This window comes from Leptospira noumeaensis, from assembly GCF_004770765.1.
Taxonomy (GTDB): Bacteria; Spirochaetota; Leptospiria; order Leptospirales; family Leptospiraceae; genus Leptospira_A; species Leptospira_A noumeaensis.
The window spans coordinates 1-115,343 of record NZ_RQFK01000026.1 but is presented as its reverse complement, the minus strand read 5'-3'; the positions used below and the strand labels follow the sequence as shown (position 1 = coordinate 115,343).

Genomic DNA, 115,343 nt, shown 5'->3' with positions numbered 1-115,343 from the left:
TCGGAACAAGTGGGACTGATAAAAATGGATATTTTAGGTTTAAAAAACTTAACTACCATCCATCATGCAACCAAACTCATTGAAAAACGACATGGGATTTTACTCGATTTAGATAAAATTCCATTAGATGATCCTGCCACATTTAGTTTGTTACGAAAGGCAAATGTTCTCGGGATATTCCAGTTAGATTCGTCTTCAGGAATTCGTGATCTTTTTGCCAAAGCACAAGTGCAAAAATTTGAAGAAATTGCCGCCTTGCTTGCGTTATACCGTCCGGGTCCAATGGGATCAGGGATGTTGGATGATTATTTGGATCGTAAAAATGGCAAAAAGAAAGTAGTTTTCCCGCACGAAAGTTTGGCAGAAGTATTAGGCGAAACTTATGGTGTCGTTGTTTACCAAGAACAGGTGATGGGTATTTCACGGATTATGGGTGGATACTCGGTTGGAGATTCGGATGTTCTTCGTAAGGCGATGGCTAAAAAGGATAAATCAAAACTTCCTGCATTAAAAGAGAAGTTTGTTAAAGGTGCCATCGAAAAAAAGATCAATGAAAAACTTGCTATCGAACTTTTTGAACAATTGGAAAAATTTGGTGAGTATGGTTTTAATAAATCGCACTCAGTGGCTTATGCATTTGTCACTTACCAAACTGCATTTTTAAAAGCCAATTATTCCATTGAATACTTAACCGCTCTATTATCGGGAGACCATTCAAAAATTACTGATGTTGTGAAATACATTAACAATGCAAAAGAAATGGGAATTCGAATTTTAGGACCCGATGTTAAAGAATCAGGAATATCATTTGAAATCATTGATGATAAAACAGTAAGGTTCGGTCTTTCTTCTATTAAGGGAGTGGGGGAACTGGCTGCTGAAAATATAATTTCTAATCGTAATTCTATTGGTGGTTATCATCAACTTGGTGACTTCACAAAGAAGTTGGACACAAGACTTGCAAACAAAAAGGTACTCGAGTCTCTGGCACAAGGAGGAGCCTTTGATTCTTTTGGTTATACAAGAAAAACAATTTCCGAATCCACAGATATTATTTTAAACTATGCCAACAAAAAACAAGCAGAAGAAAAAGAGGGTCAGTTTTCATTGTTTGGCGGTGCTAACGGCGGAGGGGAAGAAGATCTTAACCTTCCGAAAGATGGGATTGAATGGAATGGTGACGAACTACTTAGAAAAGAAAAAGAAACTACGGGGTTGTATCTTTCTGGCCATCCGCTCGATAAATTTACTGAACAATTAAAAACATTAAAACCGACTACCATAGAAAACTTAGAAGAAGTTCGACCCAAATCCAAAGTTGAAATCGCTGGAGTTCTTTCCAAAAAAGTAGTCAAACTCACCAAGAAAAAAGAAGAGTTTGTGAACTTTATGTTGGAAGACCAAACCGGCGAAATTGAGTGTGTTGCCTTTCCAAAGACATATGCGGAGTTCAAACACCTATTCACAGAAGATAATACCGTTTTTATACGCGGAATTTTAGAACGTTTAGATGCCGACGAATCAGAGTTAAAAGGTCAGATCATTGTCAATAAACTCGAAGAATTAAATTCGGTTACCATCGAAAAGAAAATGGAAAAAACACTCCATTTAACAATCAACATGATGGATGAAAAAAATAGAGATGTGATTTTGAAGTTACAAGATGTTCTTTCTGTACATAGAGGAGCATCTTCTGTATTTTTTCATTTAGTGGGAAATGGTAATGAGAAAAAAGTAATTCGTGCTCATGACCATTTTTCCATCGAGATTACTCCTGATCTGATGAAGATGTTAACCGACATACTTGGAAAAGGAACAGTTCGTTATACCGTTGGTGAAGAAGTAAGAGTTTACGGATAAAAATTGTGGAGGGTGACTCTGTATCCTTAAACTTACTACTCGAGTTTCTTTGGATGGGATCTGGCTCTGTATTCTGTTTGATCTGGTCACTTTCTAATTTAATTCAAAATCGAAAGGTGTCTGGATTTGTCTGGTCTTTTATTTTGTTTTCCACTGGGCTTTGGTTACTCACCGGCGCATTTATGTTCACCGGGTTTTATAAGTACTTTCCATCCATTGCACTTGCTCATATTCCCTTTGTATTTCTATCTTCTACATTACTCTATTTGTATTTAGAATATTTGTTTTTGGAAAAACCAATCCAAATCAAAATTTACCATTTTTTTCCAGCAATCATCGCGATTTTCTTTTTGATTCCATTTTATTCGGAATCGGATTCGAAACGATTGGAGTTTTTAGAGCAATTGACCCAAACGGAATATGGCTCTGTGATCGTTGGTTTGAATTTTGGAATTAAACTTTCAATCTTGTTTTCCGTAGGATTGTTTTTACTGAAAGAATGGATTCCGAATGTTAGGTTGTCTGTTTTCTTTTCTAAAAAAGCAATTTATTCTCTAATATTCGTTCTTCTCATTTGGATTGATCTTTTATTAGGAAGTATTGGATTTACTTTCCAAATCCCTTTTTTTCGTAAACTCAGCGCTTATCTGCTTCCGGTTTTAATGTATTTCTATTACTTTACCCGGGAACTTTGGACACCGTTTGTGTCGGATGTTCGTGATAGCATCCAAAGAAATAAATATGAAAAATCTAAATTGGTATCGGTCCAACTTGAGACCATTGACCAAAGATTGTATCAACTGATGGGTGAAAAAGTGTATTGTGATGAAGACCTTAGTCTTTCTAAATTAGCAGAGATGGCAGAAGTCAAACCTGGTCAACTTTCGGAATACTTTCACAAAAGATATGGGTTTGGGTTTTATCAATACATCAATCAATATAGGATTGATGAGGCAAAACGTTTGTTATTGGAATCGGAAGAGAGGTCGATTCTCTCCATTGCCGATTCGGTTGGTTTTAATTCTAAGTCAACTTTCAATCGAGTTTTTTTGGAATCGGTTGGATCCACTCCTAGCGAATTTCGTAAACAATCAAAATTGATCTAAATCTAACAAAATTCTAAGTCTCAAAGAATTCCCCAAGACGACGGGGTCAAAATTTTCAAATAGAATGACCTTCATAACGAGGAAATTCCATGCGAACCATGATTGATTTTTATTTAGACCTTCCGGCAAAATTCGGAAACAAAAATGCTTTTGCAACACGAGCCGGTGCCGGTGTTTACCAGTTCAAAACTTATAACAATTTACTTTCCGATGCCAAGGATTTGGCTTTTGGGCTTCGTGGAAGTATTTCGGAAAGAGAAAAAGTAGCAATATTCGCTGACAATGCTTATGAATGGATACAAACTAGTATTGCTGTCACCTTACTTGGTGCAGTTGATGTTCCTCGGGCCTCCGATGTCACAGACCACGATATATTGTATATTTTGAATCATTCTGAATCAAAAGTTCTATTTGTAGAAAACGAAGCCGTTTTTATAAAAGTAATTCGTTTGGAATCAGAACTGGAATTTCTAAAAGAAATTGTAATCATTTATCCTCCAAAAGATGGAAACAAAGAAATGAGTTCCAGAAAAATTAGAATATCCACCTTATTGGAGTTAACTTCAAAAGGAAAAGAACTTAGGAAGGCAGATCCATCGGATCAAATTTTTTTAAACCACACAATCAAAGAATCAGATTTATTTACCATGATCTACACTTCCGGAACTACTGGTACTCCGAAAGGTGTGATGTTGACACAAGGAAACATACTTTTCCAATTAAAAAATCTTCCTCTGAATTTACAAAAAGGGGATCGAATTTTATCGATACTACCGGTTTGGCATATATTTGAAAGGATATTTGAAATCTTTAGTTTGTATTACGGCGCTTGTACTTACTATAGTAGTGTTCGCACCTTAAAAGAAGATTTAAAGTTTGTGAAACCAAATTTTATGGCTTCTGCACCGCGGCTTTGGGAAAGTATTTATTCAGGTATTCTCGGAACACTTGCAAAATCTTCTCCCGTAAAACAAAAGATGTTTCAAATCGCAATTTTCTTTGCCAAAAGATTTTTTGTTTCGAGACAAATCATTACAGGAAATGTTTTGGACATCCATCCGGTTGTATTTTGGAAACAAACCATTCGTTTTGTTTACCATCTGTATCGATTTTTTTTAGTAAGTGTTCCTCATTTAGTTTTTGGTTTTTTAGTTTTATCTAAAATCAGAAAGGCTACGGGTGGGGAACTACGCGGGTCTTGTTCTGGTGGAGGTGCATTGCCATACCATGTGGATGAATTTTTTAATACCATTGGAATTCCTGTTTTAGAAGGTTATGGAATGACAGAAACGGCACCTGTGCTTGCTATGCGGACATTTGAGGAAATCATTCCTGGTTCTGTCGGAAAAATATTTCCTAAAACAAATTTAAGGTTAGTCGATTTACATACGGGAGAAGTTTTTTTAGATACTGAGGTGGGTAAATTTGTATATGGAAGAAAAGGAGAGATCCATGTAAAAGGAAAACAAATTATGGCAGGTTATTACAAAAATCCAGATGCCACAAACAAGGTTTTGGTAGATGGATGGTTAAACACCGGTGACTTAGGAATTTTTACTGCAAACCATAACCTTAAAATTGTAGGACGTTCCAAAGAAACGATTGTTTTGTTAGGTGGTGAGAATGTTGAGCCAGTACCCATTGAGTCAAAAATTTTGGAATCAGAGTGGGTTGACCAATGTATGGTGGTAGGCCAAGACCAAAAGTATTTGAGTGTTCTCGTATATCCCAATAGTTCCCGATTTGAAAATCCACTGGAAGGAGAATTTTGGAATCAAAAAGAAGTGATTCAAAAAATTGAAAACGAAATCAAAACAAAAGTAAATTTGCAAACTGGATTCAAATCTTTTGAAAGGGTAGTGGGACTTGTGATTTTACCAAAACCATTTGAAGTGGGTGATGAACTGACTGCAAAACTTTCTTTAAAAAGACATGTGATTACAGAGAAATACAAAGAAGAGATATCTAAATTGTATTCCAATACCTAGGTGATAACTGAAAATATATTATTGATTAGAATTAAATTGATTAGCGGAGGGATTAATTTCCTCCACTAATCCTTGTAATGTTGATACTAAAACTTCTTTCTGATTCTTTTCCGCTAAAATCTTTTGTTTGGACTTTGATGGTATTTTCTCCGGCTTTTAAATTGAGAATGCCCACCAAGTAACGATCTTTAAAAAACAAATCATCAAAACTATGTCCCTCTTTGGTTTTCCATTTGCCTTCTTCAAACTGTAACGAGGAAAAGTTGGCCTGTTTGTAAGCCTCTCCATTGAAGAAAAATTTTACGTCTTTTACACCGCGACGTTGGCTATTTTTAACACCACCATCAATGATACTGACCGTAAGTGGAAAAGCTTTGGAAACGTTGATATTGTCCCCATCATTTAAATTTGTAAAGTTTTCCCCTACATGAATGAAGAGATTGGCAATTTGTGGAGGCATTGTGTCTTCAACAACTGGAAGATAGGCCAAAGGATCAAGAAGGGTTTTTCCATAATCCTTTCCTAAAACGAAGTGTAGGTGACCACCAGTAGAATGGCCAGTGTTTCCTGAGATTCCAATGGTATCTCCAGCAGATATTTTTTTGCCGGTTCTTACTGTCTCATTTCGTGTCCCGCCAAGGTGGTAATAACCACTCACATAACCGCTTTTATGTGCCACCCAGACAATATTTCCGGAACCTCGCTCTTCTTCAAAGGGATCATCTTCCGCATAACGGGAGTATAAGATGAAACCTTCGCTCATACTTTTGACAGGTTGTAAAACCGAGGAAATATCCAGGCCATTGTGAAAATGATCCTTTCTAGACTCCCCAAAAGTGCTAGTGATGAGAGCTGGTAATTCCAAACCCTGGATCGGCCAAACAAACTCAGGTTTTGTTTCGGATACAGGTTCATCTGCTAAAATAAAACTTGCCAAGAGACCGAAGACTACAACAATACTTCTCATGTTTAGAGAAGTCTCGCAGCAGGTTCATTTTTAGGAAAGTAGATAATGAAACTCACTTCTCATACAAACGAAGAAATTTTAGAGATTGTTAAAGCCTGCGGGGCTGGGGATCCAAAGTCCCTACAAACGTTTTTTGACATCTATTCACAAGATATTTATAATTTCCCCATCCGTGTTTTCCACTTAAGTGAGGACGATGCTTCCGATTACTATATTTATGCATTCGAACGTTTAAAAACCGGAAAACGTTTTAAGAGTTTTGTCGGGAAATCTAGCTTCAAAACCTGGTTTTTCTCTGTCCTTAGAAATTTACTCATTGATTGGCAGCGCACAAAACGAGAAGTCAAAACCCAAACTGTATCCAAAGTCAATAAAGACGGGAAAGAATACAGTACCATCGAAGACGAGCCGGATAAAAGGTCAGAAGCTCTGGCTCTGGCCGTGGACGTTTCCGACCAATTCAATTCGGTTTTGGCCACAATCAAAATAGAGAACCGTGTGGTGTTCAAACTGTCCTTTGTTTATTACCTGCATTTGGATCCAGAAGAAATCAAATACGTTGCGGAGAAAACAAATCGTTCGGATGAAGAAATTCGGACCGAGGTTCTCAGGCTCCGAGAGGAACTTTCCAGCCGCGAAGAAGAAAATTTAAAGATGGAAGATAAAATTACTTCTTTGTATTTGAATATTCTGGATTTGAAGGAACAGAAAAAAAACAAGGCTCAGGGCGATTCCGTAGAAGCACTATATTATAAAGAACGATTGGATCACGCTCTTGCCAAAAAGTATGAACAAAGAAAGAAACTTATCGAGAAAAAACAAAAAGGGCACTTCCTCGTACGCACTCCTTACCGGGAAATTGCTCGAATCTTAGGGATTTCCGAAGGTGGGGTCAGCGTGACCTTGCTCCGAGTTCTTGAAAAAATGCAAAAAAAAATGCATTCGATGGCTGGAGAGGCGTAATTTCCTTCGTCTTAATTTACAGGGTGGAATTTGACATGGAAAATCAGGGATTTAACGCAAACGTTCTGGAACTAGCTAGAGGGATTTTTGCCCGTGGTGAATTTCCGAGTGAGGATGAGTTGCAAAGTCATCCAGATTTACAAGAGGCATTTTTATTTTGCGAAGAGGCATTCTTTGCAAGCCTTCGAGGGGAAACGGTCTCCCTCCACGCTTTTGCTGAGACTTGGGACTTGGCCAAGGCAGAACTAACCTTAAAACAATCTCCCATTGCCTTACCGGAATTTTTAAAAGAATACACCCGTAAGAACCTAACTCTTCCTGAAAAAAAAGACAGCCTCATCGTTCGTCTCACCCAGTCAGGAATTCGAGTGATCGATAGTTTGGTCGAATCTTTACAGATCAAAGAAAGTTTTGAGTTTGCTCCTTCGATGCGATCTGCCTCAGCAGAGGTGCGTTCTGGGGATGCAAATTCTGTTATCTTTGAGGAAACAACCAGTGAAGACCAAAAGTTTTACTACCAAATCGTCAAAGAAAACCAAGAAGAAGTTTATCTTTCTGTCAAAGCAGAGGGGACACCTACTTTCCAACAAGTCAACTTACGTCGAGAAGGAAGGTTCATTTTGTCCAGCAAAATCAATTTAGAAGGCAGTGCTAGCTTTTCGGGTTTAGTCCCAGGTAGTTACACCATCGAGTTTGTTGGGCCTGGCCAATCAAAATCGTTTGACTTGTCTATCCTCGTTGGATAGGTTCGTGGGAGCATGCTCTCCCTTATCATCGATAGAGTTGGTAACGTAAATATCTTCAATGTTTTGGAAGACAATCTTCCTGTAGAAGAATCTCACATCCAATCCACGTTAGATGACGATCTCATTTTTGAATACTTAGGAGAAGTAGAACGGTTAGTTCATGTTTCGCAGTCGGTTCTCTCCAACCCGAACCAAATTTTAAATGCTGATATCCTCCAAGATTTAAAAGTGTTAGGGGAAACTTTTTACCAACAGTTTTTCCCTCTTTCGATTATTGAAAAATTAAAAAACACATCCAAACATAGCATTCATTTTAATATTGATCCGGCACTCGCATTAGTTCCTTGGGAACTTTTACACGATGGTGCCAGTTTTCTTTCCGATAAATTTCGCATTGGAAAAACCATTCGCGGTGGTTTACACCGTCCCACTCGGCATGAAAACAGAAAAATTAAGATGCTCATCATTGCTGACCCTACAGAAGACCTTCCTCACGCACAAAAAGAAGGGGAAGTTTTATTTTCTGTACTCAGCCAAAAGGTTCCAACTCATCTTTTGGAATTAGAGTTTATCGGTGGAAAACAAGTCACCAAACTAAAGTTACTTTCTCTTATTAAAGATAAACATATCATTCATTATTCAGGCCATCTTCATTTTTCAGATGATTCCTTGGAAAATGGTTGGTTGTTGTCGGATGGAAAAGTTTTAAAAGCAAGAGAAATCAAATCAACAGGAATTGATACCGATTTAGTATTTTCCAATTCATGTATGTCTGCAAAATATGCAGGTAAAAAACTAAATACAAATATTATGAACCAATACGCCGGTGCATTTTTAACTGCAGGTATCAAAACCTTTGTCGGAACCAATTGGGAAATTTTAGACAACGAAAGGACAATTGATTTTACAGTTCGATTTTATACTTATTTGTTTTCGGATAAAACGGTTGGTGAGTCTTTGTTTTTGTCCAAAGAATTTGCAAGACGTAACTACCACGCCAATGATTTAACTTGGGCAAACTATGCACTCTATGGAAATCCTGATTTTTCAATGTTTGTCAAAGAAAGAAGAAGCCTAAATTCTGGAAAAATTTTAAACCCAACAGCAGTTTTAGAGTTTTATCCCACACCAATTGCAGTCGCATATTCAAAGTTAGTAAAGTCTGATAAATCAAAATCATCAGGCAAAAACACAATCCAAAGTTTGGTCAAATTGTTTGAGGCAATTAGCCAAGTAGTGGGAATGATGGTTTTTAGTGACCATGCAGCTCATGCCATGAACAAATCAATTCCAAATAACCCCGATGATGCGGTTTCCATTCGTAAATGGTGGGAACTTGTATACGGTTGTGTTTGGGATTTTCAAAAATTAAAAATTTCAAGTATTTTGGAAGACGCATTACCTGTTTTACATGAACAAAAGGAAACCATTTTCAAAATTGTGGGATGGATGGAATCTTGGGAAAAAGATGAAATCAAAGACGAAGAAATAGAGTCTTACCAAATCATTTTGCAGTTTTTTTTAGAAAATATGTTACTTGAATTTGCGGAACTGGAACGAGTCAGTATCCTTTTGGTTTCAGAAAATCAAAATCCGCATTTTTATTTTAAAGGTACCAAACCTGCTTATTTGTATCCATCCTCTCCTGGTTCCAAAGACAAATTTCAGGAACAACTTTCAAAACATAAAGGAAATCTTATTTTGGTTCATGAAGGCCGAAAAATTTTGATTCCTTTCCATACTTATGTTAAGGAAAAAAAAGAAACTGGTGATTTGGAACTTGTGTTTAATGGACTTACTCCCTTTGTTTTAGGAGCCCCGAAGAATTGAGTTTATGCCATCCCGGTGTTGGTAACGTTTCTTGTGGTGCTTGTTGTGGTTTGTTCAATTTAAGACTACAACCTAAAGAATTTAAAAATCTATTATTAGAACGTACCGAAGAATTTAAAAACACCGTCAACTTTGAAGTTCGACATAGTTTTCCTATTTATCGAAAGAACAGAGAAACCAAAGAAACTCATCTATTAAAGAAAGATGATATGACTTATAATTGTCCATTTTTAGGATATGTGGATCCAAACATGGGACGAATTGGTTGTATGATCCATCCTATATTTACGGGAGATCCTAAAAGCCAAAACTTTTCCTTTTATGGAGCTTCCATTTGCCAAGCCTATGATTGTAGAAATAAAGAAAGTGTTTTGGCTGATCATTGGGAATCACTTTTTGTTGAAATGGCAAAAGACTCTGTAGAGTATTCGTATCTGGCAGCTGATCATATTTTTGTTTCTGCCTTGGAAAAGTTTTTCCAACTAGAACAAACAAATATGGAATTTATATTTCAGAACTTACGACTTGAGTTAATGGATTTATTTCGAACAAGACTGATCACATCAAAAGAAAAAAACTTCACTTCGTTTGAAATCAATTATGAAAGTTTTACAGACAGTAAAGCTGTGGACTTTTATTTTTTAAATGAGATTGGTGAATTTTGGAAAGAGTGGAAGGCCAAGTTTCAGAAAAAAAATCCCGGATAAAGTTACCTATCCGGGTTTTTATTAAAATTGAAATTGATTAAGCTTTAGATGTAACAGTTGCTACTTTTGCTTTTGCATCAGCTACAACAGTGTTTGCTTTTCCAATGATAGTTTCTACTTGAGAAATTCCTTCTTGAAGGTACTTTCTAAGATTTACAGAAACTTCGCTTTGGTCTTGAGCACCTTTAGCAGCTAGGTTTTGGAAACCAGAGTTGATATCAGAAAAAGCTTTTTCAGCTTCGATTTTTGCTGTGTTTACTGCGCCTAGGATGAAGTTTAATCCGTCTTTTACTTGTTGTTCCATTTTCATTTCCCCTTTTTCGGTTCTTGTTTTGTGCGATGCACTATCCCTTTTTGTGCGGTGCACAGGAATCTGTCAACCTGTTTTTGTATTTTTTTCCTGCAACGCACCAAAAAAATGGATAGATGCCTCACCCGGAATTTTTGCCCATCCAGTGGAAATCCACACATTTAGAACTTCTCGACCAACGAATTCTCCCAGGGAAAAAGGAATTTTTAAAATTAACCACAGCGGAAGAAACAATTTCCGCAATCCGAGAAATGGCTGTTAGGGGAGCACCTGCCATTGCCATCACCGGAGTTTTTGGACTAACTCTCGGTGCCAAATCAAGAATGGGTGTTGCCCATCCAAAAGACATAGAATTTTTACTTTCTTCCATTTTAGAATCTCGCCCAACGGCCGTTAATTTAAGTTTTGCCATTCGGGAAGCAAAAAAATTAATACACGGTGTTACAAATTGGAATGAGGTAACAAAAATTTGGGAAAATTACGGCCTAAAAATGATGGAAGAAGATTTGGCTGCCAATAAAACTCTTGGTGCTAACGGAGCCTCACTTTTTCCGAAAGACCAATCCGAATTTCATATCATCACTCATTGTAATACCGGAGCACTGGCAACAGCCGGGCATGGAACGGCGCTCGGTGTCATCCGGAGTTTACGTGATGCGGGGAAGAAGGTGGTTGTTTATGCAGATGAAACAAGACCATTTTTACAAGGTTCAAGACTTACCGCTTTTGAGATGATGGAAGAAGGAATCGAATGTTATATCATTACCGATGGAATGAGTGGGTGGCTGATGAACCACAGAAAAATTGATGCCGTCCTTGTTGGTTGCGACCGCGTTGCTGCCAATGGAGATACTGCGAATAAAATTGGAACTTATAATTTGGGGATTGTTGCCAAAGAACATGGTGTGCCATTTTATGTTTGCGCCACAAAAGATAGTTTTGACCTCAATTTAAAAACGGGTGTAGAAATTCCCATCGAAATGCGTAAAGAATCAGAAGTCACTCAGTTTGATTTTTTGAAATCCGAAAACGGAAAGTATTTATTTCCCGAAGGGAAAACTTCCCCCGTGGGAGCAAGGGCATTGAATCCTTCTTTTGATGTAACAAAAGCTCATTTAATCAAAAACTTTATTACTGAATTCGGATGTTTTGAACCAGAAGAGATTTCTCTTCGTCTAAAGTCTGTATGACGGAAAAAATAATTTTAGGTGGTGGATGTTTTTGGTGTACGGAAGCAGTTTATCTTAGAATTCCTGGGATTGTTTCTGTAAAATCGGGATATGCTGGTGGACAAACCAAAAATCCAACATACAAAGAAATCTGCACAGGGACTACGGGTCATGCCGAGGTCATCGAGATTGAGTTTGATCCAGAGATCATTACTTATTCCAAGATTTTAGAAATCTTTTGGGCCTCTCATGATCCCACAACTCTTAACAGACAAGGAAATGATGTAGGGACACAATACCGTTCTGTGATATTCTATTTGAATGAAAAACAAAAAGAATTAGCAGTGGAGTCCAAACGAAAACATGCGTTTATGTTTCCAGATCCGATTGTGACAGAAATTTCACCGGCACCGGAGTTTTATCCAGCGGAAGATTACCACCAAAACTATTTCAGTTTGAATCCGCAAAATCCCTACTGTCATTATGTGATTTTTCCCAAATTAAAAAAACTTGGGTTAAAACTATAATCGTTGTAAGGTTATTTGCCTTTAAAAGCCGTTAACATTGCTTTTTCCTGGTTGGGGAAAAAATTCATTACAAAAGAGGTTTGGGCTTTGGTGATTTTTTCCACTTGTCTCCTGTACTTGATGACAGCACCAGGATGAGCCGTGTTACGAACCACAACCTTTACATTGTCCTGGTTATAACGAGCCCCTTTCAGTTCTTCAATTTTTGATTTTAATAGTTCTACGGTTTTACTTTTTTTCTGATACGCATCAAAGATTTCTTTGAACTTTTCTTTTCTGGCATCATCAATTTTTCCACGAGACCTTTGTACCACTTCTTTGATCTTTTGGATTTCAGGAACAAGGGCTTCTAATTCTCTTTCAAACTCCGCAAGTTTTGAGCTACCTTCTGTAAACAAACGGTCATTTCTATAATGAAATCCAACTTCGACAACGGTGTCCATTTGTGCTGTGGATCCAAGAGAAGATACTGTGATTCCTTCGTAGGAAACTAAGTCTGATCCAATGATGGAAGAGGATTCACCTGTTAGAATGATATTTCCCAAACAAAGGATTTTACTTCCTAAAATAAAATTCTCTACAATACAATCTCCATCGATTTCAAGGTTTCCGTTTTCAATGAATTTGGTACGAAGATCACCCTTGATACGGATGACACCTTTTCCTTTGGATTTAACTCCACCTTTGACTTCTAAATCTTCACCTACGATGACATCAGAAGATTCTACGTTCCCATCCAAATAAAGAGATCCTTGGCATTTGACAACAGCACCTTCTTCGATGGTTCCTTTGACACGGATGGTTCCTTCAAAATTGATGTTTCCCGTTCCAAGTCCAATGTTACTTTCAATATTTAACTCTGGGGATACGGTAAGAGAGTTGTCCGTTGAAAATACAACTCCACTTAAGGATGCAAAATATTCTTTTAGTTGTCTTCCTGGTTTTTCTGGATCGTCGATGGTTTTTGGAAGGACGTTTTTTCCTAAGGTGAGCCTAGGTCTGTCAATAGGATTAGGGTAAATTGGATTCCCTAATACATCTATTCCTTGTTCTCCGGCAACTCCTTCAAACAAAGTGGCTAGTCTTTCACCTTCTTTGACGTGGACGTATTTATTAATGTTTCTATAATCTGCGGATCCGTCGTCTTTTAACACAACACGTTGTGCCCTGGGGAAATAAAATTTGATCCAACCACTTTCGCCTTGTTTGGCGGGATTTCCTTGTGCGACTACAAAATTAAAATCTTCTTTTACCTTAGTGGGATCTTTTAAAATTTTATCAATTTCGATGGCGGCTTTATCAACCTCTTTCATCAAAATCCGATCCCTATGAATGGACGCATTGTCTAGTGCTTCATAAATCAATATGTTGCTCATCGAACCACCTAACAACCAAATTGGTTTAGCCACCAAAGTTGCTGTCAGTCGATCCTCGGAGATTTGGATTTTCAGTCCCCGTTCCGGATTGAAGTCCGGTGCATTTTTTACGTCCATTCTGTAATGATTATCGGCAGGTTTCTTAGGAGAAACGACAAATTCTATCGGCCGAGCCAATATAGAAAACTTCCAAAGGTCTGGAGGAGGGCCGGAACCCCAAAAATTTGAGAGTGCAGGGGAAGGCTATCCCCATGGGTGAGGGCAGTAGAGCTGCGGTAGACATAAGGAATCTGCTTTTTTTGGAAGAGTCGGGTGAGTTTTTCCGATTCCTCTGGGGAAATGACCGGGTCTGTTTTTCCGTGAAGGAGGGAAACGGGACCGCCTAAGGTTTCCAATTGGTAAAACGGGGAAAGATGTTCCGGTAGGTTTTTCGGAACAGTGTCCAGAACTCGGTTTGCTAGTTCTTTCCTGAAATTTCCATCGGCCCCCACCTCAGAAAAAAAATCTTTAGCACGAGTGGAGGTGCGACTGAGAAGAGTTTCCGCCAGTGCCTCGTTTCCTTTTCGCTTCAGTCCATTGTCAAGTGCCGCTTCGTAATACACTGGTTGTAATTCTTCGGCAAGTGTTGGTTCAAAACGATGGATAAAATTGTAAAGGATCACGTACACTGCGTACGGATCGATTTCATAATTTGAAAAAACGAAAGGGACTGTATCTAAAAAATCGCAATAAGCACCGATGGCCATGGAAGTTTTGATTTTGTTTCTTGTATTGGATTTGGATGCGGCAATGAGACCCATTCCTCCAGAAAAACTGGCTGAGAGATATCCTAAGTTATTTCCATCAAATAGTTGTTTGGTGGAATGGATTTCCATCATTAAATCTTGGATATGGGTTATGGAGTTTTTTTCGATGCGAAGCCCTTTTACTTCCGGAAGTTCGGGTAAAATGACACTAAAATTGGAATTGGCTATGTTTTCTGCAAGTTCTACAATCCTTGGATCGTCAATGCCCATGGCGCTCATTCCATGTTGGATGTAAACACCAGGTAACGTTTCTGGATTTTTGTCTGTCGGGTAAAAATGGAACACTCTTCGGCCAGTGCCTGGCAATTGTAGTTCTTTACGTTCGAGAGATTTTTTTTGTTTAAGCCCTGCGTAACTCAAAACGAGTGGGATTCCCAAAACATAAGGATTCATTTCGGTTTTAGTTTTTGGGAGTGGGAAATTTTTCCAACAATAAAATCAAATACAACCTACCCATATACTCTTCACCTCTTCTATCTTTGAGATTGAAGATAAGAATGTACTGTCGAAAGTGTTCTAAGGAAATCGGAACTAGTTTATGATTTAAATTTTCTGGAGGTAAAATATCAATTTCGTAACGACCAAGCCGCATCTCCGTAATTAATTTCCCAGCGATCTGGTTTGCAAATTCCATCATGATAGATGCTGAGTGGGAACGAGAAGTGGGATCAATTTGGAAGGCTTTGGCAATTTTAGGAAGGAGTTTTAGTTTTGTATATCCATCCAAGGCAAGATATACTTTCCCATTGATATCACCTACAAATTCAACCAGAGTACAATTTTCAAAACATAACCCTTCATTTTTAGAAGGGCCATAGGCTTCTCGTTCCGCAAAAACTAATAGAGTTTTTTGAAAATGTTCCGGTAATACTTGCGAAACAGTTAGGATAAACTTTTCATCAATGAGTGGATCCATTTATGCGGCGTGGTAAAGGATACTCTCTTCCAAGGATTTGTACGCTGTTTTGATCCAAACATCAAATTTGATACCTGGAATGGACTTGTTTGAATATCCAATGGCGACTTCGGAAGGATATCCTAAACTATCGAGTTCTTCGATGAATTGTTTGAAAAATTCGGTAAAATCATCAAGTCTATCATTGGAAATCATACTCGCGTAAACATTGTCTTCCAGTTGGTACAAACCTAAACCAAGAACTGCATTTTGTTTCCCGAGTAAGTTCAAACCAATGGCAATCTCTGATTGGAAGTTGGTATCAATGAATTTGAATAAAATGAGCGTAACTTTACCTTGGGATTCAAATTCTGATTTTGCCATCCCATAAAAATGAGATATATTAAAAAGTTTGGAAACAGGATGTTTCGTCACTTTGAAGTATTCTTTTTTGGCCATAATTTTTTCTGAGATGGTGGTTGATTTCTCCCAGAAGGATTGGATGTCCGATTCGTTCCAAGATTCTTTTGTAGAAAAACATAAAAACCCAAATAAATGTGCATTCATTGTGAGTGGAATGTATAACTTCCGTTTGTCGAATGAAATTGCAGGTAGGAGTTCTCTAATTTTTCCTTCTTCATATTCTTCCCATTCTACAGGATTGTCATCGGTTTCCACCATCATCCCTACTTTTTGCCAATAACATTCCTTAAACTCTTTTCCATCATAGTAAAAGTATTGGATGGAAGTGACTTTGTCTGTTAAAAAGGGAAATGGGAATTCTTTTACTGTTTCAGAAAACAAAGACCTTTCTTCTAAATGAACTGATTCCCGAGCAAGTAAGATGGGATCTTTTTTCCAAAGGATTTCTTTTGGTTTTGTTTCAGGTTCCGCGTTGGAAGATTCTGTTGGAAGTGATGTATTTGTATCAAATACTACATCGGATTGTGGAGAAAGATCGGAACCTAAATTTGTGCCGGGTCCTAGGTTTTGTTTCTCAATGGATTCCTGTTTTTGAAAATCCAAACTATATAAAAATAAAGCAAGTAACAAACAAGAAACGGTGAGTAAGGTAAAACTCACCCAGGAAAAATAAATTGTATATTGGAGGATGGCTCCAACGACAAAAAAAATTGTGGGAATTGTATATCGTTTCATGATGACTTAGCCGTTACTTAATATAACGGGTAAAATGGGGATTCGCTGAACTGATTTTCCCTTTCCGCTAGGGGCAAATGAAACTCTATTCCGAATTGGCCGAATACTATTTTACCATCGAAGAAGCAAGCCGCAAGTTTTCGGAAGAGATCCTTTTCCTTCGGGATACATTTAAGCGACATAAAATACATACAGTTTTAGACATTGGTTGTGGGACTGGGGAACATATCAAAGAACTCCAGGGAATGGGTTTTAAACCACTCGGTGTAGATGGTTCGCCTCGGATGCTTGAAATTGCTAAAGTTAGATTTCCTCATTGCCAATTCGAACTGGGGAAAATGGAAGCATACGTCGCCAAACAACCGGTAGACTCAGTCATTTGTTTGTATGGAACTTTTAATTATCTCATCAATGATGATTTGGTTCAAAATTTTTTGCGGAATTGTCACAAAAACTTAAAACAAGCTGGCCTTTTGATTTTGGAAATATGGAATGCGGATCCCATTCACCGTATCAAACGTAAACCAATCACTACTGTGAGTAATGTGCGCCAAGGGGCAACATCCATTCGTCGGAACCGAGGTTTTCGTTTAACAAGAGCAGACGATATTGCGATTGTGGAAGTGAATTATGTATATAATCTAAATCAAAAGGATTTAAAAGACAAACATACCATGCGAGTCTTTCATTTCCCACAAGTTCGAAATTTCTTAGACGATAATAAGTTTGATGTTCTCCATGTTTATAGCAACTACGACGGTGAAAAATATATAAAAACCGGCGCAAGGATGCTCATCGTAGCCAAAAAGAGGTCTTGACTTTCTTTTTTTTGTACGGTATCCCAATCTATCGGGAGAACCTATGTCTAGTCCAAACCATTTCCAAGTCATCGTCATTGGAGGAGGGCCCGGCGGTTATGTCGCTGCCATCCGAGCTGCACAATTAGGATTACAAACTTGTATTGTGGAACGTGAAAAACTCGGCGGAGTGTGTTTGAACTGGGGTTGTATTCCCACCAAAGCCCTGTTAGAAAGTGCTCATGTTTTGGAACATTTAAAACATGCGGCTAGATTCGGACTTTCTTGCGATAATATCAAAGCTGACTTCGATGCTGTGATCAAACGTTCTCGGTCTGTGGCAGACCAAATGGCCAAAGGTGTTGAGTTTCTGATGAAGAAAAACAAAATCACCGTGGTGAATGGAGATGCTAGTTTTCTTAATTCCAAAACCATCCAAGTGAAGCCAAGTTCCGGAGAGGTTTCCACCTATACTGCCGATTTTTATATTTTAGCTGTGGGAGCCAAAAACAAAGCCCTCCCTTTTTTACCATTTGACGGCAAACGTGTGTTATCTGCTAGAGATGCCATGATCGAACCAAAAGTCATTCCTAACCTTGCCATCATTGGGGCGGGTGCGATTGGAGTGGAGTTTGCTGACTTTTATGCAAGTATGGGTTCCAAGGTTTCCATCATTGAATTCCAAGACCATCTCCTTCCCAATGAAGATTTAGAAATTTCTGGAATCTTGGAACGAAGTTTTAAAAAACGAGGGATTGAACAGTATTTGAGTTTTGGGGTGGAAACAGCTTCCGTTACAGATGCGGGAGTGGAACTTACTTTACAAGATCGTAAATCCGCAAAAAAAGAAAAGTTAAACTTTGATAAGGTGATTGTTGGAGTGGGAATAACACCTAACACTGGAAATATTGGTTTAGATGAAATTGGAATCAAACTAAAAAATGGATTTGTGGATTTTGTAGGGAACTACCGTTCTACTGTGGATCATATTTATGCCATTGGGGATTGTATTCCCACACCTTCTCTTGCTCATGTGGCCAGTGCCGAAGGGATTCGTGCGGCAGAAGATATTTCTGTGCGACTTGGAAACCCTCACCACTTACAAATTGCAAAACTCAACTATTCTTATATTCCGGGATGTACGTACTGCCATCCAGAAGTGGCAAGTGTTGGCCTTACAGAAGAAAAAGCAAAAGCAATGGGATATGAAATCACAGTTGGTAAATTTCCTTTCACGGCAAGCGGTCGTGCCCAGGCCCAAGGGGACACAACCGGAATGGTGAAAATTGTTTCAGATAAAAAACATGGGGAAATTTTAGGAGCCCATATCATTGGGAGTGGTGCCACTGAGATGATCGCAGAACTAACACTAGGTGCCAATATGGAAATTACGGTAAGGGAACTTGCCAATACCATTCATGCCCATCCAACACTATCGGAAGGAATTATGGAAAGTGCTGCGGCGGTGTTAGGTGAGGCGATTAATATTTAGGGGGAGGGGGGATATGACATCGTAAGTCAGAAGGTTATGGGTGTCAAGTTTGCAAACGTCCTAATTGTTAGTATAAAGTCCGAAGGACATTGTTGACATCAGATCGCCAGCTCTCTGCAGAAACCTCTTTGAATGAATCTGCACCTATGGAAGCGCTTGAGATGATAACCGCAGATCCAATATCTCGCAAAAGTTCAAGGCTGTTTTTGAGATCTGATGTTGAACCTCTTGCATATTGAGATTCCCAAATGCCATTATTCATATAGATTGTGTCACCTGTGAAGAGGTATCTTTTTCCAAAAGCAGAATTTACAAGGAAACACATACTTCCATCAGTGTGGCCGGGCGTTGGTATGACTTCGATGCTGCCAAATAAGATTTCTCTTTTTTCGAATAAGTAGTCTACTGATGCTTCTTTTTCGACAGCTTGTTCTTCCAGTCGGTGGCAACAAAGTTTTGAGCCAAATACTTCTTTGATCTCAGATAATGCTGGGCTTACTTCATCTCTATGACTTAGATATTGGAATGCAATTCCACCTAAATCTTTAATTCGAGTATACTCTTCGCGTAAACTAGCGTTGTAAAAAAGGATGTTGCCTGTGCTTTGAATCAAAAGGTAGGCATGGGAACTAACGCCTACAAACGGATGTTCTACGCTGGTCTGCCATAAATCAGGATAAATCTGTTTCATTATTGTTTATCTTTACCAAGGCTTTCCAATTAGACTTCTTTTGGTTCCTATTCGTTTTAATCATTAGTATTTTTTGTTTATAGATATTTCACTCAGAACGCTTTAGATTGAATTTCTCTGGAAAATAATAATTAAACTTTGTCATTGTAACAGCAAAATCATATTGAAACCATATATAATTTAATATTAGAACTAGGTTTAATGGAATCAAAGTAACATTCTGGAGAAAAAGTATTTTGCTGGATTGGTCGAAAGGAAAAAAATGAAACACCGCAAGGATGTTTATAGTCAGAGAATATATATCGATTAATAAGATACTTACCAAAAATAATTGCAACAGCCAGTTGGGCCTTAGTTTTATATCGATAGTTAAAGAGTTTTGATTGTTTATATGAACAATTCCTTTGATTTCTGAATTTGTTTTGTTTGAAAATATTGACATTCTTCTTAGCGTAAAAGAATCACCAAAGGAATAACCTTCAAACGGATGATGAGATAAAGAGAAAATCCTAAAGTTTGACCAAGTTTCCGTATGATCTAATAAGTATTTACTAAAATTGTAGAACGATGTTTCACAAATAAAACTGAATTTCCTGTAGAATAGAAAATGCTCTAAGATATTACTTATTGTCATTGTATTCTCCTATCGTTTACAAGAAGAGGTAAGTCTCATAATCAAGTAATTATTCCCTACCCGCGCCAGCGATTGCAGCGGAAATCCTTTCCGTAGGAAAGATTGGAGCGGAAAGCGCGGTCGTTTCAGTTTAGGATTTTAATCCACCTAACCAATTCGAGGCGCCCCATTCTCCTATCTTATCAAAGCCTATCTCAATCTTCTTTTATCTCCAAACATTGCCGCATCCAGTCCCAAGTTTCCTTTGGTCTTTCGAAGGGAAAAAAATGTGTGAAGCCGGGGAAGATGGTGACATCGGACTTAGGATGTTTTTTTGCGAGGAGGTGGGCATACTTCGGGCTACAGACTTCGAATTTTTCTGGAATGGCGATATGGTTTTCGGTTTTGATACCATAAAAGTTTTTAAAGACATGGAAGTGGGCATGTCCAAAGATCCTTGCTTCCACTTTTGGATCACAACAAAGTTTGACTTCTGTGTCGTGGCCAGTGCTGACGAAACAAGAGTTTAGATAATCTTCGAAGATGGAAGGTTCGAAGTTGGCAAAGGCGGGAAATTTTCGGAACGACCGCCTAACAAGCTCAATCGATTTGAAATGAGTCCTTCTTTTTTTGGCACCTTTTGCCAAAGGGTTTTCTAAAAATTTAGAAAGGAGGATGAGTTTCCAACCTAAGATGACGGGATCCATGGCTAAAACTTTTTCAAAACGGGAAGGTTCTTTGGCAGCGGCTAAAAGTGATGAGGCACCACCTAGTGAATGACCGATGATATTTGTTTTGGTGATGGATTCATGATCGAGAAGTGCGAGGATTTGGTCTCGGAACACATTCCAGTTATTAAATTTTAAACTAAACTCAGAACGTCCATGTCCCAAAAAATCGGGAGCGATGACTCGGTAGTGTTTGGATAATAATTGAAAGTAATAATTGTAACAGCCAGCACTATAGCCGTTAGCATGACAGAAAACGAGAATGGGACCCGGAGTTTCCGAATCTAAATAAGCACATTCCCAGTTTCTGAATCGAAAGGATTTTTGTTTCATTTTTCTATTTGACCCTTCCCGATTTAGATCGGATTTTGTCTCTATCCCATGCAATTCCAGGTCATCCTCTTCTTCTGTATAGCCGTATTCTTCAATGCCTTAGCTAATATTTTAATCAAATCTTCTTCTATGCAAGATCATACAAAATCATTGTCAGGTGGACTTTGGGATACAATCTTTACGGTGTTTAACCCATACTTCATCGGTGGGCTTGCAAGTTTTGGTTTGGCCTTACTGGGTTATCGCTATGTTTTGGGGAAAGGTTTGAAACTTTCACTTGCGTATCCTGTGTTTACTTCTAGTGGATTTATCATTGTTCTCATTGCCTCTTCGCTTTTTTTTAAGGAAAGGTTGAATTTAACACAGTGGTTGGGGATTGCATTTATATTGATTGGTGTTTGGCTTACCGCCTTGCAAATGTTTGACGTTAAGTCGTAAATCTTGAAACTAGAATCTGTTTCCATAAAACTAAAAACTTTATTTTTTCTATTCTGTTTTCTTTCTTTTTCCCTTTGTAAAAAAACAGGTTCAGATGCTGGGCCTGAATCTGTTCTCCCCGACAGAACAAAACGTCCCAATGTTCTTTGGATTGTCATTGATTCGCTTCGCGGTGATATCATCGGTCGATATGGAGTGACACCTAACTTAGATTTGTTTGCGGGAAATGCCGTTACTTTTAAGTATCATTTGGTGAATGCCGCTTGGACTAGGCCGTCCACACTTGTATTTTTTACAGGTAAATATGCTTCTGCCAATCCGGTTAATTTTTGGGATTACCCTACAACAAAATCTGAGGTAGAAGCCTTCTATCGGACGGAAAAACATCCCTTACCGAAACTACTCAAAGAAAATGTTTTTGGCACTTATATGGTGGGGAACAATCCATTTTTAACAGATAAATTTGGTCTTGGAGTGGATGTCGGCTTTGATCAGTTATACGACTTTTCTAATTATAGCGAAGACACAAAAAAAATTACTAAAAAAACATTCGAAGTGTTGGAAGAAATTTCGAAAGATAAAAAACCATTTTTTCTATTTTTGAATTATAACGACCCACACAAACCATACACTCCACCACCTGGATTTACAAATCGGATCCATACAGATGAAGTATTGGATGAAAAGAAAAGAGATTATCTTGGGGAAGTTGCCTTTGTCGATGAGGAACTTGGAAAAGTGTTTCTGGAACTAAAAAACAAAAATCTTTGGGAGAATACACTTGTCCTCATCACAGCTGACCATGGTGAGGTGATGAATGCCGCTCACGCTATTTCTCCTTTTACGGGAACCAATACCTATTATGGACATGGACAAGATCTGTTTTTGGAAAACATCCATGTGCCACTCCTCCTCAAACTTCCTGGTGAGAGGAAGGGACAAACAATTTCTGCAATGACAAGGTCGATTGATTTATATCCAACGATTTTGGATTATGCCGGGTTAACCGTTCCAAAATTTGTTCAAGGTAAATCACTTCGGTCTTTGATCGAAAATAGGGAGTCCACCAAACGAACGTATTATGGTGAGACAAGGTTCACACAAGGGTATGGGGAAGGACATGAGTTCCTTTTACAAAGGTCTTACCGGTTTCATGAACTGGGAAAGTTTTGGCAAGGTTCTGTAGGAAGTGAGTTTTATTTGTACTCGGATGCTACAAAAGATCCGAACCAAGAAAGTCCATTAAGAATTTCGAATATTGCTGCCATAAGGGATATGAAACTAAAACCTGATTTGGAAAAGAAAATCCTTCGGTTTTGGAAACAAATTCGTTCTATGGAACCCAAACTGCCGTTATATCATCTTTCCATCCAACCAGAATCTAAGGATACAGAAGTTCAAATTAGGGTACCAAATGGAACCATTCGAATGGCCTCTTACCCAGAGGATGTTTTTTTGAAAGAATCAGGCAAACTTGTGCAAATCCAAACCAAACGAACAGAACCCTTTGAAATTAGTTTTGAAGTGTATCCCGATGTGAGTTTTCCGGAATTTACAGTCTGGTTTTCAAAAAAACAAATTCCCAAGTCAGAAATTTTGACAGGATATTTTGGTGTCAGTTTGGCATCTTGTCAGTCCAACTGTGATTTGTTATATGAATCAGGAACAAAGAAACCAGTCATCACTCCCCAAACAAAAGTTTATTTTTGGAAAGAAGGTGGCCAAAAAAAATCCTATTCTTCCAAACAAGAATTAGGAACCGATGCTTTGGAGATTTTAAAGAAACAAGGATATGTGCAGTAGTTGGATCATTGGCACTGCCTTCCGTTCACTTGCTTTGTATGATCCAAATCAATCATTGTCTTGATTCGTAACAGATACATTTGGCAAAGATTCACCGTTGAATCCACTCCCTCCTCCGCTAAGAGATCCAAATAAAATCGAATAAGCCATATTTCCATCGGTCAGGAAATCATCCACTCCCGTGAGGACTACGTTTTGATAAGTATTCCAATCACTGGAAGTAAAAACCAAACTAGAAACGGAACTGGTTCCTTCAGCGACATTGGAACTGGAAACAGGTATGGTGACATTTGAGGATGGCCTAGCACGCAAACGAATTTGGATACGAGCCTGGCCGCCGATTTCCGTTGTGATTAAGTTAGGTGATGTGACGAGTCCCCCGGAACTATTGGCCGATGTTCCGCAAACATTCATTGGATTCGGATCAGTGCAAGGAACTATATCATAAATATAATTGATATGAGTGGCTGAGATGGAAAGAGGGGTGAGGGCACTATAAATAGCCGAAGGTGTAAATCCTGTACCCGATTCTCCTGAGCTGACCACGGAAGCAATTGTATAACTTACATCACCCACAGCGGCCGTATCAAGGCCCGTCACCGTGACCAGTTGGCCCGAACCAAAATTACTTGGGGTGAAGGTAAGAGGGGCCGTGGGAAAACTCACAAGTCCACCAGGAGTTGTATTAAAGTTTACTGTGATGTCTGTTGTGGGTTGTGAATCCAAATGGATATAGAACGCAGAAGACGCACCTGATTGTGAAGTAATGACAGTGGCTGGAGTAAACCCAGAACTTGTGATTCCCGCACTATCATTATCATTCAATGTGAGCATTGGATAATTGGAAGATGGATACGGATTCACTCCATTATAAAATCCATCGGTGGAAGACAGAACTCCTACAACAATCGGACAAGATACATTCCCATCATCCACTGCATCATCGTTAGGTGTCACGGTGATTGTGTTATGGGCTCCGAGGGTATTCCAATTGGCACTGGTGATGGTGAGTGAATTTGTTGAGATCGAAAATTGGGGAACACTTGGGGCCACAATCAATTGGCAAGGAAAGGTTGTTGTTACCGAAATGGGAACTGTGACATCGTCTGTAGGTGCTTGGCTGAGAAGGACATAAATAGGGAAGGCAGCAGAGTTTTCGGCCCTCGTCATACTGATTGGTGTGACCACAGTCACTGGATTTTCCGATGTGCTATAGTTGACAAGTGTGGCCGTGGTTCCTGTACTTCCCACAAAACTTACATACCAGGAAGGCATCGATCCTGTTTCTGTTCCATTGACAGTCACCGAATAACTCACATTGCCATCACTTAAGGCATCGGAAACTCCTTGAATTTCCACAGGAACGGATGTACTCCAATTCGTTTCATCAAAGATATACTGTTTAGAACTAACGGGTGTTCCTCCATCATTAATCATCCCTTCTGTGGCATCGGAGGTAGCCAAGGTAACTGTGACTTGGTTTCCTGGAATGGGTTGACTACCAAGCCTTAGGCTATACATCGCCGATTGTCCTGACTCTGTAGTGAAGTAAGGTTGTCCTGCATCGAGAGTGAATAGGATACTCGGCGAAGGATTGTCATCGTCAGTAATGTTGATTGTGACATCAGGTGGATTCATTCCCTCATAATCGGTTCCCGAACCTGTGATGGCACCAAGTGTGAGTGTATGAGATCTTATATTAATTTCATTGATAGAGTCGTTAATAACAACAATAGTCACTGTTTGATTTGTAGAAAAATTGGTTTGATTGAATGTCAAACTGGTTGGTGAAAATGTATACTGCACACTGTCGGGTAAGTTAAATGTTTCTCCTGAGATCGGAATGGTTACAGATCCCGTGGCGCAGGCAGATAAATTCCCAGGAGTGTCACAAGGAGCCGCATTCAAACGAACCGTAAACGTTCCATCACTTCCCCCTTCGGTAAGGTTCAGTGTGGTGGATGAAATGGTAAAACCAACTGTATCGTTGTCGGTGATGGTGATCACCAAATTACCGCTAGCTTCTGTATACCCAGGAAGAGTTCCAGTAGGATAAAGCCCTGTAAAATAAGAACCATTTGCTTGGGGGATATGAATGGTAACAGGAATATTTCCATCATCAAAGGAATCGGAAACAGAACGAATGGTCACAACTTGAGCCACATCCCATCCACTATCACTGGTATTGCCGGAATAACTAGCGGCTTGGCCATTCGTTGGTGTAAAGGTAAGTGTGCGAGAAGCGGCAACTCCTGCGGAACTATTAAGTAACACTGCTTCTGTTCCATCGGAGGAAGTGATGGGCCCAATGGTAACATTGGAATTTGGTTTTAAGGAAAGTCTAATTTCAAATGTGATGGTAGACGTTCCATTTTCAACCATGGAAGATGCCGAAAGATTTTGAATACGAACCAATGGTTCATTACTATCTGTATTGATCGCGGTGACGGCAGGAATGGATACAGAGTTGTACTTGGGGTCCGAAGAGGATGAATTTCCGAAAGAGATGTTTACATTTTGATCTCCATCGTCAGTTCCATCTAACACGGATGTGATGGTGACAGTCTGCGGTGTGTTCCAATTCCCAGTGGTGAAGTTTAAGGAATTGGGAGAAACGGTAATTTCAGAAGTATTACTCGATGTGATGCTTGGGATACTGACAGAGTTTGTGGGTTGTGAATTTAAAACAACGGTAAAGGTTTCAGTCGAAGGGGTTCCATTTTCATGCACCACAAGTCCACCAACGGGTGTGACAGTAAAACCTGCCGTGTCATCATCTGTGACCAAAATGGTTACAGATGCCGGCGGTGATACTGAGTTATACACAGGATCGGCAGTCCCACCTGTATCCACAGATCCAAACTGTAAGGTAACAGTTCTTGTGTCTTCATCGATGGAATTGTTATTTGTGGTCACGTTGACATATTGGTCTACGTTCCAATTAGCATTCGTAAAAACTAGGCTCGTGGTATTGATATTTGTGATCGTATTGTTTTCTGAAATTCCTGTGAGTGTGACTGTAAATCCTGGAGGTGGTTGGGACAAAAGATGGATGGCAAAGGAAAGATTCCCTCCATTTTCTGAAATGGTCAAACTACCTGGCGCCGTAAGAACGAAACCAGGAACATCATCATCTGAGTTAGTCACCGAAGGAAATACCGGGCCCGCCAAACCATTGTAATCTGTATCCGCTGAAGTGGCAGCACCAACAACAATGGAAACCGTTTTCGGGCCATCTACTATAAAATCGTTCACTCCAGTCACAGTAACAATTTGAGGAGTAAACCATGTCCCCGGCGCAAAGGTAAGAGAAGAAGGGGATGCTGTTCCTTCCGAACTCGGCGTGGCTACGATGGAAGGAATGGTTACTGAACTTGTAGGCAGAGTATTCATGACAACTGCAAAACTTACCGCTCCACCGGCTTCGGTGGTTGTGAGTCCAGATAAATTGACAACAGTAAACCCTGCAATATCATCATCCACATTGGTTCCTGTAATGACAGGAATCGGTTTTCCCATATAAGCGGGATCATTGGAAACTGTGGGATCTGCTGAAATTTGAAAAGTACTTTCATCCACACTAAAATCATCTATACCGGTGACAATAATGGTTTGTGGCACATTCCAGTTGTTAGGTGTGAATACAAGTTCTACTGCTGCAACGGTAGCCTCTGTTGTATCACTCGAAACAAAATTCCGAATGATGACATCTTGCATAGGTCTCGTTTGTAAAACATAAGCAATGGTTCCCGTTTCTCCGGTTTCGGATGTGAGGAGACCAAAAGTAGGACTTGCTGCCACACCAGAGGATTCATCGTCAGTATTCACAACAAGCAATACTGGAAGTCCTTGTCCGGAAAATCGTATGTCTGTTGTAAATATACTTCCTAGTTGGACTCTATAATTTTGATTTCCATCAGCTATTAAATCATCTACTCCCGCCAAACGAACGCTCTGCGGTGTGTCCCAATTATCTTCTGTAAAATCCAGATAAGTTGCTGATAAAAGTACACCTTCAGTGGGATCAGAGACAGAGATGGGCCCAATTCTTACTGAACTGTTTGGTTCTATGTTCAAACGAATTGTGAATTCTGCTTGTTTTCCATTTTCACTCGTAAATAAAAAATTCGGAGCTTCGTAAATGACAGAACCTTGCCCCGTTGTAGAAGCAAAAAAAGATCCGAATAACATCTGTAAATTCAAAGGTGTTATGGATTGGCAAGAGGCTGTAAGGCTGGAGAGAACGAGGAAAATGCTGGAAATACAGACTCTGAACATGATTCCCTTTTGTACTCGTATCGGTTCCAGTTAGGGTTCTCCCTCTATATATTACGAGAAAAATACCTTTAATCAGAAAAAAATTTCCAGGACTGCAATAAAACAAAATGAGCCAAAATCAAAACCAACCATCCAAAGGACCACTTGCTGGTGTAAAAGTTGTCGACTTATCTTTACTCCTTCCGGGCCCACTCTGTTCGCAACACTTAGCGGATATGGGAGCAGAAGTCATCAAAATTGAAAACCCAAGAGCTTATGATGGGTCTCGTGCCATGTTCAAAGGCAAAACAGGATATCCCGCTTTGTACATGATGTTGAATCGAAATAAAAAAGCGATCACACTGAATCTAAAACGAGAACAAGCCAAAGATATTCTTTTTAAACTTTTAGAAGATGCAGACATTTTACTAGAAGGTTTCCGTCCTGATGGAATGGATAAGATGGGAATTGGTTATGATGTTTTAAAAGAAAAATTTCCTAAGTTGATTTACTGTGGAATTTCTGGCTACGGTATCTCGGGAAAATACGTAGACTTTGCGGGACACGATTTGAACTACTTAGCCATCTCTGGTGTACTTGACCAAACGGGAAATCCACCAAGACCTGCTGGTTTTCAAATGGCAGATGTGGGAGGAGGGACACTGACTGCTCTTTCTGCGATCCTTGCCGCTCTTTATTATAGAGAAAAAACAGGGAAAGGACAAAGGATTGATATCTCCATGACGGATGCATCTCTCCAATTTCTTTCGTTATACGGTGGTATCTTGTCTTCTTCGGAAAAATCTCCTGAAGCAGGGAATGATATTCTATCTGGTAAATTACCAAACTATAATGTTTATGAAACGAAAGAAGGAAGGTATGTAGCACTTGGTGCCTTAGAAGATATGTTCTTCCAAACTTTTTTACGGGCAGCAGGAATGGAAAACTTAACCAAAGACCATCCGATGAACGAAGAAAACATTCCGCTCATTAAACAAAAGTTAACCGATTATTTTAAGTCCAAAACCTATTCTGATTTACAACCAATCTTTGACAATACGGATGCTTGTCTTTCTCCTATTCTCAATATGAAGGAAGTTTCAGAAGATCCACATATGAAAGATCGCGGTATGGTCATAGAAAGAAACCATCCGAAATACGGTCCAATTTTACAATTTGGATCTCCGTTTCATTTTTCAGAAACCCCATTTGTTTACAGAAACGACCCGCCAGAACATGGGGAACATACAGAAGAGATTTTGGCTGGTTTGGGCTTTCCAAAAGATAAAATTGCGGAGTTTAAAAAAGACCGGCTGATTTAAGAGCTCCCTTGCTTTTTTTTCGTAATTTCTTTATTTTGTCCCAGGGGGGAGGTAAACTCTCCCTTAAGCTACAATATGAAGTTATTACAAGTTTCAGACCTCCACCTTTCTAAAAATTCCCCGGAAGAACAGAATTATTCACTTTCCGTATTACGAGAAATCCTCCAAACAGCAGAGTCTACCAAATGTGATCGTATCCTATTTTGTGGAGATCTTTTTAATACCTTTCCTGATTTAGAAGCACTGCGTTCTGAATTTTTAAAAGAAATATCTTCCTATTCAGGAATCATTTATTTCCTTCCTGGGAATCATGAAATTTTAGAGAAAAAAGGAAAAAACAACCGTTATGCGGATTATGATTGGTCTTCAAAGGTAAAAGTTTTAGACACCACACCTTATTTTTTATTTGAAGATAGCGGAATTGAATTTTTATCCATCCCTCACCAAGAAAACTATTCTGAACTTTTACTTTCTCCTCCACCTGCAAAAAAAACAAAACTTCGGATCGGACTCGCACACGGAACCGTTTCTGGAATGAGTTTTACGGGACTAAGTGAGGAAGAGGAAGAAGGAGGATCATACTTAGATCCCAATTTAATTCAAAGTTTAGGTATGGATTATCTTGCCATTGGACATTTACACCGTGCACGAAAAGGTACTGTTGGAAATTGTGAGGTTGGTTATGCGGGATCATCTCGTGTTTGGAGAAAAGGAGAGTCTGGAAAAAGAGGCGGGTTTTTTATCCATGTAGAAGGAAGTACAATTCGTACGGAATCTGTTTATTGGAAATCTGCTGGTGAATATAGAGAAATTTTAGTGTCCTTGGATACAGAAGGAAAACCGGAAGAGAGTATAGAAACATATCTAAAAGAATCAAGTCCACAAGATTGGATTGTATTTCGTTTCCTTGGTTATGTAGATTCGATGACAGAAAAACAAAAATTCCAGGAAACAGCCCTTCGCGATTGGAAATCTAAATTCCGAATTTTGGAATTTGATCCCGATGAATCACAAATCACTGTCATCCAACACCTTTCTGAAAATGAATTTGTGAAACAATTCCTTGATAAGATGAATGAAAGAAAAGAACAAATGGATCCTATTCTTTGGAAACACACAAGAGTCACCGGGATTCGATTGATCTTAGAAGGTAAAAAAAACCGATGAAATTAAAAATAGAAAACTTCGGAATTTTTTCTAAAAAAGAATTTCCAATCGATAGAGTGACCGTGTTTACAGGTCCCAATGAATCGGGAAAAACAACCATCTTAGATGCGTTAGTATCTGCACTTGTGAAAGTGGTTGGAACCACAAAATTTGGCGCTACTTTGAGTTCTCGATACAAATCCGATAGAAATTCCGATTTAGGGATTTCGAAACTCAGTTTATCACCCAATTTGTTTTTGAATTCCCTTGTGATTCGGGAAGGAAATATGGATGTGGGATCCGAAAAAGAACTGGTCACTGCCATCGAACAAACAATATTTGATAGTGGTTATAACCCTTCCCAATTAAAAGAACAAGTCGAACAACTCCTTGCAAAAACAGGAAATAGAAAGTCAGCCAAAGACTGGAATTTGGCTTTATCTGAATTAAATACCGCCAAACAAAAATTTGACGAATCAGAAATGTCCCTAAATAAAATTTCAGCCCAATTTATTGATTTACCTCAACTGGAAATACAACGCCAAAAATTAAAACTTGAATTAGTGAATGCCAATACGGAACAAAACAAATTGCAATCCGAGTTGTCTGAACTAAAAGAAACCGAACAACATAACGAGGCCGATCGATTGTACGGCCAGCTATTACAATGGGAAACGTTAGAATCTGGTTCCAAACAAGAAGAGAAAATCCTAAAATCAGGTTGGGATCAAAAATCCAAAGAGTTGGATGGAGAAATCAAATCACTCGAACAAAAACGAAGTTTATCGAAAGAAAGACTCACTAATTTAGAGATAAAATTAGAATCGTCTTCCGCTCAAAAAAAACAAATCGAACAAAAATCTAAAAAATTAGAATCCTATTTTGAATTTTTTGAAACATGGAAACAAACAGTGAGAAAGTTTCAGGAAGAATCTCCTGTGATTCAAAAAACCATTTGGAATCCATTGTACAGAAGTTTGGCGGGCGGATTCGGTGTTCTCGGAATTTTTTCTTTGATTTTTTCTATATTTTCAGGACTGGATGGTTGGATTTATATTCTTCCCATTTTGTTTTTGGGTGTTGGTTTGTTTTTTCTCTTCCGAGCCAAAGAAATCAAACTTGAAAAAGATGAACCCAAATGGAATGAAATGGTCCACCGCATTGTAAGGGAGATGGAAACAAAAACTTTGGGTGAGTGGAAACCAGAATCCATAACAATGGATTCCTTGTCTTTATGTTTCCAAAGGTATGAAAGAGAATACACAAAACAAAAATTGGAATCAGAAGGTTTTGGTTCTAATTTGTCTTCTATGGAAGAAGAAATCACTCGGCTTCGATTAGAAGATAAAAAAATGAGTGAAACTATTTTGGAAAAAGAGAAGGAGCTTGCAGGTATTTGGCGAGAGGCGGCAGTCCAGTCATTATCCGAACTTTCAGAACTATATGTTCAAATACGATTGAAACAAGAAAAACTAAAAACCCTAACGGAATCCTTAAAAACCGAATCCAAAAAATGGGGAACCACCGATTTAGGCGAACTCAAACTCAAACTAAAAGAAAAAGTATCAGACCTAGAGAAAAAAGGAATTTCCAAAACTTTTTCATCTGAAGATAGAACTAACAAACAAAGATTAGAAAATAAAATCCAAATTCTTTCAGACAAAATCCGCGAACTAGAACGAAGTATTGTAGAACTGGAAAAAAAGTTAGATACGGGAAAGGCTGTTTTGGAATCACAAATGGTTCCTGCCCAAAAAGAATGGGAAACAAACAAACGTAACTTAGAACTTAAAGAAAAATGGAAAAATGATTTAGAAAGAAACTTTCAAAGTTTGGAGGTGTTGTCCGAAATATTTTCTGAGATGCAAGGTGAAAGTACGGACAAAATGTCCTCTCTTGTTAAATCTTTACAAACAAGAATGGATGCAATCAAAGGAATACGTCCCACAAAACAAATCCAGTGGAATGGATTCTCCGACGAAATCCAAATCACTACAGATTCTTCTAGTGACAGTTTTCTTTTTCAAAACCTATCCACAGGAACCAAAGAACAAATTTCTTATGTTCTACGTTTGGAATATGCCTTCCGCATTGGAAAACAATTCAATTTGCCTTTTTTACTTTTGGACGAACCCTTTCGACATATGGATGTGGAACGTCGTGACTCCGCTCTCAGTTACACTTTACAATGTATCGCTAATGCAGAAGAAGATTGGAAGGTTGTGTTTTTTAGTTTTGATGAAGGTTTGGTGGCAAAGATAAAAGATCTGGCAGATGGTTTCAACCTACCCTGCCAAATCCATGAGTTGACTAAACGAGTTTCTTAGCTTCCGCAAGAACTGTATCGTAATTAGGTTCGCTACCTATTTCCGGTACGAGTTCTGTATATCTTACGATATCGTCTTTATCTACAACAAAAACGGCACGAGCAGAAAGACCGGCAAGTGGACCCGCAGCAATATGAGTTCCGTAATTTTTGGAAAAAGAAAAATCTTTAAACTGAGAACCTGTGATTAAGTTTTCAGAATCAATTCCTTCTGTAGAACAAAAACGTTTCATTGCAAAAGGAAGGTCACCAGAAATAATGAGAGTGGTGATTCCATTTTCTTTGGCTGCTTTTTCATTGAACTTTTTAGTTTCGAGGGCACAAACTGCCGTATCCAAACTGGGAACTGCAACGAGAATTTTTACCTTTCCAGATAAGTCTTTGAGTGTTAAGTCACCTAGATCTTGTTTTGCGACTCGGAAATCAGGAGCTTTGTCCCCTGGTTGCGGAATGTTTCCTTCTAGGGGAACGGGATTTCCTTTGAGAGTTACTTGGGCCATGATAATCTCCTTTGTATTTAGATTAATTCTAGTTTTTCAACGAACGGATTAGTCGGGAAGGATTTTTTCCATCCAAAGTAAAGATTCTGATAGTTCTCCTTTCTGAATGGTTACAGTCAAATGACGAACCCGATCCAAAAGCCAGGAAGGAGAAATTTCTGTGATCTCCCGAAATGCTTCTAACTCTTCTTTATTTAAGGATCCATCAAAAGAAGAACAAAGTGCAAAGATGGTAATTGGCCACTTTCTTTCTTCCATAGTTAATCTTTGAAAGGATGTGACAAATTCTGTCCAATCGTCTAAGTTTGTTAGTTTATCTCTATTTGGTAGCAGGCCTATCAACCGAAAGAGCAAATATTCAAAGTTAGGATGAAAGGTTTTTGTGAATACAATCGCAATGGCTACTGCACGAACGGTAGACTCTGTGAGTTGGTGGCTACGGTCGAACAGCTTAAATCTATGTAAGATAGCATCCGATAGTTTTCTAGTTATGATTCGTTTTCGTAGTTCAAACAATATCAAATACGTTGTCACACTATCCCAAAGCCCAGTGATTGGCCCAGATATGTATTCAATCAGAAACCTAAGTCCTGTCCTGCCCAAAAATACCTTTAATAGGAGTTTGGCTATGATATTGGAAAGGAAAACCTTACTTTTATATAAAATAGTCCGAAAAAATAATGCTCTTTCATTTAGATGTTTATAAGGATCAATTCCATACAATCGAATTCGTGGATCGGGAATTTCTAAAACCAACCTAGCCATCATTCCTGGAATGGGGGTGATGAGTTCTGGTTCTTCCGCAAGTTCAATGTCTGCATACTCTGCCATTCGAAACGAAAGAAAAAATCCCAATCGAAAGAGGAGATAAAATTCAACGATGGTTACAAATCCCAAAAGAAAAATAAATTCAGAAAGGCTAATGTAAGTTATGTGAGGTAGAGGCCAAATTTGGACTGAAGGTAATTCGGCCGCAAGGGCAACAAAGGCCACAGAGGGTAAAAATCCAATCCAAAAAGACCAAAAAATCCCCCAAAAGATAAGGGTTTTTGAATGAGAGGCAAAAATTTTTCCTGAGTCCTTAGGTTTTTTGGAACCAGTGCCTATGGAAATAAGAACCCGTCTTCCCCACTTTTCTAAAAAACCCGGTTTGTAACGTTCTGTACTCATTTTTTTTGCAACCAGAATCCTTACCGAGGACTCCCACACCATGAAACAGGAATTCTCTATGACGACACAAGCTGAAATCAAAACGCAAGCCCCCATAGATTGGGTAACGATGGTATTTTTACTCACTTCTCCTTTGGTAGGAATCTTTGGAACTCTCTACCTTTACCTTTATGCTTCCATTCACTTAGCCACTTGGGCCTTATTTGTATTTTATTTCTTTGCTACCGGAATGGGGATTACCGTTGGATACCATAGACTTTTTTCACACAAAGCTTATGAAGCAAAATCTCCCATCAAACTTCTGTTACTTCTATTTGGTGCAGCAGCCTTCCAATCCACTGCTCTCGAATGGAGTGAAGACCACCGCATCCACCATCGATTTGTAGACACTGACAAAGATCCATATTCCATTAATAAAGGATTTTGGTATGCCCATATTGGTTGGTTGTTTCGCAAACGTAAGTATGTGCAAAATGGGGTTCAAGATTTGGCAAATGACCCTTTGGTTCTTTGGCAACATAAACATTTTTATTCTATTTCTATCTTTATGTGTTTTTTCCTTCCTGGACTTATTACTATGTTCTGGGGTTCTTTTTTAGAAGGGTTTTTTGTCGCGGGTTTCCTTCGACTTTTTGTGGTTCACCAGTTTACTTTTTTTATCAACAGCGCTTGCCATGTATGGGGAGAACGAACTTTTTCTAAAGAACAAACTGCAAGAGACAATTGGATCATCGCCTTTTTTACGTTTGGTGAAGGGTTTCATAACTTCCATCACGAGTTCCAAGCAGATTACCGAAACGGGATTCGTTGGTTTGATTATGATCCATCCAAGTGGATGATCAAAGGACTTTCTTATTTTGGTCTTACTTATAATTTAAAAAAAGTTTCAGAAGAAAAAATCCTACAAAAAACAATGTATCTAAAGGAAAAAGAAACATTAAACCAACATACAAATTTGGAAGAATCCAGACTTCGCCATTGGGAAGAACAACTCGCCAATCTTCGCGAAACTACTTTACAAGAATTTCAAAATTGGACAAAGGCAAAACAAACTGCGAATGCCGAAGAAGCTGGTGTATTCCGAAAGAACTTTGAAAAAACTAAAGAAAGTTGGGAAAAACTACTAAACCAACCAGGAAACCCACTTTTTTCTTAACCACGAATTTCCCGAAAGATTTCTTTTGGGATACTCGGAACATCTCCAGGGCCAACTAACGGTAAATAAACCATAAACCTAGTTTTTCCTGGAGTGGATTCCACTTCAATCCTTCCTTTATGTTTTTCAATGATCCCTTTCACAATCCCAAGTCCAAGCCCTGTACCTTCTCCTTGGTCTTTCGTTGTAAAAAACGGATCCCAAATTTTATCTTTGATTTCGGTTGGAATTCCCGATCCATTGTCTTCAAAACTAATCAAAACAAAATCTTCTCCAATCATACGAGAAGAGATGGTGAGTTTGGGATGTTCCACTGTTTTCATCGCATGGATCGCATTCGTAATGAGGTTTGTCCAAACCTGATTCAGTTCATCGATATTACAACGAACCGTTGGGATGGTTCCATAAGCCCTTTCAATTTCCACCCCATGTTTGATTTGGTTTTGCATGATCACGAGAGTATTTTCTAATCCTTCGTGAAGGTCTGATTCCGAATAAGAGGCTTGGCCTAAGTGTGAATAGTATTTGAGCGCTTTGACAATACGAACAATATTACGAATTGCATATTTGATGTTTTTAATATTTCGTTGTAAGCTTAAGGTATTCTTTAACATCTCGAAGGTTTCTTTCCCTCCGACTTTCCAAATACGAATGAGTTCTTCCTGCATATGCAAAAGATGATGGTCGATGAGAAAAGTAGCTAAATCGGTCGCATCATTTTCTGGAATCCCATCTTGGATGAATTTATGTTTGGTTTCTTTTTTGAGTTTGAATTTATCTTTAGGATCAATTTTTGCTGCTGGGTCTTCTTTCACAAAACTAAAAAGAATGTCCAAATATATGGAACGAAAATCGGGGTTTTGGATGAGGTAAGTGATATCTCCCAAATGAGATAATACAAAAACTAAATTGGCATCCAAATTATCAGCAGATCCGTTGATGACTGCCGCAGGAGTGTTGATTTCATGAGCAATCCCCGCCACCATCACCCCGAGTGAAGCCATTTTTTCAGACTGCACCAAATGGGCTTGGGTCTCTTCTAATTCTTTGGTTCGTTCTCTTACCTTTGCTTCCAACGTTTCTGTTAAGTTTAAAAGCTGTTGGTAGATCATTGAATTGGATAAAGACATGAGAGAAACAGAAAGTATTTCTAAAATGATTTCGATTTCTTCGATATCATATACTTTACCTTCTTTGTGTTTCCCAAGCAAAATAAAACCAACAAGGCTTGATTTGATAGAAAGGGTAGCAACCAATTCTGATTTTGTTTCTGTAAAAAAGTCTAATGCTTGTTTGGCTATTTTTTCATGATGAGTGGATGCAAATTGAATGAAGTTTTCTTTGATATGGATTCCTTCGCGTTCGGACAACCAAAGGAGAAATGGATTGAATACAGGAAGGGAAGGTAAACCGGAGAACTTCTGATCTAATGATTCTAAAAATGGTCTCGGGCGGAATTGTCCTTCTCTTTCGTCCCAAGTATAAACTTGAACAAATTCTGCAGGGATTTTGGAAGCAAGGAACTGGCTTATGGTTTCGCTGATTTTGTCTGGGTCATTGAAGGAGATTAGTTCTTCTTTGAATTTTTCCAAGGCAAAAAGGTTTTGGACAAGTTCATCTCTTTTTTTGGGTTTTTCATCCACAGCGGTTTTTGCCTGGGGAAGGTGGAATAAAAAAAGTGATAAGGTAAGAAAACCCATAAAGATGAGAAAAAATACAAAAAGGTAAGATGCCTGTAAAATGCCGAGTCCGTACGCAAAAACAAACCAACTAAAAGAAGATAGAAGAATGATACTGGAGCGAAAGAAAACTTGTATTTGCATGTCATCTATATAAAATGTAAGAACTAGATTATTTTGGTACAAATCCACTTGGGTAAAGAACTATTTACAATCGCTCGGATCTTCGGGGCCTATTACGAAATTTATTCAGAAGGGACTACCTATGCCCTCGCTGTCCTCAAAGGTAAGTTACGGTTAAAAAATTCGAACGAACGCCATCCCTTTGTTGTGGGTGATCTTGTCTTAGCTGAAAAATCTTCCGGCGAAGAGTGGGTCATTTCGGAAAAAATGGAACGTAAGAACTTCCTTTCTCGGAAAAGTGACCGTGGCGATAGTCATGTGTTATGTGCCAATTTAGACCAAGTGGCAATTCTCGCTTCTTGCAAAGATCCGGAAACCAAACCAGGATTTATTGATAGGTTACTTGCTGCCTCCTACCAAACAGAAATTCCTCCTCTCATCATTTTCACTAAAAAGGATTTGGTTTCCCCAGAAGAAATCGAAGACCGCGAAGTTTACTATAGAGAGTTAGGTTATGAAGTGATGAGTGTCTCACTTCTTTCAGAAGAATCCATCCAACCTTTGTGGGAAAGGATCCGTGGGAAACGAACTTTCCTTTGTGGAAATTCCGGAGTGGGGAAGTCGACTCTCATGAACCATCTTCATAAAAAGACAGTACAAAGGACAAACCTCGTCAGTGGGTCTACCAAAAAGGGAAAACACACCACCACAAATTCATTTGCTCTATTTTTGGAGGAAAACACTGTCCTCATCGATTCGCCAGGGGTCAAAGAATGGGGCATCCTACACCTGACACCTGTTGAACTTTGGGAGAGTTTTCCCGAATTACGAAAGATCAAGGAAACTTGTAAGGAAATTTATTGCTGTGAACTGGGTTCTGAGTGTCCAATGCGAAAACACGTGAACGAAACCATGGATGAAACCAGAAAAAAAAGCTTAGAATCCATGATCGAGAGCCTAGAAAACCCCTATCGTGTGACAAGACGGGACCATTGGTCAAAAGCTGTCACAAAAAGGTATTAGGGAAAAGAGTTGCCAAGCACTCAGTTGTTATCTATTCTTAGAATGGTATTTCCGGAGGAAGGAATATGAAACTTACAATAATCAATCGATTGACAGCACTAGGATTTGTGGCGGTTTTTGCCATAGTTTTAGCTGCTTGCCAAAAAGATTCTAAGGAATCTGTAACTCCTGTTACAGAAAATTCTGCGAAGGAAAGTAATGTAGTTGTTGCCTTTGTAAAAGGTGATGTGGTTGTAATCCGCGAAAGTGGACAAGTCAAACCAAACTTAGGTGATGTATTAACTTCCAAAGATACCATCGTAACCGGCCAAAACGGTTCCGTGGAAATCCTTGTGGGTGAAGACGGAGTGCTTAAGTTAAACAAAAATACTTCTCTTAGTGTCAGCCAAGCATTTGCCGCAAACGACGGATCACGTGAAACAGAAGTGAATATGCAATACGGAAAACTTGTGACAGTTCTTCGTAAAGAAAGAAAAACAGAATCTTTCAATGTTGTGACTCCCACTTCCATTGCGGGTGTTCGCGGAACTATCTTTCTTACCAATGTTGAAAATCCATCGGCAAAAGGTGGAAACGTAGCTTGTGGGTCAGGAAATTGTGTAGTTAAATATACAGTACTTGATGGTGCTGTTGCCATTCGCAAAGCAAACTCAGAAAACGAAATCGTAGTCGACAAACAGAAAACAGCTGAAGTCGGAAACGAAACTAAACTTTCTGACAAAATGATCAAACCAATGGACAAACAATCTCTCTCAGAGATGAAAGAAATGTTGGCTTTTGAAAACACCAAGATGTTACAGTTTGAATCTCTTGCAAATGAACTAAAGACCAACAACGAAGAACTTCAAAAACTAAACATTGGATCTTCTGTAGAAGAATTGGAAAAAGCAGCAAAATCTCGTGAGATTACTAAATCAAAATCTGATGAAGTCATCACAACTGCTAAGTCTATAGAAGATTCTAAATACATCAAAAAAGATGTTCAAAAAGATTCCTTAAAATTAGCACCTAAAGAGAGTTTTGATAAGACGAAATGAGATATGTTTATTTACCGGTCCTTTGTTTTTTAGTCGGTTATTGTTCTTCGGTCTCAAAGATCGAAACACTGAATCGAAGTTTTACAAAACCTAAGTTCATCACCCCTGAACCGGGTGAGTCGGAACCCCTTCCTTCGGGCAGAGATTACAAAGAACGACTGGTAAATAAATCCACTCCTCATTTCTCACTCCTCTGGAAACAAGTTCCGGAGGAGTTTTCTAAATCTGATTTATTATTACTGGAAGAGAAAGTTCTTTTCCCCCACAACAAACTCGGCCTTTACAAAAAAGCACCCAAAGATCCAGATCCGAAATTTTCGGAAAGCTCTGACTTAGATTTAGTCTTAGAGTTATCTCTCACTCGAAACGCCGAACGGCATTCGATTGAAGTTCAATACAAAGATCCAGTATTGTCACAAAACTTTGGTAAGGCGATTTTCGTTTTCCAAGAAGAAAAAGAACCTACTGTTAAATCCGTAAAATCCTTTGATGTATTTCATGGCAAAAGGCAACTCCAACCATTGACGGGAAGTGTTCCTTCTTACTTTGCCGAAGTTTCTTCTCCATCAGAAGATGACCTCCGCTCTTATTTTACTTCTTCCTTACGAGGAAATGTTTCCGTATTTTCTACTTCGCCTGGCACCACCATCTATCTAGACGGCGTGGAAGTGGGCAAAGCACCTTTGCTTTCTTACCAACTCATTAACGGGAAACATACGCTTTCCTTTGCAAAACCTGGCAAAGACCCCGTGAAACGAAATATTCTGATTCGTGCAGGAAAAACCACACGTGTGTTCCAAGAATGGAGTGATGACATTTCTCAAGGAACCATTGTCATTTCTAGTTTTCCTCCAGGCCTCGACATCGTCGTAGATGGTCAGAAAAAAGGAAAAACACAATATGCGGAATCGGGTGTCCCTTACGGAAGTTATCCGATCCAATTCATCCGTACAAAAAATGATTCTAACTTTGAATATGCGAAAGCTGGAATCAAAATTCGACCGAAACAAATTACATCCATTGCTTTGCCAATCTCTCTGGAAGATGGAGTGGGTTGGGAGTCCGAAGAATTTTGGAACCTCACATCGGCATCACCGAATTTTTCGGCTACTTTTCCCGGTAAACTTACCTTTGCAAAAAATAAAGACCTTCCTACTGGTTGGTATGGAGTGTATTCCGAAGACTTAATTCCAGATTATTTGGAAGCAGAACTTGTGTTAGATCTTGTGAAGGATTTAAACGGTGCTGTTGGCCTGTCTTTTGCTGACCACAATCAAAATGCCATTTTAGTTTATGTGGATAAAACAGACTTCCATATCATCAAATTTTCTTCGGAAGAAAAGGAAGCACCGGTTCGTTCTTCTTACCGTTGGGACAAAGAAGATGAACTAAAAGGAAGAACCGTCAAACTTTCAACAGATATCGAAAAAAAAATGATTCGATTGTCTTTAGGAAATAAAACTGTAGAAGAACTTCCATGGAATTTTGAAACTTTTTGGAATATAGGAGTTTTAACTCCACATAACAGTCCTGTTACGGGCACACCCCTTCGCGGTGTAAAAATACGATATCCTGATATGGTTAAGTTTGAGGAAAGGCTCCAAAAATGAGACAACTTAGTTATTTATTCATCTCCTTCGTTTTATTTGTTGGTTGCCAGTCCCGAGATTTTAAACCAGTCACTGTCAAAGATCCCGTTGTAGAAAAATCCGATGTTTCGGATCGCCAAAAAATTGAAGAAGCTAGGGCTCTTGTTGCAGAAGGTAGTAACGAATTCCAAAAAGGAAACATGGATTCAGCTTTAGAAAAAGCAAAAACATCCATCCAAACATTTGAGTTAATTGACGGTTATTCTCTTCTTGGTTCTTCCTACTACCAGTTAGGTGAATATGAAAATGCAAAACTTGCTTATGAAAAAGGCAAAAACTTAGACCCAAAAAACGAAAAACTACTCATTGGACTTGGTACAGTTCAATCCACTTTAGGAGAAAACGAAGAAGCACTTTCTACTTACCAAACCTTAAGCCAACTCAAACCAGAAGAAACAATTTATACTTACAAAACTGGATTGTTATTAAAAAACCTAGGCCGTTACCAAGAGAGTCTTGTTGTCCTGAAACCATTGGAAACAAAACCAGAGTTCCCATACCCAATCGAACTTTTAAACCAGTTGGGTGATATCTGTTTAGAGTTAAAAAGATATGAGGAAGCAGAAGCTTACTTTGCTAAGGCGGAAAAACTCAATCCTGAATTAAAAACTGCCAAAGACGCGAAACTCTCTACAAAAATTGCTTCTCTCATCCAACGAGGTAACGACTTCCTAAATAAAAAGAATTATTCGGAAGCCACATCTGAATTCAAAAAAGCGACCGAACTACAACCGCAAAATGGTTCTTTGTGGTCATTTCTTGGAAATGCACAGTTACTAAATGGTAAACTGAAAGAAAGTGAAGAAAGTTTTAAAAAAGCCATATCACTCGCAGATACAAATCCCAGTGGATATGTTGGATTGTGTAATGTTTATATCCAAACCCATAATTATTCGGATTGTTTAAAAACTTCCAAACAAGCAGGCGTAAAAATTCCAAAAAATGCGGAGATCCGCAACAAACAAGGAATATGCGAATGGAAATGGGGAGAAACCAAAAAAGCCACTCTCAGTTTCCAAGACTCTGCTTCTTGGGATCCTAATTTTTTTGAACCAAAACTCAACTTAGCGTATGTGTTAATTGACTCGGGGCGATTTGATGAAGCCTTGGATGTTTTAAAAAAAGCAGAGTCTCATCCCAAGGCCAAAAAAGAAGACATTCGTAAGGCGAAAGTTTTGGCTGAATCACAAAAGTACATTGCTGATGGGGATGCCTTCCTTCGCCAAGGGAAACGAAAACAAGCCTTTGATGAATATGGCAAAGCAATGGGTGTGAATCCAGAAAATCCTGCGGTTCAAAATGCCTTTGGTCGCGGTTACTTTGCATTTGGAGAATATAAAAAATCGGAAAGTTCATTTTTAGAAGCTTACCGAATGGATGCAACAAACCCGGGCGCCTTACAGGGGCTAGCTCGTGTGTATGCAAAAACTGGTGAATCCAAAAAAGAAAAAGAATACATCAAAAAATTGGAAATCCTATCGGCGACAGATCCTTTTAGTGCCATCACACTCGGTCGAATTGCGGAAGATGCAAGCAAATGGGACGAAGCAGAATCCATTTACATGGGTCTTAAGAAAAAATTCCCAAACAATGATGCTGTCGATTACCGATTGGGAAGTTTGTATTACAAACGTGCTGTAGAAGAAAACTCCAAAGAAAATTATACGCGTGCCAATGAGTTCATCCAAAAATCTAAAAAATATACCAAAGACATTCCCGAACTACTTGAAACAGAAAAAACTGTGGCAGAGAACTCTCGTTTTGCGGAGATTTTGCCTTTTGTGAAAGAAGGAAATTCACTCTTCAATCGTAAAAAATACCTGGAAGCTGTTACTCCTTACCAAAAGGCTTATGACCGAGTTCCCAAAGCCTCTCTTCTTGTAAAAATTGCAGAATGTTACATTGAAAAAGGTGAAGAAGAAAAAGGTCTTTCCATTTTGGAAAATGCGGTTCGAACGAACAAAGAAAATGCAATTTCCTTTAAAGAAGGGATCTACTCTTTTTACTACAAAAAAGGGGAACTAAAAAAAGCTGAAGATGGGTTCCATGATATCTTAAAAGAAAAACCTGATGCTTATTACGCCTACTATATGTTAGGTTTAGTGACCATGAAACGTAAAAACTACGAGGCTGCCATTCTTGAATTTGATCGTTCCATTTTAGTGAATCCTAATTTTGCACCTAGCAACGTAGCCAAAGGTTTGGCATTCTACAAACTAAACCAAATGGACGCTGCAAAACGAGAATTTGAAAAGGCGAGAGTAAAAGATTCAGAATTTGGACTTTCTTCTTACAATTTGGCAATTGCTTACTTCAATGAAGATCTTACAAAAGAATCTAAATCCATCTTAGAATCCATTCGAAAAACAGATCCTGATTTTATGGATGGGGAAATCCAACTAGCTTACATTTATTTCAAAGAAAATAAATTAGAAGATGCCGAGAAGATCATAGATCGTGTATTAAAAGAAGAACCTTCTGCAGAAGCCTTGTTTGCCCAGTTCAGAATTTTGGATGCCAAACAAAAACAATCTCCATCCGATAAGGTCAAAACAAAACGAAACCAAGTAAAAGAGAAAATTTTACGTGAGTATGGGGAAACCAAATTTGCTAGGTTATTACCATCCGATGCTTTGGATGATGAACCACTCCATGTGACTGACCTCAATCTTTCTGGAACACCTGTTTCTACACCAATTGTATATCCAAACCGAATCATTGTGAACTATGGATCTGCCCTTGTCGGTTATGATCGAATCACAAAAGAACTTGTTTGGAAACAATACACATCCACTCCTTTCCAACTACTCGTTGCAGGTAAGGAACTTGTGGGAATTACCAATGATACGGCCACAAAAATTTATCCAGAATCGGGTAAGATGACTTTCAAAAAACAGATATTAGCTGGTTGGAAAGTAAAACAAGGATCTGCTGATGGGAATGGTTTTTTCCTTCTATTAGAAAAGGAAAAAGGCCCCGAACGTAAAATTGTTAAAACAAATCCTAATCTGGACATTACAGAAGAATGGATTGGAAACGATTTTTTAAGTTTTTCTTATACCGAAGAAGGCAAACTCATAGTCCTTCGTGATTTAAAAAAAGAATTCCAAATCCAAGTATTTGCCATTGGATCACCGAATGAAAAGGAAAAGAAAGTATCCAATCCTATTCTTAAAAAAGATACAAAAGAATCAGCGCAGATCCTCGGATGTGTTGACGATGCTTGTTTGATCCAATTAGGAAGCCAAATGTATCAAGGAACGGAAAAAGCAAAACTGAATCCACTTGGAAATACTGAATCTGTTCGCTCTGTGGTCAAAAGTCCAGAGTCATTACTCATTAATACAGAAAACACCGCTTATCTTTGGAAAGGTGGCTCGAAGTGGAAAGATTCGTATGCCATCCAAGGTGATTTTTATTATCCATTAGATGGACTTGTGGTAGAAGGAAGGTCTAAGGAACTACTTCTCATCAAAGGAAAGGAACAAACTCCTGTTCCTTGGAAGGGAGACCGGGATGGACTTCGAATCAGTACAGTAACAGTAGACTAATCTAACATTAGAGATTATAGAGGAACTGGATACAAAAGGTTTTCTCAAGTAAGAATCTCTAGTTCTTACTTGAGATGGATTTGATCTGATAAAAAGGATAAATATCCAAAGTTAGAATCTTATCTAACTTTCGTTCGGTTTAGATAGTAAATTCGTCTCCCTTCGTTTCTTTTTTCTGTTTCGAAAAAGGAAACAGGGAATCCGGGTCTTTCAAATTCATATTCTTTTTCTTCCCAAACAAATTTAGGAAATTTTCTAAACAAAGAAATGGTTCGTCTTGCATAAGGGCCGTAGTCGGTTGCAAATAACAACTTTCCACCGGGTTTCAACAAATCATAAATTTGTTCGAGCATATCGCCTTGCATGAGTCTGTTTTTGTGGTGTTTTTTCTTTGGCCAAGGATCGGGGAAGTTGATGATGATCCTGTCAAAAATTTCTTTCTCGAGTAATTCATCAAAAAACCACTGGAAGTTAACCGTCATATAACGAATATTCTCCAAACCCAGCGTTTTTCGTTGTTTTTCGGTGTGGATGATTCGGTTTACCTTTTTTTCCATCAACAAATAACCTGTTTGGCGGTCATTTGAGGCTAATTCGATGGCCACTTCCCCCCAGCCAGAGCCAAGTTCTAAAACAAAGTTTTGGATCTCTTCCGGGAAAGATTTTTTTAGGTCGATTTTTTTTCCGCGCTCTTTAGGTTGCAGGAGGTAGTCGGATCGATAGGAAGTCTTTGTAGTAAACTTCCAAAGTTTTTCTTGGATTTCTGGGCTAACTAACAAATGCATTCCTTCCGATGATGTATTGTCAGGATTTTAAAAAGGAAATAGATGAAAATAACTCTTTTTGGTGTTCGCGGTTCTCTCCCCACACCGATTTCTAAAACGGAACAACGCGAGAAAACTTTGAAGATTCTCCAAATGGCCAAAGAAGAGTGGAAGAAAAATCCGGACGGATTTTCCGAAGAGGAATTCTTAAATCATCTGCCCATCCCTCTTTCCCAGGATTTGGGAGGGAACACCACTTGTGTGTATATAGAAGGGGATGGGGGCGAAAAAGTTATTTTAGATATGGGAACGGGGCTTCGGGTTCTTGGAAACCAGCTGGCACCCCAAGCATTTAGTGGGCAAGATATGGACATTCATATCTTGGTTTCTCACACACATTGGGATCATATCCAAGGTTGGCCTTTTTTTAAACCTGGTTATTCACCATCTTGTAATATTCATTTTTACTCATGTATTGAAAATTTAGAGGAAAGATTACTTCGCCAACAACATCCGGAAAACTTTCCCGTAACCTTAGAACAAATGGCTTCAAAAAAACACTTTCACCTTTGGAAAGAGTTTGAATCTTATATGTTAGGTGGCCTTAAAATCATTCCTTTTGGGTTACGCCATCCTGGTTCTTGCACCGGATACCGGATTCGTGAAGGAAATAAAATTTTCTTATTTTGCACGGATGTGGAATATAGGGAAGAAGATCGCGAACATCTGCTCAAAATGAAACCACAAATTGCCGGTGCAGATCTCATCATCATTGATGCGCAGTATAGCACTGCAGAGGCGGAAAAAAAATTGGGTTGGGGTCATACGGCTGTGAGTAAGGCGGTTGAATTTGCAGAAATGATGGAAATCCGTTCTGTGGTTCTCACTCACCATGAACCGGATCATACAGACCATGAAGTGGCAAGAATCATTTTGGACGAGGCTAGGTTACAAAAACCTGGTGGGATGCAGGTTCATATTGCTCACGAAGGTCAAAAGTTTATTCTTTAGATTCATTCGTTGATTAAATAATTGGAATGGTATCCCTTTCCTTCCCCTGACCAAATGGGACAGTTCATTTTGAGGTCTGCATACCAATGGATTTGGTATGGTTTTGCAAAAAACAATTGAATAAAAAATCTTAAAAACGACGAGATATTTTCCAGAGCACTCATAGTTGCAATGGGGCGAGTTCGTTTGACGAGAAGCGAACATTTCCCTTCATTGAAATACAAAATTTCTGTTTTGGGGATCGTATAACCAGAAGTAGGTTCTTTTTCCCAATCTAATACTTCTGATCTTTCCACAGTTCCTTCCAGAATCAGTTGGCCCGTGTTATCTAAGACTGCCACACGGCGAAAAAAACCACCGGGAAAATCGGATGTTCCAATAAACCCACCTGTAAAAATTCGATACCCATCTTTGGTGATGGAGCGGACGAGTTCCCAGTTTTTTGAAAATTGATAAACAGGCTCATTCGAAAGGATATGTTCCAAACCACCTATTCCCTTGATCTCCTCGGTAACTTCTTTATAACGAATGGTTCCTGTAACCTGAGAGTAAGAAAAAGGGATGTCCGCTTGGACAAATTTTCCCTCATCTTTCAACGGGTATTTTCCTTTAGAGATGGGAACTGACCCACGTCTGGGTTTGTAGTCTAATTTAATTTCCCAATCCCCATAGTTCATATAAATCGAATAAATTCCGTTTTTGTATTCCATCCAGTTTTCTCCACTCCTTTGGTAGAATTGGCCTTTTCTAAATTCATATTCATCAGAATCAAATTCTCGAGTGGAATAAAATACTGGTTGGTCTTTTGGTTTCAAAAGTAGCGATATACCGTTGTTATGTGATCCTGGGCCAAAATTACTCACGAGGAAAGTAGCAAAAAGGTTGTATTTTTCATTACGGAAAGTGAAGTTCCAGGCTTGAAGGTATCCTTCGTCTGGGTAGTGTTGGGTTTTAAAATCTTGGGCTAGTAGGTTCACACTCGGCAATGTTGCCAATATCAGACAAAGAAAAACCAACCGAAAGAATTGCCGAAACACCGGCAAATCCTAACGGGTGCTTGTAAAAGAATCAAGATTTTTCTTGGGGATTTCCTTTAAATGCTCACTTGGCTTGGGAGAGTTAAGGCATACAAATCTCCCAGACAAACGAGCGAAAACACCGGATGTTCTGTATTGCCAATTTGTTTGAGCCTTTCTCTTTCCTCAGCGATTCCGTCGATATGGATCCAGGTTTCCATTTGTTCTTCTGGTAAAATCCGACAAGCGACTTGGTATTCAAAAGATCCAATTTTTGAGAAAAAAATTTGAACTCCATCGGTTGGGGAATCAGCGAGAGTGCGACGGAAGGCAAATTGTTTGGACTTTGTTTCACCTCTCATTTCATAGTAATGGTTTAGAATTCGTAAGATATGTAAGAATTCTTCTTTTTTTGTCACAAGCTCGCGCCATTGCACTTCGGTTTCTTTCATATTAGAAGCGGTGGGGGATATATGACTTTGGTTCTTAAAAAAGGATTCGCACTTGAAAAATACTTTCCCCTATCCAGGATGAACGAAACGGGCATGGTCACGGAGATATTAGAAATATTCTGGAAAGAGAAACTCCGGTTTGCCCAATACTGTTTTGATGAATTGGCTTCTCTGGATGCCCTGGCCTTTAGCGAGAGAAGAGACAGTGGAAAATCTCCCGAATGGACTCTGGGACAGATGATTTCCTATGACCGCAATTTTAGTTTTTTCCTTCCCCTCTCACTACGAATCAGTGGATTTTTCTTTTTTACAGCTTTCAAAGACCAAGATATAGAAAGAGACATAGAGGCCATTAGAGACCGGTACACACCGCCCGCTTTCCCTTCCCATTTTTGGGAAATCCAGATCACAAAAGCCACGGACCTAAAAATCAAAGCAGCAGATCCTGTGGTGAAAGAACACTGTGAGTCTTGGAAAGAGGTTCTTGTTCGATTAGAAACAAAACTTTCTCTCATTTCCGAACGCGATGCTTATAGAAAAAGATATACATCCCTTACGGGAATTCATACCATTTCAGGAGCGATCAATAATTCGACGGAATTTTGTCACTACCAATGGAATTTACATATGGTAAATCCAACATAAACGTTTTTATGCGAATCAAAAATTGAATGAGAGTTTAGGAGAAATCAATGGGAAAAATTAAAGTAAAAACACCGCTTGTTGAGTTAGACGGCGATGAAATGACAAGAATTATCTGGAAAGAAATTAAAGATCGTTTCATCTACCCTTATTTAGACATCACTTTGGAATATTATGACTTAGGTGTTGAATACCGCGACAAAACAGATGACCAAGTCACTGTAGATTCTGCTAACGCGATCAAAAAACATGGTGTAGGTGTTAAATGTGCAACTATCACTCCAAACGCAGACCGAGTGAAAGAATACAACCTAAAACAAGAATGGAAATCACCTAACGGAACCATTCGTGCCATCCTTGATGGAACTGTTTTCCGTAAACCAATCATCATCAAAAACATCCCAGCAGCGGTAAACTCTTGGAAAAAACCAATCGCCATTGGAAGACATGCTTACGGTGATATTTACCGTGACGTAGAAATCCTTGTGGATGGTCCAGGAAAAGTAGAACTCGTTTATACAGATGCTTCTGGAAAAGAAAAACAAAGATTACTTGTAAACGATTTTAAAGGTGCTGGTGTTGCTCTTGCGATGCACAACTTAGATGAGTCCATCAAGTCATTTGCAAAGGCATGTTTTACTTACGCGTTGTCTGAAAAAATCAGCATCTGGTTTGCAACTAAAGATACGATCTCTAAAAAATACCATGCTCGTTTCCGTGATATCTTTGATCAGATGGCGAAAGAACAAGAAGCTGCGATGAAAGCTGCTGGTATTACTTATAGTTACTACCTCATTGATGATGCGGTTGCGCAAATCATGAAAAACGAAGGTGGACAACTTTGGGCGATGATGAACTACGACGGTGACGTTATGAGTGATATGGTTGCTTCTGGTTTTGGTTCCCTTGGTCTTATGACTTCAGTTCTTGTATCTCCAGACGGAAAATACGAATACGAAGCAGCACATGGAACAGTGACACGCCACTACCGTAAATACCAAAAAGGAGAAACCACTTCTACAAACTCTGTGGCTTCTATTTTTGCTTGGACGGGAGCTCTTGCAAAACGTGGAGAACTAGATGGAACTCCAGAACTTGTAAACTTTGCAGTGAAATTGGAAGAAGCAATCATTGAAACCATCGAAGGTGGTGAGATGACAAAAGACTTACTTTCTCTTTCTACAGCAGCTACTAAAAAAGAATTGGATACTTTCCAATTTATGGAAGCTGTACAAAAACGATTGGATTCTAAACTGAAATAAGTTTGGAATCTAAAAACCCTCTGTCTTTTGGCAGAGGGTTTTTTCCTTTCTAACCAATACCTGCCGCACTCCCCGTTCTTTCCTGATTCATAAAATATTTCCTTGCAATTACAAAGATTCATTATACATTCAATTTCCGTTATAGAGGGAACTTCCATGAAACAATGTATTTACTTTTTTAGTTTTATATTTTTCTTTTTTGGTTCTCTTTCTGCAGATCCCATTTCTCCCAAAAAAGGAGATAGAGTGGAAGTGTATGATGCAAAACAAGGTAAGTTGTTTCCAGGTATGGTGGTAAAAATTGAATAGGAAGAATTTTTAATTCATTACGATGGTTATTCAGAAAGTTATGATGAAGTGGTTACGCTCGATCGAATCAAACCTATGGCAGAGATTCCCGGTGTTTCCTTTATCAAATCTGAGAAGGGTAAGTCTGTCATTGTAACGGGTAATTTAAAAACAGGATCCATTATGGATGATTTGGAATGGGCTGAGTTAAGTTCTATGGCATGATTGCCTGGGATTCGTAATGTGGAGTTTGAAGGAAACCAAATTCACTATTGAACTTCGGGCTGTTGGGAATCCATACCGCGTTTTTATTGGAGTGAGTGGGGCAAAAAATATAACCGAAGGTGACTTCGAATTAACGGTAGAAGTCAAATAGGAAAATGATCGCAGAATTTATAGAATGGTATTTGAGTGAGTCGCCTGAAATTAAATCTTCCGCCGAATTATTCGATAGAAGTATTGGTTATTTACAAAAACTAAATTTTCAAATTGTCCGAGTTAATATGGGAACACGTACACTCCACCCACAAGTGGAATCATTGTCTTATACTTGGGTTCCCAAAGAAAAATTAAAATACTTTGATGAAACAACAACTCCCTTGTTACTTTCTAAAACTACAATAGAATCAAAAAATGGATTTCTTCGGGAAGTTCGTTTCAGGTTGGGTTCTTTACAAACTTCTCAGTTCGCTGTTAGTCCCGTACAATATGTAATGTCTACCAAAAAGACGTATTATTTTGGTTATGCGGATCATACAGGAGATACGTATCCATATCCCATTTTAGAAGATTTAGCTCCATTGGGGGCAACTGGTTATTTTGCGGTTCCTATTTTTCAGAGAGGAGCTGGTTTTGCTTTTTTAAGTTTGGTTACGGACAAACCAAACGGTTGGTCAAAGGAAGAACTAGATTTTTTAGAACAAGTTCTTAAAATCATTTCATTACAATGGATGAACTTTATCCAAACCGAATTAACAGAATCTCTCCTAAGTATTTATTTAGGAAAAAGAACCGGGTCTACTGTGTATTCCGGTAAAATTTATTTAGGTGAACTAGATAATATCAAATCGGTGATTTGGTTTTCTGATATTCGTAATTATTCTGGGATGAGTGAAAAATTATCACCTCCAGAAATTATACAATTGTTAAATGATTATTTTGGACAAGCCATCCCACTGATCGAATCCCATGGGGGAGAGGTTCTGAAACTACTTGGTGATGGAATTTTAGCAGTTTTTCCTTATACTGAATCCAATAAAATTTTTGTCGGGAAAAAAGTCCTTCTCGCCGTAAGAAAGTTAGGTGAAAGTTTGTTTTTACACAACCAAACCAGGGAAATTGATGAAAAACTTCCCATCCACCATGGCGTAGGTTTACATTCCGGTGAAATTCTTTATGGTAATATTGGATCTTCGGAACGTTTGGATTTTACTGTGATTGGGGAAGCAGTCAACTTAACCAGTCGCATTGCCGGTATGTGTGGGGAATTAGGAAAAGCTGTTTTGGCATCTGAGGAACTTGCCCACCAAATACCCATTCGGTGGGAGGAATTGGGAGAACACAAACTCAAAGGAATCAGCTCCCCGCAAAAGATATTTGCCATTTCAGAACGAACAAAACGGAAGTGGTAAAATGGTCATTATAAATATAAAATTTTAACTTAGCGAACGATCACCCATTTGCCACCGATCCAACTTAAATAAAGAGGAATGGAGGCACCTTTTTTCGAAGTGATGATGGGTTCTCCTTTTGGGTCAGAGACATTCAATATTTGGTCATTACACAATAAGGTAAATTTAATTTTCTTCTTGTCTAATTTCCAAGTGGAGCCAATGGCCTTTGTCATTTCGGTGATGGATTTAATTTCGTCTGCCTCTACATAAGGATAGAAACGTACTTCAGATGTGTCTTGGGCTCGGAATTGGATCATCGAGAGTATTTTCTTAGAATCCTTAGTGTTAAGAATCTTTGTGAACTCATTTGCAAATTCAATGGCAGAAGATTCTTTTTCTTTCGAGAGAGTGATGATTTCTGCTTGTTTCCACAATTGACTTGGTGGAAGGAATGGTGGGTCAAATTCTAACTCAGTCCATTCACCTAAGTTGACTTTTGTTTCTTTCGGCCATTGGAACTGCTTCAAAAGAAGGCCTTCATCAGGAAATTGCCCTCTTTGACCTAACGCCAGTTTCACTTCTGCTTCTTGGGGTAAACTTCCATTTTCTTTTTGTTTGCCTTTGCGTTCAGTCACTCTGATTTTGATTTTGTTGTTAGCAGGTAAAATCCAGTAGTTGATGTCTGCTTGTCCTGAAGAATCCTCGTTAGAAGATCCTCCTTTTACTTCATACCCATTGGCATCGATCTCTAAATTGACCGAATAGTTTTTGTAAGTGATGATATAGTAACCTTCTTTAGGCGGAGAAGGGATGTTAGATTTTTCTTCCCCAAAAATAGACAATTGACTGATGGCAAAAATTAGAAAAAGGAACAAGATTCTTTGCATTGATGTTCTCCAACCTAAGGTAAAGGAGGATTCTAAATGGCAGGAAACAATTGTCGATGAAAAATTTGGTTTATAAATTATTTATTAAAATCTCAGCCAACAGTCAAAAAGTACCAAACTGTATTAAAGAAATTTTTTCCCATGGCGGTCAAAAAAGAAATTTGTATTACATGAAGAACAATAAAACCTTCCATACTTTTTGGCAGGGATTGGTTTGTTGCATGAAGGGCAAAGGACAGTTTTATTAATAAAAGTTGACAAACGTATATTTTGTTCCAAACGATCTAAAAACTTATTACGAACAAAGAAGTGTGCTATGGTGACTCCCGTTAAAAATGCCACTACTTGACCCGCATACGTGCTTCTTGTATGATAATGAAATTCAACGATATAAAAATAGGATTGGATGAGAATCCAAATACTCAAACTGATTAAGATGGGAACATCGCGGAAACTAGCACGTTCAAAAACCATCGTACTTTTTACGTTGGGGAAAAATACAAAATACATTCCTAAAATTCCAGAGATGACTCCCGAAGTCCCAATGATTGGTACAATGGAATTCATGTGGAATAAAAAATATGTTAGGTTTGCGAGAATTCCAAAGAATAGAAAGAGAAGGAAAAAATAAAAATGACCGACAACATCTTCAATATTGTCTGCAAACATGTATAAATAAATAGCGTTGGTAAACCATTCTGAAAGGGAAGAGTTAAAGAAAAAGGAAACAAACAAACTGGAACCAAACTCTTTTTTGGGTGTAAATGCATAGGAATCAACATTATCAAAGAATAATGTTAACATAGTGACTAATATAAAACCCAAGGTAAGGATTGGTTTTCTAAAATTGTGATTTGCTTTTTCAAATACAAACATTGTTAGTTGGCGTGGGACTCTCTCAATGATTTTAAAACCAAAGGTAAAACAAAAATGTAAAACCTAGGAGGATTCCATACAACCATTCGTCTCGTTTTCTAAACAAAGTAGCCATTTTTTGGGTCGGCAATCTTTTCCCAATCGTAATAACAATAGAAAAAATCACAAAAAGTAAAAATCCTGAGATCGATAAAAAAAACTTAAATTCAGGAATTTGAATCCTTGTGAGAATTAATCCAAAAAATAAGAAGAAAAATAGGATTGAATGTTTTATATTTGATTTCAAAAAAAATAGTTCAGTAAAAGTTCCATCAGGTATATTAAAAGATTTTGGTAGTTCTGTTTCTTTACTTGTAGTGAGATCTTGTTTTCGGTTTTGGATATAGGCTGCTAAACTTAATGTCACTATTGCAAAATGAAAACTAATAAAAACTCTGTGTAAGAAGTTAAGATCCTCGCCAAATATTTGTTTTATGAAATTTGGTGCAAAAAGGGAATAGATTACGGGCGATAAAAAAGAAAAAATCGGAGTGGCAAGTATCGTAATACAAATCATGCGACTGCTAATTTTTATATTTAAAATACCGAATAAAAAAACCACAAGTAGGGCCGGAGTAAAATGAGAACTTTGATTGGAAAGTTCGATAAAGAAATTTTTCTTAGAATTGGGATCCACAAAGAGAATGGCAAGGACTGTGACTAAAACCGAAAAAACCAAAAGAAAGATTCTACCAACTTTCATTTCTTCTGCATCACTTATTTTTTTGCCTATTTTTTCTCGGAATGGTTTATAAAAATCAATCGTAAAGAGTGTTGCTGCTGAATGCAACATAGAGTCAATGCTGGAAAAAATGGCACCCAGTAGCCCTGCAAGGATCACTCCGATCAGTCCAAATCCAAATGGAACTACAAGTACAACTAACTTTGAAAAGGCTTCATCTGGTGCGATGTTTTCTGTTTCTCCCAGTTTTGTCCAAATTTGGTAAGCAGCCACTCCAGTAAGGATAGAGAAAAAAGGAACGGTTAGTTTGAGAAGTCCCCCAACCAAAATTCCAAGTCGTGCTTCTCTTAATGATTTGCCACCTAGCGTGCGCTGTACGACATATTGATTGGTATTCCAATAAAAAATATGTAACAAAAATAATCCACTTAGGGCTCCCGTCCAAGGAAGTGTTGGATGGTTTGGTGGTAGATACAAATTCATTTTGCTAAGGCCACTTGTGCGACTCTCTTCTTTTGCCAATAATTCAAAAATTCCACCCACTTCTGGTCTAGTGATGGAAAGATAGGCTAGGAGTAATCCAGAGGCTAAAATAAGAAAGGTTTGGATTACATCAGTATAAACAACTGACTTTAGACCACCAAACCATGTATAGATGGTTGATGTAAGCGCAATCCATATGACAACTTCTGTATAAGTGATTTGGATTCCTGTATCTTTGATAAAGGGAAGAAAACTTCGGGCACCAATGTACAAGGCTCCAGTGAGTTGGATCGTGATGAGTATGAGTGAGATTCCCGAATAAATCCTTCCTGCGGCAAGCCCAAACTTGCTTTGTAAAAATTGGGAAAGAGTATAGAATTTTTTTCGCCGAAACAAAGGCAAAAAAACAAAGGCGAGGAGTACGATGGCTGGGATGGATCCAAATTCATAATGGCTTTGGGCAAACCCAACAGAAAATCCAATTCCAAGCATTCCGACCAAATGGTTTGCCGAAATATTGGTTCCAAATAACGAACCGGCAATCCCCCACCAAGGAAGGCTTCGGCCACCGAGAAAATAATCGGAAGAGGAGGATTCTTTCCTGCCGGCGTACATTCCGACACCCAGAACGAGAAGGAAGGTGAGTCCAAAAAATAGAAAGTCGATGCTTGTTATCATAACAGATAATTGATTCGCCATATTAGATATTTTCTGAAATTATGGCAAGCGATAGATTCCCGGGATTTCTCACTTGTCTTCGTTCGCAATTTATCTTCCAGTAGAAAAACAATGAACCCGATTCCTAAAGCACCAGCCATTCGATCCGAAAATCCTGCCGTAGAAGTTTCCTGGTTTTGTGACCTGTGTAATGGAGACTATGAATATTTGGGAGTGCCAGATGGTTCTTTACGTTCTAGTTTCGAACATTGTTCGGATATCATTCGTTTGGTGGATGAACTCGGGTATCAAAACATTCTCCTTCCTTCTTCTTACCAAACAGGCCAAGATACTTTAACTTTTGCGGCCGCTGCTTCTCAATTTACAGAACAGATATCTCTTCTAACAGCAATTCGGTGTGGCGAAATTCATCCACCAATGCTTGCGAGGACTTTGTCAACGTTAGATCATATGTTAAAGGGAAGACTCAATATCAATATCATCTCTTCGGATCTTCCTGGAACCCAAAGAGATTCCAAAACAAGATATGAAATTTCGAAAGAGGTCATTCAAATTTTGCAACAAGGTTGGACAAGGGATCATATCAAGTTCCAAGGAAAACACTATCAGTTTGATTTGCCTTCTGATCCAGTGAAGTCTTACCAACAAAATGGAGGACCTCTGCTTTATTTTGGTGGAATTTCTCCTGATGCAAGAACTCTGTGTGCAGAATTTTGCGATGTATTTTTAATGTGGCCAGAAACGGAAGAAAGACTTGCTGATACAATGCAAGACTTAAGCAAACGAGCAGTTTCCTTCGGAAGAACTATCGATTTTGGACTTCGTATCCATTTGATTGTGAGGGAAACAGAAAAAGAAGCAAAAGATGCCGCAAAACAATTGTTATCAAAGATTGATGTAGAAAGAGCAAATGATATCAAACACCGAGCATTGGATTCGAATTCGGCAGGAGTTCTTCGTCAAGATGAACTTCGTAAGTCTGCGGACTCAGATTTATTCATTGAACCAATGGTCTGGTCGGGGATAGGCCTTGCTCGTTCAGGTTGTGGGTCTGCTATTGTAGGAACACCGGAACAGGTGTATGAAAAAATCCAAAGATACATCCAAATGGGAATTCGTGCTTTTATTTTCTCTGGTTATCCATTGATTGAGGAATCGAAACTTTTTGCTAAATCAGTCCTTCCTAAGTTACAAACCGTCAATTTTGCAGAAGCGCAAAATCGGAAACCAAAAGGGATTCCCATTACACCACTCACCACAGGAGAAAGAAAATGAAAGTTCCACAAATTGAATTTCCGAAACATAAATTTTCAATTTCAAGATTAGTGTATGGGATGTGGAGGTTACATGAAGATAAAGAAGGAACCTCACCGGAACGAATCATAAAAAAAATAGAAACTTGTCTTAGTCTTGGGATTGATACTTTTGATCATGCAGATATCTATGGGAACTTTGAAAACGAAAAACTATTTGGCCATGCTTTGGCAAAGTTACCTTCCTTAAAATCAAAAATCAAAATCATTACCAAAACGGGAATCCAAGTGCCGGGGTCAAAATTTCCCACCAAACATTATAATACATCCAAAGAACATATTCGTTATTCTGTGGAACGTTCGTTACGAAAACTCCAAGTCGAGAAATTGGATGTAGTTCTCATTCATAGACCCGATCCTTTGATGAATCCGTATGAATTAGCAGATATATTTGAAAATCTAATCACTGAGGGTAAAGTAAACCACTTTGGAGTTTCGAATTTTACTCCTTCACAATTCCAAATGTTACAATCGGTCTACAGGAAACCTCTTTTTACAAACCAAGTTGAGTTTCATCCTTTCCACACAGAACCCTTGTTTAATGGAACATTTGACCAGATGTTAGAACACAAAATCCATCCTATGATTTGGTCACCTACGGGGGGAGGTAAGATTTTTACACCCAAGTCAGAAAGGGAAGTGGCCACGGTTTCGAAACTGAAAGAAATTGCAAAAGGATATGGGTGCGCAGTAGACCAAATTCTATACTCATGGTTTTTGAACCACCCTGCGGGCCTAGTTCCCATTTTGGGAACCAATGATCCAGAACGGATCCAATCGGCTGCAGAATGTTTTTTTTGCCCGATCACGCGACTCGAATGGTTTTCCATTTTAGAAGCGGCTCGCGGGAAAGAGGTGGCTTAGAGGATTTGTATCGGAATCTGTTTTAATACAATCTACGTCATCGCTAGAAGAACGGGAATCGAATCGGATCGCAAAAATGTCCGGTTTTTCTCATTAACAGGTTACACGATTTGGGAAAGATATTGGTCGTTATATTGAATTAAATTCTTATATAGCGAAGCAAGGTTCTCGCCAGTTTTTGAGGGCTTTGGTCGGATGGACAGAGAGGTGGTTTGATATGCTTTCTGAATTGGCTCCCAACCATTATTTTTCCGGAATTTCTCTGACTCGGGATTTAGCTGACGATTTACATACGTTTCATTCTACCGAATCCACAGAAAAAGTTTGGGAACAAACAGTAGAGACTATAGCAAGGATTCCAGAGATCATATCCACTTGGATTTTGGAATACATTCCTGAATCACAAAACTTTCGTTTGTTGGCATTTCATGGGTCTTCCAATTTTGAAATTCCAAATATTGTTTCAAAATACTCTCTCCCTTGTCATCATGTAGTTGATTCCAATATGATTTTTGAAATGAATTTAAGTGGTGATGGAAATATCTTACAATTTTTCGGGAGATACTTTTCGGACATATCGTCTGCAATGTATTTAGGTTATCCGATTCGATCAGACCTAGGGACTGTGATCGGAGTGATTGGAATGGTAGTGGAAGATAAGTTCAAACATAAATTTAAAAATCTAAAACTCATTGATGTTATTGCAGATAAACTTAGCCAAAACTTGATTCGACACAAAAATGAAAACTTGATTTCACAAACATTAAACACTGCTTCCTTTGTGAAACATTCACTTGCAGAATTGTTTCGTTTGCTTTCCACTAAATCAAATGACCTAACTACAATTTTTCGAAGTTATTTACAAACAGGAACAAGGCTGTTTGGTTTGCCACTTGGAATCATCACATCCAAAATTGGTGAAAATTGGGAATACAGCTTTGTCGAAGGAAATGTTCATGGAATCTTTGAAGGACAAAAATTTTCGAATGAAGAATCCAAATTCACAACTCAGGACTTTTCGGGGTCTGCAAAAATTCTAAATGAAATTTCCGATTCTTCCGTTCAAAGTGTAAGAGATCATTTACTTGAAGTAGGGGTTTCTTGCCTTATGGAATTTCCTTTCACCGTGCATAACCAAATCATTGGGGTTTTGGGTTTTTATGGACTTAAGGATCAGAAGATTGAGTCCATTGAATTGACCCAAAAGGTTTTCGAACTGATGGGCATTGGCCTTGCAAACACGATAGAAAAACATAACATTGATTTATTGTCTAAAATCGTTTTTTTAGAAAAAGAAGATCCAACTTTATAGTTTTTTTCAAGCCCAGTTTAGTTTGGATTGGATTTGTTAAAAACCAAATGAAGAATGACTGGGTAGGTTATTTTTTTTATATATTTGTTAGGCGGTTTATTGCTTCCTCCTCGGTAGTTAGAAAAAAAACATCTCTCCCTGAGTTTATTTCATAGATAAAATCACTTAGGCTTTTGCTGGAATAGATAGAAAAATCACCAACGATTGCCAGTTTCATCCGGTAGTTGACTATTTTTTGTAATACTTCTCCCGCAAGTCCTGTTTTTAAATCAAAGAACTCCCTGGCAAAATGAGACTGTTTCAATACAAACCGATCACATCCAGAATCATATTGTAAGGTGGCAAAAAGGTCTAGGGCGGTGGAACCATCGGTAATGAGTGTGTCCTCAGAGTCGACAACTGCGATATCTATATTGTTTTTGTTAGTTTTACGAATGTCCATTGGTTACTTTGCAGATCCATTTGTGATATTGTATGGATTTATTGTAGGTTCTTTTAGGTTTTGATCTTTCTTTAGACAGGTTCGAGATCCAGTTTTAAAGGGAACCTTGAAACCAAACGAAAGAAAAACTGAAAAAACCCGCCCTCAATATGTAATTGTTTTCCTCTTTTCTCACAAAATAGATTTGACATCTATCATTTATATATCCAATTATTTATATAACTATTTAGTTATGCAAACACTTGACGCCACATTTTCTGCTCTTGCTGATCCCACTCGTAGGGCCATCCTTATGCGCCTTGCGAAAGGTGACTTAACGGTCATGGAACTTGCCAAACCGTTTCGTATGAGCCAACCTGCTATTTCCAAACACCTGAAAGTTTTGGAAGAGGCTGGACTTGTTTCTACTACCATCCGGGCCCAAGAGAGGCCACGTAGATTGGAAACAGCACCACTTAAAACGGCAATCGACTGGATCGAAAAATATCGGCAAATGTGGGAAAAACGATATCAAGTGTTAGATGGACTACTTTTAGAATTACAAACGATACAAACCAAGGGAGAGAAAAAAAATGACAACAAACAAAAATGAAGTTAAGTTAGAACGTCGAGGTGAAACAGAAGTTGTATTTACAAGATACTTCGACGCACCGAGAGAATTGGTTTTTGACTGTCATACCAAACCTGAGTTAATGAAAAAGTGGCTGATTGGGCCTGAAGGTATGGTGCTTGAAACTTGTGAACAAGATTTGAAAGTCGGTGGTAAATACTTGTATCTCTATGCAGATCAAAATGGAAACAAATCTGGTGTATACGGAACTTTTCGAGAAGTGGTTGTTCCTGAAACTTTAGCCAATACCGAAAATTATATTATGGATATGGCAACCTTCGACCCGAAGGCTCCCGAAGATCCAAATGCCACATTCGAATCACGTACCTTTATTACGGAAGGCAAACGAACACTGATGAGACACCTTTGTCGATATGCTTCAGCGGAAATGTGTAAGATGATGGTGGAATCGGGCGCGGCCGATGGAATGGCGGAGTGTTATTTGGAGTTGGATAAGTTACTCGGAGAAATGGGGTAATGACCTAAGTTTAGTTAACGAAAACAAGGTGTTCGCAAGGCCTTGTTTCGTTATTCAATAAAAAATATTTCAATCATTCAAAAAGAGTCAAAAACTACTATTTTCTAGAAGTAAATGAAACGACTAAAAAACAAAATAAGTTTATAAATTAACATGATAGTTTATGTAACAATCCTAATTGTATTTTTTTACTTTATTGGTATGATTCTTTTCAAGAAACGTCGCTATGATTCCTCATTTAATCTTGTTTTTAAGGAAAGAGTAACACTTACTAAAAATCATTTTTTCCAAACATTTTACAAAGACAAAATCCCTGAATTCATAGTGATTCAAACTTTAAGTATTTTGGATGAATTGTTGCCGTTTGATACAAGTAAACTTTATCCGGATGATTCTTTCACAGGAAACCTAAATTTTTTATGGAAATATACAGATGAATTTACCGATATTGAAATCATTGAAAGGTTGGAAAATAATTTCAATATAGAAATTAGTAACGAAGAAGCTAAAAACATAAATTCCTTTGACGACATTGTCAAACTTGTCGCAAAAAAACTAAACCACTCCTAACAGAGAATTTACATTTCACTCCATCACTGTAATCAATTCTTTGGATTGGAACATGTCAACTGGTGAAATGACAGGTTCCGCATACGGGATATTTTTTCCGTATCTTTTTTTCATCAGCGTTTGGACTTGTTTCGAAGATAGATCAAAGTCTTTTAGTGTTTTTAAATCTCCAATTTTGATACCAGTAAATTTGTCATAAAGTTTCCAGACAAGTTCCGTGCAATAAATCCTATCATCTGACCACTCAAAATAGAGATCATAATGTTTACCGAGTAGAGAATTTCCATAATCTTTCATTTTTTGCAGGGTATCAGGAGTTAACGTTAACTTTGAGTTTTGGATTCGTTTGATTACAAAATGTTTGTTTGAACCACGTTGGATGAATTTGTGGATGTCTGTGATTTTGACTGGTTCAATGGCTTCTAATACTTTAAAAGTATCTCCATATTTAAAAATCATCCCTACGTGAGTGTATCTGGATTTGGTTGCCAGTTTGATAGCCGTTGCTTGTTCTGATTTTGACTCATGGAAGATAATATCACCTTCCTCTAGTTTGGAAATATCAATCGGTTTTGCAAAGCTGCTTGTAGCAGAGAGAAAAATAATCAATACAAATCTAAGGATCAAATTCATACAAAAGTCCTTACTATAGATCTAAGTAGTATATGGAATCAAAACTATTTGAATCAAATGTGATGAAATAAAAAGAAAACAAGTTTTCTCACTTACCAACTAATCTCTTTTTTATCCCGAAAGAATTTTCCGGTTGGCCCACTGTCCGGTAAGGTAGCAGCCCAAACAATTGTTTCAGCCCCTTTCTCGACAGGCCTTGTGGCATTGGCACCGCCCATATCCGTTTTCACCCAACCCGGGCATACCGAATTGATTTTGATATTTTTTCCCACTGCTTCCACACTGGAAAGAGCTGTGAGCGAGTTGATGGCAGTTTTAGAAATACGGTAGGCTGGATAACCGCCACCCATTTCGGATAGTTGTCCCATTCCTGAACTAACATTCACTATACGACCAAAATCATTTTGAATCATCATTGGTAAAAAAGTTTGGATCATTCGCAGTGGTCCATAGAGATTCACAAGAAGGGTTCTGTGAAGATCTTCACTAGTAGTATCAAAAAAAGAACCAGGATCGGCAAAAATCCCAGCGTTGTTTACAAGGATGTCTAACCGTCCAAAACTGCCAGTGACCGTGTCACAGGCTTCGCTGATACTTTGTTCTTTGGAAACATCCAAGGAAAGAATTTCCCCTTTGCCCACAGCCGTAACGGCTGCGAGTGTGTCTTCGGCTTCATTTGGATTTCTTGCTCCGATGAGAACATAAATCCCTTGTTTTGCTAGATCGATGGAGACTTGTTTCCCAATCCCTCGGTTGGCCCCAGTGACAAGTGCGATGCGTTCCTTGGTTTCTTTCATAGAAATCAAATCTCCTTTGGCAGTTTTACACTACCATTACATCTATAGACTGTTTTTACTTAGACTTAGAAAGTTCTGTTAGCCATTTTTCTGTTTGTGCTTCGATAAAGGCTTTGTCTGTAATCACCCACTTAGACATCAGAACGTGCATTCCATTTTCGACTGCCACTTTCCTATTGAGAGGATTTGGCGTTTTGTCCAAACCAAAATTGGTATAACCTTCTAACATTTTAGGAACACTTGCTGTTGGGTCTTGTTCTTTATCACTTTTGTAGTAGTACAAAAGTAATGCGGGAGAAGTTACCTTTCTAAACACATCAGGAACTGCGGCATAATTTCGTAAATCATTCACACCAGTAAGGGCTGCAAAGTATTGCTCCGGATACCAATAGTTATTTCTTTCTGGCAACACCTTAGGATTGTTATTATGCGCGGATGATCTTACTTTTCCTTTGAGCAAATGAATAAAGGTAAGTCCACCAGGATAGTTGAATAAATTCAAACTGCTATCAACAGGTGCGTAAAATGGATTTGCTAAAACTAAACCATCGACTTCTTCTGGGTACTCGGATGCAAGCCAAGTGGCAAGGAGCCCTCCCATAGAACTTCCAAACACAACTACACGATCTCCTTGAGACTGCATCATATACAAAGCTTCGCGCGATGCATCTAAGTAGTTGTTAAAATTTTGATCTCTTTGGTCTTCTTTGTTTGTTCCGTGTCCCGGCAGGCGAAGTAGGTAAGTATTGGCTTTGAATTTTTTTGCCAACTTTTCCATCACCTCTTCTCCTTCTGCACGAGAAGCACCAAACCCATGAATGTATAAAAAAGCTAAGGGAGTTTTTTTCCCAAAACTGATATAACGTTCTTCGTTACCTGGTCTATGATTCTTTTGTTTGCTTTCGTTTAACTTCTCTTGGAAGTATACTTCAAAGTTCACATAACTTAGATTTGCTTTTGGTTCATACTTTGGACGACCCGCACAGGAAACTAGAACAAAGGAAACGGTGATGAGGAAAACAGCAGACAGCTGTCGAAGGTTGTGGAATAAAGAACACGATTTAGCCATACAAATGGAAAATATTACAGTGTTTTTGCTTTCTTGTAAAGAGAGAAAAACCCTTGGCATAGGAAGGGTCGTACGAAAAAAGGTAGTAAATACCCCATTCTCAGAAGGAACATCCCGGAATGTATAGCCAATTCACAGAGCAACAACTTGAAATCAGAGATTTAGTTCGTAACTTCGTAAAAAAAGAAATCCCACATGAAGTCGCATTGCACTGGGATGAGAAAAACCAACACCCAACTGAACTCATCAATAAAATGCGTTCGGAACTTGGAATTAACGGTCTTGTCATTCCGGAAGAATACGGTGGATGGGGACTTGGTGCGATAGAACAGTGTTTAGCCATCGAGGAACTTTCTCGTGGATGCCTTGGTATCGCACTCGGATTTGCATACACAGGTCTTGGAATCCTTCCAATTCTTAAAGGTGCGACTCACGAACAAAAATTAAAATGGCTTCCTGAAATTGCGGACGGTAAGTTCGGAGTTTCTTTCTGTTTGTCTGAGCCAGGTGCTGGTTCTGACGTTCCTGGTATGACCACTCGCGCTGAGAAAAAAGGTGACAAATGGATCATCAATGGTGCAAAACAATGGATCACTGGTGCCTCTGATGCACAAGCCTTTACTGTATTTGCTTATACTGATAAAAACCGCGGAACACGTGGAGTCTCTTGTTTCTACGTTCCACGTAACGCAAAAGGTCTTACTGTTGGTAAAAAAGAAGATAAACTCGGAATTAGAGCATCTTCCACTCACCAAGTGATCTTTGAAGATTGTGAAGTAGGTGAAGACGCACTCGTAGGAAAAGAAAACCTCGGTTTCGTTTACGCACTTCAAACTTTGAATGCTTCTCGTCCGTTCGTAGCGGTGATGGGAGTAGGTGTAGCGCAAGCAGCACTTGACCATGCAGCTCGTTACGCTCGTGAGAGAGAGCAGTTCGGAGTTAAAATCGGAACTTTCCAAGCAGTGCAACACATGTTAGCTGATATGTCTATCAAAGTAGAAACTGCAAGAGAAATTACTTACAAAGCAGCTCGTCTTTCTGATGCAAACGATCCTAACCTTCCAAAATACTCTGCGATTGCAAAAGCATACGCTTCTGAGTGTGCTGTTCAGTGTGCTACTGATGCAGTTCAAATTTTTGGTGGATACGGATACACAAAAGAGTATCCTGTTGAGAAGTTGATGAGAGATTCTAAAATCCTCACAATCTTTGAAGGAACGACTCAAATCCAAAAGAACGAAATTGCAGCTTACGTAATCAAAGAAGCAGCTTCTAAAAAAGACTAATTCGATTTTTCGAATCGAATGGTTTGAGAGAACCCTCTGGCAGTTTGTCAGGGGGTTTTTTATTTTGGGAGAGGATCGGGGTTTGGTGGGGTACTGGATTGGATGTAGGTATCCCCGCCCTGAATTGGGTGGGGTGTGACCACCCGCCACCCAATAACTTCCCTATACACCATTCTTCCATTTCTCGCCACCTAAAAATAGTATTTGCAAATTTTAATATAAGGAAGTTCATCTTTCTACATTCATGAATCAAAATTTCAAAATTCGAGTGGTCGATTCCCCAGATGCAAATGCCAGTTTTTGTATGCAGCACCTTTGGGAAGAAATCCAAAATCGATATGGATTCCAGGCCCCAAACCCAATGGACATCCAAGATTTTTTACCACCTATAGGTAAGTTTTTTCTCGCCGAAAATCTTGAAACCAATGAAGTGATGGGATCAGCAGCCTATTCAAAGTTCAGTGATACGCAGTGTGAGTTGGATGCGGTTTATGTATTTCCCAAGTTCCGAAAAAATAATGTCGCCAAGTCCTTGTTAATTGAACTAGAAAAACAAGCACGAATCGATTTTTATTCTTCCATGATCCTACGAGCAGGTGCTCCACAACCAGAAGCTCTTGCATTTTATAAAAACTTTGGATTCAAAGAAATTCCCGCGTTTGGCAAATGGGTATCAGATCCCACTGCCATTTGTTTTGAGAAAAAAATAACCTAATTCCTTTTCTTTGGCCGCCCGGGCGGGCTACTCCGGAGTCCGCGTTCGCTTCCCCCTGATTTGTCTTTTCGCCAAATCAGGGTGCCTACGGCATCCTTCGTATCCCTGGCGGTAGTCTACTCGTCTTAGGAATGTTAAATTTTAAAATTCTATTGATAACAGAAACTCGATTCCATTTCCTCATAAGGTCGAATCATACTTCTGGTTTTTGAATCTTTATTTGTTTAAAACGATCATTGTTGTCACTTGTTCTGTGCGGATAACTCCTTAGTGTAATTCCGAGATTGTTATCAAAAAGTTTTATCGAAATTCCTAAACTGTAAAAAATAAACTTTACTTACGAATTTAAGTTCCTATGTTTTTCCCTATGTTTAAAAAAACATTAGCTTTAGCGTTTGTATTCGTTGTCTCCATGAACTGTGGCGGTGAAAAAAAAGACACCGACCTAACTTCATTAGCACTGCTTAGTCTACTTAGCAGTTCTTCCTCTGGTTACACTGGCACTTGTACCACAACCTTTGGTGCGGGAGTACCGTCTTGGATTCAAACAAGTTTCACTTGTGTTACCGTGTCAGTCAGTGGATCCAATTACGTTTTTAAATTTAACTCACTTCCAACATACAAAAGTATCTATTGGGGTTCCTCCAGTGCAGGTTACGAATCGTCTATGTATGTGAATTCGGGTCAGGCAAATGCAGCAAACCCCAATTTAATTAAATCGCAAAACTATACTTTGACAGTTCCTGCCGATAATACAAATACTTCTGCTCCGACCTCTGGATTTGGTATGATTGGAGTTTCAACTAATGGAATTGCTATCTACAATGACCAAGCCGCACCAGGTGATTCTTTATCTACTGAGTATTATACATTCGATTCCTCGCAAGGACACCCTACGAATACGGGATCTTATCATTACCACGTAGAACCGCCAAAAATTTCCAATAACGATAGTAACCTAGTAGGTATTGCTCAAGATGGTTATTTGATTTTTGGAAAAAAACATGATGCAACGACTGCTGGTTTGACCACAGGTTTTACCTTAGGTGGAGCCACTAGTAGTACACAGTGTACGGGTGGTGGATTAACTACCTCTGTTCCAACCACTTGGGCAGGTGCAACTAATTACAATACTTTAAAAACTGGTGGGTCAGCTCGCCATTACCATGTGAATAATGGTTCCGAAGTAAACGGGATTCTACTTTCTGGTAAACTCATTGGCTCCGGTGGATCAACTAACTAAATTCCAAAATTAAAATTATGGAATTGATAAAACGAAGTCAAATTTTACTTTATTTGGTTCTTCTCTCCTCTTTTGTTCATTGCGGAGAGGTGGTGATGGATAATGATCCAGACTTAAGTCTTGGATTAGAAAGTATCTATTATTATAAGAGCCAAAAGTTTTCAGGAAAAATGAAATCAATCCATCCGAATGGAACCATTCGGATTACATCTTTTTTGAATGGCCTTGAAGACGGGCCAACGATTGACGTTTTTTCCAATGGCCAAAGAAGTGCTGAGTATTTTTATACACAAGGGAAACGAACCGGAACCCATAGAGGTTGGTATGAAAATGGCAAAGCCAGATTTCAATATTCTTATATTGATGATTTAGCCGTAGGAGACCATTGGGAATGGCATGAAGATGGAAGTGTCTATCGGTATGCTAAGTTTGAAAATGGAATCAATATTGGAACAAAGGTTTGGCGAAAAGATGGTAAAATTTATTCCAATTATACCTATTCACCTGAAAGATTATATGGAGTGGTAGGTTCCAAACTTTGTTTCAAACTCAAAGGTGATGAGACAAACAAAAAAACAGTAATCAATCCATGAACATTTTTAATCGTATATTATTCTCTTTAGTTTTTATATCCATCTTCAATACCATTTTTTGTGGTTGGTTCAGTCGGGAAGAAGGTGAAAAAGATTCCAAATTAACATTCTTCGATACTCCCAAAAAAGAGACTCTTCCCTATTTTCGTGGTCGTGATTTAGAATCTTTTTGGTTGGATAACAATCAAAAACCTACCAATGCACGAAAAGTAGATCCCTTTACGTTTAAAAACCAACTCAACCAAAACATTAGTGAATCAGATTTTAAAGATAAGGTTACAATCGTATCATTTTTTTTTGCTAAATGTCATGGACTCTGCCCCAATATCATTCGAAATTTAAAGTTTGTACAATCTGAAATTTCAAAATCTAAGAACATTCAAATAGTGTCATATTCGGTGACTCCAGATTTAGATACTCCTCCCGAATTAAAAAAATTTGCAGAAGAAAAGGGAATTCACTCCAATTATTGGAACTTGGTAACAGGAGATAGAGAGGAAATTTTTAAAATTGCCAGAAATACATTCCAAGCAGACACAAATACCACAAACAAAGACGCGACTAAAGACTTCGTTCACTCAGAACAAATTTTTCTAATTGATAAGGATTTATACTTTCGCGGAATTTACAATGGAAACCGAAGTGAATCCATAAAAACAATGCTAGCTGATATTAAAATCCTCAATAGGGAATATGTTGTAGCAAAATAATGGATTTGTTTTTCGTTTTTTAAATTAAAAAAAGGCTGACTTAAGTTTCTTGTTCTGACAGAATCATACTTCTGTTTTAAGGGGTGTGATTTCCTGTGGAAAAAAAAGAGAAAAATCATATAATTCCTCCCTCATCTTTAAATGAAGACGACAAAAAACACAAACTGATCCTTCGTCAGATGGAAACCTTAGGTAAACTAGGGCATTGGGAAGTAGATTTTGTCAATCAAACCTTACATTGGTCAGAAGGTGTATTTCATATCTTAGAAATGGATCCTTCTGCCATGCCAGTGGACTTAGAAAAAGGTTTTTTATCAGTCCATCCCGATGATCGCGAACGTGCCGTCAAACACATGCAAGATGTTTTAGAAACGGGAATCAAATACGACTTAGAATGTAGACTCATCACCACATCTGGAAAAAACATTTTTGTCCATTCTCTTGCTGATGTGATTCGGGGGAAAAATAACGAACCTTTACAAATTGTTGGAATATTTCAAGACATCACCGAACAAAGAGAAGCCTATCAAAATCTTTTACAAAAGGAACTTAGACTCAGCACCATCCTCAATTCAGAACCAGAATGTGTGAAAGTAGTTTCCCCAGAAGGAATTCTCATCGAGATGAACCCCGCCGGTTTACAAATGATAGAAGCAGACCATCCGGAAGATGCTCTTGGACAAAAAGTGGAAAATTTAGTTTTTCCAGAAGATTTAGTTTTTTATCAGTCCTTACATAAAAATGCCTTACAAGGAATTCAATCCAGTGCACGATTTAGAATCATAGGACTCAAAGGAACCAAACGTTGGATGGAAAGTACAGCGGTTCCTCTCACCAACCAATTGGGTGAAATTACTTCTGTTCTCAGTGTCACTCGTGATATATCCGAAAAAGTGATTGCGGAAGAAAACTTCATTCGGATTAAAAAAAACCAAGAGGCTCTGATCAATGGAACCTCCGATTTAATTTGGTCTTTAGACTCTAACTACCGTTTGATTGCTGCAAACCAAGCCTTTCTCGATGTGATGGGATTTCTACTTGGGACAATTGCAAAAGAAGGGGATTCTGTTCTGATCTTAAACCAAGGCGAAGCCTTTTATGAAAAATGGAAAGGTTATTATGAAAGAGGGTTATCCGGCGAAACTTTTAAAACATACGAAAGGTTCCTAAGCCCGATTACGGGAAAAGAAGAACACCGCGAAGTATCTTTTAATCCTATCAGAAATACAAACCAAGAGATCACAAGCCTCGCTTGTTTTTCTAAAGACATCACCGATTTGATGTTGAAACGAATGGAACTTGTATCCAGCGAAAGACGTTACCGAGCTCTTGTGGAAAATGGAGTGGATGTCATTGCCATTCTAAATGCAGAAGGTTTTGCCAAATATGTTTCCCCCTCAATCACCAAAGTATTGGGGTATTCAGAAAAGGAAGCCATGAATATGAATTTATTCGACATCCTCCATCCTGATGACGTTCCCAAAATCAAAGACCGGTTGGAAGAGGTGGTGACACTTCCTGAAGGAAATTCTCTTCCCAGTCATCATTTCCGAGTCAAACACCAAAATGGTTCTTGGAGGTGGATGGAATCTACAATCACTAACTTAATGGATGATGAAAGTATCGGAGGTATTGTGGATAATTTTCATGATGTGACCGAACGAGTTGTCCAGATCACAGCCATCCAAACCCAAAACGAAAAACTAAAGGCCATTGCTTGGACCCAGTCCCATGTGGTAAGGAACCCTTTGGCCAAACTAATGGGAATTGTGGATTTGATCAAAACAGGAACCTTATCTCCATCAGAAGAAAAACGAAGCCTAGACCACCTCATCGAATCAGCAAAGGAACTGGACGAAATCATCCAAGACATAGTTCTCAAATCCCAAAGAGTCATAGTTCCATGAATTTATTCTAAAGGGATGGTTTATTTTATCTTGCTTCTTATACTAAATTAGTTCTAATACCTGCCATGGTTTTCTCAACATTTCTTTCTGACTTAGTTCTTTCCTTAGTTTCCCTAGCAATGGCTTACAGATTCGTAGGGAAGTCTTCCATTCCCTCTCGTGCCGCACTCTATGGATTTGCCATCATTGGAATTTCAGCCGGACTTGGCTCCATTCACTTTCTGGGAATCAACACACTCGATTCTATCTATCGTTTCTTTGTGGGACTGTCGGGATGTGTCGGTGTTCCTCTATTAGGATTGGCATTTTTTCACTTTACCTTTCGTTCTTTGTCGGAAAAAACTTTTTTCCTTTTCATTGCTATCGCATTTCTTCTTTACTTAGCATTCTCTTATCTCTATCCACTTGGTATTTATTCGACAGTTGTCGGTGGAATTGCGATGTTTATCATTCTCATTAGTTCTCTTGTTCGATTCCCTAGAAAATCAAACGCATCTGTGATGGGAATCATTGGTTCTGTTTTATTTATCGTTGCAGGACTTGTGATCGGAACTAAGGGGTCTACGGGTTCTATTCTGAACGTTGATATCTTTCATATCTTACTTGCGATTGCCAATTACTGTATCGCTGAGGGAATCAAAAAATTAAGCTAGATTAAAAGAGAGGAGTTTTTAGAATCTTTCTAAGAGCAACTATGGAAAGATTCTCTGATTCTACATTAGAAAAAGTACTAAAACTTCAAACAGAATTAACAGCGGCCAAACCAGATGTTCCTTATCTTTTAGATCTCATCACTCTTCGAGCGAAAGAGATCACAAATTCTGATGGGGCAGTTTTTGAATTAGTCGAAGGTGATGATTTAGTTTACCGCGCGGCAAGTGGACATGCAGAAAAACAAATCGGACTTAGGATTCCAGTCAAAGGAAGTTTCTCTGGTCTAAGCCTACAATCCAAAGAAACTTTATATTGTTCAGATTCTGAAATGGATGACCGGGTCAACAGGGAGGCTTGCCGCCGTGTGGGCCTTCGTTCTATGATTGTACTTCCTTTGTATTTTGATTCTGAGATCCTGGGTGTTTTAAAAGTACATAGTGCTGTAGTCGATTATTATTCATCTAACGAAACTTATGTGTTGAATATGTTATCAGGAACCATGGCAGCCATTTTACATAATGCACATAGATGGGCAGAAAGAGAAAAAAGCCTTCAGACGATGGCTTATCTTGCCAGTCACGATGCCCTCACTGGTGTTTACAATCGTTCTGCCTTTTATGATTATTTGAGAAGGGGACTACAAAGAATTCAAGACGATCCCTCTGTTTTGACAGTGGTTCTTTTTGATTTGGATGGTTTAAAAATTGTGAATGATACCCATGGCCATGCCGCAGGGGATTTTTACATATCTAAGTTTGCCAGTCGTTTTTCTCATTTGCTCCAACACCAAGACGTGTTTGCGAGACTCGGGGGAGATGAGTTTGGTCTCATTATGATCCATCATGAATCAAAAGAATCTACGTTAAGTTTACTCGGCAACCTAACCAAAATGGTGGAAGGAGAAATCCAATTTGATACCACCAAATTGGAAATCAAAACCAGTATGGGACTTTCCTTTTCTCCAGAAGATGGATCAGATCCGGAAACATTGATGGCCATTGCTGACAGCCGCATGTATGAACACAAAAAGTCAAAAAAAATAGATAAATCTCTGAATGGAAGGTAACTTCCTTTTATGAATCGTTTGGTTTCATTTGTCTAAGATAGACAAATGAATTCTACTTCTCCATTATTTTCAAATTTTCCACTTCCTTGCGGTGTGACCTTGCCCAACCGACTAGTAAAAGCCGCGATGGAAGAAAATCTATCTAACCACAATTTAGAACCAGACAAAGCATTGTGGAATTTATATGAAACCTGGGCCCGTGGAGGTGTGGGAACTCTCATCACAGGGAACGTGATGGTAGACCACAGAGCCATGACGGGGCCTGGTGGTGTGGTTTTGGAAAGAGGTACTTCCCTAGATGGATTTCGCATTTGGTCGTCCAAAGCAAAAATCGCCGGAGGAAAGATCATTATGCAGATCAATCATCCAGGGAGACAGATATTATCAAAGTTAGGTGGTGAAGTCTGGGCACCGTCTGCTGTACCGGTAGACATTGGAAATTTATCCAAACTACTAGGGAAACCTAGAGCCATGACGGAACCAGAAATTTTAGAAACCATTGAACGATTTGCAAAAACAGCTCAGTTGGCCGAGGAAGCTGGATTTGATGGTGTAGAAATTCATGCTGCCCATGGTTATCTCATCAGCCAGTTTTTATCTCCACTAGTCAATAGAAGAGAAGACAAATGGGGTGGTAGTTTAGAAAATAGATCCCGATTTTTATTAGAAGTGATTCGTAAAGTGCGGGCATCTGTGAAACCAAGTTTTATTGTCGGTGTAAAATTAAATTCCGCTGATTTTCAAAAAGGTGGGTTCCAGTTTTCGGATGCTAAAGAAGTAATCTCCAGAATACAAACATTAGGTGTCGATTTTATCGAATTGTCTGGTGGTAACTATGAAGCTCCTGCCATGCAAGGAGAATCTAGGGATGGATCTACCATTTCCAGAGAAGCCTATTTTTTAGAGTTTGCGAGTGAAGTGGCAAAAACAGCAACCGTTCCCATTTTGGTAACAGGTGGAATCAGAAAAAAACAAATTGCAGAATCGGTTTTGGAATCGGGAGTTCCTTTGGTAGGCATTGCCACGGCTCTTGCCCTCAATCCCAATCTTCCTAATGATTGGAAACAAGAAAAACCAGGATACCAAACCCTACCTGAACCAAATTGGAAATCCAAAACTTTAAAAGGTTTGGCCAATATGGCAATGGTTCGATACCAACTGAATCGGTTGTCACAAAATAAACGCACTACGGTTAAGGTATCGCCTATCTTACGATTGTTATTCGACCAAATTCGGTTGTCTCGACTGACAAAAAGGTATAGAAACTGGATGAAAAAGAATTAATTCAATCCTTCACCTACTTTGTTTTATCTAACAACAGCCTGCTTTTTCCTTCTCTTCTTCCGTGGCTGTTTTTGGAGAACAACAAGAAGAATTTGTTTTTTCTAATTTAGGAAAACTAACAACATCTTTGGGAAGACCACAACTTACAGATGCTTTGCATTCCGTTTTTCCATCTTTTAGATGGATGGAGAAGGACTTTTCAGTTGTACGCATCTCCGAAACAAAATATTGTCTCATCGCTGTTTCTGTATTTCCAAATTCAATTCGTAAAATGGCATCATTGGGAATTTTCATAGAACCATTTACTTTTTCTAGGATGGAATTCACTTTTCCAAGTGTCATAGACTCGGTATCTTTTCCTTCTATCGGTTCTAAAACTTGTAAGATGATTTCTGTCCAAGAATCTAATTTTCCTCCACAATCCACAGACTGAATGTTTGCAAGTTTGAATTCGGTGATATGATAGTTGGGAAAAATTGTTTTGTTTTCACTATAGACAAATTCAAGATGAAGTTCTGGATAAAGTTCTAATTTTGTTTTAAAGTCATACCATGTTATTGTTTTCATTTTTTTCTCCTATAATTCCTTGTTAATAAAAGTTTCACAGTATTCCCGAATCTCTTCTCTCGTTTTAGCAAACGCAGTCCTTACTTCTTCCTCTGTTCCCTTTAACTTAGAAGGATCGGAAAAATTATGATGAAACCTTTTTGCATCACTTGGAAAATACGGACAATTTTCTTTGGCATGATCACAAACTGTGATTAAATAATCAAATGGGATGTCTTTGTATTCATTGATATGGTTCGAAGTATGATAAGAAATATCTATTCCCGCCTCTTTCATTGTCGCAATGGCTTTTGGATTCACTCCATGAGTTTCAATTCCTGCGCTATAAACATTGGCTTTGTCTTTTGCATAAAATCTCATCCAACCTTCTGCGATTTGGCTCCGACAACTATTTCCGGTACAAAGAATTAGAATATTTTTTTGGTTACTCACAGCAGTTACCTTCCTTTTTGTTTTGATATTGTTTGATGAGTGTGATATGTTCTGAAAATTCCTCATAGGCCTTTGATAGATTCTCCCAGTGGATACAGTAACAAGTAGACGTTCCATCCACTTCGCCTTTCACAAGCCCCCCTTCTTTCAGTTCCTTTAAATGTTGAGATACAGTGGACTGCGCCAAAGGAAGGATTTCCACGATCTCTCCACAAATACAAGTTTGGCGCTTCGCCAAAACTTCTAAGATGGCAAGCCTTGCGGGGTGAGAAAGAAGTTTGGTAAAAGAAGCGATCCTTTGGACCTTTTCTGGGAATTCTGCTTTTTTGTTTTGAGCCATAGTTTATCGTAAATATACGATAAAGGAAATTGGCTGACTTAGGTCAAGGGTATTTAGTGGCATTCGGGTAAAAAAATACCCCGGGAAATCTTGGGGTATTTTATGGTTTGTTCGTTTGTGTTTTAAGAATCTTTCAAACAGTGTGATTGTAATTCTAAAGGCCCGAACCATCAGGAATGACCACAGGTTCATCTGAGGTCGGAGTGTCCGGTTTCACATCAGAAGGACTGTATCCGTTATCATTTTGAGGTCTTGGACGGTTGTCCCATTCCCCTGGATTTGGTTTTTTGTTTCCTTCTACAGAAAATAACCATCCATCTTCTTCTTTGTTTTTTGTCCCTTGTTCATGGGGATAAGAATCAATCGGTCTTATGGTGATGGAAATGTATTGGATGATCCGTTCATCTTTAATGGGATCTAAATACGACAAACTATCGTTACGCCATCTGTTTTTGGTGCGAGTTTCTCTTCGAAAACTCTTCATCACCATGTCGAGGTCTTTGGAATATTTTGCAAAATAAGCCCTAGGTGTTTTGGCTTGGATTACATAATACATTCCGCCCTTTCTATGGAATAAAAATCGATTAGAAATCATTTGTTTGTGTTCTGTATAGTGTAAGACAACAAAGACGGATTCATCAAATCCTGCTACTTCGTTTTCTAACATTTTTTCCCGAACAAGTTTTAGGTCAGGGTATTTGGTAAGAAAGGTATCTACTGTTTCTTCAATAAATCGATCGATATCGTATTCTTTGGTACGACGTGCTACATCTACCTGTAATATTGCCTCTCTATTGGTTTTGGAAAATTGAATCCGAACCGTGTCGGGATACCGTAAAACAGACTTTGCCCAACCTCTTGGAAATTCAAATGCAAAACCAAGCGAATCTTCGATCCAAGTTGCTGCATCCAAATGAGAAAGAGTAAGACATAATAAAACAAGTAGGCTAAGTCGCTTTTTCATACTTAGAATATCGGCCCCGAGCACCTAAATTATTGATAGTCAGTTAGGCCTTTTCGTAAATCTCGCTCCGGAAAAATTCCCAAATTTTCAAAGGACTGAGAATCGTAAATAGCCACAGACTCGAGTAGTGGTTGGAGGGGCGAACCATGGAATGGTTTTCTTTTGAGAAAAGCCAAAGATCGAAAGACCAGTTCGATCATTTTAGCAAAGAATCCTCCCACAGGAATGGGAAAAAGGAATTTTCCCATAATTCTTAAACTTTGGAAGGTGTTTATGACTTGGTTCACTGTCACAAATTCAGGATGAGAAAACACATATACTGGTTTAGGTGTTTTTCCATCTAATGTTTGTTTAGTCCAAGTAACTAATGCTTTTGTGGCGTCGGCAATATGGATGACTGATTTTTTTCTAGAGGAAGAAATATAAGGATAAAACTTTAATTTGGAAAGAGAAAGTAATTTTGATATAAAACTTTTGGTTCCTTTTCCATAGATACTCGCCATTCGAAATAGTGAGTAATTTTTTCCAGAATTGAGGATATAGTTTTCTGCTAGTAACTTCGTTTTTGCATAGATGGTGGTTCCCATCCTTTCACTATTTATATTTAAATTAATTTCTTTCGAACCATAAACGGAAACTGAACTGACAAAACCAAAATGGGGGATGTTTCGAGATTTCGCAAATTCAACGAGTAGTTGTGTGGAAGTAACATTGATTTGGTGGTATACTTCTTCTGTGACTTTGGCTCCGGAAACTACAGCTGCCAAATGTAAAATCAAATCAATGGATTCTGGAATTAAAAAATCATCCGGGTTTTTTATTTTAGAAAGATCTCTTTCATAAAACTTAAAATTTTTATGAAACCGGATGGAATCAGGAAAATGGGTGTAATGATTTCCAATAGCAATGATTTTGTAATCTTCGATTAGATCTTTTAATAATTCTTTTCCAAGAACTCCACTCCCTCCGGTAATTAATATTGTTTTTGTCATACAAGAAATACCATTTGAAACCAACCCACAACGGCACCTAGGGCCGCTCCCACTAAAATTAATAACAATTCATCTTCTTGAAAGGCGGATCTTAGAATGGATTCAAATTCTTTAGGAGGGAGTGCCGCCATTCGATCTCCCATCATGGTTTCTATTTCCAAAGCTGAACCTAAATATTCTTCTAAGTGAAATGATTTTTCTACAGCATTGTCGGCCATAGCCATTCCGATTCTTTCTTTTGCTGCATCAAACTCGTCAATTTTTCCAGTAGCATAAAGCGCTGGTTTTGCGAGGAAAGTAATGGTGTCCACATGATGGATCACTTCATTTCGAATGATCTCAATGATATCTTTGGATGCTTTTCCAAATATTAATTCCGAAAGAATGTTTTTGGGAGTTAGAATTTTTTCGCTCACCAGTTTTGCATAAAGTCTAGAAACTTCTGTTTGTCTTTTTAAAAACAAACCTTGGTAGGTAAAAATTCCCAAAAACTTTTTGGGAAGTAGGGGGCGAAAGATCATTTCAAGAGCCAAGTAGTTTGTCAGATAACCAACAATGACTCCTTGGATGGGAAGAGTCCATGGCAACGGAAAGTAGATCATAAAAATCATTTGGACAAGTCCCAAAAGAAATCCAAAATAAAATCCTGATCTTTCAATGAATCGAAATTCGGGAGCTCCCACTTCTTGGAAAAGTTCCACAACAAGACCCACATTATTTCCTGATAGTTTTTTCAAAACTAAGGACTTTACATCAAAGAGGGAATCGATGTCCTTTTGGAGTTTTCGAATCACTTTGCGGATGGTAACTCCACTTTCCCTTCTGACTTTATGGTAAATTTCTTCTCTGACAACTTCCGGAATCATATCCCAAAGTTTTGGATCCAAACTGTCGGAAAATTCTCGCATCGTATAGCGGATGCTAGGTTCTAATGCTGGTAGGAAAACGATTTCTGCTTTTTTGGGATCTACTTTTAAAAAAACTTCTTTGATATTGAGGAGGCGCTCCGTGATCACATCTACGGACTTGCTGGCCATTTTATGGGCCTTTCTTGGGATGATGCCCTGCCAACCCAAATAGGGGGGAATTCCTATGAACTGGATGGGGTAAAAAGTCATCTTTAGGGCCAGCCAATTGGTCACCCAACCCACAAATCCATAAGTAAACGGAATCATTAGGAGTTTCCACGTATCCGCTGTCAGCCCTTTCTCCCACATTCCGCTATGAGTAATCCCTAGGAGTTAAAACAAGAGCAATCGAAATTCCTTCCGAGGGTGATTTTTCCTGCCTTCACGGTAACTTTTGTTATTTTTTTGCCGATAGCCCTAAAAAAGGTTTGATTTGTGTACGGAAACAGACTACAAATGGTACACTTCGGCAATCTCTTAGGAATTTCCCGAAGTGCATTAGAAAATCTGTGGTTTTTCCACAAAGCGAATTTTGATAGAGGGTAAGTCTTATGCGTGTTCGAGGAATCATAACCGTTCTCGTTCTTTTATCTTTAGCAGTTGTGGGTTGTTCCCGCAAAAAGAAATCAATGCCGTTCTGGTTCTTACTAGGAACTGGTGGTGCTGTCTCCGATGCAAGAGATGGAGTCGTGGTTCCTCCCGATTCCAATGGGGTTCCTCTCCCCACACCTGGTGATGGTGTGACACCAACCGATCCAGAAGAAGTTCCTGGTAATAATTCCGGACAAGAAGTAGCAACCCATGGCCCAGCGCGAGTCATTGGAACCATTGTTCCAGTTGTTTCTGGTGTTCCTGCGAATGTAGTTTGCGGAAACCCTGGTGCTCCAGCAGCTCCTGGATGTATCGATCTTACTTTAATCTCTGTTAGAATCGAAGTTGCCAACGGAGAAACAAATACTCTTGTTGCCTCCACATATGCTGGATCCAATGGAAAATTTCAATTTGATTTAACTGACCTTCCTAATAACAACTACCGAGTTCTCATCAATACGGGATATGGCCTCAACTATACTTACCAAGATTTTTCTTTTGTTTTTGATCCGACTCAAAATCCATACACTTTGGTGAATGTGGGAAATCTTCTCGCAGAACGTTTGTATTATGGTCAAGGCCCTGCACAATTTGTAGGAGTGGTCACAAGTCCAGGATTTTCTGGTGGTGGAGTCACAGTTCCCGCAGGTCCAGTTGCCGGGATTACAGTTTCTATTGTTGATTCCAGTGGAAATACTGTAGGAACGGGAGTCACTGGCGCTAACGGTTCTTTTGTCATCAACATCAACCCACTTCCTAACGGAAATTATACGGTTGTATATGCTGGTGATTCGGTAGAAGTATCTGGCCAACCCTTTGCCAATACCACTGAATTCATTCACTACACTTTTCCTGGAACCAATCCAAACACTGTGGCCCAAGTTGACTTAGGGGAAACAAGTCTTCCTTGGATGGCAGCAACAGAAAGTGACCTTCACTTAACTGGAAATATCCTAAATGGAGCCCTTCCTTCTGACTCCACTTCTGTTTTCACTATCAAACTTAAGAACGAACAAGGTGCTATTTTACAAACAGTACAAATTACTGGGAATGGAAGTTTTGCCATCGATGGAAGTTACCTGACAAATGGTGTTTACTACATAGAAGTATCCAACCCGGTATTTTACACCGTATCACAATCCTTTTTGTTTACAGCGTCTCCTAATGGCGGAACCAAAAACGTAGCCCTTGCCGATCCAATCTACATTGTTGCAAAACCTTCTCTTGTCACAGGGTTTGTTAAAGACTCTAATGGGGATCATGTTGCAGGAACTGTCATCAACGTAAGGCCTTCGGCCAACCAAGCACCATCTCGACTTTTGTATCTGAAAGATGATCCAAAACTTGGAAACGCAGTCAAACTTTGGATTGTTGAGGCACTGAGTGCAGTTGCAGGAACCAATTGTTCTTTAAACCAAGCAGGTTCTATTTGTTCTTGTGCGGTAAATCCAACAGCTTCTTGTTTGGCGGCAGTCCAAGGTTCTGGCCCATGGGCATACCAAACTTATGGAAACAAACTTTATGAAGTCAACCCAACAACCAAAGAAGTATCCTTCCTTGGTGCAAGTGGGCTTTGGGCTTATTACATTTCGGCTCCAGGGTTTGAAAACTATTGTGGATCCAATCCAACTCCTTGTTCTTCCAATCCACTCGCTGTGAGTTTGAATGGAAACAATTACAATGCGGGAACCATTTCTATGACTTCCATTGCTGCTCGTTCCCAAATCGTTGGATCTATTTCGATTCGTGATACGGCGCCAACAGCAAATTCCACTCACACAAGCCAATCGGGACTGTTTGTGGTTCTTTTAGGAAATACTTCCGCTGATGGATCTAGTCTGGCTCACATCACCACTACTTCTGCAGGACAGTTTAGTTTTGGTGGTAGTTCTTATGTTGTGACTTTACCTGCCATCCTTCCTGTCCCTTTTACGAATGATGAGGCGGGAAGAGTTGGATATGCATTATTCCAATTGGGAACAGGTTCAGCGACTACCCTTGCACAATCACCGAGTGTGGCTCGGGCAAATGATAACGGTGCCTCCATCGATATCATTAACGGAAACGAATACAACTTTCGCCAAAGTTCTTACCAACTGATTGTTGTGGATCGTGTGGCTCCTTCTTACCAATCTAATTATTTGTCTTCTGCAAGTTTGCGAGTGGACACATCAAGCGTGGCAACCAACCAATATGCGTTTTCACCTGCTGTCTTCAATTTGAACGGAACTGTGGCGCATAGCCCAAGAGCCACTGTGACTGGTGTGGTGACGGATGCCGTATCCACTCAAAATGTAAGTGGAGCCACTGTGACTCTCGGTCGTTTGGTCGGTGGAAATTTCACTGCCGATGTGCACCGTGACTGCTCAGGAGGATTTGATTCTCCGAATTGTTCTGTTTCTTCTAATAGAACTTCCGGTTCCGACCAAGTGGTGGGATCTGTTTCATCGCAATCTAATGGAAGTTATAGTTTCCCATTCCTTTCTCCAGGTTCTTACCAACTTCGTGTGGAAAAAAATGGAATCACCACTTACTTCCCTGTAGAAGTAGGGACTGGCGGCGGAACTGTCGTTGTGAACACTCCTATCATTACAAATGATGGTCGTGGTCACTTATCCGGTTCTGTCAGAACTCCTGGTGGGTTCTCTTTCCTTGGAACTTATTCTTTGGAGATAGTTGATCCTAACGGTGGAACATTACGTCCGTCAGCAGGTGTACAACCTTCTTCGATTGCCACTGGTTCCACTATCTTTTCTAATGCGAGCCAATACACAATCTTCAATATCAACGCAGGTCGTTGGAAAGTTCGATTTGTTTCGGCAGGATATGCATCAGTAGAGGGAATTGTGGACATCCAAGCGGATGTTACGACTAACTTTGATATCATTACTTTTGTTCCAGGAAGCCAAACCAGTGGTTCGATTTCTGGACGTGCACTTTCGGCATTGTATAATACTGGAGTTTGTAACCTAACGGCTCGCATTCGACCAGGTGTGAATGTAAAATCGGGAGCTTATGCGATCGATGCCAATGGTGCGACTATCGCATCTGTAAAAACATCCACAGACGGATCTTATGTGATCCCTTCCGTGCCACCAGGTAACTACACTTTAGAAGTATCGGGTTCTGGAAAACGAGGGGACTGCACTTCCGTATCAGAGACTTATTCCACAACATACAGAACGGTTGTCTCTGCTGGATCGGAAACTCCTGCAAACCAAAACATCTTAGTCACACCAATCCTTCCTGATAACGAAATGCGAGTGGTGCTATCTTGGGGTGCAAAACCGCGGGATTTGGACTCTCACTTACAATACGGAAATTCGGCGAATAACCGTATCGTTTGGAATAACAAAACTCCACTCGGTGCTGGGAACGGAAGTTTGGATTACGATATCACAACAGGATTTGGTCCAGAAACAATCACTCTCCAAGGATCTATTTGGAGTCAACCTAACCGCTATTACAGCATTTACAATTGGTCTGGTGAAGCCCTTATGGGAATCTCTGGTGCCAATGTTCGGGTCTTCAAAGGAAGTGTAGGGGAAGTGAGAAACTATTCCATTGCACCAAACCATTCCAATCGTTGGTGGAAAATCTTCTGTATCGCACAAGACAAAACCATCTCTGATGTCGGAACTGCGGGTTGTAGTGCCTCTAACTTTATTGAAAGGTCAATGTATTCCAACTAATCGATAAATGAAGGAAAACACTGTATCCAAAGCTTGGGTACAGTTTCAAATCAAAGATTCAATTCCTGTACAGAATTTAGGAGTTAACAACTGATAGCGGCTTTTAAGATTTTGATTAGAAATTTTGAATTCTTTAGGAAAGGACAGTAACGGAATACTGTCCTTTTTTTTCGTTCACTTGTAAATCGAGATCATAAAGTTTAGAAAGGTTTTTGTCGGTTAACACTTCGTTTTTATTTCCAAAACTAATTACCTTTCCTTCTTTTAGTAAAAGCACTTTGGAAAAGTCTTCAGGAATTTCTTCGATTCTGTGAGTGATGAGAATTCTTGTGAGTTTTGGGTTGTTTGTTTTTAATTGGAATAAGGACTTTCCAAAATCGGTTCTGGCAGTAATGTCTAAGGTGGCCGTTGGTTCATCTAAAACTAAAATTTCTTTTCCTACCCCAAAGGCACGTAATAACAAAACTTTCATTTTTTCCCCAGAAGAGAGGGTGGAATAAATTTGGTCTTTTTTGTGGATTAAATTTACAGAACGTAACAACGATTCTGCGGTCTTTTCTTGCATTTCTGTTGGGTCTTTGTATAGCCCAAGGGTTCCAATCACACCAGTCAGTACCATTTCAAATGTGGTGAGTCTTTGTAATAAGGATTCTTGGTGGCCGGGTTGCACCATCCCAATACGATTTTGTAAAGGTGCCATTGGAGTTTCGCCGTATGTTTCCCCAAATGCAGAAATTGTACCGACTGTGGGCCATGAATAACCAAAGAGCAGATTGATGAGAGTGGTTTTTCCGGCTCCGTTCCTTCCTATAATGGCAAGAGAATCACCGTCATTTAACGAAAAATTGACATTGTCTAAAATTTTTTTGTCTGTTCTAACAAAAGAAACGGATTCGAAACGGATAACTTCATTCATTGTTACTCATTAGACTTTTTAAATAGCAGTTCGATTTTGTTCACTGCAGCAGAGAACACATCGATATTATCTAAATTAAATTTTGCGAGTAGGATTTTGTCAATCGCATAGAATCCCTTTTTTTGTTCGTGGTAGTCAGCCATCATATTTGCCATATAGATGACTTCAACGAGATCGCGTAGTTCTGGTGGTGCTAAAAAAGGTTTGTGATGGTATTCGATGGCAACACGTAAATCTAAAGGGAATTCCCATTTTTCTGCAAGGAGTGCGCCCAGTTGCGGATGGCTCAGTCCAATTGCCATTTCTTCTAGTAACGTAGAGTTACCGGAGTCAACACCACGTTGGTAGGTTTCGATTTTTTTAAAAAATCCACGATCCACAGAAAGTAAAAGGAATTTTCCAATATCGTGTAACAAGGCACTTACGGCAATAATATCGGCAATTTTATTGGTATGGTTGTTTTCTGTAGCCAGATAACGAGCGTAATAACTGCAACGGCTGGAATGGTCCCAAACATCCATCATCTTGCCATATTGGCCATCCATAATTTTACGAACTCCAGATACATAAAGAAGGTTTCGTAAGTTTTTTAGTCCTACAACCTTTACCGCTTGTAGGATAGAACTGACTTGGCTTCGATTTGCAAAAAAAGCAGAGTTAGAAAGTTTTAATAGATCAGCAGAGAGAGCAGGATTTTTTTCGATTTCTTGCGAAATCATATGTAAGTCAGAATCGGGATTGTTACATAGTTGAATGATTTTTGTAAGAGAATGTGGGAGTGGAGGAAGCCCATCAATTTCGTTTAAGAGTTTTGTTTTTAAATCAGTTTGGATTTCAACAGGGGTTGTGACTTCTGGTACAGAAAGTGTAGCGCGCGTTATCTTGTCGTTTGTAAAAATTTTGAATTTTTCAGAACCAATTCCAGAGTTTTTTAAGAGGAGTTGGATGAGTACTAACCCTAAACCAGCAGATTCTGTACTGTCTGAAACGTCTGTAAATGCATCGGAAAGGTCGTTATAATTTTTAGCGACTTCAATCCTTCGATTAACTCTTGCTAGTTCTTCTTTTGTGATAGGTGCGTTGTTTTCGACAGCAAAGTGGATAGACTTTCCTTCCACTTTCATGAGGAGGCTGATGTAGTAATTTCCGCCGTCTAACCTGTCCAATTGTTCATTCCACTTCATGATGATGTTTTCTTGGAATCGGGACATTCCCTTAGCATAGTCACCAGCGTTTTGTATGTCTAGGTTCTCACGGGTAAAGTAATCACGTTTTGCGTTGGCCTTATTGGCATTCATTAGAAGTTCTTTGAGGACAGTGAAGATGACTTCTACTAAATAAAGTTTATCCATATACCCCATTACATGGACAAGTAATGCGTATATCTCCTGATTTTGTTCTTCTGTAACAAAGTAAAAGTTGATTCTAGATTCTTTTGCGGTTTCTAATTGAGAGATAATTTCTTGAAAATTCACAAACGCTTTTTCCCGTAACACTCTTATATTTTAAATTCTTTTGGACGCAATAGATATTTTTTTCCCATCCAATTTCTATTTTGTCCCAGGGAAATTGTATAGTGATATCAACAGTGGAGGAAATCACTATGGATATGTTAGACCAAATGAATTTGCATTTACTCATGCAAGAGAGACTGGAAAAAATTTTAGAAGATATCGAAAGCCGGCCTAAGGGGAAATCCAAAAAAACAAAAGCTTTTGATCGAATTCCCGCAAACAAAGAACGCGCTGAATGGAATCTACAAGAGATACCCGTTCTATTCGGAGCTTAACTTAGTGAAAACCGCAACCAAGTGGTAAGGGTTTTTTTATGGATGATGCCGGAATGGTCTTGGTTAGCCCACTTTGCCAGTTCTGCTATCGATGGGGGAAATCCCTGAAATGTTTCTAAAGAATGTTCCTGATCTTTTTTGGATTGGAAATTTGTTTCCTTTGCGTCGGAAAAAAATTGAAACAGAGAAAGAGAATTTTTTCGATTCATCTCTTCCCAAGCTTTTTGATTTTTGCCTTTTCTTTCGCCAGAATACAAACGTTTGGTGATAAACTCTAAACTTCTTAGCCGACTCGTGTTTGGCAAATAATACCTTTCGTAACCAGTGCCCTTACAATGGGATTTCCCACGTTCTGCTAAAAAACTAACACCTGTAATAAAAAAATTTCTATTTTCTATCGATTTCGTAAGGGAATCTACCATCCCAAGCAAATTCAAACTGGGATTGGAATAATGTGGCCAAATTTTTCCAAGTCCATTCAAAAATAAATGCTCTAGAATTTGATCCAGAGGGTGGCCGGTATTGACTAGAATTTTGGGATTGGTTAATTCAAAAATATAAGATGACCCACCTAACCAAGTAATGATGGGGATATATTTTGGTACATCTAATAAAAAATGATAATTAGTTCCTCGACCTGAATCAAAAGATACAATATAATCAGGGATGATTCCGTTTGGCAAAAGGTATCCGAGAGCTGTGTCACTGGCAAAAATCAGAAGACGGTTTCTTTCTTTTTGAATTTTGGGTAGGTCAATTTCCAAACCTGGACTTGCTCCCACAAACAAAACGGATGTATTTTTTCCTGAAAAGGATTGGAACCATTGGAAACTAGTTTTGTTAGAAAAAAGGCTGGTTCTGTTTTTTAAATAGTTATGAGTCCATAGATGACGGAAATGTTGGATTGTGTTCCTGTTGATTTCGTTTGAGGACTGTTGTGATTGAAAGTAGGTTTGGCAGGTTTTCGTAAGTTCAGGAAACAACCTTTCATAACTTGGAGTGGCGTACAAACTCCATTTGGATCGTAAAGATTCAGAAACATTGGGAAGAAAATTGATTTTGGCTTTTAATTCTGACCAATTAGGGGTGGTTCCCGTAATCAAAAACCAAAGGATTCCTTTCGATTTTGCCTGGTTTTCAAGGGTTTGTAACTCCGATTGAAATTCTTTTAATTCATAAATTTCTTTGTGAGGTTCCCAGAAAACGATAGTTTGGTGTTCGTTTGGTGATTCTGTAAAAGATCTAACAATGTATAAAGCACCAATACCCAAAACCACAGGGATTGAATCTTTGCGGAGGTTTGAGAGAAATCGAGAAGCCTCCTTTTCAGGGGAGACTCTTGAGTGTAGATAAGAATTGTCGGTGGTTTGAAAATTGTAGAGAAGGTTGTTTTGAAAAAGAGGAGTTAGAGGAATGGGAGTAACCTCTTAGTCCTCTTCATCCTCGTCAGCTGCATCATCATCGTCATCAGAGTCGTCGTCGAAGTCGTCATCTTCTTCTTCATCCTCGTCATCATCTGAATCGTCACCAAACTCATCTTCGAAACCATCTTCGAGTTCTGGTTTACGTGCTTCTTCTTCTGGGATAAAATCTTCTTCAATGTCTTCTTCTGCATGAGGAGCAAAGGAAGTTCCCGCAGTGGATGTAACACCAGCGAGTTTGTCTTTTTCCGCTTGGAGGAGAGCTTTTTCTTCAGAGGAAAGGTATTTCCACTGAACCATATCATTAGTAAGTGCGTATAATGCTTGAACTGTTAATTTACGGTTCTTTAATTTTTTAGGAAGAGTGATTTTATCGATTTTATCAATCGTGCTGAAACCAGCCACGCAAGTTTCGTATTTTTTTTCCCGGCAAAGTTCTATTAAGGATACGATATCAAAGTCTTCTTTATGCGATTGGCTCATGTTTTTTTGATTCCCCGGAGGCAGTGAGTGGAATGTTAGACCAGACTGAGGGGTGGGGGTCAGATGTCAAGGGAAAGTTCGAAAACGGGCTTTACAGGCCTTCTCGTAGTCCAAACCATGGGGAAGGATCGTCCAATATATGGGCTTTATGAAAACTTTTCTCATCTCAATCTTTAGTTTATGTCTCATTAGTTGCGCCCCTGCAAAATCCTCCTACTTTGGAGAGGAGTCCTGGGCCGGACTTACCGCAAGTGGAGCTGAAATTTCTTTCTCAAAACTCGAAAAAGAAGAAATCGCCCTCAATGTTTACTCACCTGACTGTGTTCCTTGTTGGAAAGAAATTCCTGCACTTAATCTTTTACATGCCGAAATCGAAAGTCAGTTTCCTACTAAAGCATTATATATGATTGTAGATCCTTACCAAATCGTTCCCGATATCTCCGACGATCGTCCGTTTGGTGAAGTTTATAAGTTGGCCAAAGAACGAATGGAAATTGAAATCAAAAATCGGAAGATCCAAGTTCCTATTGTTTTTATGAAACCACCTTTTCGTGTCAAAGAAGGTGGGCTTATCACCGGAACACCAGAGACCATGTTGTTTGTAACAAAACCTATGCGGTTGTATTATAATTTTTTAGGATCAATTTCAGAACAGGCTTCGGCTGAAGTCATTCGAAAGGATGCTAAGTTTAATTTCTTTCGATACCAATTTGGAATGGAATCATTATGAGAGCGGTATTCATAAGATTTATAGATTGTGAAGGTCCAGGAATTTTAGAACCCTTACTTCGCGAAGCTGGTTACCGGATTAGTTATCAAAATGCTTATGATAGGCGAATCCATTTGATGCCAGAAATTCATTTGAATTTTGATTTGATTGTTATGTTAGGTGGCCCGCAGTCGGTAGCTGATCCAAACGAACAAGAGTTTTTTAAACCATATTACGATATCGTAAACAACGTGGCAGCATTACCAAACAAAAAACTCATTGGGATTTGTTTGGGTTCACAAATCATTGCGAAGGCGTTAGGTGCCAATGTTCGGCCGGGAACAAAAGGCCCAGAAACAGGGTTTTCTGAATTACAAATTTTAAAACAAGAACATCCAATTTTTAAAGGTATTAACAAAGAATCAATTTTAGCATTTCACCTTCATGAGGATATTTTTGACATTCCTGTCGGTGCAGAACATTTACTTGCTAGTGAATTCTATGCAAATCAGATGTTTGCTTATAAAAACAAAGTTTTTGCTTTTCAAACTCATTTAGAACCAACTTTAGAAATGTTAAATGTTTGGCAGTCAGTTCATAAAGAGTTTATTGCAAAAGGTACTGGAGATTTTTCTGATATAACCAGCAAACAAAAGGTAATGGCGGAAACAGCCACTACCATATTTCGAAATATTATAAATTTATAACGGACTCAGTATGTTTCAAAAAATATTAACAATTTTATTCGGCAGTAAGTATGAAAGGGATTTAAAAAGATTAAATCCAATTGTAGACGCTATCAATTCTTTTGAGCCGACAATCAAGGCTATGGATGATGAAACGTTATCCGCTCAAACCATTAAGTTTAAAGAAAGATTGGCCTCTGGTGAAACTTTGGATGATATTTTGCCTGAAGCATTTGCAACGGTTCGTGAAGTGGCCTACCGCACTTTGGGTATGCGTCATTTTGATGTGCAGATGATGGGTGGTATTTCCTTACATTGGGGTAATATTTCTGAAATGAAAACAGGTGAAGGTAAAACTTTAACATCTACCTTGCCTATTTATCTGAATGCACTTTCTGATGAAGGTGTTCATGTTGTTACTGTTAACGACTATTTGGCGAAAAGGGATGCGAATTGGATGCGTCCTGTATTTGAATTTTTAAAGGTTTCTGTTGGTGTCATTCAACATGATATGGATCATGAAGAAAGAAAAGTTGCATACAATTCTGACATCACCTATGGAACTAATAACGAGTTTGGTTTTGATTATTTACGGGATAACATGGTGAGTTACAAAGAACACCGTGTACAAAGACAACATAACTTTGCCATTGTGGATGAGGTGGATTCCATTTTAGTGGACGAAGCAAGAACTCCTCTCATCATTTCTGGACCTGCAGAAGAATCGACAGACAAATATATTAAAGTAAATAAAATCATCCCTAAACTCATTGAGGGTGAAGACTACGAGATTGATGAAAAGGCAAAAAATGTAATTTTATCAGAAGCGGGTGTTCATCATGTGGAGGAGTTGTTAGGTGTTGAAAACCTTTATCAAGCAGAAAACATAGAGCTTGTTCATCACGTACAACAAGCACTCAAAGCTCATAAGATATTTTATAGAGACAAAGATTATGTAGTACAAGACGGAGAAGTCATCATTGTGGATGAGTTCACTGGCCGTTTGATGAAGGGACGACGTTATTCTGACGGATTACACCAATCTTTGGAAGCAAAAGAAGGGGTAACCATTGCCCGTGAATCACAAACCTTGGCTTCCATCACTTTCCAAAACTATTTCCGTATTTATAAAAAGTTAGCTGGTATGACAGGAACTGCGGACACGGAAGCAGAAGAATTCAAAAAAATCTATAATTTAGATGTGATTGTGATTCCTTCCAATTTGAAAATCCAACGTTTGGATATGGCAGATCGAGTATATAAAACAGAACGAGAAAAGTTTGATGCTGTAGTAAAAGACATCCAAGAAAAGGTATCTAAAAAACAACCAGTACTTGTGGGTACAATCTCCATTGAAAAATCGGAAGTACTGTCTAAACTTCTCACTTCACATGGAATTGCGCATAACGTTTTGAACGCAAAACAACACGAAAGAGAATCGGAAATTGTAGCCAATGCTGGCCGACCTGGAGCGATTACCATTGCTACGAACATGGCAGGCCGGGGAACGGATATTGTCCTTGGTGGGGCACCAAAATACAAAGAGGATCTTGAGAAGTTAGATGATCTTAGTGATTCTTTAGGTATTAAAACCAAAGCTGATTTAGAAGTAATTTATAGTTTTCGTGAAAACTTAATCAAACAGAAGTTTGATGAGGCAGAAACAAAGATATCTGAAATAAGAAACGATAGTATCAAAAAAGAATGTAATAAAATTCTAACAGAAGCAAAAAAATGGAAAGTAGATCATGATTTTGTAATCGGAGCTGGTGGATTACATATCATTGGTTCGGAACGACATGAATCACGCCGAATTGATAACCAACTTCGAGGTCGTTCTGGTAGACAAGGGGATCCAGGTTCTTCTAGATTTTATCTATCCTTACAAGATGATTTGATGCGAATATTTGGATCGGATCGAATTGCTCGAATTATGGATACACTCAAAATGCCTGAAGGCCAAGAGTTAGAACATAATATGGTATCGAATGCCATTGCCCGTGCGCAAAAACGTGTGGAAGGTCATAACTTTGATATCAGAAAACATTTGTTAGAGTATGATGATGTGATGAACCGTCAAAGAATCTATATCTATGGAATCCGAAATGAACTTTTAGACAAAGGGAATATGTCGAGAACCATCGCGGATTTTTTTGATGAAGTAGTGGAAAACCAAGTCATTTTATATTGCGAAGGTAATAACGTAGACGCTTGGGAAACTGATTCACTCAATGAATGGTTACAAAGTTTAGGAATCACAGAAATCATAGATGGAAAACAATTTAAAAAAGAAGCAAACCCTCAACTCAAAGTATTTGAGATTGTTTCTAAATTGGTAAAAGACCTTTATGAATTCAAAGTTTCATCCATTGGGGAAGAAGTTTGGCGATCTATTGAAAGGAATGTGTTTTTAGACATTTTGGATCATAGATGGAAAGAACATTTGTATGCAATGGATCATTTGAAGGAAGGAATTTGGACGGTCGGATATGGCGAAAAAAATCCGCTCATTGAATACAAACTCCAAGGATTTAAGATGTTTGACCAGTTGGTTGAAAGTCTTAAAAATGAAGTGGTTTCTTTTCTCTTAAAAATTGAAGTCACTGAATCCGATCGTAACCAAGATGAATCCTCACCAAAAGAATACAAAAAAATTGGAGAGGAGCAAAGGGCGGAAGTGGATATGTTTGGAAATGAAGTTAAGTCGAACAAAACCAAAGCGCAAGTTTCATCTACAACTAGTTCTGGTGGTGGATCGGAAAGAAAGTCTAGCCGAAGAAAGAAGTAACGAACTAACCAACCGATATTTCATATTAAAAATGTAAATCCAACTCTTACCTGAGATTTTTTTCAATAAGTAAGAGTTGGATTTTTCAAAATGAGTATAACAATCGTTTGAATTTACATTAGAAGTTTTTTCTTCTAATCATTACAAATTGTAATCTTTGTTTTATGGTTTAAATGGATTTTGATCATTCAACAGATTTTGCAACAACTCCATCGATATCTGGGCCATTGTTATAGGAATGTGGATATACATACCCTGATCCCGTATTTGGATTTGTGACAGCTGTAGCTGAAATCATTTTTATAAATTTAAATCCATTGGTTTGGATATTCGTACGAGCAGTCGAATCGCAATTAGCACCGGGCCCACCAACGATCAAATCATCAAGGTTGAATCCATCACCACCACCTAACAAAAAACCACTTCCTGCGGAGGTAAACAATTCAGTTAGGCTAAATGGTTTGGTGGCCATGTTGTAAATGACCGGTCTAAGACCAGCAAATCCCGGCCAAGAAGAAATTTTATTACTATCCGCTACGGATGGATTAAAACCACTTAAATCAAAACCGCAATAGTTTGTTCCATCAAAAGAAACTTGAACTACCATTGGATCGAACGCATAACGATCACTAGTTTCTGAAACTCTAAATGGATTTTCATAGATGATAAAATCATTTCCCGAAACATTTTTTACGGTTTTTCCGGCCCACGATAAAATCATTGTGGCACCTGCTCCCGTTAAATTTAAAGCATATACATCCAAAGATCCAGAAAACTCGCCACCACCACAAATACCATTGATTGCTTTTGATGAGTCGTTGAATCCACTCACACTCGAATTGGCAGAAACAACAGTGTTTGCAATAGGAATATTTGTAGGGAGAGAAGTTGGCGGGCAAGGACCTACAGAAGAAGAATTGGCAAGCGGCAGTACTAATAATGAAAGTATGAGGTCATTATTCTTTTCCTTCTCCGTACATTGCCAAAAAGTCAAAGTGATTAGGAACAAAGACAGTAAAGATTTTGTTTGAAACTGGGCCACGAGTTGTCTCCTATTTGCCTTTATCCAAGTGAATAAAGGCAAATTTTTTTGAATTTAGAAAGTTCTAGTTAAGAAATTAAATGCAAATGATCCATTGCAGCCTGCTGCTTTTGGATTAGTGGTATAAACTGTTCCAGATGCTTTTCTTGATGCCAGATCTGTTTTAGTCTCAGCTAACGTTGGTTTGCCATTAAATACATCACAAATTAAAATTTCATTTGCATCAGTGATTGTCCAAATGAGTGCAGAAATATTTGCACTGTTTTTGGGTTTGTAATAAAGCACTCGATCCGTGTTGCTAAATTCCACGATTTCGGCGTTGACTCTGTAAGTTGATGTACCGGCCCCATTTACATAATCAACATACAAATATCCTGTTGTTGTTCCGAAATTGGATTGGATTGTAACTGTGTTGGAACCTGGAGTTGTGCATGTGCCTGCAGAACAACTACCTTGATAAAATGTTCCTCTGATTTCAATTTGGCCTGCTTCTTTTGCAGATGCCTCTGCTGTTTTCAATAATCCTAAAGCCAAATTATTGTCAGCTTCTGATTTGTCTACTTTGCCATTATCAGCACATGCAGTGATAAACAGTGTAAATAACATCACCAGTGTTAGTTTAAGTGAAGTTTTCATTTAGATTCTCCTAAATCTTGATTTGAATTTAGGGGAACACGGACTGGAAATAGGTTTATCCACGTCAGAAGACGAAGAGTCTTAAAATCTATAGATAGATATGTAAGTAGTGTTTTTTCCATACGGGTGCCCCGAGTTTACCTTCGGGGCCCCTTTACAAAATCTGTTGTTGGAACAGAAATGTGTAAGTGTGCAAAGTTCCCAATCCACGAGAAAACATTGCGGGGAAGATCTGGCTTATCATCTAACATAGTTTATGCTATGTTAGATACATCACAGTTGCGGGTCAGCACAGGAATTTCACCTGTTTCCTCCCTAAAGGTAATGCCACAGTTTCAACCTGTGTATTTATTGTCAATAGTTTTAATTTGTCTTTGTTTTATCTGATAAGGTTTTTAGAAAAGTAATCAGTGAGTCAATTTCTGATTCACTGATGTTTCTGTTCAGATTGTAATGATTCATACGACGTACTGCTTCTTTGATTGTAGAAACACTTCCATCGTGGAAGTAGGGCGCTGTTAGTGTTACGTTACGTAAGGGTGGAACTTTAAAGAAAAAATTATCGGCAGCATTTCCTGTAAATTCAGATCTTCCTAAATCATTCACATTATAAGAATGAACTGTATCTAGTTTTGCAAACTGAGATCCGCCTAAAAGATTTTGGTTGTGGCAATTTGTACATCCTACATCCAAAAAGATTTTTAATCCATCTAATTCATCGTTTTTAAGTGCGAGTACATTCGATTCCAAAAAATCATCGAATTTTGATTTTGATACGAGAGATCTTTCGAATGCAACAAGCCCCATACGAATTGCATGAATACTCGGAGCCGGGGAATTGGGAAACGCACTTTCAAAGAACGAAGTGTAACTGGAATCATTTTGGATCCGAGTGAGTAATTCTGTATCCGAATTTAAAGACATTTCCAGTGGATTCACAAATGGATCAATGGCTTGATCGTATAATGTACTTCTTCTTCCATCCCAAAAAATTATAGGTAAAAAGCCAACGTTGAGAATAGTGGGAGTGTTTCTTTTTCCCAGTTGGCCAAAGGTTCCTCTTGATTTGGATTGTCTGTCCATTCCTGCTGCATTACCATCAACGGGATGACAAGTGAGGCAAGACTGAACATGATTGGATGATAGTTTATTATCTCTAAAAAGTTTGTTTCCTAAACTAATGAGTGCTAAAGAATCCGATTCTGACCCAGGTACGGAACTTGGTAAAATGCCTATTGTGGCTATGGCTCTCTTCTGTAAATCAGAGGCATACGTATAGTTAGTAATCAAAGACAAAGAGATCCAATTCTCTAATGGTGAATTATTTTTATTTGTTGGTTCTAGAAAATTACAATTAACAAATGTTAACTGAAATATGGCTAGTTTGATTATTATCGAATTAATTTTTGAAATAAAACGTATCAGAGATGAGAACATAGAAACCAAACAAGGAACCATGCCTCAATCCATCAATTCAAAATTTATATTTGGTTTTATGAGTCCAAAAAATTTTCTAAAAATCGAGAGTCCTTATTATGAACTTTTGGTAGAAAAAATCCTTAATTGGTGTGAAATGAGTTGGTTACCATAGCAATGGTTCCCGCAATTTCTCCAATTTTTTGACTCACTTGGTTTAAGTCTTCTGAGTTGTTGGCAAGTTCTTGTGCATTTCCAGAAAGATTATTGATCGTATTTACCATGTCTTCGGATGCTTTTTTTTGTTCTCTACTGGAGAACTCAATGGTTTCCGCCATTTCTTGTAATCCGTTTAACTCAGTGGTGACATTGAGAAGGCTAGTTGTCTGCGTAGTCATTTCATCTTTTAAATCATCGACGCTAACTTGCATTCTTTTCGATTGTTCTACAATTTCACTGAGAGCATTCACTGTTTCATAAACATGGTTTGCCCCAACGTTTACTACTGAATTACTTTTATCTATCAGTCTCTTAATGTTTCTGACAGATGATTGGGTCCTGTCGGCTAACTTGGAAATTTCTTCTGCTACTACGGCAAAACCCATTCCTGCATCTCCAGCACGCGCGGCTTCAATACTTGCATTTAATGCGAGTAAGTTGGTTCTCTCTGAAATTTCAGTAATTAAATCAACAATTCCTGTGATTTCTTTGGTAACAGAATGAATTTCAGACATAGCTTGGTTTGTATTTTGAATAGAAAGATTTCCTAAATTGGCTAAATTTGTAGAGTTGATGGATTGGTCAGTTAATTGTGAAAGGGCTTTTTCAATTTTAGATATAGAACCTTCAATAGTTTTCATTTCTTCTGTAATTTTAATAATATTTTTTGTTTCGTTTGTAATGAATTGAAACATTATTTCGAAAGAAGTGGTAAGTTCTTCTAAAGAGGCTGCAGACTCTTCTGAAATCGAAGCCAAAGATGATGCATTGTCAGAAACGGAGATTGCATCTTTTTTTAATTTGAACGAAACTTTTTCCGAATCACTGACGGAAATTTTCAATTGATTCATGATATGATTGAGATTATTCAAAAACAAATTAATCGAGTTTGTAATTTCTCCTATTTCATTTGCTCCAAAATTGGGAAGAGTTTTTGTTAGGTCAGCTTCTCCGCTGGAAAGTTCATTGACTTTGGATAAAACGGTAATCAAAGGATGATTGATACTTCGAAAGATAAAAATTACAAATATACTGGATATCAATAAGGAAATGAAAACGAGGCCAATATTCAAATTTCTTTGAAAGGACAAAATTTGGATTCTATCGTTCACCAGTTTTTCAAGAATTGAAATGGAGTTGTTTTGGATCGTAACAATATTGTCTGATCCTTTTTCTAAAATTAAAAAAAGTTCCTCATAGGTTTTGGGTTTCGAATTTGTTTCGATGAAATTTTTTTTTAGATCTAATAAAAAATGATCACAAGATTTTTTTGCCTCTTGTAATATTTTCTTTAGTTCTTCAACATAAGGTGATTCATCGTCTATAGATTTTTTATGAGACTTTTGTATTTCTTTACATGTAGATTCTATAAAATTGATGGAGATCAGTGCTTTGGTATAACTTTCACTTGAATACTCATTATTCTTTTTCCTTGAATCCAAATATTCATCACGAATAATTTCGTTAAGTAATCCAATATTTTTTAGAATTTCTGGGACTCGAAAGAAGGTAATTTCCATTTGGTAATACGAGTTTACTTCTGGATCTAGTATGAGGTTAGAAAAGTCACCAACCTTTAAAGCTAATTCCTGTGTATCATTTAGAAAGTTTCTAGAAGTAGGGGTGTCAAAATTACTGAACTGATTGTAATGATTCCAAACAGTAAGTTCTTTTGTGTCTTTATCAAGAAGTTCTGTTTTTTCTATATGTAACCTTGTGGATTTTATAAGAGGTAAAAGATCTTTTGTGTTTTCTTGTCCAATTGTGAATCGTTTCAGCCCTTCTCTATAAACAAAATAAATAGGTTTGATTGCCTGGATTCCTGAATGTTCTTTTTTTGCAAATTCAATGGTTCCATTTAGCGAACGTAATAAAATAAGCAGAATGATTAAAAGTGATACAATTAGAGGAGTAGGGAGGAGCAAAAGTCGACTTTGTATAGAGAATTTAGAAAGAAATTTTGACATAGAACGTATATCTCACATGAAGTAGATAAAAATTATCTACTTAACTTCTAACGATTATTAGCAGTCAATTAATCAATCATTTATTTTGTTATAAGAAGTTAAGATATGAAAAATCAAAAAGATGTTTTGTATCTTAACTTGAGTAAATTTTGTTTATGAATATTACAAGTTAATTAGTTCTAAATGAATCCGCAATGTTTGAAATCGAAATTGCTACTTCACTAATCGTAACACTTACGCGATTTAGGTCTTCTGAACTTTGTGCTAGTTCCTGTGCGTTTCCTGAGAGTGTGTTTACACTGACAACCATATCTTGTGAAGTACGTTTTTGTTCTTGGCTTGACGATTCAATGGATTCTGCCAATGTTTTTAATTCTTTTACTTCATGAGAAACATTTGTTAGGCTGATTGATTGGGACGAAATTTCTGATTTTACTTTTCCAACTCCAGTTTGTATTCGATTCGATTGCCCAACAATTTTGCTTAAAGAATTTACTGTTTCGTTTACATGATTCACTCCGTTATTAACGGCCATGTTACTTTTTTCTATTAAACCCTTTATGTTTTTAACTGAAATTTGGGTTTTATCAGCTAATTTCGAAATTTCTTCCGCTACAACGGCAAAGCCTCTTCCTGCATCACCAGCGCGTGCTGCTTCAATACTTGCGTTTAACGCGAGCAAGTTGGTTTGTTCTGAAATATCCGTTATTAAATCAACAATACCAGCAATTTCTCCGGTGACAGTGCGAATTTCTACCATTGATGAATCAGTGCTTCGTATGGATTGATTTCCTAGGTCAGCTAGATTTGTAGATGCAATGGATTCATCGGAGAGTTGTAATAATTCCTTTTCGATACTACTAATCGAATCTTCGAGGTTTTTGATTTCTTCTGCGATTTTAAAAATATTTTTTGTCTCATCAGAAATGGATCCAAACATAATGTCGAACGAAGATGAAAGTTCCTCAAGTGATGCAGCGGATTCTTCCGATGTGGAAGCAAGTCCGGAAGCATTATCAGATACAGAAAGTGCATCTTCTTTTAACTGATTGGAAACCTTTTCTACTTCCTTTACTGAGAGTTTTAATTGACTCATGATGTGGTTTAATTTTTTTAAAAATTCATTGATAGAATTTGTAATTTCTCCAATTTCATTTTTTCCAAAATCGGGTAATTGTTTTGTTAGGTCAGCATCACCACTGGATAATTCAATAATTTTTAATAGAACTTTTTCAAGAGGGTCGTTGATACTTTTAAAAATTGTAAGTATAAGTAAAATAGATAGACTTAATGTAATTATGACTATGATGATATTGGTTGTTCTTTGTAATTTCTGCTCTGCGAGTCGTTCTAGAATTAAATTTTCAAGAATCAATATGGACGAACCTTGTATTTCAGCACCGATAGCGGTACCTTTGTGAATTGTAGTAAACAAAGAATCGGCTGATTTTGGTTTTGCATTTTCTATCAGAAAAATGTTTTTCAATTCTTCGATATAACGTTTACAAGTAGTATTCGTTTTGGTAATATTAATTTGAATATTCTCAGCATGTTTGGGTGCATTTTCTAAACTTTTTTGGTTTGATTTAGCAATGTTAGTGCAAACTTCTTCAATTGCATTGATTGAGATCACAGCTTTAGTAAAACTTATATTGGAAAAGTTTTTTTGATTTTGATTGGAACCCAGATATTCATCTCTAATGACTTCTTTAAGTAGTGCTACATTTTTCCACAGTTCTGGTATTTGAAATAAAATAATTTCCATTTGGTAATAGGATTCAAGTTCTGGATCCAAAATGAGATGAGAGTGGTCTCCAATTTTAATTGCTAATTCTTGAGTATCTACTAGGAAATTTCTACTTGTTAGCTGGTCAAAATTATCAATTTTTATATAAGATTTCCATTTTGTAATTTCAACGGAATCCTCGGGTAATATTTCAGAAAGTATAATCTCTTTTGCCCCTGTTTCAATTAAAGGTTTTAACGTTTTGGATTCTTCTTGGCCTATTTTTAATCTTTTTAAACCTTCTTGAAATGCAAGATAAACCGGTTTGATGACTTGGATTCCCTTAAGTTCTTTGTAAGTGAAATTTATATTTTCATTTTGTGTCCGGACGAATAAAACGAGTAAAACTAGAAGAAAAACAAAGATGGGAAGAGGTAATAGGAATAGTCTTAACCGAATGGAAAGATTGGAATAAAATTTTGACATTAGAAATCTCCGGTACTCTGTGCGATGAGACGGATTGAATTATGGACTTTTTTTTAAAATTGTAATTATAAAATAAGTGAGCTCTGTTTTTTTTTATAATTTTTCAATGGGGGAGGTTCCGAATTTCAAGGAAGCCGAATTCGGAATTGTCCTAGGTTTCGATTTTTCGGACAAAATTGAATTTTTACCAAATTCTGATTATCTGCCATTTCTTGGTTTTGTAAAGCTGGTTAATCAGATTGATGATTTGAGACTAGAAATTTGCTCAGATTTTTGCATAGTGCTTGGAAGATTTTGAGTCTAAGTATAACATAGAAAAATGAAAAACTTCCCACTCATTTCAACCGCGATAATTCTTTCTTTATTCCAATGTTCTTCTTCCGAAGAACGAATCATTCAAAACAAACAAGTTTTATTTGAAAATTGTATGGAGACTTTTCAAGACGAGTCAAAGTGTAATCAACTTCTCACTAAATCTGAAAATGATTTAAAAACAGAAGAAGATAAAAGAAAAGCTCAACGAGAGGCTCTGACTGAAGAAGGTTACAATGGTTTAAAGATAAGAGAAGTAATGTTAGAGAAACTCTACAAACAAACTCGAATTTTTGTGAAAGAATATTTGGGTGAGCCAGATAGAATTATTTATAGTGGAGATGGGGACGTATTGGTTTACACTCGTCCCATATCTATTTATGAACCTGGTGCGGAACCTGATGAGGAAATTTATATTTTCTTCAAACGAAACTTAGTGCGAACCGTAAACGTAGTAAAACCTGCAAGTGCTAGAGTTCAGGGATTTAGCTGGGGAAAATGGTTAAAAGGTTCAAAGAAGAATCAAAACGAACAAAAGGGTTCAGATCATTTGGAAGAGAAATAAAAAAATAGAGTGGGGGACGTCCCACTCTATTTATATTTAAAATGGTTTTTCAGTTACTACTTAGTAATAAGTAGGTGCTGAAAAAACTACTTTTGATGTAGCATCGGCAGTTGAAGTAAATGTCAACGGCTCTTTGAAAGCATCAATTGCAGCTGAAGCAGTTGCATATTTGTTTTCCGCAATGTTACATTTCAACTCATTGTATTTTTTAATTACATTTGTTTTGATAGTAGCATAATCGGCACCAATTGCTTGGTTGTCAGCGATAGTTACAAGTGAGCAGTTTGCACCAGCATCCACTTGAACTTTTGCTCCAACACAAGAGTTGATAAGTCCTACGGACACAACACAGTCTGCTTGCGCTCCAACCGGTGCATGAGGATTTGACACTAAGTAAGTAAGAAGTGTAACATCTTCGTTCTTTTTCGTTGAAGACTCAGCGCAACCTACAAATGACACTGCTGTCAAAGCTACCATGATTGCCAGGGAGACGAATCCGGATTTTGATTGATTGGATTTCATATTTTATTATTCTCCTTTTCCTTAGAATGTTGCAACAATACCTAAAGTTACACCGTTTTGATACGTTTGAGGTTGCCCTTTTTCGTCAGTGAAAACTTGACCTTTTGCTTGGTCTCTTCTGAAGTCAACTTTGATGATAATGTTGTCTCCGTAGTAGTAAGTAGGTGTGATTGTAAAAGTTTGAGCGCTTCCTAAGTAGTATTTAGTTGTGTTATAACCAAGACTACCCATGTATTGAAGGTCGTGTCTTCCTGCAGTGTTGTTACTCACGCCGAGAGGGCCGCCATTTCTAGAATCGTCAATTCTTTCGTAACGTCCAGCAAGTGCCCATTTATCAGTAAACTTATATCGGAACCACAAACCGTATGTTTTGTAAGTTCTTTTTGCGTTACTGTCATCGCGAGTGAGAGATACTTTTGTTGTTCCTGTTCCATCAATATCAACCTGAGTTGTTGGGTCAGTTAAAGTAGCAGCCGCTCCACTTTTATCCCCTTGTGTATAGTCTAAGGATATAAGAGTTTTGTCGTTTGGAGTGAAATTCAAAATCACGTTGTTAATCATCCAATAATCGTTTTGGTAACTAGCACGTTTTGCGTTGATAGGAGTTCCATACACTTCGTTCATCCAGTAGTCAGCATTGGATGGTCTTGCGTAAGTTACGTCCACGCCATACAGTGTGTTCCATGTTACTTTAAGTTTATCAGAAATAATGTCGTAAGAAACCTGCGTTCCCACAGCTTTATTTTTGTTAACACCGTCCCGGTAAGTAGACACGTTTGCATTGTTATACGCAGTGATATCTGAACCAGTTCCACCTACACTATTGTATAGATAAAAACCTAAGTTCAATTTATCCGAAACTGCTAAGTTTGCTCTAGCACCTGTGTTGATGAAGGGGATTGTGTTAAAGAATATGTAACCAATCGTATAAACAGGGTTATCTTTTGTTTCCAAAAGTTCATAACCAATGTGCGTGGCCATCTTACCCATATCAACAGTCAAACCTTTTAATACTGGGAAGTAGAATGAAACGTATGCTTGTTGGAGCATGTTCATGTTCACAGTACTATTCGTTTGGTTATAAGGTGCTTCTTGATAAACGTTGTTTTGACCGTTTTGGAAAACAGTTCTAAATCCCCAAGGACTATCTTTGTCCGCAAGTTTCTGCAAATCAAGTGCTGCAGCTGAGACACCGAATTGTTTGTTTTGCGTGTTGAAAGTTCCTGAAGCATCACGTTTTGCTCCCTCAACATTGTTTGCAGTATACATATAGAAAACATCTACGTAACCGGAAACATTGATCTTATCGTACCAAGATTTTTCTTTTGCTTCGCCTTGTGCAAAAACTGAACTTGAAACGAGAAGGGCAACCGAAGTTGCGAGAAGATTATATTTATTTCTCATTTGCCATTTCTCCTATGTGAACTTGTTGTGCAAGTTGTGTACCAGGTTGGCGGATCCAAATTCGACTTAAGGAAGAAAAAAATAGAAACAGTGTATTTGAATGGGTTCTAGAGGAAAAAAAATTAGTTTTTGATTAATAAAGAAACAATCGCTGGTTCGAATGAGAGAAAAACTAGAAATTAATTGGTCAAATTGCTTATTAAAACAGCAGAGTGATGTAATAGTCTAGAATATTCATTTTCTTTAGGCGAGTGTAGGACAAGGTCTAGGAGCTGGTTTAGAATGATTCCATAGTTGGTTTTGGGCAAATCGGGGAAGGATTCGGAAAGATGGTTCCCGTTGAGTGACAAGTCAGTGAGGAGGAGGGGTGGGTTTTCTTCCCAAATTCGGATCATCTCGGAGATATTTGCTCCAAAGATGGGGCTTAGTTTTTGGATGAATTGGGAGTCTAGTTGGAAACGTTTTTGAAAATGGCGTTTAACGGGCGCTAAATATTCTTTTTTTAAAAGAAAGGAATCCTCTATATTAAAATTTTGTTTTGTTTCCCATCGCGATAAAAATTCAAAAAACAAAAGACAATCTTTTGTATTTTGACCAGAGAATTTTAATGTTCTTAATATAGATTCTAAATCTTTATACGAAATTTCTCCAAGTAACGCATAAAATGCAAATGCCAATTGCATTCCTGTTAATTCTTTAGAGATCAAATCCAATCGTTCTAAAATAGATTTTTTAGGATCAAGTCTGTTTGAAAGATTTGGTAGAAAAATTTGAAAGATATCTTCTTCTGCTAACAGTTGGATCATCCGAGAAGGTTTATATCCGGAAAAGGATTTTAAAACTTCATCTTGAAATCGTTCTAAGGATATTTTTTTGGTGATTTGTTTTGTTTCATGGATTGCTTTTTTGGTTTCTGCTTCAATGACAAAATCCAAAGTGCTCGCAAATCGTAAGGCCCGAATCGGGCGTAAACCATCTTCGGTAAATCTTTTGATAGGGTCACCAATTGTACGAATGATTTTTTGTTCGATATCTTTCTTTCCAGAATGTTCGTCCACAAGTACACCCGTTTTGATATCGAATGCTAAAGCATTCATTGTAAAATCTCTTCGTTTCAGATCTTCGGATAATGTGGTTCCAAATTCAACATGGTCTGGCCTTCTACCATCAGTATAATCTTTGTCGATTCGGTAAGTGGTAACTTCATAATTGATTTTGTCCAAAACAACGGTAACAGTACCATGATCGATTCCTGTATCGATTACTGTTCGAAAGAGTCGTTTGACTTGATTGGGTTCTGCATTTGTTGTGAGATCAAATTCTTTGGGTGCTTTTCCCATTACCAAATCTCGAACAGATCCACCAACCAAGTAACATTCAAAACCTGCATCTTTTAATGCAGTGTCGATGTGATATAAATGTTTTAGATTTTTTTCTGGAACTAAGGACTGAATTTCTATTGGCAATTTCTACATTTGCCTCTAAAAACAATTTCTACTGATTCTGTGGAGAAACCTTTTAACTGTTTGGTGGAAGGGATCCCATTCCAAGGATCATCGATACATTCAATTTTACCACAGTTGTTACAGATAAGGTGGCCGTGTGCTTTGGATACAATATGATTCCCATCAGACTTTAACTCGAAATAGGTGACGCGATCTGTAGAATGAAGAGAGTTTAATAGGTCTTTTTCTTCTAAATCAGATAAGGCACGGTAGATGGTGACCCGATCCCAAGATTCCTCTTTGGGAAGTTTTTCCATGATTTCCTGGTGATTTAACGGTCTAGGGGATCCTTGCAGAATCGACAAAACTTGTTCTCGGTTTTTTGTTACCTTAAGTCCGATTTTTTTTAGAATTTGAGAAGGATCTCCAGCCATGATTTGTTTATCCTGTAATGGGCGGAGATTGTCTATTCTAAAATCACGTTTGTTTTCCAGATTTCCCAGTAACGTATTCCCATCCGGGTATGAACCTGTAGAAATTCTTCAATTTGTTTTCCTTTGTTTTTTTCAACAATCACAGGGGCGATACCCAAATCTAACTTTCGATTGAGAATGGTGTCGATTTCTTCTTTCGCTAATTGAGTCACCCTATCACAGTCTTCTTTTCTATCTATCAGTAGGGTTTTATTTTTTTCGCAGAATGTTGCTGATTGGAATGAAGTTCCCGAATCTAACAAATCATCTAGTTGGCGAGTCACTGATTTTTTGCAATTTGATAAAAACATGATTAGAATCAAAAGGGAAGATAGATTCAAGAAAATCTGCATTAGGTCAATCAATCCTTTGCATCTTGGGCAAGGTTTGCTAGTTGGTCAGCTCTAGTGTTTTGTTCTCTTGGAACGTATTGGATTTCAAAATTTTGAAAGGATGTTTTTAGAGACTCACATTTGTTTTTGAAAACAAGAAGATCTTTGTTTTTTACTTTATATTCACCTTTCATCTGTTTGACGACAAGTTCTGAATCCAATCGAAATCTGATTTTCTGTAAATTCTGTTTGATGGCTTCTTCCATTCCCCGGTACAAGGCTTGCCATTCTGCCACATTGTTGGTTGCGGTTCCAATTTTTTCGGATAAAAAAAAGAATTCGATTCCATCATTATTTTGGAAGGAAACCCCAATGGCAGCTGGGCCTGGATTTCCGCGGGAACTACCGTCACAATAAATGAAGGTGGTATCTTTCGTTGACATAGCCGACAGTCTTTTTTGTGTTCATTCTTCAACCAATCAAAAACATGAACTGAATTTAAAAAAATCATTTGGATTTTGATTTATTAAGGACTTTTTCGGCGGGCCGTGGTAGATGGAGCGTATTGGGTGGCGGGTGGATAACCCCACCCAGTCTAGATAGGGCGGGGACATCTACCTAAAATTCCCAACCTCCCCTAAAAAAGGAAATTCCATGACCGAACGGGGATTTGGTGCCCTTACCATGTTTGAAAACCGCCTTCGCAAACTAAAGAAGGAACTCGAAAAATGGGCAAAACGAGAATCAGTTGAATGTTATCGAATCTATTCGGAAGACATTCCACAAGTATCCTGTATTTTGGATCGTTATCCCAGTGGTTTTGTTTTATACGATAAAAGTTCCTTACGGTTTCAAGCAGAAGAGGGCCACGAGGAAAGGTTTGAGCGAATTGCGGCCATCGTTCGCGATGTATTCCAAATATCCGAAGATCAATTGTTTTTAAAAAGACGTAAAAAACAAAAAGGTTCAGACCAATACGATAAATTATCTATCGAAGGAAACTTCGAATGGGTCAAAGAATCCAATTTGGAGTTTAGAATCAACCTTTCTGATTATTTAGACACAGGTTTATTTTTAGACCATCGTGTTACGAGAGATTGGATCAGAAAGGAATCGAAAGGAAAATCTGTTCTTAATTTATTTTCTTATACCGGTGTTTTTTCCGTTTATGCAGCGTCAGGTGGTGCAAAAAAAACAAAAAGTGTGGATCTCTCTAAAACTTATTGTGAATGGGCCTTAAAAAATTTAGAACACAATGGATTTAAATCAACCAATCATCAAATTATAAATGCTGATATTTTACAATGGGTAGAAGAAGAAACAAAGAATCCTAACCGAGAACGATACGATTTAATTTTTTTGGATCCACCAACATTCTCTAATAGCAAAAAAATGTTCGAAGAGTGGGATGTTCAATCTAAACACAGAAACCTTCTTTTATTATTGTTAACAAAGTTTTTAACAGATGATGGACAAATTTGGTTCTCAACAAACTTTCGAAAGTTTAAAATGGAAGTTGCTGAAGAGGAATGGAACCAACGTGGATTCCAATGTATCAATCGTACAAAAGAATCCATCCCGAAAGATTTTCGGGACGAAAAAATCCACCAATTGTTTCTGATCCAACCAGAAACTAAGGTCTAAATTTTAATACTTAACAAAGGGATCAATTCGTTCTGCTAGAATCCTGCGGTTTTCGCCCGACTGTAAAGATAAAATTCCTCGCATAATGGCTTGGCGTTCGTTACTATCTTGTTTGGCGATTACTTTAAGCTGATTGGAAATGGGTAATAAAATCAAATTGGCAAATGAAATTCCATAGAAGGTTGCAATAAATGCTGTGGCGATTCCTTGTCCCAGGACTTTGGTTCCCCCATCTAAATTTTCGAGTACAGTCACAAGACCAAGAACCGTTCCTATAATTCCCACTGTTGGTGAAAATCCAGCAGCGGTTTCGAAGACTTTTGCTGATTTTAAATCGTTCTTTTCTTCTTCTTCATGGGCTTCCCATAAAATTTCTTCGATGGTTCTTGGGTCGGAACCATCCACAATCAATTGAATTCCTTTTTGTAAAAATGGATTATCCAATTTTTTGGCTTCATCTTCCAAAGATAAAAGTCCATCTTTTCTAGCCTTTTCCCAAAACCGAAAGAAAACAAGTTTGAGATCATTTTCTTTTTTTCTAGAAAGGACAAATTTGATGTCTGTAACTGCTTTTGTGACTTGGGATATGGAATAGGATGCAAATGTTGCACCTAACGTTCCTCCGACGATGAGTAACATGGCGGGTAAATGAAAGAAGGAACGTAAAGACGCACCTTCAATTAAAATAGCTACAAAAACCGATAAAACGGCTGCGAGGATTCCGAGTATTGTGGAATGGATCATTGGATTCTTGCCTCTCTCACATCAGGTCGAACACTCAACCTTCTAAGTGAATCTTTTTTTTCTATAACTTCGTTCTTTAGTCTTTCCCAAATCACTGAGTTTGGATTTTCTCTGATTTTCATTGATATAATGGGCTCTACTTCTTTCCAATTTTCTTGATTGATGAAAAGTCGAACTCGAGCTAACTCTAGTTCGTTGGCTTGATCAATTTGATTGTTGGAACGGTAAAATCGTTCTAATGAACTCATTGTACGAAGCGCATTATTCCAATCTCCTAGGGATTCAAACATGGGTATCAGTGAGTTCCAGGCAAATTCTTGAAATTCAGTATCTGAACTTAAATCCTCGAGAATGGGAATGTATTCTGCTTCTGGTGTCGTGAATTTCAAACTATTAAATGCAATTCTCAGTAAATCAGATTTTGGAGGTTCAAATTTTCTGGCAATTGCGATTGAATCTAATGTTAGTTTGTTTTGGCCTAACGTATGATAGAACCTCGCATATTCTGCGAAGGATTCGTAATATAAATGTTTGATCTCCAAAGCATCTTTTCTTAGATCTCCAGAAGAATATTTTAATACGGAATCTAATGTGCTCACCACTTCCAAAGTTGTGGCATTGTCTAATTTTTCGGCGAAGTATTTAAGTTTCCAATCTGAAGGAAGTGAATTCGCAAATCCAATTTTTGAATCCAAATAACTTGGATAATAAATATCAAAATTCCAATAAGACTTTCTGCTGAGAAGTGAAAGGGCATTGATGTGATGAAATTGATTAGTTTTATTTCGTGTGGTAACAATTAGAAATGGGTGTTGTTCCTGACTCAGTCTTTCAATATAAGAAATAATCTGTGACTGGTTTGAACTGAGTCCCAAAACAACGGTTTTCCCTTTGATTTCTGAACGTTTGGGAAGGAAGGGGTTCGATGCAAATGGCAAAACCGATTTATAAAAAATATATTCTTCATCATTAAAAGAAATATTGGTAATCGCGAAAGGGATTGGATCAAAGATTTCTTTTTTGGAAAATGGGGAGTTTGTTCTAATTGTTGGTGGTGAGAAGAATAATAAAACAATCAATGTCGCTATGGCCAACATCAAAATTCTTGGCAATCGTACAATGTGCCTTTGCATTAAGTAGGGATAAACTAATACAGGAACAAACAATAGTGCAGAGATAGTTCGGATTCCCATAGGTAAATTCCAAAAGTATAACAAAAAAGAAAGTCCAAGGTAAATACTTGTCTCTACTCCCACTAACAAATATTCTTTATAAGCAGTTTTGTTTGGTTTAAAAAATCCAACAATGGAACCTGTGATGATACAAAGTGCTATAAAAAAAGAACTCCAGTAAGTTTGGTAAATAAAAAAGAAAAAGGCAAATAACAGAGCAACCCTACCAATTAAAAATACTGCCTTAGTTTCTTTTTTTAACCCACCAAGCAAAGATAACACTCTACCGAAAATAACTGAAAAAGATACGGAAAGGATGAGCGGAATTTTTGGTCCTGGTTGGAAATATATATGTAAAATACAATAGGAGATGAGAAGGGAAAGGGCTGACCTGTAAAAAGGAGCAAATAGCGGATGTTTGCCGATTTTGGATCGTATTTTATAGAATTTACTAGAATAAGGATCTCTTTGAACAAATGTGCTGACTAAATAAAAGGACAATAGAATGTAAAGAACAGCTAACAAAACTTTCATGGAATAGTTTTGGTTGGGTTCAAATAACGAATAAAAGGTAAAAGCTGTGACACCAAGCGCAAAACTTAAAAAACGAAAGTCACGTAAAGATCCACCGTAAATCCCCACACAAAATGCGGAAATAATTCCGCTGAGTAAAACCAATTCAAAGGAGAAAATATAATCGATTAAAAACTCAGCAGAATTAGGTTTCAAAAACCAGAAAATTTGTATGGCAGCTACAACCAAAAGTGCAGTCGCTAAACTTACGGGTAACGTGTGTTTGTATTTTCGATAAATAAACCCTACTGAAAAAGAAATCACAAGAAGGATTTGTAATACAGGATAAGCTGTATCTGTACGATCTATTAATGCAAGTTCAGATCCGGCTACGTAAAAGAATAGAGAGAGTACATAACCAATGGATAGGCTAAGACTAAACTCGAGTGAGGGGAAGAGGCCGGTTTCCCAGAAACGTTTCCATTGAGAATCCATAGAATTTGCTACCAAGGTTGCCGTATGGGCTTCCTTCGCAAACTAAAGAAAATCTAATTTTATTTGGCGGTGCACAAAATGTTTGACCAAAATGCCCTATGTGCCGATTTTGACTATAACTATGCTCACGTTTTTATCTATATCGTTTTTGGTTTTATATGGCTTTGATATTTTGGTTCTTTTTTACTTCGGGTTACACACCTACCTCATGGTGTTTTTGTATAGCAAATACAAACAAAACTGTGCGGAGGACGAAACAAAGATCCTTTCTTTAAAGGATAAAAACCTTCCTACGGTTACGGTTCAACTTCCTATTTTTAACGAATTTTATGTGGTAGATCGTTTGATCGAATCTGCATGTAATCTCGAATACCCTGCAAAAAAACTCCAAATCCAAGTTCTGGATGATTCCACTGATGAAACCATTGAAAAGGTGGCAACTCTCGTTGCTCAGTACAAGAAAAAAGGAATTTGGATCGAACACGTTCATAGAACCAATCGAAAAGGACACAAAGCGGGTGCTTTGGATGAAGGGATGGCAAAAGCAAAAGGTGACTACATTGCTATTTTTGATGCTGATTTCACTCCTGATTCTGATTTCCTCCTTCGCACCATGGGATACTTCGAAGATGAATCCATTGGGATGGTTCAAACTCGTTGGGGCCATATCAACGAAACTTATAATATCTTAACCAAAGCACAAAGTTTTGGAATCGACGGTCATTTTATGATCGAACAAGTCGCAAGAAACGGTTCAAGCCTTTGGATGAACTTCAATGGAACTGCCGGTATCTGGAGACGTTCGTGTATTGAAGATGCTGGTGGATGGGAACATGACACCCTCACGGAAGACTTTGATCTTTCTTACCGTGCCGAACTCAAAGGTTGGAAATTCCGTTACATCAAAGATGTCGTTTGTAAGGCAGAAATCCCTGCTACGATGAACGCATACAAAGCACAACAATTCCGTTGGTGCAAAGGTTCCATCCAAACCGCAGTCAAACTCATCCCGCGCATTTGGAAATCCAAGGAATCCTGGAAAATCAAAGGTGAGGCAATCACTCACTTAATCAATTATTCTGTGCATCCACTGATGATCATCAACATCCTCCTTACGGCTCCTCTCCTTCTTATGGAATTTTGGGCAGGGTTTAAGATGGATGATTTTCCAATGGAAGTTCTATTTGGATCGGCAGCGGTTCTTTCCATCGGATCTATGGGTCCTGTGATTTTTTACGCGTATTCCCAAAGGGAAATTCACAAAGATTGGAAATCCAAACTAATTTACCTTCCTATCCTCGTGATGATTGGAACGGGGATTGCTGTGATGAACACTTATGCTTGGGTGGAAGCCGTTTTTGGTGTCCAATCTGGTTTCAAACGCACTCCAAAACTCAGAATTGAGAAAGAGGGGGATAGTTTGCAGGACAAAATTAAGTATGTGGTTCCCGTGGATTACCGAGCTTTCCTCGAATTCTTTATGGGTGCTTATTGTCTATTTTGCATTTATTTATCCTTCTTGGTAGGGAAACCATATATGATCGGTTTTATGGTTCTCTATTCTATTGGGTTTTTCTATGTCTCTTATCTTTCTGTGGCGGAGTCGTTCTGGAAATTCAAACCAGCGACCAAAGCAGAAAAGGAACTACGTGCCGTCGCTTAAGGAAGAAGCGATGGTACTTACTTGACGAAACCTTTCCTTCCAAAAAGCTGTAAATTCAACCTAGGTTCAGGGGTCATCCATGAGTGAAAAAGTCTACTGCGCGAACTGTTTGCATTGTGTTGTCGTTCGCCAATACGAATCGGAGCAAGATAAATACATTCTTCGAGTCAAATGTAATAAGAAGAAATGGTCAAAACGTTCCGGTGAAGAAAAACTTTATAAATACTTTACTGTAGCTCGTCGTATGCAAACAAACTGCGAGTATTATGAAGAAATGGGAGAGATTCTACCTTATATCAAGAACTTGAAAAAAGAACTCCCAATCAAAGACGAAATCTACATGGTGAAAGCCGTCTAAATCAATATCGGCGTGTTGTTTCCCAGGTTACCTCGCGCCTTCGCTCGCAAATTTCATAAAACTGAAAACAAAAAAGAACGGACGATTCAGGGTCAATTCCTGATCCCCGTTCCTGCGGGCAGCGTTCTCTCTGATTCCTATCCTTCTCGAGTGACACATGGCCAGGTTATGCTTGCGCATAACGGTAAGAAGGTGCTTGCACCTGTCAACGGAGTTGCCAGTCTCACTTCCGATCAAAAGTACTTCCAAATCAAACAAGATGGGTCTTGGTCGACTTCATCTCCTTTCCAACCTAAGAAGTATGATTTACCTTCTTTATTGGAATCATTTGATACAGGTGCCTTAAATTCTTTGGATTTGATCGAAACTCCGCTTAAGGACTACTTTCAAAAGTTTAACAAAGATTCTGCGTTTAAAATTGTTTTATCACCATTTTGTAGATACCAACATTTAAACTTTGAGGAAATGATCCTTCGTGATATGAAGGATGCTTATTTATCTTTTATTGAGCAGTTACGTTCAATTTTTCCCAAAGCTGAGATATCAAATTTTTTTGAAGACCCAAATTTAGGTTTTGAACATCCAAATGGAATTCCCGAATATTTTTTACATAAACAATTCCAAATACCTGTGGATAAAACTAGAAAGTCGCTCATTGGATACGAAGTTTTATTTTTAGGTGCAGAAACCATTTTTCATGTTTTAAGAAAGTTGTATTATAACGAACCTTTTACCAAAAGGCACTTGGCAGTTTTTTTAGTGGATCGTAAAGGAAGAATGGATTTGGAACCACGTCAGTTTTTTTTAACGAATGGTCAGTCCTTAGCATTCATTCCAACAAACTTAGACAAACGATATAAGATTGCATCCTTCGAAACAGTGTTTGAAGAAGTAAAACCAATGGATGTTGCTTCTCTTGGTTACTTTAACATTTACGAACATTACTCCATTACCTTATACGAAAAACTTCCTGCTTCTAGAAAAGAATTCAGTTGTATTGATTGTATGGAATGTAACAATTATTGTCCTACTCATGCAAATCCAGTGCAACTCATCAAAGGTAGGGTCGGAGAATTTGAAAAGAATCTTTGTGTGTCTTGTGGGATTTGTACGGTTTATTGTCCTTCAGGCATTGACATCCGGAAACGAATTAAAGGAGTTATGGTTTAACAACCGTTAAAGTATGCTTAAGAACCTTTATATTCTATCTGAAAATAGTTGGGGCATTAAATCGTCAGAAATTTTTGCCGATTTTTTTTATTTCCTAACATTAATAGGATTTCTTGGCTTTTCCCTCGCTCATATACAACCCATTCCCATTTTGCCCATTGTTATTGCATCTATTTTCACAGTAGTATATTTAGGTTTTTGTATTCGTGCGAACCAGTCACCATACTGGCTGGGTCTTCTTTCTCAATTACTCATAGTTTTTCTCATACTACCAACTGCTTGGTTTCATCCCATTTTGTTGCCGCTAGCATTTCTTTTTGCTTTAATAACCCATTATTTTTTGGGCCAACACTACTCTTTGCGAGTTCCGATTTTTAGTTTGTTACTGCTTTTTGTTCTGATTTGGGATACAGTTTTTTCTTTGCTTGGATATTCATTTCGTACTCCATTGGAGCTAACACCTTGGACGGGGATTCCTTTTGAAAATTCCCTTTTGCCATTCACCTTTCCTTGGTTTAGTGTTACTCCTTGGAAGGGACAAGAGTTTTTGTCTTTTGTTGATGTCCTTGGGATTTATGCTTTCGTAGGAATTGCTTGGGTTTCCTTTCGTAGGACAGTTTTACTTGGATTTTTCCTCGGTTGGCTTTTTTTATTTTCTCTATGGGGAATCGGTTCTGGCAATTTGAGTTTCAATTGGGTTCTCTCTTATTCCGCACTTGCCTTCTTTTTTCATATGAGTCCTGGTAGGAATTTTTACGGATCTTATTATGTTTCCTTACTGAGTTTTGCCATTTTGCTTCCCATTGCCTTTTTTGTGGGTAAAATGGGGATAAGTGCTGTTTTGGTCTTGGTTGTTTTTTTTCTTTTGGAAGGCTTACTTGTCAGGGTTTTTCTTGGAAAATAAGTCGATCTTGAAAAGGTGGGAGTAACTTAATCATATGAATCAGCTTCTAGAGATTCTGGATCCTAAAAATATCATTTTCGACTTCAAAGCATCTACTAAAGAGGATGCGATTCGAAAGATGATTTCTCATATGGTCGCCACACAATCGTTAGATCAAACGTTTGAAGAAGAGACTGTTTCTTCCTTAATGAATCGTGAAAAATCAATGTCTACAGGAATTGGAAGTGGGGTGGCAATACCACACTGTTCGGTTCATTATGTAAACGAATTAAAATGTGCCATGGCAATTGCGCCGCAAGGGATCGATTTTGATGCTCTTGATCACGGTTTGGTTCAAATTTTTATTATGCTCATTGTTCCAAAGAATAAGTTTCAAGATCATATCAAAACATTGGCTTTGATTGCAAAAACACTCAACATTCCGGAAGAAAGAGAAAAACTCATAAAAGCCAAAAATTTCGAAGAAATCCAAAAGGCCTTCCTTTCCAAAAGTTAATCCAGTGAAGTCGGAAGTTTTCCGTTTTCTGTATTTCCTACTACTGTTATCTTGTATTAGTAGTTTCGTTTCTGAGTTTCATACAAAAGATAAATCTTATTTGTATGCTGACGCAGGGATATCCGAAATTCAAAACAAACAAAATGATTTTTTATCCTCGTATTTTCTATTTTGGAAATCTTTGATTTTTGAATCTGGGGGTAAAACTGATAACGGGGAAACGGTTTATTCACATATCGGGAGCAGGTTTTTTTCTACCCTTCACCTAGCAATCTTTAGCATTCTATTTGGATCATTTTTTGCTTTTGGATTTTCTCTTGCTGCCACTTACTTTCGATCAAAAGTTTTATATGATTTTGTTTCATTTAGTTCAAATTTAATTCTCTCAACACCTGTATTCATTGTCGCCATACTCTTGTTAATTGTATTTTTTTATCGTTTAGACTTGTTTCCTCCTGGTGGATATGAGTTTGGTAATACTTACTATGTGGTTTTGCCTGGGATCACTTTAGGGTCTCGTATTTATGCTCGAATGTCTTTGTATTTATTGCCAGAGATTCGTAAAGAAGCCGATTCGAAGTATGTTCAATTATTGTTAACAAGGTCTTATCCTTGGAGTCATATTGTAGGGAAGGAAGTTTTCTTAAAGGTGCTTCCGATTGCTCTCATTCTTTTGGTATTGGATTTTGGATCTCTTTTGTCCGGAGCGATGGTTGTAGAAGAAATTTTCTTTTTCCCTGGAGTCGGAAAGTCTTTGTATTATTCCATTAAATCGATGGATACTCAGTTACTCGCAACTCTTCTGATGTATTCAGGAATTTTGTTTTATGTTTTGAATCGGATTGGATTTTATCTTCAGCGGTTCTTTTCGGGTGGGATATGAAGCTAAAAGTTCATATCATATTAAGACTTTTCTTTTTTGGATTGGTGTTTCTCGGAGTCATTTTTTTGCCAGCACCCACTTATGTAGATCTAACGAATAACAACTTACCCATCTTTTCCCCTGATTTTTTTGCAGGTACTGATAGACTGGGCCGAGATAATTTTGCTTTGTTTTGTTATGGTTCATTGTCTACGATTGTTCTTGTGGTTCCTGCCAGGATTTTTACAATTTTTGTATCTTTTCTTCTGTCTGCATTTTCGCTTTTTTTCCCAAAAATATCGGACTTTATTCTTTCGGGGATCGTATCTGTTTCACTCGCCATTCCCTCGTTACTTTCTGCTTTGGTTGTGATGAGTTTGTTACCCGAAAATCCTTTTGCTATTTTTATTGCGATTCTTGTCTCTGATTGGGCATTGTCTTACGAAACCATCACCGCAAAAATTCGTGAAATCAAACAAAGTTCTTATCTATCGGCATCATTTTGTATGGGAGCGAAACCTTACCAATTGGTGCTTTTACATTACCTTCCGGCACTAAAGGATATGTTTGGTTTTTTATTTTTTTCGGGATTACCGGCTGTTGTGATGACAACAGCGTTATTTTCCTATTTAGGAATCCAAACATCCATTGGCGATACAGGTCCTGGATTAGGAGAACAGATCTCATTTTCGAAAGATTATTTTGACAAGTCACCTGTTTCCGTTTTGCTTCCGGTAGTTGCCATTTTAACTTTGGTGTATTCTTTGGGATCTAACCAGAAAAAGAATGAAACATAAAATTTCAGCATTATTCATCATCATCGGGCTTTTGGTCAATGTTCTGCCAATATATTCCATTGATGATTATTATAATTTTCCTAAACAAAGTTATAAAGGTAGTATTACCTATGAATCAACTCGTAACTTATGTTTGTTTTCTTTTGTCGCAACGAGTCCCGATCCAACCAAAGAATATTTAGTCAAAGGAATTCCTTCGGTTTTAATTTCTGAACTTCGAAGTTTAGAATACACTTATGTGGAACACCCGAAAGCAAACGTAGTTTATCATTCATTTGGTGATGCTCCTGAGATGACCCTTCAGGAGAAAATTGATGCAGAATCTCCCAATGTCAAAAGGAAGAAAAAAGAAATTACAAATGAAAAGGATTTGGATGACCTTCGGTCTGGAAAAAAACAACTGGCTCCGGAAAAAGATCCTCGTTATGTAAAAGTTACGCTGAAGCAAATCTGGGATAGGCGAGCTCCGACTCCTGATGAATCATTTGGTCTCGCCTCTAAATTAAATTGTGATTATATGATCACTGGTTCCTTTGAATCCAAAGACAATGAATTGATCACTAAAGTTTTTCTTTACGATGACTTTGAAGGTAAAACCATTCCTTTTGAACATAAAACATCAGTAATTCGAGCTTACCAAGAAATGGCCCCACTTGGAGAATCCATTCGAGAAAAATTGCAGGGAAAAGAAACTACAACTGTTGAGGTTTCTGCCTCGGGAGAAGAGGGTGCACTTGTCTATTTGGATGGAATTTATTTGGGGAAAACTCCTATGGTTGGTAAAAAATCACCAATCGGCAAACGGTCGTTATTTGTGTTTAAGGAAGGGTTTCATCCTTATAAACAGGAAGTTCATTTAGAGAAGGGAAAAACTCTTGCACTCGATGTTAAACTTTCATTGAAGTTGAGTAGTTCCTTGATTACTGTTAATTCCAATGTTGAGTCCGATGTATATTTGGGGATTCAATATTTGGGAAAAACACCATTGAATCGTGTTGCCATTCCTTCTGGAATGAATCGCTTGCGGGTTTCCAAAGAAGGTTACATTGATAGCTTTCGAGCAGTCGATGCCAAGGACAACGAAGAGTTGGTTGTTGATATAGAAATGAGAGAAGGAAAAACCGATGTTTATTATAAAAATAAACAAAACGTGTTTTTGGATCACACTTATAAAGACTTTGCCACCTACTCGTTGTATGGCTCTCTTTTGTTCTATGCAAGTTATGTTTATTTGAACTATGCATCAAGGCAGGCTTATTCCGCGGCTAGATCGGAGGTGACACTTGTTAATGCTACTGCCATTACTTCTTTTTATCAAAATAATCCTAATGAGTTTTTCTTTTGGTATGGTGTGCAAAATTCTATCATCAATGATGCCGAATCAAAAGCTAGAAATTTGAAACGTGTGGCCGGAACACTCCCTATGGAAAACCGCAGGGATCGTCAATTGGTTGCAGGGCCTATGGTCATTATGATGGGACTGATGCTTGTATCCGCAGTTACATTTTATATGTTAGGTCTTGATGAAGAAACTTTAGAGTTTGGTTATATACCTTTGAACCCTTCTTCGGTCAGTTACGGGCAGACATCGCGTGAAGGGTATGGTTACATGCAGTTTAACGTTAGGTATTAGTGAATATGATCACCCCGCCCTGATTGTAGGGTGGGGAACTAGACCCGCCACCCAATGGCTTCCTTCTACCAGAGAGCGCTCATTCCATCAAACAGAACTGTAATCCCTCAAAATATTTTTCCCAAAAGTTCATAGTTCTATCACACACAAGCTTTCCCACAGAAAGATAAACTCATTCAACCACCAAACAACCCCCATCCGGCTTCTTCCATCAAACAAACTCTAAGATAGAAAAGAAGATGTAATTTGTTTCTATCACAGGAACATCATAATCCAACTCAAGTGTGCCGCCGCACAATCTAACAATCAGTAGTCGAATAGTTCGTCCCTTGAACTCCACCAGCAATCCTCCGTTAGCTTTTTTGTTATCGCCACCAATCATTTGTTAATTGCCACGTTCCTCCTTCTCTTCTGCCTCCTGAATTATGTCTCATAACCTCTATCATCACACTGAAACTCATACAAAAAAAACTTATCTTTCTTTCTTGAACCACGAACTTTTTTATAAAAGCTTGTTGACCGCTTGGGTTTTGAAATTACTTTGGTTTTTACCGCACGAATCTTTAGCGATTCATGAAACCGGTAGTA

General features: G+C 38.2%; 104 protein-coding genes (1 of these 104 running past the window's edge). 59 read left to right on the top strand and 45 right to left on the bottom strand.

Going from position 1 to position 115,343, the window contains the following annotated elements; genetic code table 11:
- From dnaE to EHQ24_RS08675, 3 genes are all read left to right on the top strand, one after another.
- Positions 1-1,860, top strand: the 3' portion of a protein-coding gene (gene dnaE / locus EHQ24_RS08685) for a DNA polymerase III subunit alpha (RefSeq protein ID WP_135601278.1). The gene continues 1,638 nt to the left of window position 1, outside the view; only the last 1,860 of its 3,498 coding nucleotides appear in the window; its start codon lies off the left edge, out of view; the stop codon is at positions 1,858-1,860.
- A 5-nt stretch (positions 1,861-1,865) separates the two neighbouring features.
- Positions 1,866-2,966 carry an AraC family transcriptional regulator gene (locus tag EHQ24_RS08680; RefSeq protein WP_135601277.1) on the top strand — a complete coding sequence of 367 codons (1,101 nt, stop codon included), beginning with the start codon at positions 1,866-1,868 and terminating at the stop codon, positions 2,964-2,966.
- 89 nt (positions 2,967-3,055) lie between these two features.
- Positions 3,056-4,954, top strand: a complete 1,899-nt coding sequence (locus EHQ24_RS08675) for an AMP-dependent synthetase/ligase (protein ID WP_135601276.1) — start codon at positions 3,056-3,058, stop codon at positions 4,952-4,954.
- Between the two features lie 52 nt (positions 4,955-5,006).
- Here EHQ24_RS08675 and EHQ24_RS08670 read toward each other — a convergent pair whose 3' ends face one another.
- A complete protein-coding gene (locus tag EHQ24_RS08670) occupies positions 5,007-5,921 on the bottom strand; it encodes a M23 family metallopeptidase (protein WP_135601275.1) in 915 nt (304 codons plus the stop codon).
- A 45-nt stretch (positions 5,922-5,966) separates the two neighbouring features.
- Here EHQ24_RS08670 and EHQ24_RS08665 point away from each other — a divergent pair, with 45 nt between their 5' ends.
- Genes EHQ24_RS08665 through EHQ24_RS08650 form a run of 4 tightly spaced genes read left to right on the top strand, consistent with a single transcriptional unit; the run spans position 5,967 to position 10,167 of the window.
- A complete protein-coding gene (locus EHQ24_RS08665; RefSeq protein ID WP_135601274.1) occupies positions 5,967-6,884 on the top strand; it encodes a sigma-70 family RNA polymerase sigma factor in 918 nt (305 codons plus the stop codon).
- Positions 6,885-6,919: 35 nt separating this feature from the next.
- A complete protein-coding gene (locus EHQ24_RS08660; RefSeq protein ID WP_135601273.1) occupies positions 6,920-7,630 on the top strand; it encodes a hypothetical protein in 711 nt (236 codons plus the stop codon).
- Between the two features lie 12 nt (positions 7,631-7,642).
- Entirely contained in the window at positions 7,643-9,460 is a 1,818-nt protein-coding gene (locus EHQ24_RS08655; RefSeq protein WP_135601272.1) for a CHAT domain-containing protein, read from the top strand.
- Positions 9,457-10,167 carry a hypothetical protein gene (locus tag EHQ24_RS08650; RefSeq protein ID WP_135601271.1) on the top strand — a complete coding sequence of 237 codons (711 nt, stop codon included), beginning with the start codon at positions 9,457-9,459 and terminating at the stop codon, positions 10,165-10,167. The genes EHQ24_RS08655 and EHQ24_RS08650 overlap by 4 nt, the downstream gene beginning before the upstream one ends.
- Positions 10,168-10,204: 37 nt before the next feature.
- On the opposite strand, the gene EHQ24_RS08645 is transcribed toward EHQ24_RS08650, so the two are convergent.
- The gene (locus tag EHQ24_RS08645; protein WP_135583055.1) at positions 10,205-10,471 is read right to left on the bottom strand and encodes a sigma-54 down-regulated protein; all 267 of its coding nucleotides are present in this window, start codon (positions 10,469-10,471) and stop codon (positions 10,205-10,207) included.
- A 122-nt stretch (positions 10,472-10,593) separates the two neighbouring features.
- Here EHQ24_RS08645 and mtnA point away from each other — a divergent pair, with 122 nt between their 5' ends.
- Together mtnA and msrA are read left to right on the top strand one after the other, a co-directional pair.
- The gene (mtnA, locus tag EHQ24_RS08640) at positions 10,594-11,667 is read left to right on the top strand and encodes an S-methyl-5-thioribose-1-phosphate isomerase (protein ID WP_135601270.1); all 1,074 of its coding nucleotides are present in this window, start codon (positions 10,594-10,596) and stop codon (positions 11,665-11,667) included.
- The gene (msrA, locus tag EHQ24_RS08635) at positions 11,664-12,173 is read left to right on the top strand and encodes a peptide-methionine (S)-S-oxide reductase MsrA (protein WP_135601269.1); all 510 of its coding nucleotides are present in this window, start codon (positions 11,664-11,666) and stop codon (positions 12,171-12,173) included. Before mtnA ends, msrA begins: the two co-directional genes overlap by 4 nt.
- 11 nt (positions 12,174-12,184) lie before the next feature.
- On the opposite strand, the gene EHQ24_RS08630 is transcribed toward msrA, so the two are convergent.
- From EHQ24_RS08630 to EHQ24_RS08615, 4 genes are read right to left on the bottom strand one after another with little or no spacing between them, the layout of a single operon-like run.
- Positions 12,185-13,666 (bottom strand): DUF342 domain-containing protein, encoded by a 1,482-nt coding sequence (locus EHQ24_RS08630; RefSeq protein ID WP_135601268.1) that lies wholly within the window; start codon positions 13,664-13,666, stop codon positions 12,185-12,187.
- Between the two features lie 44 nt (positions 13,667-13,710).
- Complete coding sequence (locus EHQ24_RS08625) at positions 13,711-14,748, bottom strand: alpha/beta hydrolase (protein ID WP_135601267.1); 1,038 nt, start codon at positions 14,746-14,748, stop codon at positions 13,711-13,713.
- Between the two features lie 7 nt (positions 14,749-14,755).
- Complete coding sequence (locus EHQ24_RS08620; RefSeq protein WP_135601266.1) at positions 14,756-15,271, bottom strand: chemotaxis protein CheX; 516 nt, start codon at positions 15,269-15,271, stop codon at positions 14,756-14,758.
- Positions 15,272-16,408, bottom strand: a complete 1,137-nt coding sequence (locus EHQ24_RS08615) for a hypothetical protein (protein ID WP_135601265.1) — start codon at positions 16,406-16,408, stop codon at positions 15,272-15,274.
- 77 nt (positions 16,409-16,485) lie between these two features.
- Between EHQ24_RS08615 and EHQ24_RS08610 the strand changes: the two genes are divergently transcribed.
- Positions 16,486-17,226 (top strand): class I SAM-dependent DNA methyltransferase, encoded by a 741-nt coding sequence (locus EHQ24_RS08610; RefSeq protein WP_135601264.1) that lies wholly within the window; start codon positions 16,486-16,488, stop codon positions 17,224-17,226.
- 43 nt (positions 17,227-17,269) lie between these two features.
- Entirely contained in the window at positions 17,270-18,697 is a 1,428-nt protein-coding gene (gene lpdA, locus EHQ24_RS08605) for a dihydrolipoyl dehydrogenase (protein ID WP_135601263.1), read from the top strand.
- Between the two features lie 67 nt (positions 18,698-18,764).
- Here lpdA and EHQ24_RS08600 read toward each other — a convergent pair whose 3' ends face one another.
- Both EHQ24_RS08600 and EHQ24_RS08595 read right to left on the bottom strand, forming a co-directional pair.
- Complete coding sequence (locus EHQ24_RS08600) at positions 18,765-19,388, bottom strand: MBL fold metallo-hydrolase (protein ID WP_135601262.1); 624 nt, start codon at positions 19,386-19,388, stop codon at positions 18,765-18,767.
- Between the two features lie 828 nt (positions 19,389-20,216).
- Complete coding sequence (locus EHQ24_RS08595) at positions 20,217-21,116, bottom strand: alpha/beta fold hydrolase (protein WP_135601261.1); 900 nt, start codon at positions 21,114-21,116, stop codon at positions 20,217-20,219.
- Here EHQ24_RS08595 and EHQ24_RS08590 point away from each other — a divergent pair.
- Both EHQ24_RS08590 and EHQ24_RS08585 read left to right on the top strand, forming a co-directional pair.
- Positions 21,111-21,500, top strand: coding sequence for a DMT family transporter (locus EHQ24_RS08590; protein WP_135601260.1), 390 nt, complete (start codon positions 21,111-21,113; stop codon positions 21,498-21,500). The two genes, EHQ24_RS08595 and EHQ24_RS08590, sit on opposite strands and share 6 nt — an antisense overlap.
- Before the next feature lie 3 nt (positions 21,501-21,503).
- Positions 21,504-23,303, top strand: a complete 1,800-nt coding sequence (locus EHQ24_RS08585) for a sulfatase (RefSeq protein WP_135601259.1) — start codon at positions 21,504-21,506, stop codon at positions 23,301-23,303.
- A 48-nt stretch (positions 23,304-23,351) separates the two neighbouring features.
- Here the strand turns inward: EHQ24_RS08585 and EHQ24_RS08580 are convergent, their stop codons facing one another.
- Positions 23,352-27,581: a beta strand repeat-containing protein gene (locus EHQ24_RS08580; RefSeq protein ID WP_244310352.1), complete on the bottom strand. Its 4,230-nt coding sequence runs from the start codon at positions 27,579-27,581 to the stop codon at positions 23,352-23,354.
- A gap of 107 nt (positions 27,582-27,688) precedes the next feature.
- Between EHQ24_RS08580 and EHQ24_RS08575 the strand changes: the two genes are divergently transcribed.
- The 3 genes from EHQ24_RS08575 (at position 27,689) to EHQ24_RS08565 (ending at position 32,355) form a co-directional block, all read left to right on the top strand.
- Positions 27,689-28,882, top strand: coding sequence for a CaiB/BaiF CoA transferase family protein (locus tag EHQ24_RS08575; protein WP_135601257.1), 1,194 nt, complete (start codon positions 27,689-27,691; stop codon positions 28,880-28,882).
- Positions 28,883-28,957: 75 nt separating this feature from the next.
- Positions 28,958-30,049, top strand: coding sequence for a metallophosphoesterase family protein (locus tag EHQ24_RS08570; protein WP_135601256.1), 1,092 nt, complete (start codon positions 28,958-28,960; stop codon positions 30,047-30,049).
- A complete protein-coding gene (locus tag EHQ24_RS08565) occupies positions 30,046-32,355 on the top strand; it encodes an ATP-binding protein (protein ID WP_135601255.1) in 2,310 nt (769 codons plus the stop codon). The genes EHQ24_RS08570 and EHQ24_RS08565 overlap by 4 nt, the downstream gene beginning before the upstream one ends.
- Here EHQ24_RS08565 and tpx read toward each other — a convergent pair.
- Together tpx and EHQ24_RS08555 are read right to left on the bottom strand one after the other, a co-directional pair.
- Positions 32,339-32,854: a thiol peroxidase gene (gene tpx / locus EHQ24_RS08560; protein ID WP_135601254.1), complete on the bottom strand. Its 516-nt coding sequence runs from the start codon at positions 32,852-32,854 to the stop codon at positions 32,339-32,341. The two genes, EHQ24_RS08565 and tpx, sit on opposite strands and share 17 nt — an antisense overlap.
- A 48-nt stretch (positions 32,855-32,902) precedes the next feature.
- Positions 32,903-34,024 (bottom strand): LBF_2804 family protein, encoded by a 1,122-nt coding sequence (locus tag EHQ24_RS08555; protein WP_135602410.1) that lies wholly within the window; start codon positions 34,022-34,024, stop codon positions 32,903-32,905.
- 58 nt (positions 34,025-34,082) lie between these two features.
- Here EHQ24_RS08555 and EHQ24_RS08550 point away from each other — a divergent pair, with 58 nt between their 5' ends.
- Positions 34,083-35,180, top strand: coding sequence for an acyl-CoA desaturase (locus tag EHQ24_RS08550; RefSeq protein ID WP_135602409.1), 1,098 nt, complete (start codon positions 34,083-34,085; stop codon positions 35,178-35,180).
- Here EHQ24_RS08550 and EHQ24_RS08545 read toward each other — a convergent pair.
- On the bottom strand, positions 35,177-37,003 hold the full coding sequence (locus EHQ24_RS08545; protein WP_135602408.1) for a sensor histidine kinase: 1,827 nt from the start codon (positions 37,001-37,003) through the stop codon (positions 35,177-35,179). The two genes, EHQ24_RS08550 and EHQ24_RS08545, sit on opposite strands and share 4 nt — an antisense overlap.
- A gap of 48 nt (positions 37,004-37,051) precedes the next feature.
- Here EHQ24_RS08545 and rsgA point away from each other — a divergent pair, with 48 nt between their 5' ends.
- The 4 genes from rsgA to EHQ24_RS08525 all read left to right on the top strand — a co-directional run bounded on the left by rsgA (position 37,052) and on the right by EHQ24_RS08525 (position 44,242).
- Positions 37,052-38,005 carry a ribosome small subunit-dependent GTPase A gene (gene rsgA / locus EHQ24_RS08540; RefSeq protein WP_135602407.1) on the top strand — a complete coding sequence of 318 codons (954 nt, stop codon included), beginning with the start codon at positions 37,052-37,054 and terminating at the stop codon, positions 38,003-38,005.
- 65 nt (positions 38,006-38,070) lie between these two features.
- Positions 38,071-39,042 carry a FecR family protein gene (locus tag EHQ24_RS08535; protein WP_135601253.1) on the top strand — a complete coding sequence of 324 codons (972 nt, stop codon included), beginning with the start codon at positions 38,071-38,073 and terminating at the stop codon, positions 39,040-39,042.
- Positions 39,039-40,652: an LIC10124 family lipoprotein gene (locus EHQ24_RS08530; RefSeq protein WP_135601252.1), complete on the top strand. Its 1,614-nt coding sequence runs from the start codon at positions 39,039-39,041 to the stop codon at positions 40,650-40,652. The genes EHQ24_RS08535 and EHQ24_RS08530 overlap by 4 nt, the downstream gene beginning before the upstream one ends.
- Positions 40,649-44,242: a tetratricopeptide repeat protein gene (locus EHQ24_RS08525; protein ID WP_135601251.1), complete on the top strand. Its 3,594-nt coding sequence runs from the start codon at positions 40,649-40,651 to the stop codon at positions 44,240-44,242. Before EHQ24_RS08530 ends, EHQ24_RS08525 begins: the two co-directional genes overlap by 4 nt.
- Positions 44,243-44,361: 119 nt before the next feature.
- Here the strand turns inward: EHQ24_RS08525 and trmB are convergent, their stop codons facing one another.
- The gene (trmB, locus tag EHQ24_RS08520; RefSeq protein ID WP_135601250.1) at positions 44,362-45,021 is read right to left on the bottom strand and encodes a tRNA (guanine(46)-N(7))-methyltransferase TrmB; all 660 of its coding nucleotides are present in this window, start codon (positions 45,019-45,021) and stop codon (positions 44,362-44,364) included.
- Positions 45,022-45,069: 48 nt separating this feature from the next.
- On the opposite strand from trmB, the gene EHQ24_RS08515 reads away from it, so the two are divergent.
- A complete protein-coding gene (locus EHQ24_RS08515; RefSeq protein ID WP_135601249.1) occupies positions 45,070-46,017 on the top strand; it encodes an MBL fold metallo-hydrolase in 948 nt (315 codons plus the stop codon).
- Positions 46,018-46,019: 2 nt separating this feature from the next.
- On the opposite strand, the gene EHQ24_RS08510 is transcribed toward EHQ24_RS08515, so the two are convergent.
- A complete protein-coding gene (locus EHQ24_RS08510; RefSeq protein ID WP_135602406.1) occupies positions 46,020-47,054 on the bottom strand; it encodes a hypothetical protein in 1,035 nt (344 codons plus the stop codon).
- A gap of 56 nt (positions 47,055-47,110) precedes the next feature.
- Complete coding sequence (locus tag EHQ24_RS08505; protein ID WP_135601248.1) at positions 47,111-47,485, bottom strand: LIC_13246 family protein; 375 nt, start codon at positions 47,483-47,485, stop codon at positions 47,111-47,113.
- 21 nt (positions 47,486-47,506) lie between these two features.
- Between EHQ24_RS08505 and EHQ24_RS08500 the strand changes: the two genes are divergently transcribed.
- The 6 genes from EHQ24_RS08500 (at position 47,507) to EHQ24_RS08490 (ending at position 51,308) form a co-directional block, all read left to right on the top strand.
- Positions 47,507-48,130: a hypothetical protein gene (locus tag EHQ24_RS08500; protein ID WP_135601247.1), complete on the top strand. Its 624-nt coding sequence runs from the start codon at positions 47,507-47,509 to the stop codon at positions 48,128-48,130.
- A gap of 47 nt (positions 48,131-48,177) precedes the next feature.
- A complete protein-coding gene (locus tag EHQ24_RS08495; RefSeq protein WP_135601246.1) occupies positions 48,178-49,389 on the top strand; it encodes an NADP-dependent isocitrate dehydrogenase in 1,212 nt (403 codons plus the stop codon).
- Between the two features lie 156 nt (positions 49,390-49,545).
- The gene (locus tag EHQ24_RS19235) at positions 49,546-49,698 is read left to right on the top strand and encodes a hypothetical protein (protein ID WP_167483068.1); all 153 of its coding nucleotides are present in this window, start codon (positions 49,546-49,548) and stop codon (positions 49,696-49,698) included.
- Between the two features lie 48 nt (positions 49,699-49,746).
- Positions 49,747-49,902 carry a hypothetical protein gene (locus tag EHQ24_RS19230; RefSeq protein WP_167483067.1) on the top strand — a complete coding sequence of 52 codons (156 nt, stop codon included), beginning with the start codon at positions 49,747-49,749 and terminating at the stop codon, positions 49,900-49,902.
- 16 nt (positions 49,903-49,918) lie between these two features.
- Positions 49,919-50,053, top strand: a complete 135-nt coding sequence (locus tag EHQ24_RS19400) for a hypothetical protein (protein ID WP_279633553.1) — start codon at positions 49,919-49,921, stop codon at positions 50,051-50,053.
- Positions 50,054-50,057: 4 nt separating this feature from the next.
- Entirely contained in the window at positions 50,058-51,308 is a 1,251-nt protein-coding gene (locus EHQ24_RS08490) for an adenylate/guanylate cyclase domain-containing protein (RefSeq protein WP_135601245.1), read from the top strand.
- 29 nt (positions 51,309-51,337) lie between these two features.
- Here EHQ24_RS08490 and EHQ24_RS08485 read toward each other — a convergent pair whose 3' ends face one another.
- The 3 genes from EHQ24_RS08485 to EHQ24_RS08475 all read right to left on the bottom strand — a co-directional run bounded on the left by EHQ24_RS08485 (position 51,338) and on the right by EHQ24_RS08475 (position 54,956).
- Entirely contained in the window at positions 51,338-52,177 is an 840-nt protein-coding gene (locus EHQ24_RS08485) for a hypothetical protein (protein ID WP_135601244.1), read from the bottom strand.
- 123 nt (positions 52,178-52,300) lie between these two features.
- Positions 52,301-53,053: a rhomboid family intramembrane serine protease gene (locus EHQ24_RS08480; RefSeq protein WP_135601243.1), complete on the bottom strand. Its 753-nt coding sequence runs from the start codon at positions 53,051-53,053 to the stop codon at positions 52,301-52,303.
- A 31-nt stretch (positions 53,054-53,084) separates the two neighbouring features.
- Positions 53,085-54,956, bottom strand: coding sequence for an SLC5 family protein (locus EHQ24_RS08475; protein WP_135601242.1), 1,872 nt, complete (start codon positions 54,954-54,956; stop codon positions 53,085-53,087).
- 90 nt (positions 54,957-55,046) lie between these two features.
- Between EHQ24_RS08475 and EHQ24_RS08470 the strand changes: the two genes are divergently transcribed.
- From EHQ24_RS08470 to EHQ24_RS08460, 3 genes are all read left to right on the top strand, one after another.
- Positions 55,047-56,210 (top strand): LLM class flavin-dependent oxidoreductase, encoded by a 1,164-nt coding sequence (locus tag EHQ24_RS08470; RefSeq protein WP_135601241.1) that lies wholly within the window; start codon positions 55,047-55,049, stop codon positions 56,208-56,210.
- Complete coding sequence (locus EHQ24_RS08465; protein ID WP_135601240.1) at positions 56,207-57,112, top strand: aldo/keto reductase; 906 nt, start codon at positions 56,207-56,209, stop codon at positions 57,110-57,112. Before EHQ24_RS08470 ends, EHQ24_RS08465 begins: the two co-directional genes overlap by 4 nt.
- 217 nt (positions 57,113-57,329) lie before the next feature.
- Positions 57,330-58,424 carry a hypothetical protein gene (locus EHQ24_RS08460; RefSeq protein ID WP_135601239.1) on the top strand — a complete coding sequence of 365 codons (1,095 nt, stop codon included), beginning with the start codon at positions 57,330-57,332 and terminating at the stop codon, positions 58,422-58,424.
- A 76-nt stretch (positions 58,425-58,500) separates the two neighbouring features.
- On the opposite strand, the gene EHQ24_RS08455 is transcribed toward EHQ24_RS08460, so the two are convergent.
- Positions 58,501-58,866, bottom strand: coding sequence for a DUF4180 domain-containing protein (locus EHQ24_RS08455; RefSeq protein WP_135601238.1), 366 nt, complete (start codon positions 58,864-58,866; stop codon positions 58,501-58,503).
- 232 nt (positions 58,867-59,098) lie between these two features.
- Here EHQ24_RS08455 and EHQ24_RS08450 point away from each other — a divergent pair, with 232 nt between their 5' ends.
- The 3 genes from EHQ24_RS08450 (at position 59,099) to EHQ24_RS08440 (ending at position 60,524) form a co-directional block, all read left to right on the top strand.
- Positions 59,099-59,458 carry an ArsR/SmtB family transcription factor gene (locus EHQ24_RS08450; protein ID WP_135588902.1) on the top strand — a complete coding sequence of 120 codons (360 nt, stop codon included), beginning with the start codon at positions 59,099-59,101 and terminating at the stop codon, positions 59,456-59,458.
- Positions 59,439-59,954 (top strand): SRPBCC family protein, encoded by a 516-nt coding sequence (locus tag EHQ24_RS08445; protein ID WP_135601237.1) that lies wholly within the window; start codon positions 59,439-59,441, stop codon positions 59,952-59,954. Before EHQ24_RS08450 ends, EHQ24_RS08445 begins: the two co-directional genes overlap by 20 nt.
- A gap of 153 nt (positions 59,955-60,107) precedes the next feature.
- Positions 60,108-60,524: an acyl carrier protein gene (locus EHQ24_RS08440; protein WP_167483066.1), complete on the top strand. Its 417-nt coding sequence runs from the start codon at positions 60,108-60,110 to the stop codon at positions 60,522-60,524.
- A gap of 15 nt (positions 60,525-60,539) precedes the next feature.
- Here EHQ24_RS08440 and EHQ24_RS08435 read toward each other — a convergent pair whose 3' ends face one another.
- From EHQ24_RS08435 to EHQ24_RS08425, 3 genes are all read right to left on the bottom strand, one after another.
- Entirely contained in the window at positions 60,540-61,157 is a 618-nt protein-coding gene (locus EHQ24_RS08435) for a YiiX family permuted papain-like enzyme (protein ID WP_135601235.1), read from the bottom strand.
- Between the two features lie 92 nt (positions 61,158-61,249).
- Positions 61,250-61,954 carry an SDR family oxidoreductase gene (locus EHQ24_RS08430; protein WP_135601234.1) on the bottom strand — a complete coding sequence of 235 codons (705 nt, stop codon included), beginning with the start codon at positions 61,952-61,954 and terminating at the stop codon, positions 61,250-61,252.
- Positions 61,955-62,009: 55 nt separating this feature from the next.
- The gene (locus tag EHQ24_RS08425; protein ID WP_135601233.1) at positions 62,010-63,083 is read right to left on the bottom strand and encodes an alpha/beta hydrolase; all 1,074 of its coding nucleotides are present in this window, start codon (positions 63,081-63,083) and stop codon (positions 62,010-62,012) included.
- Between the two features lie 59 nt (positions 63,084-63,142).
- Here EHQ24_RS08425 and EHQ24_RS08420 point away from each other — a divergent pair, with 59 nt between their 5' ends.
- From EHQ24_RS08420 to EHQ24_RS08380, 9 genes are all read left to right on the top strand, one after another.
- Positions 63,143-64,309 carry an acyl-CoA dehydrogenase family protein gene (locus EHQ24_RS08420; RefSeq protein WP_004785316.1) on the top strand — a complete coding sequence of 389 codons (1,167 nt, stop codon included), beginning with the start codon at positions 63,143-63,145 and terminating at the stop codon, positions 64,307-64,309.
- A gap of 244 nt (positions 64,310-64,553) precedes the next feature.
- Positions 64,554-65,024, top strand: coding sequence for a GNAT family N-acetyltransferase (locus EHQ24_RS08415; protein WP_135601232.1), 471 nt, complete (start codon positions 64,554-64,556; stop codon positions 65,022-65,024).
- A gap of 367 nt (positions 65,025-65,391) precedes the next feature.
- Positions 65,392-66,267, top strand: coding sequence for a YHYH protein (locus tag EHQ24_RS08410; protein ID WP_135601231.1), 876 nt, complete (start codon positions 65,392-65,394; stop codon positions 66,265-66,267).
- A 17-nt stretch (positions 66,268-66,284) separates the two neighbouring features.
- Positions 66,285-66,860, top strand: coding sequence for a toxin-antitoxin system YwqK family antitoxin (locus EHQ24_RS08405; RefSeq protein WP_244310349.1), 576 nt, complete (start codon positions 66,285-66,287; stop codon positions 66,858-66,860).
- The gene (locus EHQ24_RS08400; RefSeq protein WP_135601230.1) at positions 66,857-67,570 is read left to right on the top strand and encodes an SCO family protein; all 714 of its coding nucleotides are present in this window, start codon (positions 66,857-66,859) and stop codon (positions 67,568-67,570) included. The genes EHQ24_RS08405 and EHQ24_RS08400 overlap by 4 nt, the downstream gene beginning before the upstream one ends.
- 95 nt (positions 67,571-67,665) lie before the next feature.
- Positions 67,666-69,477: a PAS domain S-box protein gene (locus EHQ24_RS08395; protein ID WP_135601229.1), complete on the top strand. Its 1,812-nt coding sequence runs from the start codon at positions 67,666-67,668 to the stop codon at positions 69,475-69,477.
- 65 nt (positions 69,478-69,542) lie between these two features.
- Positions 69,543-70,130, top strand: coding sequence for a DUF6962 family protein (locus EHQ24_RS08390; protein ID WP_135601228.1), 588 nt, complete (start codon positions 69,543-69,545; stop codon positions 70,128-70,130).
- 41 nt (positions 70,131-70,171) lie between these two features.
- Positions 70,172-71,197, top strand: a complete 1,026-nt coding sequence (locus EHQ24_RS08385; protein ID WP_135601227.1) for a sensor domain-containing diguanylate cyclase — start codon at positions 70,172-70,174, stop codon at positions 71,195-71,197.
- 45 nt (positions 71,198-71,242) lie between these two features.
- Entirely contained in the window at positions 71,243-72,481 is a 1,239-nt protein-coding gene (locus EHQ24_RS08380; RefSeq protein WP_135601226.1) for an NADH:flavin oxidoreductase/NADH oxidase family protein, read from the top strand.
- Between the two features lie 27 nt (positions 72,482-72,508).
- Here the strand turns inward: EHQ24_RS08380 and EHQ24_RS08375 are convergent, their stop codons facing one another.
- The 6 genes from EHQ24_RS08375 to EHQ24_RS08350 all read right to left on the bottom strand — a co-directional run bounded on the left by EHQ24_RS08375 (position 72,509) and on the right by EHQ24_RS08350 (position 76,951).
- Complete coding sequence (locus EHQ24_RS08375) at positions 72,509-73,048, bottom strand: DUF6428 family protein (RefSeq protein WP_135601225.1); 540 nt, start codon at positions 73,046-73,048, stop codon at positions 72,509-72,511.
- A 9-nt stretch (positions 73,049-73,057) separates the two neighbouring features.
- Positions 73,058-73,480, bottom strand: a complete 423-nt coding sequence (locus tag EHQ24_RS08370; protein ID WP_135601224.1) for an arsenate reductase ArsC — start codon at positions 73,478-73,480, stop codon at positions 73,058-73,060.
- Positions 73,473-73,820 (bottom strand): ArsR/SmtB family transcription factor, encoded by a 348-nt coding sequence (locus tag EHQ24_RS08365; protein WP_135601223.1) that lies wholly within the window; start codon positions 73,818-73,820, stop codon positions 73,473-73,475. The genes EHQ24_RS08370 and EHQ24_RS08365 overlap by 8 nt, the downstream gene beginning before the upstream one ends.
- A gap of 154 nt (positions 73,821-73,974) precedes the next feature.
- Positions 73,975-74,784: a hypothetical protein gene (locus tag EHQ24_RS08360; RefSeq protein ID WP_135601222.1), complete on the bottom strand. Its 810-nt coding sequence runs from the start codon at positions 74,782-74,784 to the stop codon at positions 73,975-73,977.
- A 29-nt stretch (positions 74,785-74,813) separates the two neighbouring features.
- The gene (locus EHQ24_RS08355) at positions 74,814-75,776 is read right to left on the bottom strand and encodes an NAD-dependent epimerase/dehydratase family protein (RefSeq protein WP_135601221.1); all 963 of its coding nucleotides are present in this window, start codon (positions 75,774-75,776) and stop codon (positions 74,814-74,816) included.
- Complete coding sequence (locus EHQ24_RS08350) at positions 75,773-76,951, bottom strand: DUF445 domain-containing protein (protein WP_135601220.1); 1,179 nt, start codon at positions 76,949-76,951, stop codon at positions 75,773-75,775. Before EHQ24_RS08350 ends, EHQ24_RS08355 begins: the two co-directional genes overlap by 4 nt.
- Before the next feature lie 284 nt (positions 76,952-77,235).
- Between EHQ24_RS08350 and EHQ24_RS08345 the strand changes: the two genes are divergently transcribed.
- Positions 77,236-80,967 (top strand): Cna protein B-type domain protein, encoded by a 3,732-nt coding sequence (locus EHQ24_RS08345; protein WP_135601219.1) that lies wholly within the window; start codon positions 77,236-77,238, stop codon positions 80,965-80,967.
- A 133-nt stretch (positions 80,968-81,100) separates the two neighbouring features.
- Here EHQ24_RS08345 and EHQ24_RS08340 read toward each other — a convergent pair whose 3' ends face one another.
- Both EHQ24_RS08340 and EHQ24_RS08335 read right to left on the bottom strand, forming a co-directional pair.
- Complete coding sequence (locus tag EHQ24_RS08340) at positions 81,101-81,883, bottom strand: ABC transporter ATP-binding protein (RefSeq protein WP_135601218.1); 783 nt, start codon at positions 81,881-81,883, stop codon at positions 81,101-81,103.
- Positions 81,884-81,885: 2 nt separating this feature from the next.
- Positions 81,886-83,358 carry an HDOD domain-containing protein gene (locus EHQ24_RS08335; RefSeq protein ID WP_135601217.1) on the bottom strand — a complete coding sequence of 491 codons (1,473 nt, stop codon included), beginning with the start codon at positions 83,356-83,358 and terminating at the stop codon, positions 81,886-81,888.
- Between the two features lie 101 nt (positions 83,359-83,459).
- Here EHQ24_RS08335 and EHQ24_RS08330 point away from each other — a divergent pair, with 101 nt between their 5' ends.
- Positions 83,460-83,672 carry a hypothetical protein gene (locus tag EHQ24_RS08330; RefSeq protein WP_244310348.1) on the top strand — a complete coding sequence of 71 codons (213 nt, stop codon included), beginning with the start codon at positions 83,460-83,462 and terminating at the stop codon, positions 83,670-83,672.
- Here EHQ24_RS08330 and EHQ24_RS08325 read toward each other — a convergent pair.
- Positions 83,669-84,949: a 6-hydroxymethylpterin diphosphokinase MptE-like protein gene (locus tag EHQ24_RS08325; protein ID WP_244310347.1), complete on the bottom strand. Its 1,281-nt coding sequence runs from the start codon at positions 84,947-84,949 to the stop codon at positions 83,669-83,671. The two genes, EHQ24_RS08330 and EHQ24_RS08325, sit on opposite strands and share 4 nt — an antisense overlap.
- Positions 84,950-85,099: 150 nt before the next feature.
- On the bottom strand, positions 85,100-85,576 hold the full coding sequence (locus EHQ24_RS08320) for a DNA primase (RefSeq protein WP_135601216.1): 477 nt from the start codon (positions 85,574-85,576) through the stop codon (positions 85,100-85,102).
- 139 nt (positions 85,577-85,715) lie between these two features.
- Between EHQ24_RS08320 and EHQ24_RS08315 the strand changes: the two genes are divergently transcribed.
- Genes EHQ24_RS08315 through secA form a run of 3 tightly spaced genes read left to right on the top strand, consistent with a single transcriptional unit; the run spans position 85,716 to position 89,759 of the window.
- The gene (locus EHQ24_RS08315; RefSeq protein WP_135601215.1) at positions 85,716-86,306 is read left to right on the top strand and encodes a hypothetical protein; all 591 of its coding nucleotides are present in this window, start codon (positions 85,716-85,718) and stop codon (positions 86,304-86,306) included.
- Complete coding sequence (locus EHQ24_RS08310) at positions 86,303-86,992, top strand: type 1 glutamine amidotransferase (RefSeq protein ID WP_135601214.1); 690 nt, start codon at positions 86,303-86,305, stop codon at positions 86,990-86,992. Before EHQ24_RS08315 ends, EHQ24_RS08310 begins: the two co-directional genes overlap by 4 nt.
- Before the next feature lie 10 nt (positions 86,993-87,002).
- Positions 87,003-89,759, top strand: coding sequence for a preprotein translocase subunit SecA (secA, locus tag EHQ24_RS08305; RefSeq protein WP_135601213.1), 2,757 nt, complete (start codon positions 87,003-87,005; stop codon positions 89,757-89,759).
- Between the two features lie 184 nt (positions 89,760-89,943).
- On the opposite strand, the gene EHQ24_RS08300 is transcribed toward secA, so the two are convergent.
- The 3 genes from EHQ24_RS08300 to EHQ24_RS08290 all read right to left on the bottom strand — a co-directional run bounded on the left by EHQ24_RS08300 (position 89,944) and on the right by EHQ24_RS08290 (position 92,733).
- Entirely contained in the window at positions 89,944-90,801 is an 858-nt protein-coding gene (locus EHQ24_RS08300) for an LIC_13355 family lipoprotein (RefSeq protein ID WP_135601212.1), read from the bottom strand.
- 54 nt (positions 90,802-90,855) lie between these two features.
- Positions 90,856-91,437: a hypothetical protein gene (locus EHQ24_RS08295; RefSeq protein ID WP_135601211.1), complete on the bottom strand. Its 582-nt coding sequence runs from the start codon at positions 91,435-91,437 to the stop codon at positions 90,856-90,858.
- Positions 91,438-91,800: 363 nt separating this feature from the next.
- Positions 91,801-92,733, bottom strand: coding sequence for a cytochrome-c peroxidase (locus EHQ24_RS08290; protein ID WP_244310346.1), 933 nt, complete (start codon positions 92,731-92,733; stop codon positions 91,801-91,803).
- A gap of 79 nt (positions 92,734-92,812) precedes the next feature.
- Here EHQ24_RS08290 and EHQ24_RS19320 point away from each other — a divergent pair, with 79 nt between their 5' ends.
- Positions 92,813-93,028 (top strand): hypothetical protein, encoded by a 216-nt coding sequence (locus EHQ24_RS19320; protein WP_208725836.1) that lies wholly within the window; start codon positions 92,813-92,815, stop codon positions 93,026-93,028.
- On the opposite strand, the gene EHQ24_RS08285 is transcribed toward EHQ24_RS19320, so the two are convergent.
- Complete coding sequence (locus EHQ24_RS08285) at positions 92,997-95,039, bottom strand: methyl-accepting chemotaxis protein (RefSeq protein WP_135601210.1); 2,043 nt, start codon at positions 95,037-95,039, stop codon at positions 92,997-92,999. The genes EHQ24_RS19320 and EHQ24_RS08285 overlap by 32 nt on opposite strands.
- Before the next feature lie 169 nt (positions 95,040-95,208).
- Complete coding sequence (locus tag EHQ24_RS08280; protein ID WP_135601209.1) at positions 95,209-97,251, bottom strand: methyl-accepting chemotaxis protein; 2,043 nt, start codon at positions 97,249-97,251, stop codon at positions 95,209-95,211.
- 319 nt (positions 97,252-97,570) lie between these two features.
- Between EHQ24_RS08280 and EHQ24_RS08275 the strand changes: the two genes are divergently transcribed.
- Positions 97,571-98,128 (top strand): hypothetical protein, encoded by a 558-nt coding sequence (locus tag EHQ24_RS08275; protein WP_135601208.1) that lies wholly within the window; start codon positions 97,571-97,573, stop codon positions 98,126-98,128.
- Positions 98,129-98,188: 60 nt separating this feature from the next.
- Here EHQ24_RS08275 and EHQ24_RS08270 read toward each other — a convergent pair whose 3' ends face one another.
- The 6 genes from EHQ24_RS08270 to EHQ24_RS08245 all read right to left on the bottom strand — a co-directional run bounded on the left by EHQ24_RS08270 (position 98,189) and on the right by EHQ24_RS08245 (position 102,747).
- Positions 98,189-98,650, bottom strand: coding sequence for a hypothetical protein (locus EHQ24_RS08270; protein WP_135601207.1), 462 nt, complete (start codon positions 98,648-98,650; stop codon positions 98,189-98,191).
- Between the two features lie 21 nt (positions 98,651-98,671).
- On the bottom strand, positions 98,672-100,054 hold the full coding sequence (locus EHQ24_RS08265; RefSeq protein ID WP_135601206.1) for an outer membrane beta-barrel protein: 1,383 nt from the start codon (positions 100,052-100,054) through the stop codon (positions 98,672-98,674).
- A 179-nt stretch (positions 100,055-100,233) separates the two neighbouring features.
- Positions 100,234-101,520 (bottom strand): CCA tRNA nucleotidyltransferase, encoded by a 1,287-nt coding sequence (locus tag EHQ24_RS08260; protein ID WP_135601205.1) that lies wholly within the window; start codon positions 101,518-101,520, stop codon positions 100,234-100,236.
- Positions 101,511-101,933, bottom strand: coding sequence for a Fur family transcriptional regulator (locus EHQ24_RS08255; protein WP_135601204.1), 423 nt, complete (start codon positions 101,931-101,933; stop codon positions 101,511-101,513). The genes EHQ24_RS08260 and EHQ24_RS08255 overlap by 10 nt, the downstream gene beginning before the upstream one ends.
- 32 nt (positions 101,934-101,965) lie before the next feature.
- Positions 101,966-102,325 carry a hypothetical protein gene (locus EHQ24_RS08250; protein ID WP_135601203.1) on the bottom strand — a complete coding sequence of 120 codons (360 nt, stop codon included), beginning with the start codon at positions 102,323-102,325 and terminating at the stop codon, positions 101,966-101,968.
- Between the two features lie 8 nt (positions 102,326-102,333).
- On the bottom strand, positions 102,334-102,747 hold the full coding sequence (locus tag EHQ24_RS08245) for a ribonuclease HI family protein (protein WP_135601202.1): 414 nt from the start codon (positions 102,745-102,747) through the stop codon (positions 102,334-102,336).
- Between the two features lie 211 nt (positions 102,748-102,958).
- On the opposite strand from EHQ24_RS08245, the gene EHQ24_RS08240 reads away from it, so the two are divergent.
- Complete coding sequence (locus EHQ24_RS08240) at positions 102,959-103,948, top strand: class I SAM-dependent methyltransferase (protein WP_135601201.1); 990 nt, start codon at positions 102,959-102,961, stop codon at positions 103,946-103,948.
- 3 nt (positions 103,949-103,951) lie between these two features.
- On the opposite strand, the gene EHQ24_RS08235 is transcribed toward EHQ24_RS08240, so the two are convergent.
- Both EHQ24_RS08235 and EHQ24_RS08230 read right to left on the bottom strand, forming a co-directional pair.
- The gene (locus EHQ24_RS08235) at positions 103,952-104,692 is read right to left on the bottom strand and encodes a motility protein A (protein WP_135601200.1); all 741 of its coding nucleotides are present in this window, start codon (positions 104,690-104,692) and stop codon (positions 103,952-103,954) included.
- Positions 104,689-106,872, bottom strand: a complete 2,184-nt coding sequence (locus tag EHQ24_RS08230; protein WP_135601199.1) for a hypothetical protein — start codon at positions 106,870-106,872, stop codon at positions 104,689-104,691. Before EHQ24_RS08230 ends, EHQ24_RS08235 begins: the two co-directional genes overlap by 4 nt.
- Before the next feature lie 121 nt (positions 106,873-106,993).
- On the opposite strand from EHQ24_RS08230, the gene EHQ24_RS08225 reads away from it, so the two are divergent.
- The 8 genes from EHQ24_RS08225 to EHQ24_RS08190 all read left to right on the top strand — a co-directional run bounded on the left by EHQ24_RS08225 (position 106,994) and on the right by EHQ24_RS08190 (position 114,755).
- Positions 106,994-108,535 (top strand): cellulose synthase family protein, encoded by a 1,542-nt coding sequence (locus EHQ24_RS08225; RefSeq protein WP_135601198.1) that lies wholly within the window; start codon positions 106,994-106,996, stop codon positions 108,533-108,535.
- Between the two features lie 79 nt (positions 108,536-108,614).
- Entirely contained in the window at positions 108,615-108,893 is a 279-nt protein-coding gene (locus EHQ24_RS08220; protein WP_002973362.1) for a hypothetical protein, read from the top strand.
- Positions 108,894-109,061: 168 nt separating this feature from the next.
- On the top strand, positions 109,062-110,063 hold the full coding sequence (locus EHQ24_RS08215; RefSeq protein ID WP_135601197.1) for an ATP-binding protein: 1,002 nt from the start codon (positions 109,062-109,064) through the stop codon (positions 110,061-110,063).
- Positions 110,064-110,076: 13 nt separating this feature from the next.
- On the top strand, positions 110,077-110,967 hold the full coding sequence (locus EHQ24_RS08210) for a hypothetical protein (protein WP_135601196.1): 891 nt from the start codon (positions 110,077-110,079) through the stop codon (positions 110,965-110,967).
- Positions 110,968-111,001: 34 nt separating this feature from the next.
- Positions 111,002-111,463 carry a PTS sugar transporter subunit IIA gene (locus tag EHQ24_RS08205; protein ID WP_135601195.1) on the top strand — a complete coding sequence of 154 codons (462 nt, stop codon included), beginning with the start codon at positions 111,002-111,004 and terminating at the stop codon, positions 111,461-111,463.
- A 4-nt stretch (positions 111,464-111,467) separates the two neighbouring features.
- On the top strand, positions 111,468-112,346 hold the full coding sequence (locus EHQ24_RS08200) for an ABC transporter permease subunit (RefSeq protein WP_135601194.1): 879 nt from the start codon (positions 111,468-111,470) through the stop codon (positions 112,344-112,346).
- Positions 112,343-113,122 carry an ABC transporter permease subunit gene (locus tag EHQ24_RS08195; protein WP_135601193.1) on the top strand — a complete coding sequence of 260 codons (780 nt, stop codon included), beginning with the start codon at positions 112,343-112,345 and terminating at the stop codon, positions 113,120-113,122. Before EHQ24_RS08200 ends, EHQ24_RS08195 begins: the two co-directional genes overlap by 4 nt.
- On the top strand, positions 113,112-114,755 hold the full coding sequence (locus EHQ24_RS08190; RefSeq protein WP_135601192.1) for a PEGA domain-containing protein: 1,644 nt from the start codon (positions 113,112-113,114) through the stop codon (positions 114,753-114,755). The genes EHQ24_RS08195 and EHQ24_RS08190 overlap by 11 nt, the downstream gene beginning before the upstream one ends.
- The last annotated feature ends 588 nt before the right edge of the window (positions 114,756-115,343 follow it).

Excerpts from the sequence above, each read along its gene's own strand:
- EHQ24_RS08675 (WP_135601276.1), top strand. The coding sequence starts at position 3,056 with ATGCGAACCATGATTGATTTTTATTTAGACCTTCCGGCAAAATTCGGA.
- EHQ24_RS08670 (WP_135601275.1), bottom strand. The coding sequence starts at position 5,921 with ATGAGAAGTATTGTTGTAGTCTTCGGTCTCTTGGCAAGTTTTATTTTA.
- EHQ24_RS08665 (WP_135601274.1), top strand. The coding sequence starts at position 5,967 with ATGAAACTCACTTCTCATACAAACGAAGAAATTTTAGAGATTGTTAAA.
- EHQ24_RS08660 (WP_135601273.1), top strand. The coding sequence starts at position 6,920 with ATGGAAAATCAGGGATTTAACGCAAACGTTCTGGAACTAGCTAGAGGG.
- EHQ24_RS08655 (WP_135601272.1), top strand. The coding sequence starts at position 7,643 with ATGCTCTCCCTTATCATCGATAGAGTTGGTAACGTAAATATCTTCAAT.
- EHQ24_RS08645 (WP_135583055.1), bottom strand. The coding sequence starts at position 10,471 with ATGGAACAACAAGTAAAAGACGGATTAAACTTCATCCTAGGCGCAGTA.
- mtnA (WP_135601270.1), top strand. The coding sequence starts at position 10,594 with ATGCCTCACCCGGAATTTTTGCCCATCCAGTGGAAATCCACACATTTA.
- msrA (WP_135601269.1), top strand. The coding sequence starts at position 11,664 with ATGACGGAAAAAATAATTTTAGGTGGTGGATGTTTTTGGTGTACGGAA.
- EHQ24_RS08630 (WP_135601268.1), bottom strand. The coding sequence starts at position 13,666 with ATGGACGTAAAAAATGCACCGGACTTCAATCCGGAACGGGGACTGAAA.
- EHQ24_RS08625 (WP_135601267.1), bottom strand. The coding sequence starts at position 14,748 with ATGAATCCTTATGTTTTGGGAATCCCACTCGTTTTGAGTTACGCAGGG.
- EHQ24_RS08620 (WP_135601266.1), bottom strand. The coding sequence starts at position 15,271 with ATGGATCCACTCATTGATGAAAAGTTTATCCTAACTGTTTCGCAAGTA.
- EHQ24_RS08615 (WP_135601265.1), bottom strand. The coding sequence starts at position 16,408 with ATGAAACGATATACAATTCCCACAATTTTTTTTGTCGTTGGAGCCATC.
- EHQ24_RS08610 (WP_135601264.1), top strand. The coding sequence starts at position 16,486 with ATGAAACTCTATTCCGAATTGGCCGAATACTATTTTACCATCGAAGAA.
- lpdA (WP_135601263.1), top strand. The coding sequence starts at position 17,270 with ATGTCTAGTCCAAACCATTTCCAAGTCATCGTCATTGGAGGAGGGCCC.
- EHQ24_RS08600 (WP_135601262.1), bottom strand. The coding sequence starts at position 19,388 with ATGAAACAGATTTATCCTGATTTATGGCAGACCAGCGTAGAACATCCG.
- EHQ24_RS08590 (WP_135601260.1), top strand. The coding sequence starts at position 21,111 with ATGCAATTCCAGGTCATCCTCTTCTTCTGTATAGCCGTATTCTTCAAT.
- EHQ24_RS08580 (WP_244310352.1), bottom strand. The coding sequence starts at position 27,581 with ATGTTCAGAGTCTGTATTTCCAGCATTTTCCTCGTTCTCTCCAGCCTT.
- EHQ24_RS08575 (WP_135601257.1), top strand. The coding sequence starts at position 27,689 with ATGAGCCAAAATCAAAACCAACCATCCAAAGGACCACTTGCTGGTGTA.
- EHQ24_RS08570 (WP_135601256.1), top strand. The coding sequence starts at position 28,958 with ATGAAGTTATTACAAGTTTCAGACCTCCACCTTTCTAAAAATTCCCCG.
- EHQ24_RS08565 (WP_135601255.1), top strand. The coding sequence starts at position 30,046 with ATGAAATTAAAAATAGAAAACTTCGGAATTTTTTCTAAAAAAGAATTT.
- tpx (WP_135601254.1), bottom strand. The coding sequence starts at position 32,854 with ATGGCCCAAGTAACTCTCAAAGGAAATCCCGTTCCCCTAGAAGGAAAC.
- EHQ24_RS08555 (WP_135602410.1), bottom strand. The coding sequence starts at position 34,024 with ATGAGTACAGAACGTTACAAACCGGGTTTTTTAGAAAAGTGGGGAAGA.
- EHQ24_RS08550 (WP_135602409.1), top strand. The coding sequence starts at position 34,083 with ATGACGACACAAGCTGAAATCAAAACGCAAGCCCCCATAGATTGGGTA.
- EHQ24_RS08545 (WP_135602408.1), bottom strand. The coding sequence starts at position 37,003 with ATGCAAATACAAGTTTTCTTTCGCTCCAGTATCATTCTTCTATCTTCT.
- EHQ24_RS08535 (WP_135601253.1), top strand. The coding sequence starts at position 38,071 with ATGAAACTTACAATAATCAATCGATTGACAGCACTAGGATTTGTGGCG.
- EHQ24_RS08530 (WP_135601252.1), top strand. The coding sequence starts at position 39,039 with ATGAGATATGTTTATTTACCGGTCCTTTGTTTTTTAGTCGGTTATTGT.
- EHQ24_RS08525 (WP_135601251.1), top strand. The coding sequence starts at position 40,649 with ATGAGACAACTTAGTTATTTATTCATCTCCTTCGTTTTATTTGTTGGT.
- EHQ24_RS08515 (WP_135601249.1), top strand. The coding sequence starts at position 45,070 with ATGAAAATAACTCTTTTTGGTGTTCGCGGTTCTCTCCCCACACCGATT.
- EHQ24_RS08505 (WP_135601248.1), bottom strand. The coding sequence starts at position 47,485 with ATGAAAGAAACCGAAGTGCAATGGCGCGAGCTTGTGACAAAAAAAGAA.
- EHQ24_RS08500 (WP_135601247.1), top strand. The coding sequence starts at position 47,507 with ATGACTTTGGTTCTTAAAAAAGGATTCGCACTTGAAAAATACTTTCCC.
- EHQ24_RS08495 (WP_135601246.1), top strand. The coding sequence starts at position 48,178 with ATGGGAAAAATTAAAGTAAAAACACCGCTTGTTGAGTTAGACGGCGAT.
- EHQ24_RS19235 (WP_167483068.1), top strand. The coding sequence starts at position 49,546 with ATGAAACAATGTATTTACTTTTTTAGTTTTATATTTTTCTTTTTTGGT.
- EHQ24_RS19400 (WP_279633553.1), top strand. The coding sequence starts at position 49,919 with ATGTGGAGTTTGAAGGAAACCAAATTCACTATTGAACTTCGGGCTGTT.
- EHQ24_RS08490 (WP_135601245.1), top strand. The coding sequence starts at position 50,058 with ATGATCGCAGAATTTATAGAATGGTATTTGAGTGAGTCGCCTGAAATT.
- EHQ24_RS08485 (WP_135601244.1), bottom strand. The coding sequence starts at position 52,177 with ATGCAAAGAATCTTGTTCCTTTTTCTAATTTTTGCCATCAGTCAATTG.
- EHQ24_RS08480 (WP_135601243.1), bottom strand. The coding sequence starts at position 53,053 with ATGTTTGTATTTGAAAAAGCAAATCACAATTTTAGAAAACCAATCCTT.
- EHQ24_RS08475 (WP_135601242.1), bottom strand. The coding sequence starts at position 54,956 with ATGGCGAATCAATTATCTGTTATGATAACAAGCATCGACTTTCTATTT.
- EHQ24_RS08470 (WP_135601241.1), top strand. The coding sequence starts at position 55,047 with ATGAACCCGATTCCTAAAGCACCAGCCATTCGATCCGAAAATCCTGCC.
- EHQ24_RS08465 (WP_135601240.1), top strand. The coding sequence starts at position 56,207 with ATGAAAGTTCCACAAATTGAATTTCCGAAACATAAATTTTCAATTTCA.
- EHQ24_RS08460 (WP_135601239.1), top strand. The coding sequence starts at position 57,330 with ATGCTTTCTGAATTGGCTCCCAACCATTATTTTTCCGGAATTTCTCTG.
- EHQ24_RS08455 (WP_135601238.1), bottom strand. The coding sequence starts at position 58,866 with ATGGACATTCGTAAAACTAACAAAAACAATATAGATATCGCAGTTGTC.
- EHQ24_RS08450 (WP_135588902.1), top strand. The coding sequence starts at position 59,099 with ATGCAAACACTTGACGCCACATTTTCTGCTCTTGCTGATCCCACTCGT.
- EHQ24_RS08445 (WP_135601237.1), top strand. The coding sequence starts at position 59,439 with ATGACAACAAACAAAAATGAAGTTAAGTTAGAACGTCGAGGTGAAACA.
- EHQ24_RS08440 (WP_167483066.1), top strand. The coding sequence starts at position 60,108 with ATGATAGTTTATGTAACAATCCTAATTGTATTTTTTTACTTTATTGGT.
- EHQ24_RS08435 (WP_135601235.1), bottom strand. The coding sequence starts at position 61,157 with ATGAATTTGATCCTTAGATTTGTATTGATTATTTTTCTCTCTGCTACA.
- EHQ24_RS08430 (WP_135601234.1), bottom strand. The coding sequence starts at position 61,954 with ATGAAAGAAACCAAGGAACGCATCGCACTTGTCACTGGGGCCAACCGA.
- EHQ24_RS08425 (WP_135601233.1), bottom strand. The coding sequence starts at position 63,083 with ATGCCAAGGGTTTTTCTCTCTTTACAAGAAAGCAAAAACACTGTAATA.
- EHQ24_RS08420 (WP_004785316.1), top strand. The coding sequence starts at position 63,143 with ATGTATAGCCAATTCACAGAGCAACAACTTGAAATCAGAGATTTAGTT.
- EHQ24_RS08415 (WP_135601232.1), top strand. The coding sequence starts at position 64,554 with ATGAATCAAAATTTCAAAATTCGAGTGGTCGATTCCCCAGATGCAAAT.
- EHQ24_RS08410 (WP_135601231.1), top strand. The coding sequence starts at position 65,392 with ATGTTTAAAAAAACATTAGCTTTAGCGTTTGTATTCGTTGTCTCCATG.
- EHQ24_RS08405 (WP_244310349.1), top strand. The coding sequence starts at position 66,285 with ATGGAATTGATAAAACGAAGTCAAATTTTACTTTATTTGGTTCTTCTC.
- EHQ24_RS08400 (WP_135601230.1), top strand. The coding sequence starts at position 66,857 with ATGAACATTTTTAATCGTATATTATTCTCTTTAGTTTTTATATCCATC.
- EHQ24_RS08390 (WP_135601228.1), top strand. The coding sequence starts at position 69,543 with ATGGTTTTCTCAACATTTCTTTCTGACTTAGTTCTTTCCTTAGTTTCC.
- EHQ24_RS08385 (WP_135601227.1), top strand. The coding sequence starts at position 70,172 with ATGGAAAGATTCTCTGATTCTACATTAGAAAAAGTACTAAAACTTCAA.
- EHQ24_RS08380 (WP_135601226.1), top strand. The coding sequence starts at position 71,243 with ATGAATTCTACTTCTCCATTATTTTCAAATTTTCCACTTCCTTGCGGT.
- EHQ24_RS08375 (WP_135601225.1), bottom strand. The coding sequence starts at position 73,048 with ATGAAAACAATAACATGGTATGACTTTAAAACAAAATTAGAACTTTAT.
- EHQ24_RS08365 (WP_135601223.1), bottom strand. The coding sequence starts at position 73,820 with ATGGCTCAAAACAAAAAAGCAGAATTCCCAGAAAAGGTCCAAAGGATC.
- EHQ24_RS08360 (WP_135601222.1), bottom strand. The coding sequence starts at position 74,784 with ATGAAAAAGCGACTTAGCCTACTTGTTTTATTATGTCTTACTCTTTCT.
- EHQ24_RS08355 (WP_135601221.1), bottom strand. The coding sequence starts at position 75,776 with ATGACAAAAACAATATTAATTACCGGAGGGAGTGGAGTTCTTGGAAAA.
- EHQ24_RS08350 (WP_135601220.1), bottom strand. The coding sequence starts at position 76,951 with ATGATTCCGTTTACTTATGGATTTGTGGGTTGGGTGACCAATTGGCTG.
- EHQ24_RS08345 (WP_135601219.1), top strand. The coding sequence starts at position 77,236 with ATGCGTGTTCGAGGAATCATAACCGTTCTCGTTCTTTTATCTTTAGCA.
- EHQ24_RS08340 (WP_135601218.1), bottom strand. The coding sequence starts at position 81,883 with ATGAATGAAGTTATCCGTTTCGAATCCGTTTCTTTTGTTAGAACAGAC.
- EHQ24_RS08320 (WP_135601216.1), bottom strand. The coding sequence starts at position 85,576 with ATGAGCCAATCGCATAAAGAAGACTTTGATATCGTATCCTTAATAGAA.
- EHQ24_RS08315 (WP_135601215.1), top strand. The coding sequence starts at position 85,716 with ATGGGCTTTATGAAAACTTTTCTCATCTCAATCTTTAGTTTATGTCTC.
- EHQ24_RS08310 (WP_135601214.1), top strand. The coding sequence starts at position 86,303 with ATGAGAGCGGTATTCATAAGATTTATAGATTGTGAAGGTCCAGGAATT.
- secA (WP_135601213.1), top strand. The coding sequence starts at position 87,003 with ATGTTTCAAAAAATATTAACAATTTTATTCGGCAGTAAGTATGAAAGG.
- EHQ24_RS08295 (WP_135601211.1), bottom strand. The coding sequence starts at position 91,437 with ATGAAAACTTCACTTAAACTAACACTGGTGATGTTATTTACACTGTTT.
- EHQ24_RS19320 (WP_208725836.1), top strand. The coding sequence starts at position 92,813 with ATGGCTAGTTTGATTATTATCGAATTAATTTTTGAAATAAAACGTATC.
- EHQ24_RS08285 (WP_135601210.1), bottom strand. The coding sequence starts at position 95,039 with ATGTCAAAATTTCTTTCTAAATTCTCTATACAAAGTCGACTTTTGCTC.
- EHQ24_RS08280 (WP_135601209.1), bottom strand. The coding sequence starts at position 97,251 with ATGTCAAAATTTTATTCCAATCTTTCCATTCGGTTAAGACTATTCCTA.
- EHQ24_RS08275 (WP_135601208.1), top strand. The coding sequence starts at position 97,571 with ATGAAAAACTTCCCACTCATTTCAACCGCGATAATTCTTTCTTTATTC.
- EHQ24_RS08270 (WP_135601207.1), bottom strand. The coding sequence starts at position 98,650 with ATGAAATCCAATCAATCAAAATCCGGATTCGTCTCCCTGGCAATCATG.
- EHQ24_RS08265 (WP_135601206.1), bottom strand. The coding sequence starts at position 100,054 with ATGAGAAATAAATATAATCTTCTCGCAACTTCGGTTGCCCTTCTCGTT.
- EHQ24_RS08255 (WP_135601204.1), bottom strand. The coding sequence starts at position 101,933 with ATGGCTGGAGATCCTTCTCAAATTCTAAAAAAAATCGGACTTAAGGTA.
- EHQ24_RS08250 (WP_135601203.1), bottom strand. The coding sequence starts at position 102,325 with ATGCAGATTTTCTTGAATCTATCTTCCCTTTTGATTCTAATCATGTTT.
- EHQ24_RS08245 (WP_135601202.1), bottom strand. The coding sequence starts at position 102,747 with ATGTCAACGAAAGATACCACCTTCATTTATTGTGACGGTAGTTCCCGC.
- EHQ24_RS08240 (WP_135601201.1), top strand. The coding sequence starts at position 102,959 with ATGACCGAACGGGGATTTGGTGCCCTTACCATGTTTGAAAACCGCCTT.
- EHQ24_RS08235 (WP_135601200.1), bottom strand. The coding sequence starts at position 104,692 with ATGATCCATTCCACAATACTCGGAATCCTCGCAGCCGTTTTATCGGTT.
- EHQ24_RS08230 (WP_135601199.1), bottom strand. The coding sequence starts at position 106,872 with ATGGATTCTCAATGGAAACGTTTCTGGGAAACCGGCCTCTTCCCCTCA.
- EHQ24_RS08225 (WP_135601198.1), top strand. The coding sequence starts at position 106,994 with ATGCTCACGTTTTTATCTATATCGTTTTTGGTTTTATATGGCTTTGAT.
- EHQ24_RS08220 (WP_002973362.1), top strand. The coding sequence starts at position 108,615 with ATGAGTGAAAAAGTCTACTGCGCGAACTGTTTGCATTGTGTTGTCGTT.
- EHQ24_RS08215 (WP_135601197.1), top strand. The coding sequence starts at position 109,062 with ATGCTTGCGCATAACGGTAAGAAGGTGCTTGCACCTGTCAACGGAGTT.
- EHQ24_RS08210 (WP_135601196.1), top strand. The coding sequence starts at position 110,077 with ATGCTTAAGAACCTTTATATTCTATCTGAAAATAGTTGGGGCATTAAA.
- EHQ24_RS08205 (WP_135601195.1), top strand. The coding sequence starts at position 111,002 with ATGAATCAGCTTCTAGAGATTCTGGATCCTAAAAATATCATTTTCGAC.
- EHQ24_RS08195 (WP_135601193.1), top strand. The coding sequence starts at position 112,343 with ATGAAGCTAAAAGTTCATATCATATTAAGACTTTTCTTTTTTGGATTG.
- EHQ24_RS08190 (WP_135601192.1), top strand. The coding sequence starts at position 113,112 with ATGAAACATAAAATTTCAGCATTATTCATCATCATCGGGCTTTTGGTC.